104 protein-coding genes and 3 pseudogenes (2 of these 107 cut by a window edge) are annotated in these 111445 nt (G+C 71.0%); 53 read left to right on the forward strand and 54 right to left on the reverse strand.

What is annotated here, in order from left to right; all coding sequences use genetic code 11:
- The 4 genes in view from CLM62_RS42425 to CLM62_RS42440 are tightly spaced (at most 60 nt apart) and all read left to right on the forward strand, a layout consistent with a single transcriptional unit that may run on beyond the window.
- A protein-coding gene (locus tag CLM62_RS42425) for a carbohydrate ABC transporter permease (protein WP_095755221.1) crosses the window boundary here: on the forward strand, positions 1–59 show its final stretch. Its footprint begins 907 nt before the window's first position; the window shows 59 of its 966 coding nt (coding positions 908–966); its start codon lies off the left edge, out of view; the stop codon is at positions 57–59.
- An 18-nt stretch (positions 60–77) separates the two neighbouring features.
- Positions 78–998, forward strand: a complete 921-nt coding sequence (locus tag CLM62_RS42430; RefSeq protein WP_095755222.1) for a carbohydrate ABC transporter permease — start codon at positions 78–80, stop codon at positions 996–998.
- Positions 999–1008: 10 nt separating this feature from the next.
- The gene (locus CLM62_RS42435) at positions 1009–2352 is read left to right on the forward strand and encodes an ABC transporter substrate-binding protein (RefSeq protein ID WP_095755223.1); all 1344 of its coding nucleotides are present in this window, start codon (positions 1009–1011) and stop codon (positions 2350–2352) included.
- A gap of 60 nt (positions 2353–2412) precedes the next feature.
- Complete coding sequence (locus tag CLM62_RS42440) at positions 2413–3615, forward strand: Gfo/Idh/MocA family protein (protein ID WP_095755391.1); 1203 nt, start codon at positions 2413–2415, stop codon at positions 3613–3615.
- A gap of 40 nt (positions 3616–3655) precedes the next feature.
- On the opposite strand, the gene CLM62_RS42445 is transcribed toward CLM62_RS42440, so the two are convergent.
- The 5 genes from CLM62_RS42445 to CLM62_RS42465 form a co-directional block, all read right to left on the reverse strand.
- Positions 3656–4351: a L,D-transpeptidase gene (locus CLM62_RS42445; protein ID WP_095755224.1), complete on the reverse strand. Its 696-nt coding sequence runs from the start codon at positions 4349–4351 to the stop codon at positions 3656–3658.
- 172 nt (positions 4352–4523) lie between these two features.
- Entirely contained in the window at positions 4524–5438 is a 915-nt protein-coding gene (locus tag CLM62_RS42450) for an SDR family oxidoreductase (protein ID WP_095755225.1), read from the reverse strand.
- A 174-nt stretch (positions 5439–5612) separates the two neighbouring features.
- Positions 5613–6242, reverse strand: coding sequence for an MBL fold metallo-hydrolase (locus CLM62_RS42455; RefSeq protein ID WP_095755226.1), 630 nt, complete (start codon positions 6240–6242; stop codon positions 5613–5615).
- The gene (locus tag CLM62_RS42460) at positions 6242–7330 is read right to left on the reverse strand and encodes an S-(hydroxymethyl)mycothiol dehydrogenase (protein WP_095755227.1); all 1089 of its coding nucleotides are present in this window, start codon (positions 7328–7330) and stop codon (positions 6242–6244) included. The genes CLM62_RS42455 and CLM62_RS42460 overlap by 1 nt, the downstream gene beginning before the upstream one ends.
- 73 nt (positions 7331–7403) lie before the next feature.
- Positions 7404–8138: a bifunctional 2-polyprenyl-6-hydroxyphenol methylase/3-demethylubiquinol 3-O-methyltransferase UbiG gene (locus CLM62_RS42465; RefSeq protein ID WP_095755228.1), complete on the reverse strand. Its 735-nt coding sequence runs from the start codon at positions 8136–8138 to the stop codon at positions 7404–7406.
- Positions 8139–8276: 138 nt separating this feature from the next.
- On the opposite strand from CLM62_RS42465, the gene CLM62_RS42470 reads away from it, so the two are divergent.
- The gene (locus CLM62_RS42470; RefSeq protein ID WP_095755229.1) at positions 8277–10034 is read left to right on the forward strand and encodes an ABC transporter ATP-binding protein; all 1758 of its coding nucleotides are present in this window, start codon (positions 8277–8279) and stop codon (positions 10032–10034) included.
- A gap of 49 nt (positions 10035–10083) precedes the next feature.
- Here CLM62_RS42470 and CLM62_RS42475 read toward each other — a convergent pair whose 3' ends face one another.
- Positions 10084–10929 carry a (2Fe-2S)-binding protein gene (locus tag CLM62_RS42475; RefSeq protein WP_095755230.1) on the reverse strand — a complete coding sequence of 282 codons (846 nt, stop codon included), beginning with the start codon at positions 10927–10929 and terminating at the stop codon, positions 10084–10086.
- Between the two features lie 274 nt (positions 10930–11203).
- Between CLM62_RS42475 and CLM62_RS42480 the strand changes: the two genes are divergently transcribed.
- From CLM62_RS42480 to CLM62_RS42505, 6 genes and pseudogenes are all read left to right on the forward strand, one after another.
- A complete protein-coding gene (locus CLM62_RS42480; RefSeq protein ID WP_095755231.1) occupies positions 11204–12376 on the forward strand; it encodes an acetyl-CoA carboxylase biotin carboxylase subunit family protein in 1173 nt (390 codons plus the stop codon).
- Positions 12373–14067: an IucA/IucC family protein gene (locus CLM62_RS42485; RefSeq protein ID WP_095755232.1), complete on the forward strand. Its 1695-nt coding sequence runs from the start codon at positions 12373–12375 to the stop codon at positions 14065–14067. Before CLM62_RS42480 ends, CLM62_RS42485 begins: the two co-directional genes overlap by 4 nt.
- Before the next feature lie 110 nt (positions 14068–14177).
- Positions 14178–15950 (forward strand): IucA/IucC family siderophore biosynthesis protein, encoded by a 1773-nt coding sequence (locus tag CLM62_RS42490; protein ID WP_095755233.1) that lies wholly within the window; start codon positions 14178–14180, stop codon positions 15948–15950.
- On the forward strand, positions 15947–17149 hold the full coding sequence (locus CLM62_RS42495; protein ID WP_095755234.1) for a type III PLP-dependent enzyme: 1203 nt from the start codon (positions 15947–15949) through the stop codon (positions 17147–17149). The genes CLM62_RS42490 and CLM62_RS42495 overlap by 4 nt, the downstream gene beginning before the upstream one ends.
- Positions 17150–17317: 168 nt before the next feature.
- Complete coding sequence (locus tag CLM62_RS42500; RefSeq protein WP_095755235.1) at positions 17318–17680, forward strand: nuclear transport factor 2 family protein; 363 nt, start codon at positions 17318–17320, stop codon at positions 17678–17680.
- 196 nt (positions 17681–17876) lie between these two features.
- Positions 17877–18233 (forward strand): annotated as a pseudogene (locus CLM62_RS42505) (bifunctional 5,10-methylene-tetrahydrofolate dehydrogenase/5,10-methylene-tetrahydrofolate cyclohydrolase); the annotation flags it as partial.
- Between the two features lie 103 nt (positions 18234–18336).
- Here the strand turns inward: CLM62_RS42505 and CLM62_RS42510 are convergent.
- Positions 18337–19038 carry a TetR/AcrR family transcriptional regulator gene (locus CLM62_RS42510; RefSeq protein WP_095755236.1) on the reverse strand — a complete coding sequence of 234 codons (702 nt, stop codon included), beginning with the start codon at positions 19036–19038 and terminating at the stop codon, positions 18337–18339.
- Positions 19039–19232: 194 nt separating this feature from the next.
- Here CLM62_RS42510 and CLM62_RS42515 point away from each other — a divergent pair, with 194 nt between their 5' ends.
- Positions 19233–20483 (forward strand): YncE family protein, encoded by a 1251-nt coding sequence (locus CLM62_RS42515; protein WP_095755237.1) that lies wholly within the window; start codon positions 19233–19235, stop codon positions 20481–20483.
- 159 nt (positions 20484–20642) lie between these two features.
- On the opposite strand, the gene CLM62_RS42520 is transcribed toward CLM62_RS42515, so the two are convergent.
- Together CLM62_RS42520 and CLM62_RS42525 are read right to left on the reverse strand one after the other, a co-directional pair.
- Positions 20643–22502, reverse strand: a complete 1860-nt coding sequence (locus tag CLM62_RS42520; protein WP_095755392.1) for a cellulase family glycosylhydrolase — start codon at positions 22500–22502, stop codon at positions 20643–20645.
- 92 nt (positions 22503–22594) lie between these two features.
- The gene (locus CLM62_RS42525; protein WP_095755238.1) at positions 22595–24565 is read right to left on the reverse strand and encodes a translation factor GTPase family protein; all 1971 of its coding nucleotides are present in this window, start codon (positions 24563–24565) and stop codon (positions 22595–22597) included.
- Positions 24566–24765: 200 nt separating this feature from the next.
- Here CLM62_RS42525 and CLM62_RS42530 point away from each other — a divergent pair.
- Positions 24766–24956: pseudogene (locus tag CLM62_RS42530) on the forward strand (XdhC family protein); the annotation flags it as partial.
- A gap of 342 nt (positions 24957–25298) precedes the next feature.
- Here CLM62_RS42530 and CLM62_RS42540 read toward each other — a convergent pair.
- Positions 25299–25709, reverse strand: a complete 411-nt coding sequence (locus CLM62_RS42540; RefSeq protein ID WP_095755239.1) for a DUF2267 domain-containing protein — start codon at positions 25707–25709, stop codon at positions 25299–25301.
- Positions 25710–25805: 96 nt separating this feature from the next.
- Positions 25806–26306 carry a metallophosphoesterase gene (locus CLM62_RS42545; RefSeq protein ID WP_095755240.1) on the reverse strand — a complete coding sequence of 167 codons (501 nt, stop codon included), beginning with the start codon at positions 26304–26306 and terminating at the stop codon, positions 25806–25808.
- A gap of 167 nt (positions 26307–26473) precedes the next feature.
- On the opposite strand from CLM62_RS42545, the gene CLM62_RS42550 reads away from it, so the two are divergent.
- Both CLM62_RS42550 and rfbC read left to right on the forward strand, forming a co-directional pair.
- Positions 26474–28432 (forward strand): glycosyltransferase family 2 protein, encoded by a 1959-nt coding sequence (locus CLM62_RS42550; protein ID WP_095755241.1) that lies wholly within the window; start codon positions 26474–26476, stop codon positions 28430–28432.
- 3 nt (positions 28433–28435) lie between these two features.
- Complete coding sequence (gene rfbC / locus CLM62_RS42555) at positions 28436–29044, forward strand: dTDP-4-dehydrorhamnose 3,5-epimerase (protein WP_095755242.1); 609 nt, start codon at positions 28436–28438, stop codon at positions 29042–29044.
- Between the two features lie 61 nt (positions 29045–29105).
- Here rfbC and CLM62_RS42560 read toward each other — a convergent pair whose 3' ends face one another.
- The 4 genes from CLM62_RS42560 to CLM62_RS42575 are packed head-to-tail and all read right to left on the reverse strand — an operon-like array spanning position 29106 to position 32818.
- Positions 29106–29909, reverse strand: coding sequence for a methyltransferase type 11 (locus CLM62_RS42560; RefSeq protein WP_095755243.1), 804 nt, complete (start codon positions 29907–29909; stop codon positions 29106–29108).
- The gene (gene rfbD / locus CLM62_RS42565; protein WP_095755244.1) at positions 29896–30780 is read right to left on the reverse strand and encodes a dTDP-4-dehydrorhamnose reductase; all 885 of its coding nucleotides are present in this window, start codon (positions 30778–30780) and stop codon (positions 29896–29898) included. The genes CLM62_RS42560 and rfbD overlap by 14 nt, the downstream gene beginning before the upstream one ends.
- Positions 30777–31754 (reverse strand): dTDP-glucose 4,6-dehydratase, encoded by a 978-nt coding sequence (gene rfbB, locus CLM62_RS42570; RefSeq protein ID WP_095755245.1) that lies wholly within the window; start codon positions 31752–31754, stop codon positions 30777–30779. Before rfbB ends, rfbD begins: the two co-directional genes overlap by 4 nt.
- Positions 31751–32818 (reverse strand): glucose-1-phosphate thymidylyltransferase, encoded by a 1068-nt coding sequence (locus tag CLM62_RS42575; RefSeq protein ID WP_095755393.1) that lies wholly within the window; start codon positions 32816–32818, stop codon positions 31751–31753. Before CLM62_RS42575 ends, rfbB begins: the two co-directional genes overlap by 4 nt.
- A gap of 486 nt (positions 32819–33304) precedes the next feature.
- On the opposite strand from CLM62_RS42575, the gene ctaD reads away from it, so the two are divergent.
- Positions 33305–34978: a cytochrome c oxidase subunit I gene (gene ctaD, locus CLM62_RS42585; protein WP_095755247.1), complete on the forward strand. Its 1674-nt coding sequence runs from the start codon at positions 33305–33307 to the stop codon at positions 34976–34978.
- The gene (locus CLM62_RS42590) at positions 34975–35364 is read left to right on the forward strand and encodes a cytochrome c oxidase subunit 4 (RefSeq protein ID WP_095755248.1); all 390 of its coding nucleotides are present in this window, start codon (positions 34975–34977) and stop codon (positions 35362–35364) included. The genes ctaD and CLM62_RS42590 overlap by 4 nt, the downstream gene beginning before the upstream one ends.
- On the opposite strand, the gene CLM62_RS42595 is transcribed toward CLM62_RS42590, so the two are convergent.
- The 4 genes from CLM62_RS42595 to CLM62_RS42610 form a co-directional block, all read right to left on the reverse strand.
- The gene (locus CLM62_RS42595) at positions 35294–36796 is read right to left on the reverse strand and encodes a cytochrome bc complex cytochrome b subunit (RefSeq protein ID WP_095755249.1); all 1503 of its coding nucleotides are present in this window, start codon (positions 36794–36796) and stop codon (positions 35294–35296) included. The genes CLM62_RS42590 and CLM62_RS42595 overlap by 71 nt on opposite strands.
- A gap of 99 nt (positions 36797–36895) precedes the next feature.
- A complete protein-coding gene (locus CLM62_RS42600) occupies positions 36896–37315 on the reverse strand; it encodes a CBS domain-containing protein (protein ID WP_095755250.1) in 420 nt (139 codons plus the stop codon).
- 58 nt (positions 37316–37373) lie between these two features.
- Positions 37374–39830, reverse strand: a complete 2457-nt coding sequence (locus CLM62_RS42605) for a SpoIIE family protein phosphatase (protein ID WP_257004413.1) — start codon at positions 39828–39830, stop codon at positions 37374–37376.
- A gap of 260 nt (positions 39831–40090) precedes the next feature.
- Positions 40091–41467, reverse strand: coding sequence for a S1 family peptidase (locus CLM62_RS42610; RefSeq protein ID WP_095755251.1), 1377 nt, complete (start codon positions 41465–41467; stop codon positions 40091–40093).
- Between the two features lie 184 nt (positions 41468–41651).
- Here CLM62_RS42610 and CLM62_RS42615 point away from each other — a divergent pair, with 184 nt between their 5' ends.
- The 8 genes from CLM62_RS42615 to CLM62_RS42650 all read left to right on the forward strand — a co-directional run bounded on the left by CLM62_RS42615 (position 41652) and on the right by CLM62_RS42650 (position 51721).
- On the forward strand, positions 41652–42065 hold the full coding sequence (locus CLM62_RS42615) for a PaaI family thioesterase (protein WP_095755252.1): 414 nt from the start codon (positions 41652–41654) through the stop codon (positions 42063–42065).
- A 456-nt stretch (positions 42066–42521) separates the two neighbouring features.
- Entirely contained in the window at positions 42522–42737 is a 216-nt protein-coding gene (locus tag CLM62_RS42620; RefSeq protein ID WP_095755253.1) for a type A2 lantipeptide, read from the forward strand.
- A gap of 109 nt (positions 42738–42846) precedes the next feature.
- On the forward strand, positions 42847–43653 hold the full coding sequence (locus CLM62_RS42625; protein WP_095755254.1) for an HlyD family efflux transporter periplasmic adaptor subunit: 807 nt from the start codon (positions 42847–42849) through the stop codon (positions 43651–43653).
- Positions 43650–45872: an NHLP family bacteriocin export ABC transporter peptidase/permease/ATPase subunit gene (locus tag CLM62_RS42630; protein WP_095755255.1), complete on the forward strand. Its 2223-nt coding sequence runs from the start codon at positions 43650–43652 to the stop codon at positions 45870–45872. The genes CLM62_RS42625 and CLM62_RS42630 overlap by 4 nt, the downstream gene beginning before the upstream one ends.
- Before the next feature lies 1 nt (position 45873).
- Positions 45874–48690, forward strand: a complete 2817-nt coding sequence (locus tag CLM62_RS42635; RefSeq protein ID WP_095755256.1) for an NHLP bacteriocin export ABC transporter permease/ATPase subunit — start codon at positions 45874–45876, stop codon at positions 48688–48690.
- A 112-nt stretch (positions 48691–48802) separates the two neighbouring features.
- Positions 48803–50305: an MFS transporter gene (locus CLM62_RS42640; protein WP_095755257.1), complete on the forward strand. Its 1503-nt coding sequence runs from the start codon at positions 48803–48805 to the stop codon at positions 50303–50305.
- A 206-nt stretch (positions 50306–50511) separates the two neighbouring features.
- A complete protein-coding gene (locus CLM62_RS42645) occupies positions 50512–51588 on the forward strand; it encodes a hypothetical protein (protein WP_095755395.1) in 1077 nt (358 codons plus the stop codon).
- Positions 51539–51721, forward strand: coding sequence for a hypothetical protein (locus CLM62_RS42650; protein ID WP_095755258.1), 183 nt, complete (start codon positions 51539–51541; stop codon positions 51719–51721). The genes CLM62_RS42645 and CLM62_RS42650 overlap by 50 nt, the downstream gene beginning before the upstream one ends.
- Positions 51722–51729: 8 nt before the next feature.
- Here the strand turns inward: CLM62_RS42650 and CLM62_RS42655 are convergent, their stop codons facing one another.
- On the reverse strand, positions 51730–52338 hold the full coding sequence (locus tag CLM62_RS42655) for a flavodoxin family protein (protein WP_095755259.1): 609 nt from the start codon (positions 52336–52338) through the stop codon (positions 51730–51732).
- 74 nt (positions 52339–52412) lie between these two features.
- Between CLM62_RS42655 and CLM62_RS42660 the strand changes: the two genes are divergently transcribed.
- Genes CLM62_RS42660 through CLM62_RS42670 form a run of 3 tightly spaced genes read left to right on the forward strand, consistent with a single transcriptional unit; the run spans position 52413 to position 54392 of the window.
- Positions 52413–53528, forward strand: a complete 1116-nt coding sequence (locus tag CLM62_RS42660; RefSeq protein WP_095755260.1) for an iron-containing redox enzyme family protein — start codon at positions 52413–52415, stop codon at positions 53526–53528.
- Entirely contained in the window at positions 53504–54190 is a 687-nt protein-coding gene (locus CLM62_RS42665; RefSeq protein WP_095755261.1) for a HemK2/MTQ2 family protein methyltransferase, read from the forward strand. Before CLM62_RS42660 ends, CLM62_RS42665 begins: the two co-directional genes overlap by 25 nt.
- Positions 54171–54392 (forward strand): CDGSH iron-sulfur domain-containing protein, encoded by a 222-nt coding sequence (locus CLM62_RS42670; protein WP_095755262.1) that lies wholly within the window; start codon positions 54171–54173, stop codon positions 54390–54392. The genes CLM62_RS42665 and CLM62_RS42670 overlap by 20 nt, the downstream gene beginning before the upstream one ends.
- Before the next feature lie 145 nt (positions 54393–54537).
- Here CLM62_RS42670 and CLM62_RS42675 read toward each other — a convergent pair whose 3' ends face one another.
- The gene (locus CLM62_RS42675; protein WP_095755263.1) at positions 54538–54984 is read right to left on the reverse strand and encodes a protease inhibitor; all 447 of its coding nucleotides are present in this window, start codon (positions 54982–54984) and stop codon (positions 54538–54540) included.
- A 321-nt stretch (positions 54985–55305) separates the two neighbouring features.
- Here CLM62_RS42675 and CLM62_RS42680 point away from each other — a divergent pair, with 321 nt between their 5' ends.
- The 3 genes from CLM62_RS42680 to CLM62_RS42690 all read left to right on the forward strand — a co-directional run bounded on the left by CLM62_RS42680 (position 55306) and on the right by CLM62_RS42690 (position 57896).
- Positions 55306–55857, forward strand: a complete 552-nt coding sequence (locus CLM62_RS42680; protein ID WP_095755264.1) for a hypothetical protein — start codon at positions 55306–55308, stop codon at positions 55855–55857.
- A 79-nt stretch (positions 55858–55936) separates the two neighbouring features.
- Entirely contained in the window at positions 55937–56635 is a 699-nt protein-coding gene (locus tag CLM62_RS42685) for an alpha/beta fold hydrolase (protein WP_095755265.1), read from the forward strand.
- A gap of 91 nt (positions 56636–56726) precedes the next feature.
- Entirely contained in the window at positions 56727–57896 is a 1170-nt protein-coding gene (locus CLM62_RS42690) for a lactate 2-monooxygenase (RefSeq protein ID WP_095755266.1), read from the forward strand.
- Here CLM62_RS42690 and CLM62_RS42695 read toward each other — a convergent pair.
- From CLM62_RS42695 to CLM62_RS42705, 3 genes are all read right to left on the reverse strand, one after another.
- Positions 57823–59529 carry an RICIN domain-containing protein gene (locus CLM62_RS42695; RefSeq protein ID WP_095755267.1) on the reverse strand — a complete coding sequence of 569 codons (1707 nt, stop codon included), beginning with the start codon at positions 59527–59529 and terminating at the stop codon, positions 57823–57825. The two genes, CLM62_RS42690 and CLM62_RS42695, sit on opposite strands and share 74 nt — an antisense overlap.
- Positions 59530–59900: 371 nt before the next feature.
- Positions 59901–60278 carry a toxin Doc gene (locus CLM62_RS42700; protein WP_095755268.1) on the reverse strand — a complete coding sequence of 126 codons (378 nt, stop codon included), beginning with the start codon at positions 60276–60278 and terminating at the stop codon, positions 59901–59903.
- A gap of 3 nt (positions 60279–60281) precedes the next feature.
- On the reverse strand, positions 60282–60527 hold the full coding sequence (locus CLM62_RS42705; RefSeq protein ID WP_095755269.1) for a hypothetical protein: 246 nt from the start codon (positions 60525–60527) through the stop codon (positions 60282–60284).
- A gap of 177 nt (positions 60528–60704) precedes the next feature.
- On the opposite strand from CLM62_RS42705, the gene CLM62_RS42710 reads away from it, so the two are divergent.
- From CLM62_RS42710 to CLM62_RS42720, 3 genes are all read left to right on the forward strand, one after another.
- On the forward strand, positions 60705–61427 hold the full coding sequence (locus tag CLM62_RS42710) for a 2OG-Fe(II) oxygenase (RefSeq protein WP_095755270.1): 723 nt from the start codon (positions 60705–60707) through the stop codon (positions 61425–61427).
- A gap of 439 nt (positions 61428–61866) precedes the next feature.
- Positions 61867–62385 (forward strand): sigma factor, encoded by a 519-nt coding sequence (locus tag CLM62_RS42715; protein ID WP_095755271.1) that lies wholly within the window; start codon positions 61867–61869, stop codon positions 62383–62385.
- Positions 62382–63887 (forward strand): cytochrome bc complex cytochrome b subunit, encoded by a 1506-nt coding sequence (locus tag CLM62_RS42720; RefSeq protein ID WP_095755272.1) that lies wholly within the window; start codon positions 62382–62384, stop codon positions 63885–63887. Before CLM62_RS42715 ends, CLM62_RS42720 begins: the two co-directional genes overlap by 4 nt.
- Here CLM62_RS42720 and CLM62_RS42725 read toward each other — a convergent pair.
- Both CLM62_RS42725 and CLM62_RS42730 read right to left on the reverse strand, forming a co-directional pair.
- On the reverse strand, positions 63832–66075 hold the full coding sequence (locus CLM62_RS42725; RefSeq protein WP_095755273.1) for a glycoside hydrolase family 9 protein: 2244 nt from the start codon (positions 66073–66075) through the stop codon (positions 63832–63834). The genes CLM62_RS42720 and CLM62_RS42725 overlap by 56 nt on opposite strands.
- Before the next feature lie 157 nt (positions 66076–66232).
- Positions 66233–69337 carry a glycoside hydrolase family 2 TIM barrel-domain containing protein gene (locus CLM62_RS42730; RefSeq protein WP_095755274.1) on the reverse strand — a complete coding sequence of 1035 codons (3105 nt, stop codon included), beginning with the start codon at positions 69335–69337 and terminating at the stop codon, positions 66233–66235.
- 268 nt (positions 69338–69605) lie between these two features.
- On the opposite strand from CLM62_RS42730, the gene CLM62_RS42735 reads away from it, so the two are divergent.
- The gene (locus CLM62_RS42735; protein WP_095755275.1) at positions 69606–71993 is read left to right on the forward strand and encodes a SpoIIE family protein phosphatase; all 2388 of its coding nucleotides are present in this window, start codon (positions 69606–69608) and stop codon (positions 71991–71993) included.
- 60 nt (positions 71994–72053) lie between these two features.
- On the opposite strand, the gene CLM62_RS42740 is transcribed toward CLM62_RS42735, so the two are convergent.
- The gene (locus CLM62_RS42740; protein WP_257004417.1) at positions 72054–74123 is read right to left on the reverse strand and encodes an RICIN domain-containing protein; all 2070 of its coding nucleotides are present in this window, start codon (positions 74121–74123) and stop codon (positions 72054–72056) included.
- Positions 74124–74527: 404 nt separating this feature from the next.
- Complete coding sequence (locus tag CLM62_RS42745; RefSeq protein WP_095755277.1) at positions 74528–75454, reverse strand: helix-turn-helix domain-containing protein; 927 nt, start codon at positions 75452–75454, stop codon at positions 74528–74530.
- A gap of 63 nt (positions 75455–75517) precedes the next feature.
- Between CLM62_RS42745 and CLM62_RS42750 the strand changes: the two genes are divergently transcribed.
- Positions 75518–76336 (forward strand): phytanoyl-CoA dioxygenase family protein, encoded by an 819-nt coding sequence (locus tag CLM62_RS42750; RefSeq protein WP_095755278.1) that lies wholly within the window; start codon positions 75518–75520, stop codon positions 76334–76336.
- A gap of 24 nt (positions 76337–76360) precedes the next feature.
- On the opposite strand, the gene CLM62_RS42755 is transcribed toward CLM62_RS42750, so the two are convergent.
- Positions 76361–77332 (reverse strand): aldo/keto reductase, encoded by a 972-nt coding sequence (locus CLM62_RS42755; protein WP_095755279.1) that lies wholly within the window; start codon positions 77330–77332, stop codon positions 76361–76363.
- Positions 77333–77434: 102 nt separating this feature from the next.
- A complete protein-coding gene (locus CLM62_RS42760; protein ID WP_095755280.1) occupies positions 77435–77962 on the reverse strand; it encodes a flavoprotein in 528 nt (175 codons plus the stop codon).
- Between the two features lie 124 nt (positions 77963–78086).
- Here CLM62_RS42760 and CLM62_RS52435 point away from each other — a divergent pair, with 124 nt between their 5' ends.
- Positions 78087–79154 carry a sigma factor-like helix-turn-helix DNA-binding protein gene (locus CLM62_RS52435; protein ID WP_257004427.1) on the forward strand — a complete coding sequence of 356 codons (1068 nt, stop codon included), beginning with the start codon at positions 78087–78089 and terminating at the stop codon, positions 79152–79154.
- Here the strand turns inward: CLM62_RS52435 and CLM62_RS42775 are convergent.
- Positions 79129–79329: a ferredoxin gene (locus CLM62_RS42775; RefSeq protein WP_095755281.1), complete on the reverse strand. Its 201-nt coding sequence runs from the start codon at positions 79327–79329 to the stop codon at positions 79129–79131. The genes CLM62_RS52435 and CLM62_RS42775 overlap by 26 nt on opposite strands.
- A gap of 13 nt (positions 79330–79342) precedes the next feature.
- Positions 79343–79658 (reverse strand): annotated as a pseudogene (locus CLM62_RS52440) (cytochrome P450); the annotation flags it as partial.
- 144 nt (positions 79659–79802) lie between these two features.
- Here CLM62_RS52440 and CLM62_RS42785 point away from each other — a divergent pair.
- A complete protein-coding gene (locus tag CLM62_RS42785; RefSeq protein WP_095755282.1) occupies positions 79803–80252 on the forward strand; it encodes a nitroreductase family deazaflavin-dependent oxidoreductase in 450 nt (149 codons plus the stop codon).
- Between the two features lie 63 nt (positions 80253–80315).
- On the opposite strand, the gene CLM62_RS42790 is transcribed toward CLM62_RS42785, so the two are convergent.
- The gene (locus tag CLM62_RS42790) at positions 80316–81347 is read right to left on the reverse strand and encodes a cation diffusion facilitator family transporter (RefSeq protein WP_257004418.1); all 1032 of its coding nucleotides are present in this window, start codon (positions 81345–81347) and stop codon (positions 80316–80318) included.
- Positions 81348–81444: 97 nt separating this feature from the next.
- On the opposite strand from CLM62_RS42790, the gene CLM62_RS42795 reads away from it, so the two are divergent.
- Positions 81445–82482, forward strand: a complete 1038-nt coding sequence (locus tag CLM62_RS42795) for a glutathione S-transferase family protein (RefSeq protein ID WP_095755284.1) — start codon at positions 81445–81447, stop codon at positions 82480–82482.
- An 18-nt stretch (positions 82483–82500) separates the two neighbouring features.
- Positions 82501–82803, forward strand: coding sequence for a DUF4235 domain-containing protein (locus CLM62_RS42800; protein ID WP_095755285.1), 303 nt, complete (start codon positions 82501–82503; stop codon positions 82801–82803).
- A gap of 534 nt (positions 82804–83337) precedes the next feature.
- On the opposite strand, the gene CLM62_RS42805 is transcribed toward CLM62_RS42800, so the two are convergent.
- The 3 genes from CLM62_RS42805 to CLM62_RS42815 form a co-directional block, all read right to left on the reverse strand.
- Positions 83338–83730 carry a VOC family protein gene (locus CLM62_RS42805; protein ID WP_095755286.1) on the reverse strand — a complete coding sequence of 131 codons (393 nt, stop codon included), beginning with the start codon at positions 83728–83730 and terminating at the stop codon, positions 83338–83340.
- A 78-nt stretch (positions 83731–83808) separates the two neighbouring features.
- Entirely contained in the window at positions 83809–84273 is a 465-nt protein-coding gene (locus CLM62_RS42810; protein ID WP_095755287.1) for a pyridoxamine 5'-phosphate oxidase family protein, read from the reverse strand.
- 63 nt (positions 84274–84336) lie between these two features.
- Positions 84337–85044 carry a TetR/AcrR family transcriptional regulator gene (locus CLM62_RS42815; protein WP_095755288.1) on the reverse strand — a complete coding sequence of 236 codons (708 nt, stop codon included), beginning with the start codon at positions 85042–85044 and terminating at the stop codon, positions 84337–84339.
- A 124-nt stretch (positions 85045–85168) separates the two neighbouring features.
- On the opposite strand from CLM62_RS42815, the gene CLM62_RS42820 reads away from it, so the two are divergent.
- The 3 genes from CLM62_RS42820 to CLM62_RS42830 all read left to right on the forward strand — a co-directional run bounded on the left by CLM62_RS42820 (position 85169) and on the right by CLM62_RS42830 (position 89534).
- On the forward strand, positions 85169–86671 hold the full coding sequence (locus CLM62_RS42820) for an APC family permease (protein WP_095755289.1): 1503 nt from the start codon (positions 85169–85171) through the stop codon (positions 86669–86671).
- A 19-nt stretch (positions 86672–86690) separates the two neighbouring features.
- Positions 86691–88322 (forward strand): amidohydrolase, encoded by a 1632-nt coding sequence (locus CLM62_RS42825; protein WP_095755290.1) that lies wholly within the window; start codon positions 86691–86693, stop codon positions 88320–88322.
- A gap of 180 nt (positions 88323–88502) precedes the next feature.
- Positions 88503–89534: a 7-epi-alpha-eudesmol synthase gene (locus CLM62_RS42830; RefSeq protein WP_095755291.1), complete on the forward strand. Its 1032-nt coding sequence runs from the start codon at positions 88503–88505 to the stop codon at positions 89532–89534.
- Positions 89535–89617: 83 nt separating this feature from the next.
- Here the strand turns inward: CLM62_RS42830 and CLM62_RS42835 are convergent, their stop codons facing one another.
- From CLM62_RS42835 to CLM62_RS42855, 5 genes are read right to left on the reverse strand one after another with little or no spacing between them, the layout of a single operon-like run.
- Complete coding sequence (locus tag CLM62_RS42835) at positions 89618–90868, reverse strand: cytochrome P450 (RefSeq protein ID WP_095755292.1); 1251 nt, start codon at positions 90866–90868, stop codon at positions 89618–89620.
- The gene (locus CLM62_RS42840) at positions 90865–91470 is read right to left on the reverse strand and encodes an ATP/GTP-binding protein (protein ID WP_095755293.1); all 606 of its coding nucleotides are present in this window, start codon (positions 91468–91470) and stop codon (positions 90865–90867) included. Before CLM62_RS42840 ends, CLM62_RS42835 begins: the two co-directional genes overlap by 4 nt.
- Positions 91451–91822: a DUF742 domain-containing protein gene (locus CLM62_RS42845; RefSeq protein WP_095755294.1), complete on the reverse strand. Its 372-nt coding sequence runs from the start codon at positions 91820–91822 to the stop codon at positions 91451–91453. The genes CLM62_RS42840 and CLM62_RS42845 overlap by 20 nt, the downstream gene beginning before the upstream one ends.
- Positions 91819–92229: a roadblock/LC7 domain-containing protein gene (locus CLM62_RS42850; protein WP_095755295.1), complete on the reverse strand. Its 411-nt coding sequence runs from the start codon at positions 92227–92229 to the stop codon at positions 91819–91821. The genes CLM62_RS42845 and CLM62_RS42850 overlap by 4 nt, the downstream gene beginning before the upstream one ends.
- A complete protein-coding gene (locus CLM62_RS42855) occupies positions 92226–93947 on the reverse strand; it encodes an ATP-binding protein (RefSeq protein ID WP_095755296.1) in 1722 nt (573 codons plus the stop codon). The genes CLM62_RS42850 and CLM62_RS42855 overlap by 4 nt, the downstream gene beginning before the upstream one ends.
- Positions 93948–94265: 318 nt before the next feature.
- Between CLM62_RS42855 and CLM62_RS42860 the strand changes: the two genes are divergently transcribed.
- Both CLM62_RS42860 and CLM62_RS42865 read left to right on the forward strand, forming a co-directional pair.
- Positions 94266–94628, forward strand: coding sequence for a DUF1304 domain-containing protein (locus CLM62_RS42860; RefSeq protein ID WP_095755297.1), 363 nt, complete (start codon positions 94266–94268; stop codon positions 94626–94628).
- The gene (locus CLM62_RS42865; RefSeq protein WP_095755298.1) at positions 94628–95191 is read left to right on the forward strand and encodes a TetR/AcrR family transcriptional regulator; all 564 of its coding nucleotides are present in this window, start codon (positions 94628–94630) and stop codon (positions 95189–95191) included. The genes CLM62_RS42860 and CLM62_RS42865 overlap by 1 nt, the downstream gene beginning before the upstream one ends.
- A 51-nt stretch (positions 95192–95242) precedes the next feature.
- Here CLM62_RS42865 and CLM62_RS42870 read toward each other — a convergent pair whose 3' ends face one another.
- Positions 95243–96193 (reverse strand): GlxA family transcriptional regulator, encoded by a 951-nt coding sequence (locus tag CLM62_RS42870; protein ID WP_095755299.1) that lies wholly within the window; start codon positions 96191–96193, stop codon positions 95243–95245.
- A gap of 80 nt (positions 96194–96273) precedes the next feature.
- Between CLM62_RS42870 and CLM62_RS42875 the strand changes: the two genes are divergently transcribed.
- A complete protein-coding gene (locus CLM62_RS42875) occupies positions 96274–97224 on the forward strand; it encodes an NADP-dependent oxidoreductase (RefSeq protein ID WP_095755300.1) in 951 nt (316 codons plus the stop codon).
- Between the two features lie 14 nt (positions 97225–97238).
- On the opposite strand, the gene CLM62_RS42880 is transcribed toward CLM62_RS42875, so the two are convergent.
- Together CLM62_RS42880 and CLM62_RS42890 are read right to left on the reverse strand one after the other, a co-directional pair.
- Positions 97239–98345: an NAD(P)-dependent alcohol dehydrogenase gene (locus tag CLM62_RS42880; protein WP_095755301.1), complete on the reverse strand. Its 1107-nt coding sequence runs from the start codon at positions 98343–98345 to the stop codon at positions 97239–97241.
- 138 nt (positions 98346–98483) lie between these two features.
- Positions 98484–99938: an aldehyde dehydrogenase gene (locus tag CLM62_RS42890; RefSeq protein ID WP_095755302.1), complete on the reverse strand. Its 1455-nt coding sequence runs from the start codon at positions 99936–99938 to the stop codon at positions 98484–98486.
- Positions 99939–100041: 103 nt separating this feature from the next.
- Here CLM62_RS42890 and CLM62_RS42895 point away from each other — a divergent pair, with 103 nt between their 5' ends.
- Entirely contained in the window at positions 100042–100479 is a 438-nt protein-coding gene (locus CLM62_RS42895; RefSeq protein WP_095755303.1) for a MarR family winged helix-turn-helix transcriptional regulator, read from the forward strand.
- A 136-nt stretch (positions 100480–100615) separates the two neighbouring features.
- Positions 100616–100996: an anti-sigma factor antagonist gene (locus CLM62_RS42900; protein ID WP_095755304.1), complete on the forward strand. Its 381-nt coding sequence runs from the start codon at positions 100616–100618 to the stop codon at positions 100994–100996.
- Between the two features lie 48 nt (positions 100997–101044).
- Here CLM62_RS42900 and CLM62_RS42905 read toward each other — a convergent pair whose 3' ends face one another.
- Positions 101045–101998 (reverse strand): ribose-phosphate pyrophosphokinase, encoded by a 954-nt coding sequence (locus CLM62_RS42905; protein WP_095755305.1) that lies wholly within the window; start codon positions 101996–101998, stop codon positions 101045–101047.
- 176 nt (positions 101999–102174) lie between these two features.
- Between CLM62_RS42905 and CLM62_RS42910 the strand changes: the two genes are divergently transcribed.
- On the forward strand, positions 102175–102837 hold the full coding sequence (locus CLM62_RS42910; protein WP_095755306.1) for a DUF4230 domain-containing protein: 663 nt from the start codon (positions 102175–102177) through the stop codon (positions 102835–102837).
- Here the strand turns inward: CLM62_RS42910 and CLM62_RS42915 are convergent, their stop codons facing one another.
- From CLM62_RS42915 to CLM62_RS42940, 6 genes are read right to left on the reverse strand one after another with little or no spacing between them, the layout of a single operon-like run.
- The gene (locus CLM62_RS42915) at positions 102838–104601 is read right to left on the reverse strand and encodes a complex I subunit 5 family protein (RefSeq protein WP_095755307.1); all 1764 of its coding nucleotides are present in this window, start codon (positions 104599–104601) and stop codon (positions 102838–102840) included. It abuts the gene before it with no gap.
- Positions 104601–104951 (reverse strand): sodium:proton antiporter, encoded by a 351-nt coding sequence (locus tag CLM62_RS42920; RefSeq protein ID WP_095755308.1) that lies wholly within the window; start codon positions 104949–104951, stop codon positions 104601–104603. Before CLM62_RS42920 ends, CLM62_RS42915 begins: the two co-directional genes overlap by 1 nt.
- Positions 104948–105697 (reverse strand): MnhB domain-containing protein, encoded by a 750-nt coding sequence (locus tag CLM62_RS42925; RefSeq protein ID WP_095755309.1) that lies wholly within the window; start codon positions 105695–105697, stop codon positions 104948–104950. Before CLM62_RS42925 ends, CLM62_RS42920 begins: the two co-directional genes overlap by 4 nt.
- Positions 105694–105960: a hydrogenase subunit MbhD domain-containing protein gene (locus CLM62_RS42930; protein ID WP_095755310.1), complete on the reverse strand. Its 267-nt coding sequence runs from the start codon at positions 105958–105960 to the stop codon at positions 105694–105696. Before CLM62_RS42930 ends, CLM62_RS42925 begins: the two co-directional genes overlap by 4 nt.
- The gene (locus CLM62_RS42935; RefSeq protein WP_095755311.1) at positions 105953–106405 is read right to left on the reverse strand and encodes a monovalent cation/H+ antiporter complex subunit F; all 453 of its coding nucleotides are present in this window, start codon (positions 106403–106405) and stop codon (positions 105953–105955) included. Before CLM62_RS42935 ends, CLM62_RS42930 begins: the two co-directional genes overlap by 8 nt.
- Positions 106402–106584, reverse strand: coding sequence for a hypothetical protein (locus CLM62_RS42940; RefSeq protein ID WP_095755312.1), 183 nt, complete (start codon positions 106582–106584; stop codon positions 106402–106404). The genes CLM62_RS42935 and CLM62_RS42940 overlap by 4 nt, the downstream gene beginning before the upstream one ends.
- 268 nt (positions 106585–106852) lie before the next feature.
- On the opposite strand from CLM62_RS42940, the gene CLM62_RS42945 reads away from it, so the two are divergent.
- On the forward strand, positions 106853–107449 hold the full coding sequence (locus CLM62_RS42945) for a VanZ family protein (RefSeq protein WP_095755313.1): 597 nt from the start codon (positions 106853–106855) through the stop codon (positions 107447–107449).
- Here the strand turns inward: CLM62_RS42945 and CLM62_RS42950 are convergent.
- The 3 genes from CLM62_RS42950 to CLM62_RS42960 all read right to left on the reverse strand — a co-directional run bounded on the left by CLM62_RS42950 (position 107427) and on the right by CLM62_RS42960 (position 109035).
- Positions 107427–107864 carry a pyridoxamine 5'-phosphate oxidase family protein gene (locus tag CLM62_RS42950; RefSeq protein ID WP_095755314.1) on the reverse strand — a complete coding sequence of 146 codons (438 nt, stop codon included), beginning with the start codon at positions 107862–107864 and terminating at the stop codon, positions 107427–107429. The two genes, CLM62_RS42945 and CLM62_RS42950, sit on opposite strands and share 23 nt — an antisense overlap.
- 60 nt (positions 107865–107924) lie before the next feature.
- The gene (locus CLM62_RS42955) at positions 107925–108161 is read right to left on the reverse strand and encodes a hypothetical protein (protein WP_095755315.1); all 237 of its coding nucleotides are present in this window, start codon (positions 108159–108161) and stop codon (positions 107925–107927) included.
- Positions 108162–108225: 64 nt separating this feature from the next.
- Positions 108226–109035, reverse strand: a complete 810-nt coding sequence (locus CLM62_RS42960) for an SDR family oxidoreductase (protein ID WP_095755316.1) — start codon at positions 109033–109035, stop codon at positions 108226–108228.
- A gap of 128 nt (positions 109036–109163) precedes the next feature.
- Here CLM62_RS42960 and CLM62_RS42965 point away from each other — a divergent pair, with 128 nt between their 5' ends.
- The 3 genes from CLM62_RS42965 to CLM62_RS42975 form a co-directional block, all read left to right on the forward strand.
- On the forward strand, positions 109164–110201 hold the full coding sequence (locus tag CLM62_RS42965; protein ID WP_095755317.1) for a PHP domain-containing protein: 1038 nt from the start codon (positions 109164–109166) through the stop codon (positions 110199–110201).
- A gap of 72 nt (positions 110202–110273) precedes the next feature.
- Positions 110274–110930 (forward strand): HAD family hydrolase, encoded by a 657-nt coding sequence (locus CLM62_RS42970; protein WP_095755318.1) that lies wholly within the window; start codon positions 110274–110276, stop codon positions 110928–110930.
- A 123-nt stretch (positions 110931–111053) separates the two neighbouring features.
- On the forward strand, positions 111054–111445 hold the start of the coding sequence (locus tag CLM62_RS42975; protein ID WP_095755319.1) for an aromatic acid exporter family protein. It continues 757 nt past the right edge of the window; only the first 392 of its 1149 coding nucleotides appear in the window; it begins with the start codon at positions 111054–111056; the stop codon falls past the right edge of the window.

Genomic DNA, 111445 nt, shown 5'->3' on the forward strand with positions numbered 1-111445 from the left:
GCGCGATCACCGTCCTGCAGTACCGGCTCACCCGGGCCGGCCAGACCGACCTCGGCTGACGGAAGGGAGACACCGACATGGCTGCCGTGACCACCACCGCAACGACCGTACGACCGAGCCGGCGCAGGCTCTCCCTCGGCCGGGCCACCGCCTGGACCGTGATGGGCCTGATCGTCCTCATCACCCTGCTGCCGTTCTACTGGATCCTGCGCACCGCGCTCTCCACCAACGCGGGCCTCAACGCCGACCCCACCAACCCGCTCCCGGTCGACCTCACCACCAGCGGCTTCGAGCGGGCCCTCGGTCTGCAGTCGGCGGAGGAGGCCGTCGCACAGGGCGGCGCGGGCGGCGGGCTGGACTTCTGGCGCTATCTGCTCAACTCGGTGATCGTCTCGACGCTGATCACCGGCAGCCAGATCTTCTTCTCCGCGATGGCCGCGTACGCCTTCTCGCGGCTGCGCTGGCGGGGCCGGGACAAGGTCTTCGGTCTGTTCCTGGCCGGGCTGATGGTGCCGACCATCTTCACGCTGCTGCCGAACTTCGTGCTCATCAAGCAGCTCGGCCTGGTGGACACGCTGCTCGGGATCGCGCTGCCCAGCCTCTTCATGACCCCGTTCGCCATCTTCTTCCTGCGGCAGTTCTTCATGAACATCCCCCGGGAGGTCGAGGAGGCCGCGCTGCTCGACGGCGCCGGCAAGGTGCGGATCTTCTTCCGGGTGGTCCTGCCGATGGCGTCCACGCCGATCATCACGCTGTCAGTGCTGACGTACATCACCTCCTGGAACGACTACTTCTGGCCGCTGATGGTCTCCTACAGCGACAGCTCGCGCGTGCTGACCGTGGCGCTGGCGATCTTCCGGGCGCAGACCCCGGCGACCGGCGTCGACTGGTCCGGGCTCACGGCGGCGACGCTGATCGCCGCGCTGCCGATGCTGGTGCTCTTCGCCTGCTTCGCGCGCCGCATCGTCAGCTCCATCGGCTTCACCGGGATCAAGTGAGGGAACACTGATGCGACTTCGTACGCTCACCGCACTGACCGGAGCGCTGGCGCTGTCCCTGGTGACCGGATGCGCGCAGGGCGACTCCACCGGGTCGTCCCAGAACACCGTGACCTACTGGCTGTGGGACGCCAACCAGCTGCCCGCCTACGAGGCCTGCGCGAAGGGGTTCGAGCAGGAGAACCCCGGACTCGACGTCAGGATCACGCAGTTGGGCTGGAACGACTACTGGACCAAGCTGACCGCCGGGTTCATCGCGGGCACCCAGCCGGACGTGTTCACCGACCACATCCAGAAGTTCGGCCAGTTCGCCGATCTCAACGTGCTGGAGCCGCTGGACGACCTCGGCATCAAGGAGTCCGACTACCAGCCGGGGCTCGCCGCCAACTGGATCGGCCAGGACGGCCATCGCTACGGCGCCCCGAAGGACTGGGACACCGTCGCGCTCTTCTACAACGAGAAGATGGCGCAGGACGCCGGCCTCACCGCCGAGCAGTTGGGCGACCTCGCCTGGAACCCCAAGGACGGCGGCACCTTCGAGAAGGCCATCGCGCACCTCACCGTCGACAAGAACGGCAAGCGGGGCGACGAGCCGGGCTTCGACAAGAACAACGTCAAGGTGTACGGGCTGGCCACCAACGGCGGCGGCGACGGCGACGGCCAGACCCAGTGGAGCCCCTTCACCGGCTCCGCCGGGTGGAGTTACACGGACAAGGCGCGCTGGGGAACCAAGTACCAGTACGACAGCGAGACCTTCCAGTCCGTCATCGACTGGTACTTCGGCCTGGCGAAGAAGGGCTACCTGGCCCCCTTCTCCGACTACAACATCCAGTCCAACCAGGCCAACACGCAGGTCGCCGCGGGCAAGGCCGCCGCCGCCTTCGACGGTGCCTGGATGATTTCCTCGTACAAGGGCTTCAAGGGCAAGGACATCAAGACCGCTCCCACCCCGATCGGCCCGACCGGCAAGCGCGCCACGATGATGAACGGCCTCGCCGACTCCATCACCAAGGCCTCCAAGAACAAGGCGGGCGCCCGAAAGTGGGTGGCGTATCTGGCCTCCGACAAGTGCCAGAAGGTCGTCGGCGCGTACGGAATCGTCTTCCCCGCCACTCCGGCCGGCACCGAGGCCGCCGTCGCCGCCTACAAGAAGAAGGGCATCGACGTCTCGGCCTTCACCGAACCGGTGGCCGACACGAGGAACTTCAGGACGTTCTCCTTCCCGATCACCAACTACGCGGCGGACATGTTCGCCCTCATGCACCCCGCCATGGAGGACATCTACGGCAACGGCAAGTCCGTGAGCAGCCTCGACCAGACCAACGACCAGATCAACCTGATCCTTTCGCAGTGATCTCCCGACCCTGATCCCTCGACCAGGGATCTCTCTCGACCAGTGAAGGGCACGCCTTACATGACGTTCTCTCTCGGCATCGTCGGCGCCGGACAGTTCTCGGGACAGTTCGCCAAGCTGTTCCTGGCCCACCCCGGCGTCAGCGACGTCCACGTCACCGACCTGCTCCCCGAACGGGCCGAGCAACTCGCCGCCGCCGAAGGCCTCACGGGAACCTTCCCCTCGTACGAGGCCATGCTGGAGTCGAAGGCGGTCGACGCGGTCGCCATCTTCACCCAGCGCTGGACGCACGGACCGCTGGTCGTCCAGGGGCTGGGCGCAGGCAAGCACGTGTACTCCGCGGTCCCCATGGCGATCACCGCGGAGGAGATCGCGGCGATCATCGACGCGGTCAAGGCCACCGGGCTGACGTACATGATGGGCGAGACCAGCCAGTACAACCCGGCGACCGTGCACGCCCGCAACCAGATCGCCGAAGGCGCCTTCGGGCGGATCTTCTACGCCGAGGGCGACTACGTCCACGACATGGATCTGGGGTTCTACGAGGCGTACCAGTACAGCGGCGGCGAGAACTGGAAGGCGACCGCCAGCTATCCCCCGCTGCTCTACCCCACGCACTCGGTCGGCGGGGTGCTGGGCGCCTGGCGGACACACGCGGAGAGTGTGTCGGCGATCGGTGTCGTGGACGACCGCGGGGACGGGGTGTTCGACAAGGAGGTCAGCCAGTTCGGCAACGACGTCTCCAACGCGACCGCGCTGTTCGAGGTGGCGGGCGGCGGATCCTTCCGCACGAACGAGTTCCGGCGGGTGGGGTATCCCTCGCACATACGGGAGTCGCGTTTCCGGTTCTTCGGGACGGAGGGGAGCATGGAGCAGCTCGCCACGGTGGCCCTGTGGCAGGACAAGAACGGGGTGAAGGACATCAGCGAGCTCCTTGAGCCGAAGCCCACCATGTCCCCTGACGACCCGTCACTCCAGCACATCGCGCCGGACCTTAGGGCCGCCTTCACCTCCGGGTCCGCAGCCGTGCACGACCGCTCCCGCCTGCCACGGGAGTTCGACAACCTGCACAACGGCCACGAGGGCAGCCACCACTTCCTGGTGGACGACTTCGTGACCGCCGTCAACACGCGCTCGCTGCCGTCGGTGAACGCGTGGGTGGCCGCCCGCTACACCCTGCCGGGCATCGTCGCGCACGAGTCCGCGCGGCAGGGCGGGGTCAGGCTGGAGATCCCGGACTTCGGAGACGCGCCCGAGGCGTGAGCCTTGAGGCAGCGGCCGAGCCGGGTGCCTGTGCGCTGCGTCAGGTGCCCGGCTTGCGGCCGTACACGAAGACGTCGTCGCCGTTCTTCAGCAGCGACCAGTACTTCTTGGCGTCGGCCTTGGTCATGTTCACGCAGCCGTGCGAGCCGGGCGGGTTCCACATGCTGACGCCGACCGAGTGGAAGGCCTGGCCGCCGTCGAAGAACTGGCTGTAGGGCATCGGCACGTCGTAGATGGACGAGACGTGGTCGATGTCCCGCCAGTAGATCTTCTTCAGGCCGGTGCGGGTCTCGTAGCCGTTACGGCCGGTACGCACCGGCACCGGGCCGTAGACCAGCTTCTTGCCGTCCTGGATCCAGCTCAGCTGGAGGGTCAGGTTCACGCAGGCGATGCGGCCCTTGTTGACCGGGCACTTGCCGGCCTTGTTGGGGTTGTTCCCGACGGCCTTCTGCTTCAGCATCAGGTCCATCACGCCCCAGGTCACGGGACCCGCGTAGCCGATGTTCGGCGTGATGCCGTGCTTGTTCTGGAAGGCCTGGATGGCCTTGCAGTCGGCGGCGGACTGCTTGCCGTCGACCGGCCTGCCGAGGAACTTCTCCACCTGCTTCTGGTACGGCCCGGTCTGCGTGGTGCAGCTCGCGGCCTGCGCCGGCGCTGCGCCCAGCGCGAGTGTGAGCGGCGCCACCAGTGCGGTGGTCCCCAGTACGACGGCTCCCCGTCTGCGTATGTCCCCCATGACCTGTCCCCTTCACCCAGTGCTGCGATCTCTGCCAGCTAGACCGCTGCCCGGGGGAATCGGTTGTAGCCCCGCTCGCGCTGGGACGAAACGGTGACATTCGATACCGCGCGGCCGTCCGGCCGGGAGGCGCCGCATCACCCTCTAAGCGCCTGCCGAAGCGCATCCGTCCTCAGCGGTAGCCGGTCGTGTCGGCCGGTTTGCCCGCGTCCTGGACCTCGACGAGGTAGCGCCAGGCGTCGGGGCGGCTGCCGTCGAGGTCGGTGAAGCCGTACGCCTGGGCGAGGGAACCGCTGGAGAGGGACTGGCCGTTCCAGCGCGCCACATCGGGGTCGGCGGCGAGTGCGGCGACGGCGCGGCCGACGTAGCGGGGCGTCTCGGAGATGGCGAAGTGCGGGACGCGGTCGAGGGCCTCGCGCCAGTTGTCCTCGCGGACCCCGAAATTGTCGAGCATCATCTCCGAGCGCAGCCAGCCCGGGGTCAGCGCGACGGCGGTGGCGCCGCGGGGTCCGAGTTCGTGGCCGAGGGCGAAGGCCATGCGCAGGACGGACGCCTTGGCGAGGTCGTAGAAGAAGTTGACGCGGTAGTTGTCGCGGTTGTACTCGGCGGTGCCGTCGGTCATCTCGACCACCAGGCCGCCGGGGTGGCGCAGGAGCAGCGGCAGGGCGTGGTGGCTGGTGATCGCGTGCGTCTCGACGGCGAGCCGGAGCAGCCTGAGGCCCTTGTCGAGGTCGTGCTCCCAGACGGGGGTGTCCCAGGCGAAGAGCGTCTCGCCGCCCCAGATGTCGTTGACGAGGACGTCGAGGCGGCCCTGCTCGTCCGCGATGCGGTCCACCAGTGTGCGGACCTGCGTCGGGTCGAGGTGGTCGGTGGGTACGGCGATGCCGTGGCCGCCGGCCTCGGTGACGAGGTCGGCGGTGTCCTCGATGGTCTCGGGGCGGGCGTACTCGGAGCGGTGGGTCCGGGTGGTGCGTCCGGTGACGTAGACGGTGGCACCTGCCGCTCCGAGTTCCACGGCGGTGCCGCGTCCCGCTCCCCGGGTCGCCCCGGCGACCAGTGCGACCTTGCCTTCCAACGGTTGTGACATGTCCGACCTCCCGTATGCCCGATGTCGTTTCGAGCATGACGGGAAAGCCGGACAACCTCTGTCGTCTTTTTTGGGTCAGGTCACCCGGCCGCGCGCGGTTTCACGTCCAAAGCCGCCGACCCGCTCCCCGGGCACCGCGATCACCTGGGCGTCCCGCCCCGTATCGCCCCTCGATCAGTGGCCGCGGGCGATCCACTCCTGGAGGTGTGGTGCCTCCGCGCCGATGGTGGTCGGGTCGCCGTGGCCGGTGAGGACCTTCGTCTCGGCCGGGAGCGTGAGCAGGCGGTCGCGGATCGAGTCGATGATCGTCGGGAAGTGGGAGTAGGAGCGGCCGGTGGCGCCGGGGCCGCCCTGGAAGAGGGTGTCGCCGGTGAAGACGGTGGCCAGGCCTTGGTCGTACAGGCAGACCGCGCCGGGCGCGTGCCCGGGCGTGTGCAGGACCTTCAGGTCGGCGCCGGCGGCCTCGATGACCTGCCCGTCGACCAGCCAGGCGTCGGGCTCCCGGCCGGGGTGGGTCCGCTTCCACAGCGGCAGGTCGTCGCGGTGGAGCCAGATGGTGGCTCCGGTGCGCTCCGCGAGGGCGGGCGCGGCGTCGATGTGGTCGTTGTGGGCGTGGGTGCACACGATGGCCGTCAGCCGGCGATCGCCGACGGCCTCGGCGATGGCGTCGGCGTCGTGGGCGGCGTCGATGACGACGGCCTCGTGGTCGTCGCCGACGATCCATACGTTGTTGTCGACGTCCCAGGTGCCGCCGTCGAGCGTGAACTGGCCGGAGGTGACGAGGCGTTCGATGCGGGCGGTCATCACAGCACCACCACCGAGCGCAGGACGTCGCCGTGGTGCATCCGCTCGAAGGCCTTCTCGACGTCGGTGAGTTCGATCGTCTCGGTGACGAAGGCCTCGAGATCCAGGCGTCCTTGCAGGTGCAGGTCGATCAGCATGGGGAAGTCACGGGAGGGCAGGCAGTCGCCGTACCAGGACGACTTCAGGGCGCCTCCGCGGCCGAAGACGTCCAGCAGCGGCAGTTCCAGCTTCATCTCCGGGGTCGGCACACCGACCAGGACCACCGTGCCGGCCAGGTCGCGGGCGTAGAAGGCCTGCTTGTACGTCTCCGGGCGGCCCACCGCCTCGATCACCACGTCCGCCCCGAAACCGCCGGTCAGCTCGCGGATCGCCTCCACTGGATCACTCGTGCGCGAGTTGACCGTATGGGTGGCGCCCATGCCGCGCGCGGTCTCCAGTTTCCGGTCGTCGATGTCCACGGCGATGATCTTGGCCGCGCCCGCCAGGTTCGCCCCGGCGATCGCCGCATCGCCCACGCCGCCGCAGCCGATGACCGCGACCGTGTCGCCCCTGCCGACATTGCCGGTGTTGATCGCGGCGCCGATGCCCGCCATCACCCCGCATCCCAGCAACCCCGCCACCTGCGGCGCGACCGCCGGGTCGACCTTGGTGCACTGCCCCGCCGCCACCAGCGTCTTCTCCGCGAACGCGCCGATCCCCAGCGCCGGGGACAGCTCCTGACCGGTCGAGGCGAGGGTCATCTTCTGTTCGGCGTTGTGGGTGTCGAAGCAGTACCAGGGCCGTCCGCGCAGACATGCCCGGCAATTCCCGCACACCGCACGCCAGTTGAGGATGACGAAGTCGCCCGGCACGACGTCCGTGACGCCGTCGCCGACCGACTCCACCACACCGGCGGCCTCGTGCCCCAGGAGGAACGGGAAGTCGTCATTGATCCCGCCCTGCTTGTAGTGCAGATCGGTGTGACAGACCCCGCAGGCCTGCACCCGCACCACGGCCTCGCCGGGACCCGGGGCGGGCACCACGATCGTCTCCATCCGCACCGGCTCGTCCTTGCCCGGTGCGATCACGCCGCGTACTTCCTGCGCCATGGTGGCAGCCCCTTCCCTCGGCTGGTGTCGTCCCTGCTCCGACCCTACGTGTGACTGATCGGTAACGGCCTCCTCAGCCGGACTCCGGGCGCCGTGCGAGGAACACGAACTCTCGCCCCGGGCGGTCGGGAGCGTCGCGCACGTCCTCCACCACGTACCCCTGCGCGATCAGCTCCGTCTCGATCTCCTGCCGCTCGCGGAAACGCAACGTCGAGTCCGACGTCAGCACCTCCCCGTCCGCGGCGAACACATAGGTCCAGCGGAACGTCACCAGCTGCCCGCTCACGTCGGTCACCTCGACCCAGTTCTCGACCGCGCCGACGCCGGGGATCTCCGTGACCCCGTACGAAGCCTCCCGGTTCCACTCCTGCCAGGCGCGCCGGGCCGGATCCCGGGTCTCGAGGACCAGGTGCCCGCCCGGCCGCAGTGCCGCGTAGGCGCCCCGCAGCGTCTCCCGCCAGGTCCGTGGGTCGACGATGGCCTGGGCGACGTTCCCCGTCATGGTCGCGAGGTCCGCCCGCAGCGGCGGGAGCGCTGTCGCGTCACCGTGGATCCAGCGCACCCGCTCGCTGCCCGGCTTGCCCCGGGCCACATCGAGGGACGCCTCGGCGGGATCGACGCCGACGACCTCGATCCCGCGGTCGGCCAGCAGGAGCGCGAAGACACCCGTCCCGCAGCCGATGTCCAGCACACGGCGTGCTCCGACCTCCTCCGCGATACGGAGGTACGCGTCGAGATCACCGCGGTCGGGGTCGAGCGGGTCGTAGACCGCGGCGAGCCGTGGCAGCCCGAAGCACTCGTCAGCCATGAGGCCGAAGGTAGGGGGAGCCGCCTGCGAGGGCCACCCGGTTTCGCTGTCGGCGTCCGCTCCACCACCCGAAATCCCGGCGCCCCGCGCGAAGAGCCGACGTAGCCTGAAGGCTCCGCCCGATTCCCGAGGAGCACCGTGACGACCACCGCGACGGAGCAGAACCCGCCCACCTGGCGGCTGCTCCTCGGATACGTACGACCGCACCGGTGGGCCCTGCTGGCGGGCGCCCTGCTCTCGCTGGTCACGGGTGGCACCGGGCTGCTGCTGCCGCTGGTGGCACGGGAGTTGATCGACGACCTCTCGCACGACCGCACCATCACCGGCGCGTTGGTCGTCATGTCGGGGCTGGTGGTCGCCAACGCGGCGCTGGGGGCGCTGGGTTCGTACGTGCTGCGGCGCACCGCCGAGTCGGTGGTGCTCGGCGCGCGGCGCGCCCTGTCGTCGTATCTGCTGCGGCTGCGCATCGCGGCCGTGGACCGCAGCGAGCCGGGCGATCTGATGGCCCGCATCACCTCGGACACGACCCTGCTGCGCGAGGTCACCACCGACTCGCTGGTGGGCCTCGGCACCGGCGGGCTCACGCTGGTCGCGACGGTGGTCATGATGGGCCTGGTGGATCCGGTGCTGCTCGGTGTCACGCTGGCGGTGATCCTGGGCGCGGGCACGGTCCTCGGTGTGATCGTGCCGCGCATCAACCGGGCGAGCCGGCGGGCGCAGGACGCGGTCGGCGTGATGGGCGCCTCGCTGGAGCGGATCCTCGGCGCGCTGCGCACGGTCAAGGCGTCCGGCGCGGAGCACCGGGAGGAGCGCACGCTGCACGAGGCCGCCGAGGAGTCGTGGCGGCAGAGCGTGCGCGCCGCCAAGTGGTCGGCGGCGGCGGGCAATACGGCCGGGCTCGCGATGCAGATCGCGTTCATCACGGTGCTCGCGGTGGGCGGGGCACGGGTCGCGACCGGGGCGATCGACGTGGGCACGCTGGTGGCGTTCCTGCTCTACGTCTTCTACCTGATGTCGCCGATCCAGCAGGTCGTCGGCGCGATCACCCAGTACCAGACGGGCGCCGCGGCGCTCGCCCGCATCCAGGAGGCGCTGCGTCTGCCGTCCGAACCGGCGGCCTCGCCCGCGCCGTTGCCGTCACCCGAGGCGGAGCCCGCGGCCGTCGCCTTCGACGACGTCCGCTTCCGCTACGCCGACGATCTGCCGTACGTCCATCACGGCGTGACGTTCGCCGTGCCCGCCCGGGGCATGACGGCGTTCGTCGGCCCGTCCGGCGCGGGCAAGACGACCGTCTTCTCGCTCGTCGAGCGGTTCTACGACCCCGAGTCCGGCACCGTCTCGCTCGACGGCCGGGACCTCGCGGACTGGGATCTGCCCGAACTGCGTTCCGCCATCGGCTATGTGGAGCAGGACGCGCCGGTCCTTTCGGGTTCGCTGCGGGACAATCTGCTGCTGGGCAACCCGGAGGCGGACGAGGACGCCGTCGCCCGGGTGGTGAAGACGACCCGTCTGGACGGTATGGTCGCCCGGCTGCCCAGAGGCCTCGACACACTCGTCGGACACCGCGGCACCAGGCTGTCGGGCGGCGAGCGCCAGCGGGTCGCCATCGCCCGGGCCCTGCTGCGCCGCCCCCGCCTGCTGCTTCTGGACGAGGCGACCTCGCAGCTGGACGCGGTGAACGAGGCGGCGCTGCGCGACACGGTCGCCGATGTGGCCCGTACGACCACGGTCCTGGTCGTCGCGCACCGGCTGTCCACGGTGACGATGGCCGACCGGATCGTGGTGATGGACGCGGGCCGGGTGCGCGCTGTGGGCACCCATCGGGAACTGGTGAGCGCCGACCCGCTGTACGCGGAGCTGGCGGCGACACAGTTCCTGGCGACGACCGGGGACTGACCGCTCAGAGCCTGTGTCACATCCCCGGCCGGAGATGTGACACAGGCTCTCATCCCTCGAGCCTGCGCAGCCGCTCCGCGTCGCCCGTGCGGGGACAGGTGACGCATGCCTCTTCCGGCCGGATCTTGTAGAAGAGGCAGCAGCCGGCGCGTGTGCGCGTGGCGTGCCGTCGGCCGCTGTCTCCCACCAGGTACCGGAAGTCGGCTCCGGCCGGGTACGGAGGCACAGCGGTCGGCAGGATGTCGGTGGCGGCCCGCACGGCTTCGGCCTCCTGGTCGAGCATCCGGCCGAGGTACCAGATCCCGGAGACGAGATCGTCGCAGACCATGCCCCACAGAGTGCGCGCCCCGCGCCGCACCGTGGGACCGAGCGCGGCCAGGAGCGGACGCATGTGCTCCGCGACAGCCATGCGCAACGCGGCCCGCAATGGCTCTTCCTGAGGCAGTGTCAACGCTCCGGGCAGCCCTGCCAGGGGGTCGTCGGCCAGGCAGGCGAGGTCCGTGCCGGGGGTGATCGTGTACGTACCCGTGGCGAGATCCAGCCGGACGTCCTCGGGCCGGATCCGGGGGACCCGCCGGTCGAGATACCAGGCTCCGCCCATCAGCAGGCCGACCGACCAGGCGTAGTCGTGCAGGGCGCGGGAGGCGGCGACATCGGGGCGGGGGACGGTTCCGTAGCGGTCGCGGATGCGGGCCGACTCTGCCTCGACGAAGGCGTTCAGTATGTCCTGATCTGCCGTCAATTCGGCGATGCTGGCGCCTGGTTGAACCCCTTGGTAGCCCGGTTCCGCAACCCGCACGGCGAGCGCTTCGCACACGTCGGCCAGTCGTTGGTAGACGTCACCGAGGGCGTGCGCGACGGCACCGGCCGATGGTGTCTTGAGGGCCACGGACATGGGCGCTCCAGGGCAGAGTTGCGTGCGAGAATCCGAGTAGGCAAGGCTTACCTTACCTCGCGTGATCACGCAGGAGCGATCAAGGGTATTTTTGTATGCGATCAGAAGAACAGCACGCCAAAGGGGTAGCACGGTCGCTTGAACGTTAAAAGACGTCGCGAAGGCCACCGGCGTGGAGCTTCCCGAGAAGTAACTCCCGCTGATCCGGGGCGGGCCGCGATACGAGCGCGCCCCGCCCCCAACCCCACCCACTAGCGGAAGTTGCTCCTCAGCCATGCGTCTGTACCTGCTCGCCCTCAACCCGACGGACTCCGTCACCGAGGGCTTCCTGCCCGCCGCCGCCCGGCTGGGCCTGGACGTCACCGTCCTCACCGACCAGCCCGAGGCGCACCGCGCCACATACCCGGACGTCGAGATCCTCGAGTGCGACGTCCGTGACTTCCGGGCCGTGATCACCCGGGTCTCCACCCACCACCGGCCCGACGCCGTCTTCACCAACAGCGACCACCTCCAGACCCAGGCCGCCCTGGCCGCCGCCTACTTCGGGCTCCCCCGCAAGGACTGGCGGGCCACGCTTCGCTGCAAGGACAAGGCCGAGATGCGCCGCCGGCTCGCCGCCGCCGGCGTGGACACCGTCTGGTCGGCCGAGCTCACGGCGCCGGCCGCGCTCGACGCCCCGTACCCCTGTGTGCTCAAGCCGCGTGAGGGCGTGGCCAGCGAGGACGTGGTCCTCGTCGACACCGCGGAAGAACTGGTCGCCCGCTCGAAAGAGATCCTGGACCGGCGCCGGGACGCCGTCCTGGTCGTCGAGGAGTACCTCCCCGGCGAGCTCTACACCCTGGAGACCCTCGGCGACGGACACGTCCGCCATGTCCTGGGCGGCTTCCTCACCGAGCTGTCTCCGCCGCCGTACTTCGTCGAGGAGCGCCTCACCTTCGTCCCGGCCCACCCGGAGCCGGTCGTCGCACAGGTCCTCGGGCAACTGGACGCGCTGGGCGTCGGGTTCGGTGCCTGCCACACCGAGTTCGTGGTCCAGGACGGCCGGGCGCGGATCATCGAGGTCAACTACCGTGCCATCGGCGACCAGTGCGATCTGCTGCTGGCCCGCCTGCTGGACCTCCCGCTCTTCGAGCACATCCTGCGCACCCACCTGGGCGAGCCGCTCCCCGCTGACCTGGGTGCCAAACGCGACGGCGCCGCCCGCCTGGAGTACCCGTGCGCCGACCGCGCCGGAACCCTCATCGACGCCCCGGCCGTGACCGAACTCACCGTCGGTGGCGTCCATCTGACGTACCGTCCGATGCGCGAGCTGGGCGAGCGGCACGAGCTGTACCACACCAACCGGGACTACCTCGGCGTGCTGCGGGCCACCGGCACGGACCAGCCGACGGTGGACCGGGTCACGGCCGAGTTCCTGGCCGCGCGGCGCTGGGAGATCCAGCCATGACCACGCCGGACACCTCCGCGTCCCAGCTGCTCACCCGTGTGCTGAGCGCGCTCCTGCGCGAGGACGTCGTCGGGCTGAGGAGCCGGAACACGCTCGTGCACCGGCCGGACGGCGACTGGCTGCGGCTGCCGACACCGGAGGGCGACGCCCTGCTGCTGCCGGTCGCCGAGGACGGCTACCAGTGCGCGCACGCCGCCCGGCTGCCGCTCCTCGTCCGCGAGTCGGACGGCACGGCACTGACGTCGTACGAGAGTGTGCTCGACGCGCTGCGTGCGCTCGCCGAGCCCGAGGACCGGAGCGGCTTCGACGCGTTCGCCGAGGAGTGCCGCCAGACCCTGGCGACGATGCGGCTGCATGCGGCGACGCGGGCGGAGGTGGCGGGAGTGTTGACCGCCCGGCACGGAGACGACCCGGCGCGCTGGAGCGGCCTCACCGGCGGGCCGGCGTACGACACGCTCGCCGCCCGGCTCGACCACCCCGTCTATCCGACCGCACGGGGCCGCTCGGGGCTCGGCGAGGAGCAACTTCGAGCGTACGCACCGGAGTTCCATCCCCGTTTCACTCTGCGCTGGCTCGCCGTGCCCCGGGACGCGGTCACCCTGACGGGCAAGTTTCCGGAGTTCTGGCCGACGTCCGAGACGCTCGGGCTGCCGGAGGTGCGGGACACCCATGTGGCCCTCCCCGTCCATCCGTTGACCGTCGACGCCCTGCGGGCCGCCGGCCTCCCGGACGGCTCCGTCCTCTCCGACCGGGCGTACCTGGACGTCTTACCGACGCTGTCGATGCGGACCGTGGCGACCATCGCGGATCCTTACGTGCACCTCAAACTCCCGTTGGCCACCGCGACGTTGGGGCTGCGCAACAAGCGGACCATCAAGCCCGGCACCCTCGTCGACGGTGCGGCCGGGCAGCGGCTGCTGGAGGCGGTACTCGCCCGTGAGACCCGGTTCCGGGACTCGATCCTGCACGCCGACGAGACGACGTACGCGCACGCCGGGCACGAAATGCTAGCCGTCATGTGCCGCCGTTACCCGGCCGGGCTCGACGACGCGGTCGTCGTACCGATGGCGGCACTGCTCGCCGAAGCCCCGGACGGCCGGCCGGTCCTCGACCACCTCGCCGACCGCTTCTACGGCGGCGACCCGCTCGCCCTGCTCGACGCCTGTCTGACGCTGCTGTTCGACTGGCAGACCACACTGTTCGGGTACGGCATCGCGCTGGAGTCGCACCAGCAGAACATCTCGCTGGTGCTGCGGCCGGGCGGTGTGCGGTTGCTCTTCAAGGACAACGACGGGCCGCGCATCAACACCGACCGGCTGGACACCGTACTGCCCGGGCCATGGGGCTTCGACGACGCGCGGGTCTTCGGCCGGGACGACGGGCCGGTCGCCGACCTGTTCGCCACGATCACCGTCCATCTGTGCGCGGGCGCCTACGCGTTCGGGCCGGCTCGGCACCGTCATGCGCTGCTGGGCCTCATACGTGACCGGCTGACGGAGGCGGTGGACCGGCTCGGCTCAGACGCGGGGGCGGAACTGCGCGCCCGCGTCCTGAACGCGCCACGGCTGCCGGTGAAGGCGATGGTCACCGCCGGGACGCTGCTGTCCAAGGAGCGATCGGGCGCGGCCGACATCAACAAGCACTACACCACCGGCCCCAACTACCTGCTGCCCCCTGGGCGTTCGGCATGAGTGCCGGGGCCCTGGACGCCGCGTCCCGCGTGCCGTCGGTGCCACTGCCGCCGTCACCGTCCTCGCGATCACTCTCCCCCACTGAAGTTCCGCACCCGCTGGAGCCCTTGATGCCCTCGCTGACCCTCCCCCAGACCTCGTCCGGGAGGACCCCCATCTCGCTTCGCTCGCCCGGGAGCACCGCCGCCCCCGCCGACCTGCCCACCGCCGACGAGGTGGTGGCCCACACGCTCCTGAACTGTCTGCTGCGCGAGGTTTCGGGGCCCGAGCACCAGTCCGTCGTCAGCGACGGGCGACTGCTGCTGCGGCTGCCCCGTCGCGGAGTGCTGCTGCGCGTGGCCCTGCGCCGCACCTCGCTGCTCGGTGCGCACCGGTTCACCGGCCCGGTGAGCGAGCAGCGCGACGGCGGCTGGCCCGAGGTCGACTGGCGGCGGCTGGCCGCGTACACGCACGACGAGCTGTGGCTGCGCACCGGCGTGCGCAACGAGGAGTTCCTGGAGCAGATCGCCTCCAGCCACGAGGCGATCGCCACCGCCCTGTCCGCCGGGCGGGCCGACCGCGTCGCGGACGACCGGCTGTCGGCCTACCTCGCCTCCGAGCAGTCGCTGCTGTTCGGGCACCGCTTCCATCCCACCCCCAAGGCCCGCACCGGCGACCCGCGCGCGTGGTCCGCGTACGCGCCGGAGGCCGGGGCCGTCTTCCCGCTGCGGCACCTCGCCGTCCGCGCCCACCTGATCGCCGAGGAGTCCGCGGAGGCCGCCGCCACCGCCGCCCTGGACCGGCAGCGCCCGGACGCCCCCGACGGATTCCGGCTGCTGCCCGCCCACCCGTGGCAGTACGAGACGCTGCGCGAGCATCCGGCGCTGCGCGCGGCCCTCGCGAGCGGTGACGTGCTCGACCTCGGCCCGGGCGGACGGCCGTTCGCCGCCACCGCGTCCGTGCGCACCTTGTACGACGGTGAGACGTTCCTGAAGTTCAGCCTGAACGTGCGGATCACCAACTGCCTGCGGAAGAACAGCAGTTATGAGCTGTCCGGCGCGGTAGCCCTCACCCGCGCCCTGGCCCCGGCGCTCGCCGACCTGACCGAGCGCTACCCCGGCAGTGCCGTGCTCCGCGAGCCCGCCTACCGCACTCTCGCCCTGCCCGGCCCGGACGGGGCGCCGGACCGCGCGCTGTTCGAGGGCTTCGGCGTCATCGTCCGCGAAGGCCTGCCGCGCCGGCTCGCCCCGGGGACCACTCCCCTGCTCGCCGCCGCCGTCGCCGACGAGTACCCGACCGGCCCCGCCCACCTCTCCCGCCTCCTCGACGGCGCGGACGAGCGGGCGGCCCTCGACTGGTGGTCGGCGTACCTCGATCTGCTCGTCCCGCCCGTCCTGACCGCCTACTTCGACCACGGCCTGGTCCTGGAGCCGCACTTGCAGAACGTCCTGATCTGCGTCGACGGCGACGGCAGGCCCGCCCAGGTCCTCTTCCGCGACCTGGAGGGCACCAAGCTGGTGCCCGAGCACCACGCGGAGACCCTCGCCGCGCTGCCGCCCGAGGTCGCGGGCCCGCTGACGTACGACGCACAGCGCGGCTGGGACCGGGTCGTCTACTGCCTGCTGGTCAACCACGTCGCCGAGCTGCTCGCCGCCCTCGCCGACCTGTACCCGGGGGCGGAGGCCGCGCTGTGGGCGCGGGTGCGCGCCACGCTCCGGGCGTACACCGGCCCCCGCGGCTGTCCGCCCCGCCTGGCCGCCCTGCTCGCCGGGGTGCCCTTGCCCGCGAAGGCCAACCTGCTCACCCGCTGGGAGCGCAAGGCCGACCGCGAGGCCGGATACGTCCGGCTGCCGTCACCGCTCGCCGAGGACATCCTGCGCGACCCGGCCGGGGATGCCCGATGACCGACCCGACCCCCGCGGTACGCGACCACGTCATGTCCCTGCTGGCCACCGAACTGCCCGCGTACGTCTACGACTTGACGGCACTGCGCACAGACGCCGCCGCCGTGCGCGACGCCCTGCCGGAGCGGGTCGAGCTGTACTACGCCGCCAAGGCCAACCCGGAGCCGGAGATCCTCACCGCGCTCGCACCGTACGTCGACGGCTACGAGGTCTCCTCGGGCGGCGAACTCGCCCATGTCGCCGAGGCGGTACCGGGCCGGCCGCTCGCTTTCGGCGGCCCCGGCAAGACGCCGGCCGAGCTGACGGCCGCGCTGGAGAGGGGAGTCGACCGCTTCCACGTCGAGAGCGGGCACGAGCTATGCATGCTGGCCGAGTTGGCGCGGCGCATCGCACCCGGGCGGCGGGTGGCGGTGCTGCCCCGGGTCAACCTGCCGGTCGCCGACGGGACGTTGGCGGGCAGCTCGCTGGCGATGGGCGGTCGGCCCGCGCCCTTCGGCATGGATCCCGCCCACGCCGTCGAAGCCGTCCGCGCGCTTACCGACGGAACGTATCCGCACCTCGAACTACGCGGAATCCACGCGCACTTGGCGAGTGGGCTGGAGGTGCCGGAGCAGCTGGAGGTGGCCGAGACCGTCGTCGCGTGGGCGACGGGCCTCGGCGTGCCGCTCGCCGAGGTGAACATCGGCGGCGGCATGACCGTCGACTACGCCCGCCCCGAGCACCGCTTCGGCTGGGCGGCGTACGGCAGCGGGCTCGCCCGGTTGACCGAGGCCCACCCTGGGCTGACGTTGCGCATCGAGCCGGGGCGGGCGCTGACGGCGTACTGCGGCTGGTACGCCACCGAGGTGCTGGACGTGAAGCACAGTCACGGCGAGGAGTTCGCGGTCGTCCGGGGCGGCACCCACCACCTGCGGACCCCGGCGACGAAGGGGCACGACCAGCCCTGCTCGGTGCTGCCGGTGGACGCGTGGCCGCACCCCTGGCCGAGGCCGGGCGCCGAGGGGCGCAGGGTCACGCTGGCGGGGCAGCTGTGCACGCCGAAGGACATCCTGGCCCGGCGGGTGCCCGCGCCCGGGCTCAGGGCCGGTGACCGGGTGGTGTTCGCGCTGGCGGGTGCGTATGCGTGGAACATCTCCCACCACGACTTCCTGATGCACCCCAGGCCCGGCTTCCACTTCCTGGACACGCCGCCCGCATGACGTGACACAGCATCGTTCGCGAGGGGTCGCGGTGACACCGGTGATGCCGGCGGCCGCCGCGCTTGCCGAGCCCGCCGGGGCGGAGGAGCCTCGAAGGGAGAGGCCCCTCGCGGCCCGTACCCCAGCGGCCCGCACCCCAGCGGGCCGCGGCCCTCGAAGGAGGTCACCATGGGCACTGCGGCACGTCCCGGCTTCGACACGGAAACGCTGCGCCGGGGCATCGAAGGACAGGCGGAGACTCTTCTGTCGCTCTACGCGGACGACGCCGAACTACGCGTCGTGGACCGCAACACCCAGCCGAGCCACCCCAAGGTCCTGCACGGCCGTGACGAGATCGGCGAGATGCTGAACGACGTCTACAGCCGCGAGATGACGCACAAGCTGGAGCGGTGCGTCATCCAGGGCGACCAGGCCGCCTTCAGCGAGTCCTGCGAGTACCCGGACGGGGTCCGCGTCCTCGCCGAGTCGATGGTGTCGCTGCGGAACGGCAAGATCGTCGACCAGACCCTCATCCAGGCCTGGGACGAGTAGGAGGGACGACGCACCACCGGGCAGCGGCCCGCACCGTGGATGCCGTGCGCCTGGGCGATTCCGTTCGAACCCGCTCAGGAGTGGATCATGTCTCAGGCCCGGCTCATGGACGGCACCGCGCTCGCCCGGCGGATGGTGGAGGAGACCGCCGAGCGGGCGGCCGACCTCACGGGGCGCACCAGGCAGGGCGCCTTGCCGCAGCGCGATCCTGGACAAGCCGGTCGGCATGCTGCTGCTCGCCCGCGACGCGACGGTGACCTACTGCCACTCCCGTACCCAGGACCTGTCGGCGGCCGTCCGCGAGGCGGACATCGTGGTCGCCGCCGTGGGGCTTGCCGCGGCTGATCCGGGGCAGGACATCAAGCCCGGCGCCGTCGTGATCGACGCCGGCTACAACCCCGGCACCATCGGCGACGTCGACTTCGACTCCGCCGTGGAGCGGGCCTCGCTGATCACGCCGGTGCCGGGCGGCGTCGGCCCGATGACCATCGCCACGCTGCTGGAACAGACCGTGGACGCCGCTGCCCGGCAACTCGGGGCGCTCGGGGTGTGATCAGCGCAGCCAGATCAGGGTTTCCGATCCCTCGCGGCGAGGACGGCGTCGCTCCGATGGTGGACGCGGTGAGACGGCTCGGGGGTCAGGGACCGGCCGGCGATCAAACCGGAGCCGCGGGGCTCGGCAGGCCGTCCCCGCCCTGGGAAACGCCCGGTTCCCAGCCTGCCGGCCGCAGAATTCCCAGCAGCTGCCGGACCAGTTCGTCGACGACCTCGTCCAGCGTCGCGTCCACCCACCCGGCGTTCCAGTCGTGCAGCAGGCCGTTGACACTGCCGATGAACGCCGCGGCGGCGATCCGGTAGTCGCGCGGCACCGCCTCCCCGCGCGCCACGGCCGCCTCCGCCTCGGCGCACACCAGGTTCACCCAGCGGGAGCGGCGGGCCAGCCGCTGCTCCTCCAGGCGTGGGCTGACGCCGATGATCTCGACGAAGGTGATGCGCACGCGGCGCGGATCGCCGGAGACGTTCGCGGCGTAGGCGCGGAAGAGCGCGGCGACGCGTTCGGCGAGGGGCAGGTGCTCCGCGCCGGCCACGGCGGCCAGGACCGCCTCCTCTGCCCAGGCGTTGACCTGGAGGTGCAGGGCGGCCAGCACGTCCTCGAGGGTGCGGAACTCCTCGTAGAACTGACGGGTCGACAGGCCCGCGGCCTCGCTGAGCGCGGCAACGGTGGTGGCACGGTAGCCCGGGGTGTCCCCGAACAGTTGGAGCGCCGCGTCGAGGAAACGGCGGCGCCGCTCCGCCTGCCGTTCCTCGGCCGACTTTCCGCCGTACCGGCCGGTCGGCGCCTTGAGTCTGCCCGTCACCGATTCTCCCAACTTCCGCTCCACCGTACGACGATCCGCCCCGCGCCAATTTTGTCGTGTACGCAGTCTTGTGGAGAAGGCCGACCCTTCCTTACTTTGCAGTAAGTTGACTCTGAATCCAAGCGTGTTCAGATTCGCCGCTTTGTTTTGGCATGTCCTACTCACGAACCCCACCCGCAGAGGAGAGAGCAGTCATGCCTGCTTTCCGCCCCAGGCACCTGTGCTCGGTAGCCGCCGCCCTCGTCCTGACCGCCTCCGTCCCCGCGACCGCCGCCACCGCGGCCCAGGACTCCTCGGCCGCTCTGCGCGAGGTGATGTTCGTGGGCAACAACTGGGACGGCACCGCCGACGTCATCAAGTCCACCGGGGACTTCGCGAAGATCGGCCGTATCAATGTGATCCCCGACAAGGACCAGCGGATGGCGGAGATCAACGCCGATCCGATCCGGTGGATCGCCTTCATGACCATCCGCAACACCGTCGGCGAGGGTCACGACCAGTTCGTCGACGACATGTACTCCACGCCGGACGGCAAGTCGGTCGTCGTCTCGCGGCCGAGCTTCGCCGACGTCGTCTCGATCGACCTCGCCACCGGGAACATCAACTGGCGTTTCCCGGTGTCGGGTTACCGATCGGACCACATGGCGGTCTCCCCCGACGGCAAGCGGGTCGCGGTGTCGGCGTCGACCGGGAACACCGTGCACGTGCTGGACATCGTCACCGGAAAGCAGCTCGGCTCGTTCCCCACGGGCGACAAGCCGCACGAGAACATCTTCACCAAGGACGGCAAGTACATCTGGAACATGGCCATCGGCGACGTGAACACCGCGACGGACGCGCCGTGGCTGGACTGGACGAAGGGCAACCGGCGCATCACCGTCGTCGACGCGACCACGTACCAGCAGGTCAAGGTCATCGACATGCGGGAGCGGCTGGACGCGATCGGCCTCAAGGACTACTCCGACGCGGTCCGGCCCGCGGTCTTCTCGCCCGACGAGTCCAAGCTGTACTTCCAGGTGTCGTTCTTCAACGGCTTCTTCGAGTACGACATCGCCACCGACAAGATCACCCGAACGAAGACACTGCCGAAGAACCCGGCGACCAGCGACGACCGCACCACGTTCGTCAACGACTCGCGCCATCACGGCATTTCGATGAGCCCGGACGGCTCCAAGCTGTGCGTCGCGGGCACGATGGACGACTACGCGGCCGTCGTCGACCGCGCCACCCTCCAGGAGGGCCCGCTCGTCACCGCCTCCAAGCCCTACTGGGCCACCGTCAGCGGTGACGGCAAGAGCTGTGTCGTCTCCGAGAGCGGCACCGACCAGGTCACGGCGATCGACTTCGCCACCGGCCGCAAGACGGTGTCCGTACCGGTGGGCGACCATCCGCAGCGCGTACGGCTCGGTAACGTCGCCGCGAACTGGTCGGGCCCGGCTTCCTGACGCTCAGCCCGTCAGCCCTTCCACAGGTCAGGCCGTCAGCCGCTCGACGGCCTTGACCGCCTGGCCCGCTCCGTCCTCGGTCGCCATGTGCCGCGCGGCGATCGAGGCGGCGCGGGCACAGGCCTGCTGCCGCACGACCTAGGAGAGGGTCAAGCGGGTTCACTTGACGCGCTGAGCCGCCCACGCCGACAGCTCGGAGCGGGCCGCGTTGAGCAGGTCCGCCGAGGGCGCTGTCGCCCCGTTGGTGACCAGCGCGTAGTGCAGGACACCGTTGTCGGGCGCGGTGAGCAGGAGGCGGCGGCTGCCCGTGCCGCCCGGCTCGCGGGCGGCCGCGATCGGGGTGGTGCGGGTGTACGCCGGAGGGCCGTAGGACGTGCCCAGGTCGGAGACCACCGTGGTCGTCGCGGTCGGGAAGGATGCCGGGAGGTGCAGTTCGGTGGGCGCCGAGGTGCCGTCGGAGCGCCACAGCATGAGCCCGTACTGCCCCGAGCCCACCAGCCGGGCGACGTTCGGGAGCGAGCTCGGGACGGGGTTCCAGGTCAGGGTCGTGGAGCCGTCACGGGAGCGGTCCTCGTAGGTGAAGGCGACGGTCGTGCCGGCCGTGGCGCTCGGGTAGAGGCGGTCGAGGAGCCGGGCGTCCTGACGCAGCGTCGCCTTTCCCGAGTCGTCGAGGCGTACGGCCGACAGGTCCTCGTCGTTCCAGGCGTCGCCGGAGGTGAGCACCTTGTCGGGGTTGCCGTTCATCAGCTCGTGGTGGCGTCCGTTGTAGATGTCCCACTGCCACTGCGTACCGGACAGCACCGATCCGGAGCCGGCGGGATCCGACCACCAACGGGAGCCCGGCAGGCGGGAGTCGAGCGCCTGGTACATCCCCTTGAGGACCGTCGGGGCCTTGTCGGAGACGGTGCCTGCCAGGGGGTGGCCGAACTCGCTGATGATGCCGGCGGTGTCGGTGGCCTCCGCGCGGTCGCGAACCGTCCCGAAGTCGGCCGAGTACTGGCCGTCCGCGGCCTTGCCCGGCATGAAGACGCCAGAGATGGCCTTCTGGTCGTAGAAGTGGGTGTTGAAGACGTAGTCCGGGCCGAGGGTGCCGGCGTCCAGCAGTCCGCCCTCCTGCTTCTGGAAGCCGATGTTGGCGTTCCAGAACAGGTTCGGCTCCACGAAGGCGGGCTTGTCCTGCCAGCCGGCCGCGTCCATGCGGGAGCGGAACTTCTCGTAGAACGGCCACAGCACGTCCTGCTCCCAGGCGCGGCTGGTCTGGCCCGAGTCGTACACGCCTGCGTGCGGCTCGTTGTACGGGTCGAAGCCGACGACGCCCGCGAACTGGGCGGCGCTGACGTGCTGTTTGACGTAGGCCATCGTCTTCTGGGCGGTGGTGAGGAAGGCGTCCTGGAGACCGTACGCGTTGTGCCAGAAGTCGTACGACGCCCGCTTCACGGCCTCGTTCTGGGTGATGTTCTGTCCCCAGAACAGGCAGATCCCGCAGCTTTCGTCCGGGTAGTTCCCGGCGTCCACCGCCCACTTGGGGGCGCCGTCACCCGTGTACCAGCTGTCCGGGTCGAACAGGTGCCGGGAGTAGAGGTCCTGGTGGAAGTCGGGGTAGACGCGGATGCCGGCGTCGAGGAAGGCGCGCATCTGGTCGGTGGCGGCGGCCAGGTAGGCCGTGTCCACCTGGCCGCGCACGGGCTCGGCGTACGCCCAGGAGAGCAGGAAGCGGACCGAGTTGCCGCCGCCGAGGGCTCTGAGCGCGGTCGCCGACTTCTTGGCGTCGGCGACCGAGGCGAAGGGCAGGCCGTTGTTCTCGGCCAGCTTGGTCTCGCCGGAGACGTTGTAGCCGCGCAGCACGACCTCGCGGCCGAGGCCGTCGGTGAATCCGCCGTCCCGCGCGGTGACGGGGGTGTCGTCGAACCAGAGGGAGTCGGGCAGGGCTTCGGCGGTGGCGGGTCTGATGCCCCCCGCCGTCAGGAATCCGGAGAGGACAACCAGAACAACGAGCAGACGCGCGCGTATATTCGGCATGTCCACTACAGTCCGGTGATTTCAGGACACCGTCAACAGTGCTGACTCCGGAGTAAGTTCACGCAAGTTCACTCTCGGCCACCACGGAGGGCTCAACCACCGACACGGCGCGTCACGTTCAGCAGGTATTCCTTCCGGTCCAGCGGGTTGTGATCCGTGCGCGGACGCCTGGGCACTGCGCCCTGCGTGACGGGCGCGTAGTGGTCGAAGGCGCTCTCCCACTCGCCCTCGCCCCGGGTGAGCCCCGGCAATCGCTGCTCCAGTGCGTGTACCCGATCGGCCGGAATCACACCCTCCAGTACGCAGGAGTCGCCGCGCGTCTCGGTCGTCCGCGGCACGGCACGCAGTGCGGCCAGCACCGGCAGCAGGCCACCCAGCGTGTCCGCCGGGGCCTCGGAGCGGAAGCGGTGCATCGGCTCGTACACCACGGTGCCCGCCCGCCGCAGCGCCTCGATCAGGACCAGCGGGGTCAGCCCCCGGAAGTCGGCGCCGGTGCTGGACATGCTCTTGTCGAAGCCCTGGTGGGCGTGGCTCTGCCGGGGCGAGTAGCCGCAGTGGGTCATGGTCACCGTGCAGTCGGTGACCTGCCAGCCGTGCAGGCCCTGTCCGAGGGTGTCCCGCACGGTGTCCTCGACGGCCTTGAAGAAGGCGTACGGCATGGAGCCCAGCTCCACCTCCAGCCGGAAGTCCACCCCGGAGCCGGCCAGGGCGGGGGCGACGCGCAGGCCGACGGTCGCGAGGAAGGGGTTGGCGTCCTTCTTGTTGAACTCGACCGCCTCGCCCGTCCCCGCCGGCCGCTCGACGCACAGCGGCGTTGTCTCCCGGAAGGTGACGTCGAGCCCGAAGTCGTCGGCGAGAGTGGCCTGGATGACCTCCTTCTGCACCTCCCCGTACAGGGACACGGACGTCTCGTGCCGCACCTCGTCGTGCCGCAGGTCGATCAGCGGATCCTGTTCGGCCAGGCGGGTGAGGGCGAGATGGAGGGTCCTGCTGTCGGTGCCCGGCCCCGGGACGACGACCGTTTCCAGGGTCGGCGGGGCGAAGAAACGGCCGTACGCCTTGCGGGGTTCGCCGAGGGCGTCGCCGATCCGGATGTCGACGAGGCCCCACAGCCGGGCGATCCGCCCCGCCGGGACCGCGTCGCACCGGACGTCCGTGCCGTGGTCGAAGACGCCGATCGCGGTGATCCGGCCCTCCTCGCGGGCGTCGCCGAAGGGGACGCGGTCGCGGGTGCGCAGGGTGCCGGAGAACATCCGCGCGTAGGCGATCTTCTCCCCCGCCGGGCCCCGCTCGACCTTGAAGACGGTGCCGGAGACCGGGCCGTCGGGGTCGCCGTCGGCGGCGGGCAGCAGAGCTTTGATGCCGGTGATCAGCTCGTTCACCCCGGCGCCCGTGACGGCGGAGCCGAAGTACACCGGGTGGACCAGCGCCTGCCGGGTCTGTGCGGCGAGGGCCGTGTGCAGCCGGTCTTCGGAGACGGTGCCCTCGACGTAGGCGGACAGCAGGTCGTCGTCCTGGTCTGCGAGCACGTCGAGTGCGGCCGGGCCGAGGCCGGGGGTAAAGCGGGCGTCGCGCGTGCCGAGTCCGTCGGCCGATCCCATCGGTACGACGGACGGCGTGAGCCGTTCGGAGAGCGCCCGCAGCACGCCTTCGTACCGCGCACCCCGTCGGTCGATCTTGTTGACGAAGACGAGCGTGGGGATGCGCAGCCGTTGCAGGGTCCGCATCAGCACGCGCGTCTGTGCCTGGACGCCTTCGACGGCGGATACGACGAGCACCGCGCCGTCCAGGACGCCGAGCACCCGCTCCACCTCGGCGATGAAGTCCGGGTGGCCGGGGGTGTCGATGAGGTTGACGGTGACGTCGCCGAGCGCGAAGGAGACGACGGCGGACTTGATGGTGATCCCGCGCTGCCGCTCCAGCGCGAGGGAGTCGGTCTGCGTGCTGCCGGCGTCGACGCTGCCGATCTCGTCGATCACGCCGGCCGTGTGCAGCAGCCGCTCGGTCAGGCTGGTCTTACCCGCGTCGACGTGCGCGAGGATGCCGAGGTTGAGCAAGTGCACCAAGTGTCATGTCCTTTGAAATGGGGGTCATTCCTTCCTGGGCGGACATGAACGGTGCTCGCATTGCTGCTCCTCGGATGTTTCGACGACTCGTCCGTGCAGTGCAGCAGACGGGCGAGCGCGGCGGCAACGGATTAACGCTGGGAGTGTGACGGTCCGGATGCGACGCTTTCACCGGCCGATGGACCGGAGAGGAGCCGATGGTGCGTGACATCCTTCGGTGCTCGGCCGCTGGTACGCGGACCGGGAACCCTTCGGGCTCGCCACGGTCGTCGCGGTCAGCCGCAGTGCCCCGCGCGACCCGGGCGCGGCCATGGCCGTGGGGCCGGGCGACGAGGTCGTGGGCAGCGTGTCCGGCGGCTGTGTGGAGGGGGCGGTCTTCGAGCTGGCCCCCGCCTGGAAACACGCCCTTAAGGCAGTGGGCGGCGTGCATGGCGTCGCTGGGCAGGCGGGAATGTGACGACAGGACCTGGCGTGCGACCTGGTCCGCCCAGCGGGCGTAGCGCGGCAGCCGGACGGTGAGGTCGGGGCCGAGCCGGAAGGTGGCGTGGTCCATGCCGGAATGCGGGACCGGGGTGAGGGGAAGGTCCGCCCACCGCGGGAACTGGGCGGCGAGCAGCCTGCGTACGAGCGGGGAGTCGATCAGCACGTGCCCCGGTTCAGCCGGGCAACAGGCTGTGCCTCCACCGAATTTGGCGCGGGGCCGGCCTCCGACGATCGCCGGGCGCCGCCTTCACGTGTGGCCGCTGCTGCCCGCGAAGAGGACGGATTCGAGTTCGGCGTCGAGGGACGGGCGGACGTCGGTGCCGAGGGCCCCGTTGGTGGCCTCGTCCGCCACCTCGATGACGCAGCGGACCTCGTGGATGGCCTTGGGGTATGAGGTGCCGGCCCGCTCGGCGACCCGGGTGAAGAAGTCCGCCGGGGTCATCCGCTCACCGGTGAAGGGCTCGCCGGGCGCATGCGCCACGCGGCGCAGATGCTCACCGATCTCGTGCGGAAGCTGAGCCGCGGCCTTCTCGGCCACCGTGGACGGCACGCGTTCCCCCAGCGTCTCCAGACTGGCCCTGGTCACCCGTTCGGCGGACCCTCGGCTCTCCAGCCGGGCTCGGGCCTGCACTTGGCCGATGAACGCGTCGTGCTGCATGACTCACACCACCTCATGGTCGCTTCGGCTTCGGTGGCGACGCGGTTGGTCGTCGGGCGTCCCGGGTGCCCGGGTCGTTGCGCCCGAAACCGGCCGTCAGCGCGGCGGCAGCCGGTGCAGCGTCACGTCCGTGATCCGGCCGTCGGCCGCGGTCGCCGTCATGTACGTGCAGTGGGGCTGGCGGCGCCGGTCGGTCGGGGAGCCGGGGTTGAGCAGGCGCAGGCCGGTGGGGGCGGTGGTGTCCCAGGGGATGTGGCTGTGTCCGAAGACCAGCACGTCGGTGTCCGGGAAGCGGGCGGCACAGCGGGCCTCGCGGCCCTGCGCGGGGCCCGTCTCGTGGACGACCGCGAAGCGCAGGCCGGCCAGTTCGACGTACGCCACCTCGGGTAGCCGTGCGCGCAGCTCCGGCCCGTCGTTGTTGCCGTACACGCCGACGAGCCGGCGGCAGCGGTTCTCCAGCAGGTCGAGGGTGGCCGTGTCGACCCAGTCCCCGGCGTGGAACACGACGTCCGCGCGCGGGACCTCGGCGAGCAGCCGCGCGGGCAGTTCCCTGGCCCGCTTGGGGAGATGGGTGTCGGACATCAGGAGCAGGCGCACGAGGTCAGCCTAGGCCGATCGGCTCCCGGTGGACGGGCAAGGCTGCCACGCGACTTGGGGGAGCGGCAGCCCGGTGGTGGACTTCATGGGCGGTGGCGTTAGCATCTGCCCACGCGCAACCAGCCGCTCCGCCCACGGCAAGCGACTTGAGGGGGGCCCGCAGCCCGATGCCGGTCAAGGTCAGCGTCATCGTTCCCGTCTACAACCCGGGGACCTACATCGAGGACTGCATCGCCTCGTTGCTGAGGCAGTCGCTGCCTCCCGACGAGTACGAAGTGATCTTCGTCGACGACGGTTCCACCGACGGCACGCCCGCGCGTCTCGACGCGCTCGCGGCCGAGGAGGACCGGGTGACGGTCGTCCACCAGGAGAACTCCGGGTGGTCGGGCAAGCCCCGCAACGTCGGGATCGCCGCCGCCAAGGGCGAGTACGTCATGTTCGTCGACAACGACGACTACCTCGGCGACGAGGCCCTGGAGCGGATGTACGACTACGGGGTGGCCAACGGCGCCGACGTGGTGATCGGCAAGATGGCCGGCCGCGGCCGGCCCGTGCCGGTGGAGCTGTTCCGCCGCAACCATCCGCGGGCCACCGTCGAGAACACCCCGCTGATCGACAGCCTCACCCCGCACAAGATGTTCCGCCGGGCCTTCCTCGACGACATCGGCCTGAGGTTTCCGGAGGGCAGGCGGCGCCTGGAGGATCACGTCTTCGTCACCGAGGCGTTCCTGCGCGCGGACAACGTCTCGGTCCTCAGCGACTACGTCTGCTACTACCACGTCAGGCGGGACGACGCCTCCAACGCGGGCTTCCAGCGCTTCGACCCGGTCGGGTACTTCAAGAACCTCCGCGAGGCCCTCGATGTCGTGGAGCAGTACACCGAGCCGGGACCGGTGCGCGACAAGCTCCACCGGCGCTGGCTGCGCAACGAGATGGTCGAGCGCATGCGCGGCAAGCGCCTGCTCGCGCTGCCCGCGGACTACCGCAAGGAGCTGTTCGACGAGATCCACGGGGTCGTCGTCGAGCGCTTCGGGCCCGGTGTGGCGGCCGGGCTCCAGCCCACACAGCGGATCGTGGCCGCGCTGATCGGTGCCGACCGGTTCGACGACCTCGTGGCGTTCGCCGATTGGGAGGCGTCGATCGCCCCCAAGGCCGAGCCCGGAAGCATCCGCTGGGAGGACGGCTCCCTGCGGATCGACCTCGCCGCCGAGTACACGAGCGGCGGCCGGCCGATGACGTACCCGGCCCGCCCCACCGGCACCCGGCTGGACGGCCCGCCCAAGGACGTCACCGAGGCGGTCGCCTGGGTGGAGGCCGACAGCGTCGCCCGCTTCGGCACGGCCACGGCCGACTTGCTGCTGCGGGAGCGCTCCAGCGCCGCGCAGTACTTCCAGCCCGTGGAGTTCACCCGCGAGATCGTTCCGGCGGAGGAGGGCGAGCGCGTCCGGCTGGTGCTGCGCGCCACGGCCACCATCGATCCCGCCACCGCCGCCGGCGGCACCCCGCCGGGTGCCGGGCTGTGGGACGCCTTCGTCCGCGTCAAGCTGGGCGGCTGGACCAAGGAGTGCCGCCTCGGCCCGGTCCCCCGCAAGGACCGGACGGCCGGGTCCGCCGGACTGGTCGGCGGCCGTGTGGTGCTGCCGTACTGGACCGAGAAGCAGGCAAGCCTCGCCCTGGACATCGACCGGGCGAGCAAGCGCCTGGGCCTGGGCCGCCTCACACCCGAGGAGGTCACCATCACCGGCGACCGCCTGAGCGTGCCCCTGACGCTGCACGTCCCCGGCGACACGGAGGTGCGGCTGCGGTTCAGCGGCGGCAACACCTCCTTCGACGTTCCCGGCACGCTGTCCCCGTCCACTGACGGCTCCGGGGCCACGCTGGCGGCCGTGCTGCCCGTAGGGCGGCTGAAGGGCGCCGCCTGGCGGGTCGCGCTGTGTCCGGCGCCGGATGCCGACGAGCCGCGCTTCCTCGCGCTGCCGTTCGCCCTGCGCGGCGGGATGGGCGGCGTGCAGGTGGTGCGCAGGCCGCGCCCCGGCGTCGCACTGCGGCTGGCCCGCAAGGCGCGGCGTGTGCTCGGCAGGATCCGGGGGAAGGCGGTGTCCCGGATCAAGGCATGGAGGCGATAGAAGATGCGTTCCTTGGGAATCGAGGGGGCCTGGGTGCTGGAGCCCAAGGTCTTCCCCGACGAGCGGGGCACCTTCCACGAGTGGTACCGCGGGGAGGAGTTCCGCGAGGCCACCGGCTACGACCTGTCCCTCGCGCAGGCCAACTGCTCGGTCTCCCGCCGGGGCGTCCTGCGCGGGGTGCACTTCTCCGACGTGCCGCCCGGCCAGGCCAAGTACGTCACCTGTGCGCGCGGCGCCGTGCTCGACGTGGTGGTCGACCTGCGCGTGGGATCGCCCACGTTCGGGCAGTGGGAGGCGGTGCGGCTGGACGACGACAGCCGGCACGCCGTGTTCCTCGCGGAGGGGCTCGGACACGCCTTCATGGCGCTCACCGACGACGCGACCGTGGTGTACCTCTGCTCGACGGGCTACGCGCCGGACCGCGAGCACGGCGTGCACCCGCTGGACGCGGACCTCGGCATCGAGTGGCCCGAGGGCGTCCCGCCGCTGCTGTCCCCGAAGGACGAGCAGGCGCCGTCGCTGGCGGAGGCGGAGCGGTCGGGTCTGCTGCCGTCGTACGCCGTCTGCTCCGCCTACTACGAGGGCCTGCGCGGCGGGAACGCCGGAGCCTGACCCGGTACGACGGAACCCCGGCCGCTCTCACAGCGGCCGGGGTTCCGTGCGTGGGGCTTGCTCAGCTGGTGACGGAGATCTTCTCCAGCGCGGTGCGCAGCGGCTCCAGGCCGCGGGAGCGCGGCACGCCGAGGTTGCGGGCCTTCACCATGGCGCGCCAGAACGGCGCCTCCACCAGCGTCTCGGGCTGCACCGCCCGCACCCGTTCCAGGATCGCCTCGGGGACCTTCTGCGGGTCCGGCACGTTGTACTCGGCCATGATCTCGTCGTACTTGTCGTGCAGCACGGTGTTGCCGGGGTCGGCACCGAAGACGACGAGTTGTCCGGTGGGCTGGGTGTCGACCTGGACGGTGACCAGGTCGGGACGGTACCGGTTGAGGATCTCCTGGACCTTGTAGACGTCACCGGTCCAGGCGCCGGTGTGCCGGTCGCGGGCCGCCTCGTCGATGTTGCGCGGCAGCATGTCGTCGAGGACGATCACGCTCGACCAGTCGGAGTGCTTCTCCACGTTCATGAAGTCGCGCAGCGCGTACTCGAACAGGTGCATACCGTCGATGAACGCCAGGTCGAGGGTCGTACGCCGCCAGTACCCGATCGGGCTGCGGCCCCGGCGCAAATTGCGCACCGGGTGACGGCCGCCCTTCAAATGGGCCAGCGGATTGTCGCGGGCGAAGAAGTCGTCACTGGTGGCCTTCACCAGGTGGACGTCGCACTTGATTTCCGTGACCACCTTGAAGGCGGGGTCGATGGCGATACTGGGGACACGGGACAGCGTCAGGCTCCGGCCGTCGTTGACACCGATCTCCAGGTAGTTGCGGTTGGCGCTGACCTTGTGCAGCTCCCGCAGGAACTCATGGCGTTTCACGCAGGGACTCCTTGCGGATCCGGGTAATTGCTTCGTGCAGAGCGGTACGCCAGTCACGCAGCGGCGGCAGGCCGAGCCGCTGCCAGCGGCCGTGCGCGAGGGCGCTGTATGCGGGGCGCGGCGCGGGCCGTGGGAAGGCCGCGCTGCTGACGGGGCGCACCCGGTCCGGGTCGGCCCCGAGGTGCGCGAACACCTCGCGGGCCAGTTCGTACCAGGTGGCCTCGCCGGAACTCGTGGCGTGCAGGACGCCGCTCGCGTCGCGGCCCACCCGGGGGCCGAGGTCCGCGATGCGTTCGGCGACGTCCGCGCTCCAGGTCGGCTGTCCGCGCTGGTCGTCGACGACGTCGACGGTGTCGCGGCGGGCTTCAAGCTCGGTCATCGTACGGACGAAGCTGCGGCCGTGGACTCCATAGAGCCAGGCGGTGCGTACGACGACGCCCGCGCCGGGCAGTTCGCGCAGCACGGCCTGTTCTCCGGCCAGCTTGGTGCGGCCGTAGGCCGTGCGCGGGGCGGGCGGGTGGTCCTCGGGGTAGGGGGTGGTGCGGGTGTCGCCGGGGAAGACGTAGTCGGTGGATATGTGGACCAGTCGCGTACCCCGCCCGGCGGCGGCGCGGGCGAGCAGCCGGGGTCCGTCGCCGTTGATCCGCAGCGCCCGTTCCTCGTCGCTCTCGGCGTCGTCGACGGCCGTGTACGCGGCGCAGTTGACCACGATGTCGGGCCGGTGCTCGGCGAACGCCCCCTCGACGGCGTCGGCGCGGGTGATGTCCAGGGCGGTGCGGTCCAGCCCCGTCACCTCCTCGCCGCGGCGCAGGAGTTCGTCCACCATGTCGTGGCCGAGCATGCCGCCCGCGCCGGTGACCAGCCACCTCATGACAGTCCCTGGGCGCGTCGCTTCAGCGGCTCCCACCAGGCGCGGTTGTCCCGGTACCAGGCGACGGTGTCCGCGAGGCCGGCCGCGAAGTCGTGCCGGGGGCGGTAGCCGAGCTCGGTGCGGGCCTTGGACCAGTCGACGGAGTAGCGCAGGTCGTGGCCCTTGCGGTCGGTGACGTACTCCACGCTGTCCCAGTCGGCGCCGCAGGCCTCGAGCAGCAGGCCGGTCAGCTCCTTGTTGCTCAGTTCGGTGCCGCCGCCGATGTTGTACACCTCGCCGGGACGGCCCTCGGTCCGCACCAGCTCGACGCCCTGGCAGTGGTCCTCGACGTGCAGCCAGTCACGGACGTTGAGGCCCTCGCCGTAGAGGGGGACCTTCTTCCCTTCGAGCAGGTTGGTGACGAACAGCGGGATGACCTTCTCGGGGAACTGGTGCGGCCCGTAGTTGTTGGAGCAACGGGTGACGCGGACGTCCAGGCCGTGGGTGCGGTGGTAGGCGAGGGCCAGCAGGTCGGAGGAGGCCTTGGACGCGGAGTAGGGCGAGTTGGGGCTGAGCGGGTGGGTCTCGGGCCAGGAGCCCTGCTCGATGGAGCCGTAGACCTCGTCGGTGGAGATGTGCACGAAGGTCTCCACGCCCTGGCGCAGGGCCCCCTCCAGCAGGGTCTGCGTGCCCACCACGTTGGTGAGGACGAAATCGTCCGCCCCGCTGATCGAGCGGTCGACGTGCGACTCGGCGGCGAAGTGCACCACTTGGTCGGCGTCGGCCATCAGCTTGTCGACGAGTTCGGCGTCACGGATGTCGCCCTGCACGAACTCCAGCCGGGGATGGTCGAGTTGGAGATTGTCGAGGGTGCCGGCGTAGGTGAGCTTGTCCAGCACCGTGATCCTGGGCGCGTCGGGTTCGTCGGAGGCGAGGAGCCTGCGGACGTATGCGGAGCCGATGAACCCGGCGGCGCCGGTGACGAGGAGGTTCATGAATGGATCTGCACCTTGCTGTGGTCTCCGAGGACGAGGCGGTGGGCGCTGGGCACACTGGGTGCCGGGGTCACCTCGACATGGCGGCCGATCAGTGAGGACTCGATCCTGCCCACCCCGTGGATCGAGGAGTCGCGCAGCACGATGGAGAACTCCAGCTCGCTGTCGGTGATCCGGCAGTCCTCCGCGACGGAGGTGAAGGGGCCGACGTAGGAGTCGCTGACCATGGTTCCGGCGCCGATGACGGCGGGGCCGACGATGCGTGAGTTCACGATGCGCGCCCCTTCCTCCACCACGACCCGGCCGATGGTCTCGGTCGCCTCGTCCACCTCGCCGTCGATACGTCGGTCGAGGCTCTCCAGGACCATCCGGTTCACCTCGAGCATGTCCGAGACGTTCCCGGTGTCCTTCCAGTAGCCCTTGATGATCGTGGAGCGTACGTCGGCGCGGGTGTCGATCAGCTGCTGGATGGCGTGGGTGATCTCCAGCTCGCCGCGCCAGGATGGCTCGATGGAGCGGACCGCCTCGTGGATCAGAGGCGTGAACAGGTACACCCCGACCAGGGCGAGGTCGCTCTTGGGGTGCTCGGGCTTCTCCTCCAGGCCGACGACCTGCCCGTCGGGGTCGAGTTCGGCGACGCCGAAGGAGCGGGGGTCGGGCACGCGGGTGAGCAGGATCTGGGCGTCGGGCCGGTTCCCGCGGAACTCCTCGACGAGGTCGGTGATGCCGCCGACGATGAAGTTGTCGCCCAGGTACATCACGAAGTCGTCGTCGCCGAGATAGTCCCGGGCGATGTGTACCGCGTGGGCGAGTCCCAGAGGGCGTTCCTGTGGGATGTAGGTGATCTTCAGACCGAACTGCGATCCGTCGCCGACCGCCTCCTCGATCTCCGCGGCGGTGTCGCCGACGATCATTCCGACGTCGGTGATACCGGCCGCGGCTATGGATTCCAGGCCGTAGAACAGAACAGCCTTGTTCGCCACGGGAACCAGTTGCTTGGCCGAGGTATGCGTGATCGGCCTCAACCGCGTACCGGCACCGCCGGACAGCACGAGAGCCTTCATCTGCGCCACCATAGTGCGTCACCCAGGGAACGGACCATGGCGGGGGTGTGGCTTCTCGGTTACGGCAGCAGAGGGCTCCAGGTTACGGCGGCAGGGAGTCGTTGGTCACGGGCTCGGGTGGTCAGTCCTCGCCGCGGAAAATGTTCCCCTCGGATTCCGGGCGGGCCGTGCGCGGTGTGCTCCGGTCCTCTACCGCCGGGAGGCAGGTCCACAGGGCGCGTTCGCGCCGTAGGCGGCGGGCCCTGGACCAGCCCGTCTCGGGCCGTCGGACAACGGGTTTGTGCTCACTGGTCTGCGCGGTCACGGCGTTTCATCTTCCTTCTGAGTCCGTCGCCGCCGCCGGCCCTCTTCAGGGCCGGCGGCGCTCCGTCCTTGTCGTGCTGTGCCAACGAGTCCCCTGTGGTGATCCGCTCAAACAACAGGGCGTGGCGCGAACGGCTCCCCAGGTGGCGGCGGTAGCGTCGCCGCGGTCCAGAGAGGAGGACAATGACGGATTTGTCGGAACATGGCGGGGTCGCCCAGGGACCCGACGTCCGCGAGCGCTCGCTCGGCAGGGCGGTGCTGCGCTGGACCTCGACGACCGACCACAAGGTGATCGGCCGTCTGTACATGGTCACGGCCTTCGGCTTCTTCCTCCTGGGCGGTCTGCTGGCCATGGCCATACGGGCCGAACTCGCGGGCCCCGGGATGCAGTTCATGAACGAGCACGTCTACAACCAGCTCTTCACGATCCACGGCACGATCATGATGCTGCTGTTCGCGACCCCGATGTTCGCCGGCTTCGCCAACGTCGTGATGCCCCTGCAGATCGGCGCCCCGGACCTGGCCTTCCCGCGGCTCAACGCGCTGTCGTACTGGATGTACCTCTTCGGCGGGCTGATGGTCGTCGCGGGCTTCGTCGTCCCCGGCGGGGCGGCGGCGTTCGGCTGGTTCGCCTACGCCCCGCTGAACAGCGCCTACCACTCCCCCGGCGCGGGCGGCGACCTGTGGGTGATGGGGCTGGTGGTGACGGGCGTGTCGACGACACTGACCGCGGTCAACTTCATCGCCACCATCATGTGTCTGCGGGCCCCCGGCATGACCATGTTCCGGATGCCGATCTTCACCTGGAACGTGCTGTTCACCTCGATCCTCGTGCTGCCGTCGTTTCCCGTGCTCACCGCCGCGCTGCTGGCCCTGGAGACGGACCGGAAGTTCGGCGCGCACGTCTTCGACGCGACGAACGGCGGGGCGATCCTGTGGCAGCACCTGTTCTGGTTCTTCGGGCATCCCGAGGTCTACATCGTGGCCCTGCCGTTCTTCGGGGTCATCACGGAGATCATCCCGGTGTTCTCGCGCAAGCCGCTGTTCGGCTATCTGCCGCTGATCGGCGCGACCGTCACGATCACCATGCTGTCCGCGGTCGTGTGGGCGCACCACATGTTCGCCACCGGCGCCGTGCTGCTGCCGTTCTTCTCGCTGATGTCGTTCCTGATCGCCGTGCCCACCGGGATCAAGTTCTTCGTCTGGATCGGCACCATGTACAGGGGGTCGTTGTCGTTCGAGACGCCGATGCTGTGGGCGCAGGGCTTTTTGGTGTCGTTCCTGCTGGGCGGTCTGAGCGGGGTGATCATCGCCTCGCCGCCGCTGGACTTCCACCTCACCGACTCGTACTTCATCGTGGCGCATCTGCACTACGTGCTGTTCGGCACCGTGGTGTTCGCGATGTTCGCCGGGTTCTACTTCTGGTGGCCGAAGTTCACCGGGAAGATGCTCGACGAGCGGCTGGGCAAGCTGCACTTCTGGCTGCTGTTCCCGGCGTTCCAGCTCACCTTCCTGGTACACCACTGGCTGGGCGAGGAGGGCATGCCCCGCCGGTACGCCGACTACCTGGCCGCCGACGGCTTCACCGTGCTCAACTCCCTGTCGTCGGCGGGGTCGTTCCTTCTCGGGGTGTCCACCCTGCCCTTCCTGTACAACGTCTGGCTCACCGCCCGCTACGGGCGGCCCGTGACCGTGGACGACCCCTGGGGGTACGGGCGGGGGCTGGAGTGGGCGACCGGGTGTCCGCCGCCGCGGCACAACTTCTTCGCGCTGCCCCGGGTGCGGTCCGAGGCTCCGGCGTTCGATCTGCACCATCCTGGGATCATCCAGGAGGAGAAGGAGCGGGGGCTGCGATGAGGACCGAGGCCTTGCTGTTCGGTGTGGTGGCGTTGTTCTTCGCGGGAGTGGCCGCCCTGTACGGCTGGTGGTCCGAGGAGCCGGCCGGGACGGCGGTGCTGGTGATCGCGTTCCTGATGGCCGCCGTCGTCTCCTTCTTCAGCGCGGTGCAGTACCGCCGGAAGGGGCGGCGCCCGCAGGACCGCGGCGACGCCGAAGTGGCCGACGGCGCGGGCCCGTTGGAGTTCTTCCCGCCGGACAGCCGGTGGCCGGTGGTCACGGCCCTGGGTTTCGCGGTGGCCGCCACGGGGGTGGTCTACGGGCTGTGGCTGTTCCTCATCGGGTGCGCCGTGCTGGCCCGCGGCGTTCTGGGGCTTGTGTTCCAGTACGTCGACCGGGAGGGATGATCGGGGCTCCGGCCCGACCGGTCTTGAGCGGACGGTGGTCGCTCGCGTAGCCGCCCTCGACGGTCTGTCGCACCTCCCCCGATTCCACCCCCTCCCGGAGCCGTTCACGCTCGGCGGCCATCAGCGCCTGGCACAGCCGTCGCGTGAGCATGAACGCGACGACCGGGCCCAGGATCAGGGCCACGCGCAGCACCCAGGTCAGGGTGTTCACCGAGATCCGGAAGGTCTGCGCGACGACGTCGTTGCCGCCGGCCAGCAGCAGGACGCCGTAGAAGGTGATGCCGGCGACGCCGAGTCCGGTGCGGACGGGGCGTTCGCGGGGCCGGTCGCACAGGTGCTGTTCGCGCTGTCCCTCGCCGGTCAGGCGCTGTTCGACGAACGGGTAGAGGTACAGGACGAGGAACAGCAGCCCCGGCAGGACGACCGCCGGGAGCAGCACGTTCCACATCAGGGTGTGACCGGCGAGGTTCGTCTCCCACGGCGGTACGAGCCGCAGCGCTCCCTCCAGGAAGCCGACGTACCAGTCGGGCTGGGCGCCGGTCGATACAAGGTCGGGGCGGTAGGGGCCGTAGTTCCACACCGGATTGATCTGGGCGAGGCCGCCGAGCAGCGTGAGCACCCCGAAGACGATCAGGAACAGGCCGGTGGTCGTCGCCGTGAAGTGGGGGAAGAAGGGCTTTCCGACGGCGTTGCGCTGCGAGCGGCCCGGGCCGCGCCACTGGGTGTGTTTGAGGTGGAAGACCAGGATGAGATGCACGGTGACCAGACCGATGAGGGCGCCGGGCAGCAGCAGGACGTGCAGGGCGTACAGCCGGGTGATGATGTCCTCGCCGGGGAACTCGGCGCCGAAGGCGAACATGCTCACGTAGGTGCCGACGACGGGGATCGACAGCATGATGCCCTGTGCGATGCGCATGCCCGTGCCGGACAGCAGGTCGTCCGGCAGCGAGTAGCCCGCGAAGCCCTCGGCGAGAGCGAGCACGAACAGCGTGACCCCGATGACCCAGTTGAGCTCTCGGGGCCTGCGGAAGGCGCCGGTGAAGAAGATCCGCAGCAGGTGCACTCCGATCGCGGCGACGAAGACGAGGGCCGCCCAGTGGTGCACCTGCCGCATCAGCAGGCCGCCGCGCACGTCGAAGCTGATGCTCAGGGTGGAGTCGAAGGCGGCGGACATGCGTACGCCCTGCAGCGGCAGGTATCGGCCGTCGTAGATGACCTCGGTCATCTCGGGCTTGAAGAACAGGGTCAGCCATACGCCGGTCAGGACGAGGACGACCAGGCTGTAGAGGGCGAGCTCGCCCAGGAGGAACGACCAGTGGTCGGGGAACGCCTTGCGCAGCAGTCGGCCGCCGCCGTCGAGGACGGGCAGGCGTCCGTCCGCCGCGTCGGCGAACCGTGTCCCCGGATGTGTCCTGGACCGCTCGCGCTCCACCCCCGACCGCCTCCCTGCTCACCAGCACCGCCGTGCTGTCCCTCCCCCCACAGGGGCGGTACCGAGTACAGGGCGGCCGGAAAGCACCCGTTCGGGTGCTCAGGTGTTGGGCCGGGCCGCGCTGATGTCGCCGAGCGCCGACTCCGGGTCGCGTTCCATCGCCAGGTCACCGAGGGCGACGATGCCGACGGGGTGTCCGCTCTCGACGACCGGGATCCGGCGTACGGCGTGCTCGCGCATGAGCTCCACGACGTGGTCCAGGTCGTCCTCGGGGGTCACCGTCACCAGGTCGTCGCTGCACGCGCCTACGACGGTGGTCTGCTCGAGGTCGCCGCCCTCGGCGAGCGCGCGCACCACCAGGTCGCGGTCGGTGACCAGGCCGCGCAGTTCGTCGCCGTCCGTGACCAGGACGGCGCCCAGGTCCCGGTCGCGCATGATCCGGGCCACGGCCGTCACGGAGGTCTGCGGCTCCACGGTGACCGGTGCGCCGGTCATGATGTCGCTGACGTGCTGGGTCATGACGTATCTCTCCTCTCGGGATGTCGCGGCCTCGGGTACCCAGGTGCGTGGCCCGTCGTCACGCCTCCAGCGAGATCTCGCTCCACACCTGTTTGCCGCCGCTGACGGGCAGGGATCCCCACGCCGCCGACATGGCCTCGACGAGGAGGATGCCGCGGCCGCCGGTGGCCTCCCAGCCGATGCTGGTCGACTTGACGGGGGTGCGCGGGGAGGCGTCGGCGACGGCGACGTGCAGCCGGTGGCTGATGAGGGTGAGGTCGAGGCGGACCCGGCCATCGGTGTGCACGAGGGCGTTGGTGACGAGCTCGGAGACCACGAGGAGGGCGGCGTCCATGGCGTCGTCGGGGATGCCCCAGGTGCGCAGGGTGCGGCGGGTGAAGCGGCGGGCGTGTCGGACGGCCTCGGGGACGCGCCACACCGTCCAGCTCTCGCGCCGCGGGCGCACGGCCATGCCGTCGTAGCGCATGAGCAGCAGGGCGACGTCGTCGCTGCGGCGGGCGCTGCCGAGGAGGGAGTCGGCGACGAGCCCGAGGTGGGCGGGGTCGGAGACGGCCAGTTCGCGGGCGAAGCCGTCCATGCCGGTGTCGATGTCGGACTCCGCGGACTCGACCAGGCCGTCCGTGGTCAGGGCGATCAGCGTCCCGGGCCGCAGCCGCAGCGGGCTCATCGGGAAGTCGGCCTGCGCCACGACGCCGAGCGGCGGGCCGCCGTCCGCCTCGGGGATCTCGGTGCTTCCGTCGGCGTGGCGCAGCACGGGCGGCAGGTGTCCGGCGCGCACGTACCAGGCGGAGCCCGCCTCCAGGTCGATGTCGACGTAGGCGCAGGTGGCGAAGAGGTCGGTCTCCATGTCCGTCAGGAGCCGGTTGGCGTGCGAGACGACCACGTCCGGCGGGTGGCCCTCGACGGCGTAGGCGCGCAGTGCGGTGCGCATCTGGCCCATGAGGGTGGCGGCGCCCGCGCTGTGGCCCTGGACGTCGCCGATGACGAGCGCCACGTGGTGGTCGGGCAGCGGGATCACGTCGTACCAGTCGCCGCCGAGCTCCAGTCCGGCCGTGCTGGGCAGATAGCGGGCGACGGCGACCGCGCCGGGAAGTTTGGGCAGGCGGCGCGGCAGCAGCTGGCGCTGGAGCATGCCGACGAGTTCGTGCTCGGCGTCGAAGGCGTGGGCGCGCATCAGGGCCTGGCCGGCGAGGCCGGCGGAGGCGGTGAGCAGGGCGCGCTCGTCGGGGCCGAAGTCGTGCGGGGTGTCCCAGCCGATCAGGCAGGCGCCCGCCATACGGCCCCCGGCGGGCAGCGGCAGCACGGCGAGGCCGCCGGGGCCGACGTCGGCGAGGGCGGGCTCGAGGGCGGTGCCGGCGGGCCAGATCTGGGCGCGGCCCTCGCGCAGTGCGGTGGCGAGGGTGGGCATGGCCCGCACGGGCGCGTCGGGCCATTCGGAGCGCCACTCCAGGCGCCACAGCTCGGGCCAGACGTCGGGTTCGGGCGGGTCGAGGACGGTGACGACGAGCCGGTCGCCCTCCAGCTCGGCGAGCGCGATCCGGTCGGCCTGGAGCGGCCCCCGGAGCGCGGAGACGACGGCCTGACTGACGTCGCGGACGGTACCGGCGATGGCCAGGGCGGCCGCCAGGCGCTGGACGCGGGCCACATCGGTGACGTCGGAGCGCAGCTTGGAGGCGTCGCCGACGGTGCCCACGAGCCGCATCGGCCGGCCCTCGCCGCCCGGCAGGAGGCGGCCGCGCAGCCTGAGCCACTTGGGCGGGCCGGCGGGCTGCAGCACCCGGAACTCCAGCTCACGCTCGCCGATGGACATGTGGTCGGCCTCCACCACGGACATCAGCGAGGGCAGGTCCTCCGGGACGGTCAGGCCCAGCAGGGTCTCGACCTTGCCGTCGAACTCGTCCCGGGTGAGCCCGAACAGCTCCAGGATCTCGTCGCCGACCTCGAGGCGACCGGTGTCCATGGCGAGGCTGAAGGCGCCCGCTGGGAGTTCCTCGCGCTCGCCGGCCTGGGCCGGGACGGGGCGGACGACGGCGTCGGCGACCAGTTCGAGGCACTCGCGGTCGTCGGTGTCGAAGCCGGCGTGGTCCTCGCGCGCGGCGAGGAGGCAGGCGCCACCCTCGTCTCCCTGTGCGGGAAGGGCTGCCAGGAAGAACTCCCGCGAGAGTGCCCGCCGGGACTCCGGGCGGGCGGCGAGCTCCTCGGGGCCGAGCCACACCGGCCGGCCGGTGCGCAGCGCGTCGGCCACCGGGGACCGGCCGGAGCGGGTATAGCTGTCGCGCAGCCCGTACAGCGTCCTCGGCACGCCGACGGACTCCACCAGGCACAGCTGGTCGCCGTGCTCGCCCGGTGTGTAGACGGCGGCGAACGTCGCCCCGCTGAAGACGAGCGCCTGTTCGAGGACGCGGCGGAGCCGTTCCGGTGAGTCCGGGTCGGCCGTGAGCGTTTTCAGGGCAACTTCGGCACGCAGCGTTCTCGTTCTGCGTCCCGCCGCGCCCTCACTGACCACGTTGGCCATTACAGCGCGTATGGGGCACCCGCGCAGCCCCTGTGACCGTTCCGTGGAGCCGCGCGATCACCCGGCTCGCCGTGCGCGATGAGCCGCCAAGAGGGAGATCTGACCCCTGAGGGCCTGGCGAGAACAGACCGGTCCGGCCCTCCCGCCGGAGGGCCGGACCGGTCCACCACCGGCCGGAACCGCGGGGTAGGGCCGGGGTGGGTCTTCATCGTGTGGAACACCGTGTGGAACGGTTGAGGTGCCGAGCGGTTGAGGAGGGATCAGTTGGTCTGCGTCAGGCCCGAGCCGTCCTCGACGCCGGTGCCCGTCTCCTCACCCGTGCCGGTCTCCTCGCCTACGCCCGCTTCCTCGCCGACGCCTGCTTCCTCGCCGACGCCCACCTCTTCACCGACGCCTGCCTCTTCACCGGCACCGGCTTCCTCGCCACCGGCACCCGCACCGGCCTCTTCACCAGCACCGGCTTCCTCGCCGGCACCGGCCTCTTCGCCCGCACCGGCGTCGCCGCCGGCCGCGCCACCTGCGCCGAGCGTCGCGCCGACCGCCTCCAGGGCGGTGGTGACCGGCTGGAAGAAGGTCTCGCCGCCGACCGTGCAGTCGCCGCTGCCGCCCGAGGTCAGGCCGATGGCCAGGCCGTCCTGGGTGAACAGCGAGCCGCCGCTGTCGCCGGGTTCGGCGCAGACGTCGGTCTGGATGAGCCCGGTGACGGTGCCCTCGGGGTAGTTGACGGTGGCGTCGAGTCCGAGGACCTGGCCCTCGTTCAGCCCGGTGGTGCTCCCCATCCGCGCCACCTGCTGACCGACCTCGGCCTCCGCGGCCTGGGAGATCTGGACGGTCTGCCCGCCGCCGACGTTGACGTCGCTCGGCGCCTCGGTGGCCGGGTCGTCGTACTTCACGAGCGCGAAGTCGCCGTCGCCGGGGAAGGTCGACTGGTCGACCGTGGCGATCGGCTGGCCGCCCTCGGCGTCCGACCACTGGTCGCCGGCGAGCGTGCAGTGGCCCGCGGTCAGGAAGGCCGGCGAGCCGTCGCCCGCGGTGACGTTGAAGCCGAGCGAGCAGCGCGAGCCGCCGGCGAAGATGGCGTCACCGCCGGACGCGAACGTCTTGAAGGTGCCGGCCGACTTCGTGATGGTGGCCATGCCGGAACCGAGGCTCTGGACGGTCGATTCCAGTCTGTCCCACTTGGTGCCGGTGACCGTGCTGTCCGCGGTGACCCGGATCTTGTTCGTCCTGGGGTCGACCGCCCAGGACGTGCCCGCGATGGTCGCCTCGGACTTCAAAATCTGTGCGCCGGCCTCGAGTTCGGCCATGCTGTTGTCGACCTCGCGGACTTTCACGCCCGCCTGCTTCGCCTGGACGATCACGTTGTTGTCGCCGTTCACGACGTTGACGACCAACTGCTGGCTGTCGGAGTCGTAGTAGGAACCGGCGAAGGCTTCACCGAGCAGCCCGGCGACTTGCGAGGCGAGGTCCGAGGCGTCCGCCGCCTTCAGGGTCTTCGGCGTTGCGGCGGCGGTGTCGTCCGACGCGCCGTCCTGGGACGCGTTGGCGTTCGGGAGCAGGATCGCGGCTGCTCCGAGCGCCACCACGCTGCCCGCCGCTATCGCGGCCTTGCGCTTCGGAATTCGCTTGTGACTCAAACTTCTCGACCTCCTGAGGGACCGGAGTCTGCTGCCTTGTGCGGCAGTTGTTGGGGCGCCTGGATGGCAGGAGGTACGCATGGGTCGCGCGGGGCGTTCAATTCCGTTTCCGCGCGCACCGTTCGAAACATCGAATCGGCCATCGCCCGCGCCCGCCGGGCCGGTTCGGGGAACAATCCCCCATATGACGATGACCACCGCCGAAGCCGACAAGATCCTCGCCGACAACTTCGCCCCTTGGGTCCTCGCGCTGGGCCTGACCGTCGAGGCGTTGGGCGACGACCGCGCGATGCTGCGACTGCCCTGGTCGGACCGCTTGTCCCGGGAGGGCGGCGGACTGTCGGGGCAGGCCCTGATGGCGGCCGCCGACACGGCGACCGTGATCGCGGTGTCGGCGGCCCGGGGCGCCTATGGACCGATGACGACGGTCCAGCAGTCCACGTCCTTCCAGCGTGCGGTGACCGGTTCGGATGTCCTGATCGAAGCGGTCGTCACCAAGCTGGGCCGTCGCATGGCGTTCGCCGACATCACGATGACCGATGAGGACTCGGGGCGGATCGCGGCACGGGCGAGCACCGTCTACGCACTTCTGGGCTGACACGGTCGGCAACCGGCACGCGACGGTCTGTTGCGATCACGGGGTCGAATCCTGGCTTCAGGGAATCTGCACATCCACTGCCCAACGAAGTCACCGCGTGTGAAGGATCTGCACATGCCGGCGCCGCCGGTCACGTCATTGGCGCGGAGTGTCGGATTCGCCACCGCGACGACAAGGGGCCGCACGAACGCATGCCGCGCCGGGTGTGAAGATGTCGCCACCAAGGCGTGCACACACCTGCACGGATGGTTGCTCCTGAGGCGCAAGTGACCTGGTGAGACCGGTGGTTGATTAGAAGCGCGCACCCGCAGCGTGCTTTGATCCATCGCACCGCAGGGGCCGCTTTTGGCTCTTCCGGAAACGGGCGCCGCCCGGCACCTGTGGTCGCGGCCGTCCATCTGTCCCCAGAGGGGGCCGCTCCCCCTTGTGAATATCCATACGAAGGGAAGTTCCAACATGAACTCCACCCCCCAGGTTGAGACCGTCGAGATCTCCGACGCCGAGCTCGACAACGTCTCCGGCGGTCTGTCCGTGAACGCTCTGAGCACCGCCACCGGCCTGGTGGACGGCATCGCCCCGGTTTCCGGTCTTGTGGACACCGTCGTCGGCACCGTCGAGGGCGCCACCGGCCTGAACACCGCCCCGGTCACCAGCCTGGTCGCCGGTCTCTGATCGCACCTTTTGTGACCGTTGAGTCCCGGAGCCGTTTCCCGGCTCCGGGACTCTCGGATGCCGTAAAAGATCTCAGTAAAAGATCTCTCCCACAGGTGAGGGAAGTTCCGTGCAGTTCCGCCAACAGGCCCTCGCCAAGCTGCAGTCGCCCGAAGAGCTCGACCTTCCGGTGCGCTTCGCCCGCCCCCAGGGCTGGCTCGTGCTCTCCGTGACGGTGGTCGTCATGGCCGCCGCGTCCGTGTGGGCGGTGACCGGCTCGGTCGCCTCCACTGTCAGCGCGCCCGCCATCCTCACGCACGGGCAGGGCAGTTACATCTTGCAGAGCCCGGTCGCGGGGCAGGTCACCGGCGTCCTCGCCGAGGAGGGTAAGCGGCTGCCCGCCAACTCCCCCGTCCTGAAGGTCCGTACCGCCGAGGGCGACAGCGTGGTGCGCACCATCACCGCGGGCCGGATCACCGCGCTCGCCGCCACGATCGGGCAGATCATCCAGACCGGGGCGAATGTCGCCGCCGTGGAGAAGGTGGCGCGCGCCAAGGACCCCCTTTACGCCACCGTGTACGTGCCCGCCGAGAACGCGGCCTCCATTCCCGCGAACGCCGCCGTGGACCTGACCGTGCAGTCGGTGCCCACGCAGGAGTACGGCGTGCTGCGCGGCCATGTGAAGTCGGTGGACCGCTCCGCCCAGTCCGCCCAGCAGATCTCCGGGTTCCTCGGGGACAACCAGCTCGGCGAGCAGTTCACCAAGGACGGCAGGCCGGTGGCCGTCCTGGTCGAGCTGGACAAGTCCTCCGGCACGAAGAGCGGCTACAAGTGGTCGTCCGCGGACGGGCCGCCGTTCGCGCTCACCTCCATGACGATGGCCACGGGTTCGATCCGGCTGGCCGATCAGCATCCCGCGGATTGGCTGCTGCCGTGAGCGCCGCACAGGACACCCGCGGCAGGCGCCGCGCCGCCCCGCCCAAGCGCCCCGTCCCGAAGGGCAAGTCGAAGACCGTCCGCACGCCCACCGTCCTCCAGATGGAGGCGGTCGAGTGCGGCGCCGCCTCCCTGGCGATGGTGCTCGGCCACTACGGCAAGCACGTCCCGCTGGAGGAACTGCGCATCGCCTGCGGTGTGTCCCGGGACGGTTCGCGGGCCAGCAACCTGCTGAAGGCGGCCCGCAGTTACGGCCTGACGGCCAAGGGCATGCAGATGGACACGGCCGCCCTCGCCGGCGTGAAGACACCCGCCGTCCTGTTCTGGGAGTTCAACCACTACGTCGTCTACGACGGCATGGGCCGCCGCTTCGGCCGCCGCGGGGTGTACATCAACGACCCCGGCAAGGGCCGCCGTTTTGTACCCATGGAGGACTTCGACGGCAGCTTCACCGGTGTCGTGCTGGTGATGGAGCCCGGCGAGGGCTTCACCAAGGGCGGGCGCAAGCCGGGCGTGCTGGGCGCGATGCCGGCCCGGCTGCGCGGCACCGCGGGCACGATGCCGGCGGCGGTGCTGGCGAGCCTGCTGCTCGTCGTGGTCGGCGCGGCCGTGCCCGCGCTCAGCCGCACCTACATCGATGAGTTCCTCATCGGGAACCAGACCTCCCTGCTCTCCGTGCTGTTCGCGTCGATGGGCGCGTGCGTGCTGCTCACGCTGGTGCTGACCTGGCTGCAGCAGGCGAACCTGCTGCGCGGCCGCATCATCTCCTCCACCCTCTCCAGCGCCCGCTTCCTGCGCCATCTGCTGCGGCTGCCGGTGACGTTCTTCTCCCAGCGCAGCCCGGCCGACCTGGTGCAGCGGCTGCAGTCCAACGACCAGGTGGCCGAGACGCTGGCCCGCGACCTCGCGGCGGCGGGCGTGGACGCCGTGGTCGTCGTCCTCTACGCGGTCCTGCTCTACACGTACGACCCCCAGCTCACGTACGTCGGCATCGGCGTGGCGCTGCTGAACATCGTGGCCATGCGGGTCGTCATCCGGCTGCGCGCCACGCGTACGGCGAAGCTGCGCGCCGACAGCGCCCGGCTCACCAACACCTCCTACACGGGCCTGCAGCTGATCGAGACGATGAAGGCGACCGGCGGTGAGGACGGCTACTTCCGCAAGTGGGCCGGGCAGCACGCCACCACGCTGGAGGAGCAGCAGCGGCTCGGGGTGCCGAGCGCCTGGCTGGGTGTGGTCGCGCCGACCCTCGCGACGCTGAACAGCGCGCTGATCCTGTGGATCGGCGGTATGCGGGCGGTGGAGGGTGGCATCTCGGTCGGTCTGCTGGTCGCCTTCCAGTCGCTGGTCACCCGCTTCACCGCCCCGATCACCCGCCTCAATGGCGTCGCGAGCCGCATCCAGGACTTCGCGGCCGACGTGGCGCGGCTGAAGGACGTGGAGAACTTCGAGGCGGACCCGCTCTACGGCCGCCCCGGCGCCGGCGAGTCGACGCGCCGCCTGCACGGCCATGTCGAGCTGGAGAACATCAGCTTCGGCTACAACCCGCTGGACAAGCCGCTGCTGACCGGCTTCGACCTGACCGTCGGACCGGGTCAGCAGGTCGCGCTGGTCGGCGGCTCGGGCAGCGGCAAGTCGACGGTGTCCCGGCTGATCTCGGGCCTGTACGCGCCGTGGGAGGGCGTGATCCGTATCGACGGGCAGCGCCTGGACGACATCCCGCGCGGGGCGCTCGCGGCCTCCGTCTCCTTCGTCGACCAGGACGTGTTCCTCTTCGAGGGCACCGTCCGGGACAACGTGGCGCTGTGGGACCCGTCGATCCCGGAGGACGCGGTGGTGGACGCGCTGCGGGACGCGGCCCTGTACGACGTGGTCATGCGGCGGCCCGGCGGCATCCACAGCAAGGTCGAGCAGGACGGCCGCAACTTCTCCGGCGGGCAGCGCCAGCGCCTGGAGATCGCGCGGGCGCTGGTGCGCAGGCCCAGCATCCTGGTCCTCGACGAGGTGACCAGCGCCCTGGACGCGGAGACCGAGCTGGTGGTGATGGACAACTTGCGCAAGCGCGGCTGTGCCTGTGTGGTGATCGCGCACCGGCTCAGCACCGTGCGCGACAGCGACGAGATCGTCGTACTCGAGCAGGGAACGATCGTGGAGCGCGGGCGGCACGAGGAGCTGGTGGCGCGCGGTGGCGCGTACGCACGGCTGGTCAGGGAGCACTGAGATGACGACCGCGCACGAGGGGGACCTCGTCCTGGGCGCGCTCGGGTCGTTGGGCACGCCCATCGACTGCGCCGGCTTCAGCCGTATCGACCTCGAAGGACCACAGGTGCTGTGGCTGGTCGCGGCCGGAGCCGTCGACCTGTTCGCCGTGGACGCCGGGCAGCAGGGCCACTGGCACCACCTGGGCCGCCTGGAGGCGGGCTCCCTGTTGCTGGGCCCGGTGGCGGGACCCCAGCACACCCTGGTGGCACGCCCGTTGCGGGACTGCGTGGTGCGCCGCATCGGGCTGCGCGAGCTGTACCAGCCCGCGAGCACCCAGACCTGGTCGTACGACGAGTACGGCAACCCCCAGTACGTACCGCCGACGACGAGCCCTCTGGAGTACGCGCTCGCCCTGGGCGTCGGCCGCAGCCTGTCGATCCTCTTCCAGGCGCCGATGGCCACCGAGCGGGCCGCCGCGCTCACCGACGACGACGTCTTCTGGATGCAGGTGCCGCCGGGCAGCGTGCAGTACGGCTCGCTGTACGGCGCGGAGGCGGCCGCCGATCTGCTGATGGACCCGGCGGTCTGGCAGAGCATGGTCGATCAGCAGTACCGGCTGCTGACCACGCTGGACCGCTGGATCGAGGATCTGGAGCGCACCCACGAGAACCGCACGGCGGAGGGCATCCGGGCCGGCGAGGCGGTGCGCGCCCAGGCCGACCGGACGCTGCTGGCGTCGATCGGCAAGCGGTCCTCGCAGCGCACCACGGCCGCCGACGCGGACGCCAGTTACGCGGCGTGCAAGCTGGTCGCGCAGGCGGCCGGGATCACGCTCGCCGAACCCGCGCAGTCCGGCACGGAGAGCGACCGCCTCGATCCGGTCGAGCAGGTCGCCCTAGCCTCGCGGGTGCGCACCCGGGCCATTCGCCTGGAAGGCCGCTGGTGGCACGACAACGTCGGACCGCTGGTGGGCCACCGTGCCCTGTCCGGCGCACCGGTCGCGCTGCTGTGGCGGCGGGGCGGATACGTGGCCGTGCATCCGTCGACCGGTCGCGAGACACCGATCGAGAAGGCCAACGCGGAGGAGTTCGAGTCGCGCGCGGTGATGTTCTACCGTCCGCTGCCCGACCGGGGGCTGAGCCCGCTGCGGCTGCTGCGGTTCAGCATGCGCGGAACGCGCGGAGACCTGACGAACCTCCTGGTCAGCGGCCTGGTGACGGTGGCGATCGGGGCGCTGGTGCCGGTCGCGACCGGCAAGGTTCTCGGTGAGTTCGTGCCGAAGGCGCAGAGCGATCTGATCGTGCAGGTCTGTCTGGCCGTGATGATCAGCAGCGTGGTGGCGGCGGCCTTCATGCTGCTGCAGAACCTCACCATCCTCCGGCTGGAGGGCCGTATCGAGGCGACGCTTCAACCGGCCGTCTGGGACCGGCTGTTGCGTCTGCCGACGAAGTTCTTCACCGAGCGCTCGACCGGCGAGCTGGCGAGCGCGGCGATGGGCATCAGCTCGATCCGTCGGCTGATGGCGGGCGTCGGCCCGGTGGTCGCCCAGTCGGTGACCGTGGGCGCGATGAATCTGGGACTGCTGTTCTGGTACAGCGTCCCGATGGCGCTGGCGGCGATCGGCATGCTGGTCGTCATCGCCGGGGTGTTCCTGGGGCTCGGGCTGTGGCAGGTGCGCTGGCAGCGGCGGCTGGTGGTGCTCGGCAACAAGCTGAACAACCAGGCGTTCCAGACGCTGCGGGGCCTGCCGAAACTCAGGGTGGCCGCGGCCGAGAACTACGCCTACGCGGCATGGGCCTCCCAGTTCGCGCGCAGCCGCGAGTTGCAGCAGAGGGTCGGGCGCATCAAGAACCTCACCACGGTGATGGGCGCGGTGTATCTGCCGGTGTGCACGCTGCTGATGTTCATGCTGCTGGCGGGTCCGGCGCGCGGGACGATGTCGGCGGCCGCGTTCCTCACGTTCAACACCTCGGTGACGATGCTGCTGACGGCCGTCACCCAGCTGACCGGCTCCTTCGTCTCGGCGGTGGCCGCGCTGCCGCTGTTCGAGGAGATCAAGCCGGTGCTGGAGGCCACGCCCGAGGTACGCACGGCGAGCACCCGGCCGGGCCCGCTGTCCGGAGGGCTCGAGGCCCGCAGGCTCTCCTTCCGCTACTCCGACGACGGTCCGCTGGTGCTGGACGACGTGTCGTTCGAGGTACGGCCGGGAGAGTTCGTGGCGATCGTCGGCCCCAGCGGCTGCGGCAAGTCGACGCTGCTTAGGCTGCTGATCGGCTTCGACAAACCGGTCTCGGGCAGTGTGCTGTACGACGGTCAGGACCTGGCCGCCCTCGACCAGTCGGCCGTACGGCGGCAGTGCGGTGTGGTCCTCCAGCACGCCCAGCCGTTCACCGGCTCCATCCTGGACGTCATCTGCGGCACCGAGCCGTACACGCCGGAGGAGGCGATGGCGGCGGCCGAGATGGCGGGACTCGCCGAGGACATCAAGCGGATGCCGATGGGCCTGCACACGATCGTCTCGGGCAGTGGCGCCATTTCCGGCGGCCAGCGGCAACGCCTCATGATCGCCCAGGCGTTGATCCGCCGCCCGCGCATCCTCTTCTTCGACGAGGCGACCAGCGCCCTCGACAACGAGACGCAGCGCACGGTCATCGAGAGCACCAAGACACTCAACGCCACCCGGATCGTCATCGCGCACCGCCTGTCGACGGTGCTGGACGCCGACCGGGTGATCGTGATGGAGGACGGCAAGGTCGCCCAGCAGGGCGCACCGGCGCAGCTGCTCGCGGACACCGGGGGGCGGCTGCACGAGCTGGTGCGGCGGCAGATGGCGTGAGGCGTCCCTAGCGAAACTTTGCCGTTTCGCTGAAAGTGGTCTAGCCTCGACGCGTACGAAACAGTTTCGTTTACGTACTCATAACGTTCGGACGACTTCCCTGGAGTTCCCGATGTCCCAGAAGACTCTGCCCGAGAGCGGCCGGGAGGACGCCCTCGGCTCGTCGGCCGCCGCCTCGTCCAAGAAGTGGTGGATTCTCGCCGTCATCGCCCTGGCCCAGCTGATGGTGGTCCTGGACGCCACCATCGTGAACATCGCCCTGCCGTCGGCGCAGGCCGATCTCGGGTTCTCCGACGGCAACCGGCAGTGGATCGTCACCGCGTACGCGCTGGCGTTCGCCTCCCTGCTGCTGCTCGGCGGACGCATAGCCGACCTGTTCGGCCGCAAGCCGGCCTTCCTCATCGGCATCGTCGGCTTCGCGGCCGTCTCCGCGCTCGGCGGCGCCGCGACCAACTTCGAGATGCTGGTCACGGCCCGCGCCTTGCAGGGTGCCTTCGGCGCGCTCCTCGCACCCGCCGCACTCTCACTGCTGAACACGACGTTCACCGACGCCCGCGAGCGCGCCAAGGCGTTCAGCGTGTACGGCGCCATCGCCGGCGCGGGCGGCGCGGTCGGCCTGCTGCTCGGCGGCATCCTGACCGACGCCCTCGACTGGCGCTGGACGCTGTACGTCAACGTCGTCATCGCCGTGGTCGCCTTCGCGGGCGGCTGGCTACTGCTGTCCAACCACCGCGACGCCACGAACTCCAAGCTGGACGTGCCGGGCACCGTCCTGGTCGCCGCCGGTCTGTTCTCCGTGGTCTACGGCTTCTCCAACGCGGAGACGCACGACTGGAGCTCCGCGTCCGCCTGGGGCTTCCTGTTCGCGGGCGGTGTGCTGCTGGCCGCCTTCGCCTGGTGGCAGACCCGCGCCGCGCACCCGCTGCTGCCGCTGCGCATCTTGCTCGACCGCAACCGCGCGGCCTCGTTCCTGGCCGTGCTGATCTCCGGCGCGGGCATGTTCGGTGTGTTCCTCTTCCTCACCTACTACCTGCAGTTGAACCTGGGCTTCAGCCCGACCAAGACCGGCGTGGCGTTCCTGCCGATGGTGGCGGCGCTGATGGTGGCCGCGCAGATCGGCACCACGGCCCTGGTGCCGCGGATGGGACCGAAGGCGGTCATCCCGCTGGGCTTCGCGATCGCCGCGGGGGGCATGGCCTGGCTGACCGGCATCGGGACGGGTTCGCACTACGCGAGCGCGGTGCTGCCGCAGCTGATCGTGATCGGTGTGGGCCTCGGTCTGGTGATGCCACCGGCCATGCAGCTGGCCACCGGCGGAGTTGCCGCCGAGGACGCGGGCGTCGCCTCCGCCACGGTCAACGCCATGCAGCAGGTGGGCGGTTCGATCGGTACGGCGCTGCTGAACACGCTGGCCGCGAGCGCCGCGACCGACTACCTGGCCGGGAAGGACCCGACGAACAAGCTGACCCAGGCCCAGGCGACGATCGAGAGCTACACCACCGCCTTCTGGTGGTCGGCGGGCTTCTTCGCCGCCGGCACGCTGATCGCGTTCCTGCTGTACCGGCGCGGGGTGCCCGAGCAGGACGCGGACGCGGCACCGGTCGTCCACATGTGAGCGGCCTCGCCTGAGCCGCGCTTGGTCCGAGGGGCCGCCGTCTGCAGGGAGACGGCAGCCCCTCTTCGCTTGTCCCCTTCTTCGCTTGCCCTCTCTTCGCTTGTCCCCTCTTCGCTTGGCGTCTTTTCGGCTTGACGCCTCTTCGCTCGAATGTCGGACAGCCCCGCTGACGTTGGACGGTGCCGCGAGTGGGTACCCACCGGTCCATGCGAATCAGCGTGGTGGATGTCGGATCGAACACGGTCAGGCTGGTTGTGGCGGACGCGGAGGGTGGGGTGCCGCTGCCGGTCCACACCGCCAAATGGCGCCTGAGGCTGTCCGATCACGTGCGGCCCGGAGGCCCGGTTCCGGAGGACGCCGTGGAGCGGCTCGTCGACGCGGTCGACGAAGCGAGCAGAACCGCGACCCGATGGGGCGCGGCCGGCCCGCTGGCCTTCGCGACCGCCGTGGTGCGCGGCGCCCCGAACCGCCAGGAGGTGCTGCGTACCGTCCGGACGCGGACCGGGGTCGCTCTGTGCACCCTGCCGGGCGAGGTGGAGGCCGAACTGACGTTCCTCGGGGCCCGGCGCTGGATGGGCTGGCGGTCGGGGCCGCTCGCCCTGCTGGACATCGGCGGCGGCTCGCTCGAGGTGGCCTTCGGCCGTGGCCGGCTGCCGGACTTCGTGGCCTCGCTGCCGCTGGGTGCGGGACGGCTGACCCATGAGTTCTTCGACGACCAGGACCCGCCGCCGCCGGAGCTGGTGCGGGCGCTGCGCCGCAAGGTCCGCCACCAGCTGAGGGACGTCGCCGCCCGGATCCGCTGGGAGGGACCACGCACGGCGGTGGCCACCTCCCGCACCTTCCAGCAACTGGGCCGCCTGTGCGGAGCCCCGCCCGGCCGCCACGGCCCGTTCGTGGAACGGCTGTTGCACCGCCCCGACCTGCGGGAGGCTGTCGACCACCTGGCCGCCCTCCCCGCCGTCGAGCGCGCCGCGCTCCCCGGCATCTCCGCGCCGCGCGCGGCACAGAGCCTGGCCGGCGCGGTGGTCGGGCACACCGCGATGAAGCTGACCGGGATCAAGACGCTCACGGTCTGCCCGTGGGCGATCCGCGAGGGGGTCCTGTTGCGCCATATAGAGGACGGGGCGGCCTGGTGGGCGGAGATCGCCCGCCGCAACGAGGAGGCCGCGCCGTCGGATCCGGTGCCGCTGCGCATCGCGACCCCTTCGAGCCGGACCGAGGAAGGAGACAGCTGTGTCCCACGACCGGAACCGGAACGACAAGCAGCCCGAGACGGCGCTTGAGGAAGTCCTGCGCGAGATCGAGGACGCCGAGCGGCGCACCGGGGACTCCGCCGAGCAGCGACGCCACGGGGGTGAGGCCGGGGAGGCCATCACCCCCGACCCCGATGCCCAGGAGGAGTCCCACGGGGACTGACGCGGGCTCTACGAGGACGGCGCCCCCACGGGCCGCGCCTGGAGGGCCCGCGCCACGCCGTACAGGTTGGCGGCCATGGCCCGCCCCGTCCGGTGCGACCACTCACGACCGCGCTCGTCGTCGAGGTAGTCGGGGCCGGGGCCGGGCCCGAGGTGCCAGTAGGTCCACGCCTGGCCGGGAACGGTGTAGCCGAGGTCGGTGAGCGCGCCGGAGATCTCGCTGATCACATGGTGCGCGCCGTCCTCGTTGCCGGTGACGACCACGCCGGCGACCCGGTTGTAGGCGACCGGCCTGCCCTCGTCGTCGGCTTCGGACATCAGCGCGTCCATCCGCTCCAGGACACGCTGTGTCACGGAGGACGGCCGGCCGAGCCAGGTCGGCGAGGCGACGACGAGGATCTCGCAGCCCAGCAGCTTCCGGTGCATGTCAGGCCAGTCGTCGCCCTCGTGCACGGGCTCGCTGACCACGCCCGGCGCGATGTCCAGATCGACCGCCCGGACGACCTCCACGGCGACGCCGTCCTTCTCCAGCTGCTCCACGACGACCCGGGCGAGCGCCTGGGTGTTGGACGGCTCCGGCGACTTCTTGAGCGTGCAGTTGATCACAAGTGCCTTCATGTCGGCCCGGAGTACCCCGCCCGGCCGACTCCACGCGGGTGGGTGTCCCGGCACCGGCGGGGTACCCGGGGCGCATGCCGTACGACATCGCGGAACCGCCGCTGCCCGCCGCCCGTGGCCCGGTCTCGGCAGCCGTCGAGGAGTACCTGCTGGACTCGGGACCGCTGCCGCGTCAGGAGGACGTCGCGGGATCGGCCGTGTACGGCGACGACCTCCAGCTCGCCCTCTACCTCTGCTACGAACTGCACTACCGCGGCTTCGCGGGCGTGGCCCCGGAGCGCGAGTGGGACCCGGACCTGCTGCGCACGCGCGCGGCACTGGAGCACCGTCTCCTGTCCGCCCTGCGCGCGGACACCGCCGTCCACGACAGCGTCGAAGAGGCCGTCGAGGAGCTCCTGGTCGAGCCGGTCGACGGTACGGGCGTCACCCATTACCTGTGCAAGGAGGGCGAGTTGTGGCAGCTGCGCGAGTACGCCGCCCAGCGCTCCCTCTACCACCTCAAGGAGGCGGACCCGCACGCCTGGGTGCTGCCGCGGCTGTGGGGAAGGGCCAAGGCGGGCATGGCGGCGGTGGAGTTCGACGAGTTCGGCGGCGGCCGCCCCGACCGCGTGCACGCGCGGCTGTTCGCCGACCTGATGGCCGACCTGGGCCTGGAGACGACGTACGGCCGCTACCTCGACGCGGCCTGCGCTCAGGCCCTGGCCACGGTGAACCTCATGTCCCTCTTCGGCCTGCACCGGGCCCTCCGGGGCGCCCTGGTGGGCCACTTCGCCGCGGTCGAGATCACGTCCTCCCCCGGCTCCCGCCGCCTGGCCGACGCGATGCGCCGCACGCACGCCGGGCCCGCCGCCGAGTTCTTCTACGACGAGCACGTCGAGGCCGACGCGGTCCACGAGCAGGTCGTACGCCACGACGTCATCGGCGGACTGCTGGCCGAGGAGCCGCATCTCGCCGCCGACGTCGCCTTCGGCATCGACGCCACCGGCCATGTCGAGGACCGGTTCGCCGCGCGGCTGCTCACCGACTGGCGTGAGGGACGGTCGTCCCTGCGCACACCTCTGGAGTCGCAGTCGCGCACGCCCCCACCCCCACCCCCTTCGCCGCGAACGCCCCTGCCCCTGCGCCGCGCACACCGCACGCTTCCGAAATCCCCGGTATCTCCTGAATGCCGGGGTACCCGGGCGCAGTGACCCCTCTCGTGCCGCCGCTCGCCCTCCCGGGTGTCTACACCCCGCAGGAGGACACCGCCCTGCTGGTCGGGGCCCTGTCCGAGGAACCGCTCCGGCCGGGCGCGGACGTCCTCGACATCGGCACCGGGACCGGCGCGCTGGCCCTCGCGGCCGCCCGCCGCGACACCCGGGTGACCGCGGTGGACGTGTCCTGGCGCGCGGTGTTCACGGCCCGCCTGAACGCCTGGCTGGCGAGGGTGCCGGTGCGCATCCGACGCGGGAACCTCTTCGCTCCCGTCCGCGACCGGTCGTTCGACCTCATCCTGACCAACCCGCCGTACGTACCGACGCCGGAGACCGGACGACCGCCCCGGGGCACCGCCCGGTCCTGGGACGCGGGCCTGGACGGGCGGTTCGTACTGGACCGGATCTGCCGGGAAGCCCCCTCACGGCTGCGTCCCGGCGGCGTCCTGCTGATCGTGCACTCCGCGCTGAGCGACCCCGGCCGGACGGTCGAGCGCCTGCGCGCGGCCGGCCTGAAGGCCGCCGTGACCCGCCGTCGTCGGATCTCCTTCGGTCCGGTGCTGCGCGCCCGGCAGGACTGGCTGCGGGAGCGCGGACTGCTGTCCCCCGTCGAGCAGAAGGAAGAGCTGGTGGTCGTCCGTGCCGAACTCCCCGTCTGACCGGCCCCGCCGGATCACGGTGCGTCGCCGGGGCCCGATCCTGGTGGAGGGCCCGGTGGAAGTGGAACTCGAGGACGGCACCACGGTGTCCTCCGACCGCTTCCGCGTGGCCCTGTGCACCTGCCGCCGCAGCCGCCGCTATCCCTGGTGCGACACCAGCCACCGCGACAGAAGCGACACCGGTCGCCGCTGCGAGGACTGACGACAGTGACCCGAGGGGTCGGCGGGCGGCCCCACTCCGCCCGCCGACCCCCGGTGCGAGATCACAGGTCCCCGTGCCAGGGGCACACACACTCCCCAGCTGCGGGCCCCCCGGGAGGGTCACGGGGACCGTGCGATCCCGGTCCTCAGAACGTGAAGACGCCGCTCCCGTAGGTGCTCTTCACGCACTCGTTGGCAAAGGTGCGCTCATAGGAGACGCGCTGGCCCCGCCAGACGCCGTCGACCGTGACCACCACGGGTTCGTACTCCTTGGTGCACGCGACGCCGCCCCTGACCGTCAGGGCGTCGAAGTCCCCGTCGGCGGTGCGCAGTTCGGCACACGCCGGGGCCACGGCCGGATGGGTTCCGGATGCGGTCGGGGCGCAGGTCAGGGTGACGGCGCGGTGCGGGGTGGCGGTGGCCGCGCTCTCGCCGTGGCCCAGGGTGAGTACCAGGGCCGAGGGGGCGTAGAGCGTGGTCGGGGCGTTGGACGGGACTGTGGCCGGGGCGGCGAGGGCGGCCCCGGTGAGGGGTCCGCAGACGGCGGTGGCCGTGATGCCGAGGGTCGCTGCCCAGCGCGCGGTGTTCCGCATTGTGTGCATCCTTCCGCTGATTCGAGGGTGTGCCGCACCGGCTCGATCCGTGCCGGAACGGCGAGCGCGAGTCTGCCGAGTCCGCCGCCGAAACTCACATCGACCCCATGGGTTTCAGTAACATTGCGTGTTGAATCAGTGGCGCGAAGTCACGGAAATCGAACGCACCAACCCTTTGAGTGGGCGATTCTTGATCGCTCGATCGGGCCGATTGGCCGGATTTCCCCGCTCGGCAATAGGCCTGAAACCTTCCGATTCAGCCGTCAGCGCAGTCCCTCGTGACCCCTTGTGTTCACATTCGATCGGAGTAATCGTGATTACATGATTACGAACGAGCAACACGAGAAGCTGCGCGGCTGGTTCGCCGGCCGCCTGCCGGACGACCTCTTCGAGGGTCTGGTCGAGGTGACGGCCGACCGCGAGGAGATCACCGTGATCGGCCGCATCCCCGAACCCCGGCTGGGCGAGGAAGCCTCGGCCGCCGAGCGGGAGGCGGCCGTCCAGGGCCGGATCCAGGAGTTCCGGGAGCGCACCCGGGACGCCCGGATCGCCGTGGCCCGCGAGGCCGAGCACCGGTTCGACCGGAAGGTCTCCTGGGGCGTGGAGTGCGGCGGGCAGCGGGCCCTGTTCACGCATGTGGCGGCGCCCGTCATGACGCGGCTGCGCCAGCCCGAGCGCCAGGTCCTCGACACCCTCATCGCGGGCGGCGTCGCCCGCAGCCGCAGCGACGCCCTCGCCTGGTGCGTCCGGCTGGTCCAGCGGCACGCCGACGAGTGGCTCACCGAGCTGCGGGAGTCCCTCGAACACGTCCAGCGGGTGCGGGCGCAGGGTCCCGACGCCGAACCGGAGGACACGCCGACCGACGACAAGTGAGGGAGGAATCGTCCACATCTGCACCCGGCGCGGCTGGTACGACCCCGAGGCGCTCCAGGCCGTCCGCTACGTTGCGGGCATGACCAACTTCGTACTGGTGGCCGGTGCCAGGCTCGGCGCGTGGGCGTGGGACGAGGTGGCGGCCGCGCTGCGTGAGTCCGGGCAGGTTGTCCATCCTCTGACCCTGTCCGGCCTCGCCGAGAAGCAGGGCGCGCCGACGCCCGGACAACAGACCCACGTCGACGACATCGTCGCCGAGGTGGAACGCCTCGATCTCCGCGACATCGTCCTGGCCGGCCACAGCTACTCGGGCATACCGGTGGGGCAGGCAGCGGTCCGGATCGTTGACCGGCTGAGGCGTGTGGTGCTGGTGGACGCCAATGTCGCCGTCGATGGGGAGTCCTTCCTGTCGGGCTGGCCGAGCGACCATGTGCGGGCGGAGATCGAGGAGAACGGCGGCTTCTGGCCGTCGCCCACCGCGGACCACTTCGCGGGTCAAGGACTGACCGACGAACAGATCGCCCGCATCGTCGACGGCTCCACCCCGCACCCGGGCGCCACGCTCACCGAACCGGCGGTCATGGCACGCCCGTTGGACGAGCTCCCCGGCACGTACATCAAATGCCTCCTCGACGGCGACGAGCCGTGGGGCGCCGCGGCCGAACTCCTCAAGAGCGACCGCTGGGAACTGGTGACCATGGACACCGGGCACTGGCCGATGTTCTCCCGGCCCCGCGAACTGGCCCGGATCCTGCACGAGTCGGCCGCCGGATCCTGATTCCTGGCCCGCCCCTGGTGGACGGGCTGCCGCCGGCTCGCCAGGATCGTCGGGACGACGCTGCTCGACGAGGAGAGGCGGGGCGGTACGCATGGGCAAGCACTGGGCGGACTTCCAGTACGAGATCTATCTGAACGGGATGTCGGGCGCCGTACCGCGGCTGCCCACCGATCTCAACCGGCTGGAGGAGATGGCCGAACAGCGGCTCGGCCCCGGCCCGGTCGGCTATGTGGCGGGCAGCGCGGGCGACGGCAGCACCGCCCGCGCCAACCGGGCGGCGCTGCGGCGGCGCCGGATCGTGCCGCGCATGCTGCGGGACGTGCACGAACGGGATCTGTCCGTGGAGGTGTTGGGCCGCGCGCTGCCCGCCCCACTGGCCCTGGCGCCGGTCGGCGTGCTGTCGATCATGCACCCGGACGCCGAGCCGGCCGCCGCCCGGGCCGCCGCCGCGCAGGGCGTGCCGTACATCCTGTCGTCGGCCTCCAGCACGCCGATGGAACAGGTAGCGGAGGCGATGGGGGACGCCGAGCGCTGGTTCCAGCTGTACTGGCCGAAGGATCTCGAGGTGGCCCGGAGTTTCCTGGACCGGGCGAAGTCTGCCGGGTTCACCGCGCTGGTCGTCACGCTGGACACGCCGCTGCTGTCCTGGCGGCCGCGCGACCTCGACCAGGCGTATCTGCCGTTCCTGCGCGGCGTCGGTACCGCCAACTACTTCTCCGATCCGGCCTTCCAGGCGGGCCTGGCCAAGCCGGTGCACGAGGATCCGAACGCGGCGGTGATGCACTTCGTGGGCATGTTCGCGGATCCCGGCAAGACCTGGCCGGACCTGGCGTTCCTCAGGGAGAACTGGGACGGCCCGATCGTCCTCAAAGGCATCCTGCACCCGGACGACGCCCGCCTCGCCGCCGACGCCGGGATGGACGCAGTGGTGGTGTCCAACCACGGCGGCCGCCAGGTGGCCGGCTCGGTCGCGGCGGCCGACGCGCTGCCGCGAGTCGCCAAAGCGGTCGGCGACCGCCTGACCGTGCTCTTCGACAGCGGCATCCGCACGGGCGACGACGTGTTCAAGGCCCTCGCGCTCGGCGCGCGGGCGGTCCTGGTCGGACGGCCGTACGTCTACGGGCTCGGCCTCGACGGACAGCCCGGCGTCGAGCACGTGATCCGCTGCCTGCTCGCCGAGTTCGACCTCACGCTCGCCCTGTCGGGCCACGCCACGCCGGCCACCGTGGGTCCCCCCGACCTCGTGGAGGACTCGGCGTGACCGGAAGCTGGACGCGGTCCGACAGTTCCACCGCCCGCGCCGACGGCGATTGCGTCCCGGTGACCGACAGCGAGCCGGGGCTGGCCGTCGCGGGTGGGTCGGTCAGCCAGCGTTGTCCGTCGGAGCCGTCGCGGACCTTGACGACGATGTCGGCGCCCGGGTCCTCGGTGGTGGGGGTGAGGGCGAGCTGCTCGTCCCAGCGGGGCAGCAACTCCCCCTGCACGGTGAGGTCGTAGCGCACATCGTCCGCTCGCTTCGCCTTCTCGCCTGCGCAGCTGCCGAGGACGACCACGCCGGCGTCCAGGTGCGAGTCCAGGCACAGGTCGGGGTCCGCCACGCTGCGCAGCAGTCCGTCGTCCTCGTACGACCACTGCTGGGTCGCCGCCGACGAGCACTCCGCCAGCTCGGTGCCGCCTCCGGCCTCGGGTCTGCCGGTGATGTCGACACACAGGTCGGCGGCCGCGTTGCGCAACCTGGTCCGGTCCGGGACGGCCGGAAGCTGGGCGGTGCCCGGCGCGGGGGACGCCGTCGGCGGGGTCGGGCCGTTCCCGGGTGCCGCACCGACGCCGCCGGTCGCGCTGGTGGAGGCGGCCGGGTCGGCACCGTCGTCGTCCGACCACAGGCTGGCGACGAACACCGTCGCGAGCAGCCCGGCTGAGGCCAGGCCCACCCCCGTCAAGAGCGTCCGGGAGGAGCGCGGTCCGCCCGGAGTCCGGCGGCCCGGCGTGGGGATCCCCGGCAGCAGACGGCGGCGTCCGCCGCCGTGCCGGGCGGAGCCGCGCGTCCGTGGCGTCTGCTGGGAGCGGCCCGGGCGGGTGTCGAGATAGCGCCGGGCGCCCCAGCCGAGCACCGCCTCGGCGAGCAGGACACCCAATCCGCCCTCGAAATGGCTCAGTTGTTCGGCGGCGTTACCGCAGTGCCGACACTCCCCCAGATGTTGCCGCACATCCGGCAGCAGGGCTCCACCCCGGCGAATCGGAACATCGAGGAGGCGGTTGTAGAAGCGGCAATCCTTGGTCGGCGCGAGTTCACGATGGGCATGTACACAACCCTCACGGAATTTTTCACGCGCCTGTTCGAGAGCCACCGACGCGGTGTCGGTATCCATGCCCAGGAGACCGGCCGGTACGGTTATGGGCTCCGCCTCCACCTCGACGTGCCACAACAGACACCGGGCGAGTCCGGGAAGCGTGTGGAATGAACGCTCGGCCAACTTGCGGTTTTCGGGCGTCAAGGACTTGGCCGCGCGCAAACCGCGCCCCCCGGCCGGTTTCCCCAAATCCGGCATCACTGCGGATATTCGGTCCTCGGCCGACCACTCCCGGACGGTGTCCCGGACGGCCACCAGGAGCCGGGGACGTAACGCCACGCCGGGCTCGCCGAGGGCCAGCCGGTCGAGAACCTGGTGGTAGGCGGCAGCGGTGACCATGGAGGCGGTGTCCGCCGGAGAGGCGAGGCAGATCACCGCGTAGTCGTGGACCGGCTGCCAGTGTCGTGCCATGAGCAGCGCGACGGCCGGCCCGGCTTCACCGTCCGGACGGGCTCTCAGCGCGGCGCCGAGGCTCTCGTCGGATTCTTCGGGAACCCCGCTGGGCGGAGGGTAAGGCGGGCGAGGGGGGTGGGGGGTGGGCACTGAGTGGATTCCTTCCCACGGACATGGGACTGACAGAAGTCATGGCTGCCGAAAAGGAACCCGGATCGGCGCGTACCTTTTCGGCCGCGGTCGCGGGGAGCACGAATTCACCGACATCCATCCGCCCCGGTTCCCCACGGGACGAATGCGGGTCGGCCCTTACCCCCCACACCGGCTGTTCACCCTTCCACAAGTCACACAGAGCCAACAAGGCACTTGGACAACATCCATACCGTTGAAGGAAAGTCAAATACACATCAACTCATCGGACTCGTACTGGCTTTCGCTCTCGCGCACGCGTCCCGTGCGAAACCCGAGCACGCGGGGGCGTGCGACCGGCCGCCTCCGGTGGGACCGGATCTGCGCAGGGGTCAGATCTGCCAGGAGCGCAGCCGGTCGGCCGCGCCGTACACATCGGTCTTACCGGAGATCAGATCGCGGGCGAGGTCGACGAGGGCGCCATACGGCGGGTCGATGCCGACGCCGCTGACGAACATGTAGGCAACGGCCGTCGCGCAGGCGAAGCGGGCGTTGGCCGACGGCAGGGGCTTGAGCAGGGCGAGGGTGTGCAGCAGTGCGGCGGCCCGCCAGGCGGGGTCGGAGTCCACGCCGAGGCGCGGCGGATCGACGCGGTGGCGGGCGACGGCGGCGACCAGGGCCGAGAAGTCGTTGATCGTGGGCTGGTCCGGCAGGACCTCTTCGTGCCGCTGGAGCAGCCAGGGCACATCGATGTGGACGACGGGAGCCATCGGTCAGGCGACCCGTCCCTCGCTCTTGGCGCGCGGTTCGTCCTCGGGGAAGGCGGCCGCGAACTCGTCGGCGTGGGACGCGAAGAACCGGCGGAAGGCTTCCGCGCCCTCCTGCAAGGCCCGGTGCCGGGCGATGTCGGCGGCGGCGGCCTCCCGCACGAGGGCCTTCATCGACGTACCGCGCTCCTTGGCGATCTGCCTGAGGTCCTCTAGCTCGCGGTCGCTGAACTCCACGTTGAGAGCTGGCATGCCCCTCACGGTACCGCGCGGGTACTTACTCGTAAATACCACCAGGTCAGGGCAGTAGTACGGCGGTACCGATCCGGTGGAAGGGCCATGTCCGATTCCCGCCGGACGCCGGGCGGACGGGGCAGCAGACTCGTAGCCGGGACAGGGGAAGTACAGACGAAGAAGAGGGGCGAGCCCATGACCCTCACCACCGACCAAGCCCACCGACGGGTCTCCGGCACCGACTGGACCGCGCTGGCTTCGGAGTTGGACGTGCACGGGTGCGCGCCGACCGAGCGGCTGCTGACGCCCGCCGAGTGCCGTGATCTGGTGGCGCTGTACGAAGAACCGGAGCTGTTCCGGACCACCGTCGACATGGCGCGGCACCGCTTCGGGTCCGGGGAGTACCGCTACTTCACGCACGACCTGCCCACCGCCGTCGCCGCCCTGCGCGAGGCCCTCTACCCGCGGCTGCTGCCGATCGCCCGGGAGTGGGCGGCCCGGCTCGGCCGGCCGGCGCCGTGGCCGGACTCGCTGGAGGAGTGGCTGGAGCGCTGCCACACGGCCGGGCAGGACCGGTCGGCGCAGATCCTGCTGCGCTACGGGGAGGGCGACTGGAACGCCCTGCACCGTGACGTGTTCGGAGACATGCTCTTCCCGCTCCAGGTGGTCGTCGGTCTCGACGTGCACGGCACGGACTACACGGGCGGCGAGTTCCTGATGGTGGAGCAGCGGCCCAGGGCCCAGTCGCGGGGCATCGCGAGCGTGCTCCGGCAGGGCCACGGCCTGGTCTTCACGACGCGGGAGCGGCCGGTGCGCACGCGGCGCGGTTGGTCGGCCGGACCGATGCGGCACGGGGTGAGCACGGTCCGCTCGGGCCATCGGCACACCCTCGGGATCGTCTTCCACGACGCGTCCTGAGCCTCGGGCGAGGGGCCTGCGCAGGAGCCGGTCAGCGGGGCGGGTGCGGCCGGCTGCAAGGCGGAGCAGGCTGTGACATCAGCCGCTGCCGCGGCAGGCGACGCAAGGGGGGTCCCCCGCGCGAGGTTGTTCGAGCGCGTGATCCGCCGGGCAGGCCTCAGGCCACGGGCGGCCGCACCCAGGGCGCGAGGCGCTCCCCGGCGTTCAGATGTGCGCGCCGGTACCGGAAAGACGGTGCCCGGGACGATGTCGAGCTGTCCGGCGGCGATCAGGCAGGAGGCGCGGGCCGGGCCGCCCGCGTCCGCTTCGAAGGCCAGGACCGCCCTTCCTCGTCTTCCGCAAGACCTCACTGAGACGTGGGTCACATTCTCCCGTCCCGTGTCACATTCGGGCCCCCACCGGCCCTCGCAGTAGTGAGCGCCACTGGGGAGGGCCATCCATGTCCGAGAGCACCACGAGCACCGTTTCCGACACCGACGACCCGCTGGGCGAGGCGACCGGTGTCTTCGTCGAGCACCGTGAGCTGTTCGGCCTTGTCTACAACATGCTGGGCAGTGTCGCCGACACCGAGGACGTGCTCCAGGAGACCTGGCTGTCGTGGACGGGGCGGGCCGGCCGCTCTCCCCTCGACGGCATCGCCAACCCCCGCGCGTATCTCGTGCGTGTCGCCGTCAATCACGCGCTGGCGCGGCGAGCCGCTGGGCTGCGCCCGGTGCACGGCCGCGACAAGGCCGTCCGCCTCATCAGCGGATACGCGTCCCGGGGCCGTCGCGCCCGGCGGCAGCTGGACCTGCGCTACCGGCGCGTCAACGGCGACGACGCGGCGGTGCTGTTCGAGGGGGACTCGCCGTACGCGGTGATGGTCATGGACCTCACCCCCGAGGGCGATCAGGTCTCGGGCGTCTACATCGTGTCCAACCCCGACAAGCTCACGCACGTGCACCGGGAGGAGCAGTGACGACCAAGGGCGAGCGGGTCGCCGACTGGTTCGACGGACGGCTCGGCATCCACACACTCGGCAAGCGGTACCTGCGCAAGGTCTTTCCCGACCACTGGTCCTTCCTGCTCGGCGAGATCTGCCTGTACAGCTTCGTCGTACTGATCCTCACGGGCGTGTGGCTGACGCTCTTCTTCCATCCGTCGATGAACGAGGTGACGTACCACGGCAGTTACACCCCGCTCAACGGCGTCCGCATGTCCGAGGCGTACGCCTCCACGCTGGACATCAGCTTCGACGTGCGCGGCGGGCTGCTGATCCGGCAGTTGCATCACTGGGCGGCGTTGGTCTTCGTCGCCGGGATGCTCACGCACATGATGCGGCACTTCTTCACGGGGTCGTTCCGCAAGCCCCGTGAGATCAACTGGCTGTTCGGCTGGAGTCTGCTGTTTCTCGGCCTGTTCGAGGGCCTGTTCGGCTACTCGCTGCCGGACGACCTGCTGTCGGGGACGGGCCTGAGGTTCGTCGACGGCGCCCTGCTGTCGGTGCCGATCGTCGGGACGTATCTGTCGATGTTCCTGCTGGGCGGGGAGTTTCCGGGCGACGACATCGTGCCCCGCCTCTACTCGCTGCACATCCTGGTGATCCCCGGCATCATGGCCGCGCTGATAGTGGCCCATATCCTGCTGGTCGTCTACCACAAGCACACGCAGTTCGCCGGCCCCGGGCGGACCGAACGCAACGTCGTCGGCGCGCCGTTCATGCCGGTGTACATGGCGAAGGCGGGCGGCTTCTTCTTCCTCGTCTTCGGGGTGCTCACCCTGATCTCGGCCGTGGCGACGATCAACCCGGTCTGGAGTTACGGCCCCTTCCGCGCCGACCAGGTCTCCACGGGCGCCCAGCCCGACTGGTACCTGGGCTTCGCGGAGGGACTGGTCCGGATCATGCCGGGCTGGGAGATCACCCTGTGGGGCCACACGCTGGTCCTCGGCGTGCTGATCCCGATCGTCGTCTTCCCGCTCCTGCTGGTGTTCATCGGCGTGTACCCGTTCCTGGAGGCCAGGATCACGGGCGACAAACGCGAGCACCATCTGCTGGACCGCCCGCGCAACCGGCCGGTGCGTACGGCGATCGGCGCGGCCTGGATCAGCCTCTACCTGATTCTGCTGGCGGGCGGCGGGAACGACATCGTGGCGACCCGCCTGCACCTGTCGATCAACACGGTGACGTGGGCGGTCCGTATCGGGATGTCCGTGGTCCCGGCGGTCGTCTTCGTCGTCACCCGCCGCATCTGTCTCGGACTTCAGCTTCGGGACAGGGAACTGGTGGTGCACGGTCGTGAGACCGGCGTGATCAAGCGGCTGCCGCACGGTGAGTACGTCGAGGTGCACCAGCCGCTCGATCAGGCCCGGCTCCACACCCTGACCGCCCATGAGCGGCCGGGTGAGTTCGTGGAGCGTGAGCGCGTCAGCCTTGATCCGCCACGAAGGACGCCATCCGGGTCAGGGCCGAGTTCCAGTTGATGGTGTGCTCGTTGGTCGACCAGGACTGGATGTCGTCGATGAAGCAGAACTGGCCGACGCAGCCCTGGAGTTTGCTCTGTGCGTAGGGGTCCTGGATGCTCGAGTTAGGCCCGCCGGCGAGGGTGCCGTCGGGCGGGTTCGGCAGCTTCGGGTCGAGCTGGCGGGCGTACCAACGGCTGTGCTGGTTGTGGGCGTTGACCTCGCCGTAGCCGGTGACGTACGAGATGTTCAGCGCGTTGCGGCCGAACATGTAGTCCATGCTCTGCAGGGCTCCGTCACGGTACTTCGAGCCGCCCGTGATGTCGTAGGCGGTGGCGATGACGACCGCGTTGTGCAGGATCTGGTGGTTGGAGCCCCAGTCGTAGAGGTTGTCGGCGGGGGCGTACGGCATGCCGTACGGCTGTGCCTGGAGCGTGGCCAGGTAGCGGTCGGCGCCCTTGACTACGGACTGGCGGACCTTGTCCCGGCCAGGCAGCTTGCTCGGCACGGTCGCCAGGTCCAACCGGGCCGCGGCCGCCGTCCGGGCCCAGTCGTAGCCGAGGGGGCCGAAGATGTCGGCGGTGTGGACGGGTGAGGCGAGGACGTGGTCGGCGAACTGCTTCTCCCCCGTGGTGAGGTACAGCTCGGCCGCCGCCCAGTAGAACTCGTCGGTCGCGTCGGAGTCGGAGTAGGCGCCGCCGCCGATGCCGTCGTTCGGGTCGGCGTACATCTCAGGGTGGGCGAGTGCCGCCGTCCACGCCTTGCGGGCAGAGGCGAGAGCCTTGGCCGCGAACGCCTTGTCGTAGGGCTTGTACAGGCGGGCCGCCTGCGCCGCCGTCGCCGCCAGGTTCAGCGTGGCCTGGGTGCTCGGCGGGTGCAGCTCGCGCTTTTGCGGGTCTTCGCTCGGCAGCAGCGGCAGGCCCGTCCACTGCTCGTCGTGCATCTTGTGGTGGGCCATGCCGGCCAGCGGTTGCCCGTCGGGCACCTGCATCTTCAGCAGGAAGTCCAGCTCCCAGCGGACCTCGTCGAGGATGTCCGGCACCTTGTTGCCGCTCTCCGGGATGGCGAGCGTGCCGTCGCCCAGCTTGGACGGCTGTCCGGTGCGGGCCGTCAGGGAGCGTTCGTAGGTGCTCAGCAGCTCCCAGGTGGAGATGCCGCCGTTGACGACGTACTTGCCGTGGTCGCCGGCGTCGTACCAGCCGCCGGTGACGTCGAGTGTGTAGTCGCAGACGCCGGGCTGACACGGCACGTCGGAGTCGCCTTGGTTCGGCGCCACGTCGACGTGGCCGGCGGGGCGGCCGTAGCCCGGGCGCAGGTCGTCGCGGATCGCGATGCCGCTGCGCTGCGTGTAGTAGTACTTCGCGGCATCCAGGCGCAGCTTGTCGTAGGCGCTCGTGCCGATGTCGAAGGGGCGGCTGGTCTCGCCGTCCACGACCAGGGTGAGGCCGGTGCCCTGCTTCTTGTAGGCGCCGAAGTCGATCGAGTGGACGTTCTGCGCGGAGGAGGCGTCGGTGCCGCGGGGCACGGTCCAGCCCTGGGCGACCACCGCGCCGCCGGAGTTCTTCAGCTGCCAGGGCAGTTTCGCGGTCGCGTCGGTGACCAGCGTGGCGTTCTTCGGGCCGGCCGGCAGATAGGCGACCTGGTTGACGCGCACCCGGGGTCCGGTGTCGGGCTCGTACACCTCGGGCGGCACCCCGCCGAGCAGGGACACGTCGTCCATGCAGAAGCGGAACGGGTCGGCGCTGCCGCCGAGTTGGAAGCCGACCTGGGCCTGCGTGGTGTCGACGGGTGAGGTGAACGTGTAGGCGTACGAGTTCCCGGAGACGCTCAGCTGCGGAGTGACCTCGAAGTAGGTGTCGTAGGGGGCCACCGACAGACCCACGATCGCCCGGACGACGTGCCCGTCGGGCGAACCGTTCGCGGTGAAGGCGAACTTGTACGACTCGCCCTTCACCAGGGTGATGTCGTTCTGGCCGACGGCGGCGTCCCAGCGGTTGGCGGTGCCGCCCGGCACGTCCGCGCAGAGCTGTCCGTCGGACAGGCCCGCGGTGACGTTGCTGGTCGTCCACCAGGGGGCGGTGGTGGTGTCGAAGGTGCCGTTCTTGACCTGTTCGACCTCCTCGGCGGCGGCCCCGGGGGCGGGAAGGCCCACGAGTGCCGCCGCTAAGAGGGCCGTCAGGGACAGCAAGGTGGTTCTGCGTCGTTTCACGTCTGGGCTCCTCGGGAGAGGTGCGGGTGACGCTCGGGATGGGAGCGCTCCCAGATGCGGACGCAGGCCATGCTTGTTCGAGGTATGACACTCCGTCAACGGTCCGGACGGGACTGGTTCCCGTCCGGACCGCACGAGGGTCGCCTCAGCGGGCCGCTCAGCCGGCCGGAACCTCCAGCTTGCTGATGCGGATCGCGCCCTGGACCTCGCCCGGTTGGCGGCTGGTCAGGGTGAGCCGCAGTCGGGAGCCGCGGACGGCGTCGAAGGTGATCATCGTCGGCTCGTCGGAGGCGGTGGCCCAGTCGACGGCCGCCCCCTTCACCGGCATGTACCGGCGGCCGTCCCACACCTCGGCCTCGACGGAGGCGGGCAGGCTGTGGGTCGCGCTCAGTGTGAAGGAGACCTCCACGCGGTCGAAGGTCCTGCTCCGTCCGAAGTCGACGGAGACCCAGTCCTCTGCCCGTGCGCCGTTGAAGGCGGGCAGCAGGGCGGTGGCGGCCTTGTTGAAGGCGTTGGACCAGCCGGTGGCCGGGTCGCCGTCGAGCATCGCGGCGGGCAGGGTGTCGGGGCGGCCGGAGTAACTGGCGTCCGCGTACGGGTGGTTCGGGGGCGCCGGGTGGTCGGGCTGGAACGCGGCCGCCTCAGTGGTCGCCGCCGACCGGGCGGGCACGGTCCGCACGGTCACGGTGTCCGACCGCAGGCCCTCCACGCGGGCGGCCACCTTCAGGGTGCCCGGCTTCGTACCGGACCGTACGATCGCGAGCGCCTTGCCGTGGAAGGCGGTCCGGGTGCTCGCCTGGTAGCGCTCGGCGCTCTCCTCGCGGCCGTTGTCCAGGCCTGCAAGGGAGCCGCCCGTCACGTCGAAGGAGATCAGGTGCTCGGCGCCGGGCACCACCACACCGCGGGCGTCGACGATGTCCGCGGTGACGAAGACCAGCGAACGGCCGTCGGCGGCCAGGGACTTGCGGTCGGCGGTGAGGCGTACGGCGTGCGGCGCCCCGGCCGTGCGCAGGACGTCGGCGGCGACCACCTTGCCGTCGCTGAGCGCGACCGCCTTCAACTCACCGGACTTGTACGGCACTTTCCAGGTGAGGTGCAGCTTGCCCGCGCTGCCGTTCGGGCTGGTGTAACTGCCCGGGTAGGGGCCGTCGGTGAAGGTCTTGTCGTCGCCCGTGGCCTCGGTGGTCTCCAGGTACTCCCGGCCGTCGGTGGTCTTCTTCGTGTCGAACCGCCGGGTGCCGAGGGACTTGCCGTTGAGGAACAGCTCGACGGTGTCGACGTTGGAGTACGCCCACACCTCGACCGTGTCACCCTCCTCGTGATTCCAGGTCATCGGCAGCAGATGGACCATGGGCTCACTGACCCACTGGCTCTGGAACAGGTAGTACATGTCCTTCGGGAAGCCGGCCGTGTCGACGGCGCCGAAGAAGGAGGCCTTCACCGGGAAGACGTCGTAAGGCGTGGGCTCGCCGATGTAGTCGATGCCCGACCACAGGAACTGCCCGGTGAACCACTTCCGGTCCCGGTCCTTCTTGTGGCCGTACTCGCCGCTCATGGTCCAGGAGGCGAGGTTGTTGTCGTACGACGAGGTCGCCCGCTTGCCCGGCGTGTAGTTCTCGCCGGTGTTGAGGCGCTCCGGCTCCTGGTAGGTGCCGCGGGTCGACGTCTCGGAGGACGACTCCGACTCGAAGAGGAACAGGTTCGGGTAGCGGGCGTGCAGGGCGTCCACCGACTTGGCGGTGTTGTAGTTGAGCCCTAGGCCGTCGAGCTTGGCGAGGATCAGGTCTCCCGGGGAGCCCACGGCGGGCAGGCTGCGGTGCCGGTGGGAGCCGATCACGATCGGACGGGTGTCGTCGGACGCCTTGACGGCTGCGATGAGCCGGTCCGCCATGGCGAGGCCGGCGGTGGAGGTGAACTCGGAGACCTCGTTGCCGATCGACCACATGATGACGGCGGGCGAGTTACGGGCGGCCAGCACCATCTCGGTGACGTCCCTGTCGGCCCATTCGTCGAAGAACCGTCCGTAGTCGTACCGCGTCTTGGGGCTCTTCCAGCAGTCGAACGCCTCCACCATCATCACGATGCCCAGCTCCTCGCAGACCTCGATCATCTCCGGCGAGGGCGGGTTGTGGGAGGTGCGGAAGGCGTTGACGCCCATCGACTTCATGATGGTCATCTGTCTACGGATCGCGTCGATGCTGACGGCCGCGCCGAGCGCGCCGAGGTCGTGGTGCAGGTCGACGCCCCTGAGCTTGGCGTAGGTGCCGTTGAGGTGGAAGCCCTCGTTCGGGTCGAGGCGGAAGGTGCGGATGCCAAAGGGGGTGCGGTAGGTGTCGACGGCCTTGCCGCCGACGCGCAGTTCGGTTTCCAGGGTGTAGCGGTGGGGCGATGCGAAGTCCCACAACTTCGGCTTGGCGACGGTGAGTTCGTGGGTCTCGGTGGCCTGGTCGGTCACGGAGACCGTGGTCGCCGTGCGCGCGACCGTGCGGCCGCCGGCGTCCTTGATCCGCGACCGGACCTCGACCTCGCGCGCGGTGCCGGTCTCGTTCACCACCGAGGTCCGCACCTCGACCAGCGCCCGGTCCTTGGTGATGTCCGGGGTGGTGACGTACGTACCCCAGCGCGCCACGTGCACCGGCTCGGTGACGACGAGGCGGGCCTCGCGGTAGATGCCGCTGCCCGAGTACCAGCGGCTGCTGGGCAGCCGGTTCTGCACCTTGACCGCGATCACGTTCTCGGTGGTGCCGTCCGTGTGCAGCAGGTCGGTGACGTCGAAGGCGAAGCCGGTGTAGCCGTAGGGATGCCGGCCGACCTCGGTGCCGTTGCAGTAGACGTACGAGTCCATGTAGACGCCGTCGAACTCCACCGAGATCCGCTTGCCGGCGAGGGCGGGCGGCAGGGTGAAGCCGAGGCGGTACCAGCCGAGGCCACCGGGGAAGAAGCCGGTGCCGCTGGTGGTGCCGTGCTGTGTGGTGGGGGCCTGCTCAATGCTCCAGTCATGCGGAACCGCGACCGTGCGCCAGCCCGAGTCGTCGTATCCGGGAGCGGCGGCGTCGGCGTATTCGCCGGTCGGGTCGGTGATCCCACCCGGATTGACCAGCGCGAAGCGCCAGCCGTCACGCAGGCCGACCGTGCTGCGGCCGGACGCGCCCCCGGCGGCCCCGGCGGCGTCCGCGGCCCATGCCGCCGGGGCGCCCAGAAGCGCTCCGGCCGCCGGCGCGGCCGCGGAGGCGAGTAAAACCGATCTGCGAGTGACCGACATGGCGGCTCTCCCTCATCAGGGCCCAGAAGTACTCACAACTGATCGTGAACAAACAGATTCTTTCTGTTGGTCATGTACGGCCGTCAAGGGTGCGGTGAGGACCTTCTGCCCCAGGCGTCACATCGGCTGGATTTGCCCCTTGACCACGGGTTGGGCGGCGGTGCCGCATGAACCTGGTTTTTCCCGGCCGTGCGGGGCGGCGACGCATTACGCTGAACCCCGGTGACACACCCCGTTCACTGTGAGTGTGCACGTTGGAGTGGCGACGATGAGCCCGGTGTACCCGTTCGACGATGCCGCGACGGCGCGCGCTGTCATCGACGAAGCGGGCACGCTGGTGGAGTGGAACGACGGTGCCCGCCGGCTGCTCGGCCACTCGGCCGCCGACGTCGTGGGACGTCCCGCCGCCGAGCTGCTGGCCGACGAGGGTGCGGCCGACCGGGACTCCGTGCCCGAAGGGTCCCGTTGGGACGGCACACTCACGCTGCGTCACCGCGACGGCTCGAAGGTGTCGGTGTGGCTGCTCGCTCACCACAAACGGCCGGAGGGCGAGAACCCCGGCCACTGGCTGGTGGTCACCCCGCTGGAGGGTGACGGTCGGCGCTCGCCCGACGACCCGCTGGACAAGGCCGAGCTCGTCCAGTCGCCGTGCGCCGTCGCCATCTACGACGAGCGGCTGAGGCTGCGCCGGATGAATTCCGCCATGGCCGAATTGCTCGGCCTGCCCGAGGAGCGGGTGCGGGGACTGCGGGTGCCCGAGATGAGCGCCAGACCGCAGAGCGCGGACATCGAGCGGCATCTGCACCACGTGCTGACGACCGGCCGGGGGCACGACGTCCGGACGTATCTGCCGATCGGCCAGGACGGCCGGATGAACGCCTGGCTGGCCCGGATGGCCCCGATCACCGACGCCGAGGGCCGGGTGCGGGGCGTGTGCGTCGCCGCCCACGACTTCAACGAGCAGTACATGGCCCAGGAACGGCTCCAGCTGGTGAACGAGGCCAGCGTCCGCATCGGCACCACCCTCGATGTCACCCGGACGGCTCAGGAACTGGCGGACGTGTGTGTCCCCGCCCTCGCCGACTTCGTCAGCGTGGACCTGCTGGACCCGCCGGAGGCGGGGCGCGAACCCGCGGCACAGCTGACCGCGCCGATCAGTCTGCGCCGGGCGGCCCACCGGTCGATCAACTCGGGCAACCCCGAGGCCGTGGCCAAGCCCGGGCAGGTGGACATCTATCCCGCCGCCTCCCCGCAGGCCGACTCGCTGCTGGTGGGCCACACCATCGTGGCCTCGATGGACACCGGCGACCTCGCCGAGTGGCTCGCCTGGGACCCGGTGCGCGGCGATCGCGTCAGGCAGCACGGCATCCACTCCACGATGTCCGTGCCGGTCCAGGCCCGTGGCGTGACCCTCGGCGTCGCCGTCCTCACCCGGTTCCGGCGGAAGGACCGCTTCACGCCCGACGACGTGCTGCTGGCCGAGGAGGTCACGGCCCGGGCAGCCGTCTGCATCGACAACGCCCGCCGGTACTCGCGCGAGCGCGAGACCGCCCTCGCCCTGCAACGCAGCCTGCTGCCCCGCTCGCTGCCGCGCACGGCCGCCGTGGAAGCGGCCTCGCGCTACCTGCCGGCGGCGCGGGCCGGGGTGGGCGGGGACTGGTTCGACGTGATCCCGCTGTCCGGGATGCGGGTCGCGATGGTCGTCGGGGACGTCGTCGGCCACGGCATCCAGGCCTCGGCGACGATGGGCCGCCTGCGCACCGCGGTACGCACACTCGCGGACATCGACCTGGCCCCCGACGAGCTGCTGACCCACCTCGACGACCTCGTCGTACGGCTGTTCACGGAGGCCGGCGTGGAGGGCAGCCCCGGCGAGGTCGGCGCCACCTGCCTGTACGCGGTCTACGACCCGGTGTCGCGGCGCTGCACGCTGGCCCGGGCCGGACATCCGTCGCCCGTCATGCTCCCGCCGGGCGGCGCGCCCGTGGAGGTCGACCTGCCCGCCGGGCCGCCGCTGGGCCTGGGCGGGCTGCCGTTCGAGTGTGCCGAGCTCGAACTGCCCGAGGGAACCGTGCTGTCCCTGTACACCGACGGGCTGATCGAGAGCCGCGACCGTGACGTCGATGCCGGCCACGCGCTGCTCTGCGAGGCCCTGGCGTCCTTCTCGGGCTCGCTGGACGAGACCTGCGACCGCGTCCTGCACGGACTGCTGCCGCCGGGCGGCGCCCTGGACGACGTGGCGCTGCTGCTGGCCCGCACCCTGGGGCTGCCCGCCTCCCAGGTCGCCACCTGGGACATCCCGGCCGATCCGTCGCTGGTCGCGCCGATCCGCAAGCAGGTCGTCTCGCAGCTCGGCATCTGGGCCCTGAGCGGGGTGGCGTTCACGGCCGAGTTGGTGGTCAGCGAGCTCGTGACCAATGCCATCCGGTACGGCTCCCGGCCCATCCGGCTGCGACTGATCCACGACGCGACGACGCTGATCTGCGAGGTGTCCGACACCAGCCACACGGCTCCGCACCTGCGCCGCGCCAAGACGTGGGACGAGGGCGGACGCGGACTGCTGCTCGTCGCCCAGCTCACCCAGCGCTGGGGCAGCCGGCACACGGCCGACGGCAAGACGATCTGGGCGGAGATCGCTCTCCTCGACGAGGAGTGAGGGTGCGCGCCGTGGCCGGCGGCCGAGGTGCCGGGGCCGGAGCGGACTCCGAGTGGCCGGTCAGCGGCGGCCGTCGGGGGACCCGTATCCGTACCCGTTGTACCCGTTGTACCCGCCCCAGCCGTACTGGCCGTCCTGCCCATTCCACGAGCAGGCGTACGGGTTGTAGTAGCAGGACGCGTCGCCCGTCGGGTACGGGTTCGTCGGTGTCGGCGAGGGCTTCGGTGTGGACGGGGTCGCGGACGGCGTCGGTGTGGGTGTGGGCGTCGGTGTCTTCGGCGGCTCGGGGGTGGTGGGCTCGGGTGCCTTGGAAGGGGTGTCGGCCGTTTCCCAGTTGACCACCTCCATCTGGAGGTCCGTCTTCGAGGTGTCGATGACCCAGCGCTGGGCGGAGCCGTCGTCACGGGTCTTCAGGACCAGCGCGCCCCCTCCGTCGGTGGCGGCCGGGGCCAGGGCCAGGTCCTGGCTCCAGCGCGGGACCAGGGTGCCCTGGAGGGTGAAGTCGTAGCGGACGTTCTTGGTGTCCGGCTTTTCCGCGCCGGTGCACGGGGCCAGCCGCACCGAGTAACCGAGGTGGGAGTCCAGGCAGAGGTCGGGGTCCTCGGCGTTGCGCAGCAGTCCGTCGGGCTCGTACGACCACCGCTGGGAGGGGTCCGAGGAGCATGTGGTGAGTTCGGTCTCCGCGCCCTTGACGGCCTTGTTGCCGGCGACGCCGACGCACAGCCCGGAGGAGACGTTGTGCAGCCGGCCGCGCAGGGTGCCCTGCTTGGCGTCCTCGGCGTCGGCCCAGGACGGGTCGGAGGTCGAGGTGCCCGTGTCGGCCCCGGGCGTCTCGGCGGCGCGGCCGTCTTCGGCCGGGGCGGTGCCGTCGGAGGAGTCGAGCGAGGACCACAGCACCAACGGCAGGACGATCAGTCCGCTCACCGTCATGACGGCCACGGCGAGGTTGCGGCGGGCGGCGCGCCGGGCGGCCTTGTGCGCCGAGCGGCGGGAGGCGGGGCGTGGCCCGCCGGTACGGGCGGCTGCGCGGGCGGCGGTACGGGGACCGGTGCGCGGGGCCGGCGCCTCGGGGCCGAAGGTCTCAGCTCTTGAACCGAAGGTGTCGGAACCGAAGGCCTCGGAACCCATTGCCGCGGAACCGAAGGCGTCACCCGTGACGGCCGCAGGCGGGCTCGCCGGCATGGGAGGAAAGGGCGGGAACGGCCCGCCCGATGCGGCCCGCGGCTCGGCGACCGCATCGGAGAAGAAGGATTCACCCGCGATGGCCGGCGCGGGCGTCTCCGCCTCCTCGGGCACGGCGTGCACGCGCGCGCGTGCCTCCTGATAGGCCCGCGCACCCCAGCCGAGCACGGCTTCCGCCAGCGCCACGCCGAGACCCTGGTTGAACTGCCGCAACTGGTCGGCGGTGTACCGGCAGTGCCGACATCCGTCGAGGTGGCCACGGAGATCGGCGTCGATGTCGACGCCGCCGCGCCGGTAGGTGACGTCCAGCAGCCGGAGGTAGTGCCGGCACTCCTGCTCGGGGGCGAGTTCGCGGTGGAGCTGGAGGCACTCCTCGCGCAACCGCTCGTGGGCGCGCCGCACTTCGACGCCGGCGTCCTCCTCGTCGAAGCCCAGCAGGGCGGCGGGTATGCCGAGCGGTTCGGCCTCGACCTCGGTGTGCCACAGCAGGCAGCGGGCCGACTGGGGCAGCCGCTGGAACGCCCCGGACAGCAGCCGACGGTTCGGCGGCGGCAGCAGGCGGGCGGCGACGCGGTCTGAGTCGCCCTCGGTTCTCAGTTCCGGGTGCAGCTGTTCGCGTCTGCCGTCGGTGTCCCACTCCGCCGCGATACGGCGCACGGTGACGAGCAGGTGGGGGCGCCAGGCGGACGTCGGTCCGGTCTGCCGCAGGGATTCCCCGAAGAGCCTCGTGAATGCCGCGGTGGTGAGCATTCCCGCGGCGCGTGGGCCGTCGGTGCACAGCCGTGCGTAGGCGAAGGCCGCTTCCCAGTGCCGGTCGAGGAGTTCGCCGACGGGCTGGACCGCGGGTGTCGCCCCACTCCACTTCTTGAGTTCGGCGCTCAGTTGCTCGTCCGTGGCTTCGGACGGCCGAGCGGGAGTCGGGGAATTCGACAGGCCTGCGTCATGCACGGCGGCATTCCTCCCGAGGGCTTGCTTCATAAAGTCCATACCAATGGGTATGCGAACCCGTCGACGACGAGGCGGGCACACCCGCACAGAGTTCGGCATCTCGAACGCCCGCCAGGGGCAGCTCTTTTGAAGCGTGGGGGACGTACGGGAGCGGCCTCGTGCGCACAGGGGAATTGTTTTGTCCGTGCGCCGACAGGGCACACCTTTGCACAGGCCAGCGAGCCGGAACAAGGGATCTCGCGGTTTTGTGCATTGCGTGCACGGCTGAGGGATTGACGAAACGTCAATAGGGATGCTTTAGAGATTGCCGCGGAATCGGCATCCGAATCGATAACGAGATTCACTTGGCTCCGCCCCAACCATTGAACGGCCACTCCACCGCGCATTCGGCCGGTCTGAACACGTCACGTTCCAACCATTGGGCGGCCGGCCCGGTAGGCACCCGGCGGCATCCCGTAGCGCTCACGGAAGACCCGGTTGAAGTGGAAGGGGCTGGCGAAGCCGGAGGCCGCGGCCACGCGTTCCACGGACAGGTCGGTGTTCTCCAGCAGCCGGGCGGCGTGATGCAGACGTGCCTCGCGCAGCGCCCGCATCGGGGACCGGCCGAGCTGCTCGGTGAACAGATGCGCGAACCGGGAGGGGGACAGCGACACGGCGGTGGCGAGCGAGCGGACGGTGTGCGGGGCGCCCGGGTCGGCCGCGATCAGCTCCTGGGCCCTGCGCACCCGGGGGTCGACGCCGGGCGGGGGCGACGGCGTGCGCGCGGCGCCGACGGTGAGCAGGACGACCTCCTCCAGCGCGCACAGGGCGAGTTCCCTGGCCGCGCTGCCGTGCGCCACGGCGACCCGCTCCCGGTCGTCCCCGGGTTCGGTGACGGGCGGTGTGCCGGTCCCGGTCCATCGGGCGTCGGTGAGCATGCGGCGGAACGCGGCCTCGATCCGGCCGTCGGCGTCCCGGTTCGCCGGGGTGACGACGTACATGCCGTCGCCGGCGTCGTACGGCCGCAGCCAGGCGGGCCAGGACGGTCGGGCCTGGCAGTGCACCCACCAGAACCGCCAGTGCGCCGCGCCCGGTTCGGTCCCGTAGTCGTGCCGGACGCCGGGGGCGAGCGCCACCAGGTCCCCGGCACCGGCCCGCGTCTCGCTCGCACCCTGGCGCAGCCGGCCCCGCCCGCCGGTCGTCCAGGTGAACAGCCAGCTGTCGGCTCCGTGCGGCCGGTGCACGCCGTAGCCGGGCAGCTGGTCGAAGCGGCCGATCGCCACCAGGCCCGGCGGCGGGGCGGGATCACCGTGTGCGGCAGCGTCGGGCAATCCGTCAGCGGTCACGGGCATCCTCCTTCGACGTGCGTCCGCCTAGCGTGACGTACAGAGACCACCTCACCGAGGAGCGGACGCATGACAGCCACGGATATCGGCGCCGCCGGCGCCCCCATCCTGCCCGAGGCCGGGCTGCGGCAGTTCCGTGACGACGGCTTCACGGTCGTGCGGGGGCTGTTCGAGTACGACGAGATCGACCGGCTGTGTGCCGAGTTCGCGGCGCTGCACGCGGCCGGGCCGGTGCCCGGGCACTTCGAGCCGCGCGCGTCCGCGGACCCGCTGCACCGGTACCCGAGGGTGATGCACCCGCACGAGATCAACGACCTCGCGCGGCGCGTCCTGCTGGACCCGCGGCTGCGCGACGTGCTGCGGGGGCTGCTCGGCGAGGAGGTGCTTGCCGCGCAGAGCATGTTCTACTTCAAGCCGCCGGGGGCCCGGGGCCAGGCGCTGCACCAGGACAACTTCTATCTGCGCGTCGAGCCCGGCACGTGTGTGGCGGCGTGGGTGGCCTGCGACGTGATCGACCGGGACAACGGCGGTCTTGAGGTCGTGCCCGGCACGCACCGGATGGAGCTGTTCTGCCCGGAGGAGGCGGACGCCGAGCTGTCCTTCGCGCGGGAGTACGTGCCTCCGCCGCCGGGGCTCACGCCGGTGCCGGTCGACATGGAGCCCGGGGACGTGCTGTTCTTCAACGGCAGCCTGGTGCACGGCTCGCAGCCCAACCACACCGCCGACCGGTTCCGCCGCTCCTTCATCGGCCACTACGTCGGCCGTTCCACCGAGCGCATCGGGCAGTACTACCGCACGTTGTCGATGAGCGGCGAGCGGGTGGCGCTGCCGGAGAGCGAGGGCGCGGGCCCGTGCGGCACGGAGTTCGCGCCGACCGGGCCGCACTGACCCTCGCTCCCCCTCAGCTCCCCCTCAGGAGTGGCCGACGATGGGCCGCGCGGTGTAGGGCTGCTCCAGCTCCTCGATCTCCTTGTCGCTGAGGTCCAGTTCGACGGCGGCCACCGCGTCCTCGATGTGGTGGGGCTTGGCCGCGCCGACGATCGGCGCGGCCACCGTGTCCCGGTGCAGCAGCCAGGCGAGGGCCACCTGGGCGCGCGGGACGCCCCGGTCGTTCGCGATGCGGGTGACGGCCTCGACGATGGTGCGGTCGCCCTCCTGGTACAGGCGGCTGCCGAAGTTGTCGCCCGCGCTGCGCTCGGTGACGGTGCCCCAGTCCCGGGTCAGGCGGCCGCGGGCGAGCGGACTCCACGGCAGTACGCCCACCCCCTGGTCCGCGCACAGCGGCAGCATCTCCCGCTCCTCCTCGCGGTAGAGGAGGTTGTAGTGGTTCTGCATGGCGACGAACTTGGTCCAGCCGTGCCGCTCGGCCGTGTACTGCATCTTGGAGAACTGCCAGGCGTACATCGAACTGGCCCCGAGGTAGCGCACCTTGCCCGCCTTCACCAGGTCGTGCAGCGCCTCCATCGTCTCCTCGACGGGCGTGTGCGGGTCGAAGCGGTGGATCTGGTACAGGTCGACGTAGTCGGTGCCGAGGCGGGCCAGGCTGTGGTCGATCTCGGCCATGATCGCCTTGCGGGACAGCCCGGCACCGTTGGGCCCGGGCCGCATCCGGCCGTTGACCTTGGTCGCGAGCACGATCTCGTCCCGGCTCGCGAAGTCGGCGAGCGCCTTGCCGACGATCTCCTCGCTGGTGCCGTCGGAGTAGACGTTGGCGGTGTCGAAGAAGTTGATCCCGGACTCCAGCGCCTGCCGGATCAGCGGACGTGACGCCTCCTCGTCGAGGGTCCACTCGTGCACACCGCGGTCGGGCAGGCCGTAGGTCATGCAGCCCAGACAGATCCGCGAGACGTCCAGGCCCGTCGAACCGAGCTTCACGTACTGCATCGTTGCCGCTCCTGCCTTCGGGGGGTGGGTACGAGGGGGAGCGTACGACGCCGTACGCATTCCCTGTCATACGCGACTTCGCCAGGCCCGGTACGACCTGACTCACCCCAGCAGGTCCAGCGCCCGCTCCCACCCGAACTCCGGCCGCCTGCCGTCCTCCCCCACCTCGCCGGAGTACGGCTCGCCGAAGCGGACGCCCATCCCGCGCAGGCGTACGAGACTGTCCTGGTAGGCGGGATGGGCGGCCAGCGTGTCGGCGACGCACGGCAGGACGGCGACGGGGACGCCCAGTCCGTACGCCTCGCACAGGGTGGCCACGGCGAGGGTGTCGGCCAGGCCGGCCGCCCATTTGTTGAGGGTGTTGAAGGTGGCGGGCGCGACGACCACGGCGTCGGGCGGCGGAAAGGGGCGCGGATCGCCGGGGCTGCGCCAGGCCGAGCGGATCCGCCGTCCGGTCTGGGCCGCGACGGCGTCCGTGTCGAAGAAGCCGTTCATCGCGACGGGCGTGGCGATGACGCCGACCTCCCAGTCCCGCTCCTGGGCGGCGATGATCAGTTTGCTGACGTCCGCGGCGATCCCGGCGGCGCAGACGACGACGTAGAGGAAGGGTTTCCCGGCCTGTTCGCTCACCCGGGAACCCTACTCAACCGGCCCGTGCGATCTGCCTGTTCGTGGGCTATTCGACGGGCAAGGACCGCCCCCGCTCGGCTTCCGGCCGCGGCCCGAAGATGCGCCGCTGCCCCTCCTCGATGGGCTGGGCTCGTTCGACGAGGCGGAGGACGCCGTCCAGGGGGCCTGGCTGCGGCTGAGCCGTACGGGCGACGACGGCATCGACAACCTGGGTGGCTGGCTGACGACGGTGGTCTCCCGGATCTGCCTGGACATGCTGCGCTCGCGTGCGTCCCGCCCGGAGGCGCCCTACGGCCAGGATCTGCCGGTCTCATCTGCCGGTCTGGAGGCGGGCGGCACGAACCCGCCCGAGGAGGCGGCCGTGCTCGGCGACTCCGTGAGCCTCGCCCTGCTGGTGGTCCTCGACCGGCTGGGCCCCGCCGAGCGGGTCGCGTTCGTGCTGCACGACCTGTTCGGCCTGCCCTTCGACCGGATCGCCCAGGTCGTGGACCGCTCCCAGCCGGCCGCGAAGAAGCTGGCCAGCCGGGCCCGGCGCATGGCCTGTCCGGCGGATCAGGCAGGAGTAAAGCAGCGGCGCCTCGTCTACGCAGGTGAGCGGGGTCTGGTGCGGCCAGCTGCAAGGCGGAGGAGGGCGGCGACGCGATGGGGGTCCCCCCGCGCAAGGTTGTTCGAGCGTGGGGGAGTCGACAACCGACGACAACGCCGCAGATGGGCGTGCCAGACCCCGCGTCTCCGGCCTGATCCGCCGGACAGGCCCTGGGTACGGGGCACTCCCGCGGTCCCGGGTGCCGAGGTCGACCGGCATCGGCGGGTCGTCGAGGCGTTCCTGGCGGCCGCGCGGGACGGCGATCTCGGCGGGCTGCTGGACGTGCTCGCCCCCGACGTCGTGCGCCGGGCCGATCCAGCCATCCTGCCGCCCGGGGTGGCGCCCGAGCTGCGGGGTCCCCGGGCGGTCGCGGAGGGGACCGTGGCGCTGCGCGAGCGGTCCCGGTTCGCGGCGGTCGCCCTCGTCGACGGCGACGTCGGTCTCGTCGTCGCCCCGCACGGCCGGTTGCTGCTCGCCCTCACGGTCACCGTCGAGGACGAGCGGATCACCGCGTACGACGTCATCGCCGACCCGGCCCGGCTCGGCCGGCTCGACCTGGGCGTCCTCGACCTGCCGGAGATCAGCCCACCGCCTCGGACACCGTGATGGCGCCGACCGGGCAGGCCCTGGCGGCCTCCCGCACCATCGGGTCGCCGCCGCCGTCCTCCCGGCCGGGCAGGATGGTGCTGTAGCCGTCGTCGTCCTGGGTGAAGACGCCCGGGGCGGCCAGGGCACACTGGCCCGCGCCGACGCAGGTGTCCGTGTCGATGTCGATGTGCATGAACGGAAGCCTCCTACCAGGTCACGGGGAGTTCCAGCATCCCCTGGACCGTGTCGCCCGGTTTCCACGCGATCGCGTGCGCCGAAGCGGCGAGACGGTGCGCGGGCAGCCGGTCGAAGAGCGCGCACAGGGCGAGCTCCAGCTCGGCGCGGGCGAGGTTCTGGCCGAGGCACTGGGGGATGCCGAAGCCGCAGGGGGACGTGGTGGCGGGCCGGGCGGTGCCAGTCCAGGGTGTCCGGGTCGGCGTAGACGTCCTCGTCGCGGTTGATGACCGAGGTCGCGAAGATCACGCCGTCGCCCGCCCGGATCGTCGTCCCGGCCAGCTCGATGTGCAGGTTCGCCCTGCATCTGAAGTAAGGGCGGGGCGGCACCCTTTGGGGCCGTGGGGGAACAAGGTATGGATGAATACAACACGCACCGGTGTTCAACTACGGTGCGAGTCAGCCGTAGTCGACGACGATGGGACGGATGCCATGCCTCTTGAGGGCGAGTACGAACCCAGCCCGACGCAGTGGGTGCGCGAGCAGGTGGAGCTGTACGAGAGCTCCGGCGGTACCAAGGGGACGACCCTGATGGACACGGGGATGCCCGTCATCCTGTTGACGACCCGGGGTGCGAAGAGCGGCAAGATACGCAAGACGCCGCTGATGCGTGTGGAGCACGAGGGGCGGTACGCGGCCGTCGCCTCCCTGGGCGGGGCGCCCAAGCACCCGGTCTGGTACCACAACGTCAAGAGCGATCCCCATGTGGAGCTGCAGGACGGGCCGGTGAAGCAGGACATGACGGCCCGTGAGGTCACCGGCGCGGAGAAGGCCGAGTGGTGGGAGCGTGCCGTCGCGGCGTATCCGCCGTATGCCGACTACCAGAAGAAGACGGAACGGGAGATTCCGGTCTTCGTGCTGGAGCCCGTGGACGGGAGCTGAGCCTTCGGCGAAAAATCTCTTGCCCGGGGAGGCATGGACCCGCGTCCGCCGGGCACCCGAGCGTCAGGCCCCGCCGCGTTCCCCCGTCGCGGCGGGGCTTTCTCGTGCCTCGGCTGCGGGACGGTCGGTCACGTCGAGGAAGATCTGGTCCGCCTCGGCGATCGTCCCGGAGATGGACCGCTTGATGCGCACGGCGACCTCCTCGACCCGCTCGCTGTCCAGGCCGGGCACCAGGTCGATCCGGGCGGCCACCAGGACCGAGTCCAGGCCCATCTTCATCGTTAACAGCGCCTCCACGCTGTCGATCTCGGGCTGCGCCTGAAGCAGGGCGCGGATCCGGCGGCTGGACTCCGGGTCGGCGGCCTCGCCGATCAGCTGGTCGCGGGCCTCGCGTCCCAGCCGGTAGGCCACGTAGACGAGCAGCGCGCCGATCGCGAACGACGCGAACGCCTCCCACACGACCTGGCCGGTGGCCAGGTGCAGCGCCATACCGGTGATCGCGAGGGTGACGCCGAGCACCGCCGTGCCGTCCTCGGCGACGACCGTGCGCAGCGCCGGGTCGCGCAGGCCGTCCATGCCGCGGCCCTGCCGGTGCGCCTGGTAAAGGGCCCGGACCAGGGACACCCCCTCGGCGAGGAGGGCGACGCCCAGCACGATCAGGCCCGCCACGTATCCGCTGAGCTTCTCCTCGGAGCCGCGGCTGAGGGCCTCGAAACCCTGGAAGAAGGAGAAGCAGCCACCCATGACGAAGATCCCGACGGCGGCGAGCAGCGACCAGAAGAACCGCTCCTTGCCGTAGCCGAAGGGGTGGCGCCGGTCGGCGGGGCGGCGGCTGCGCCGCAGTGCGGCGAGCAGGAAGACCTCGTTCATGCTGTCGGCCACGGAGTGCGCGGCCTCCGACAGGAGCGCCGGTGATGCGGCGAGCAGGCCGCCGACCGTCTTGGCGACCGCGATCAGCAGATTCGCCGCGAGCGCGACGAGCACGGTGACGCGTGTTCTGTGGTCCGCCTTCCTGTCCGTGGCCGACGCCGTCGTGGCCGGCGCGGTCGTGGCGGGCTCGTTCCTGGATGTCCGGTTCGTGGATGTGCCACTCACCTTCGCCGACTGCCCCGGTCGGTACGACTCACACCGTGCCGTCGTCCGAAAACGGGGAACGCGTTCACCACAGAACAGGCGCGGAGAGGGAGGAAGCATGGGCGTCGCGGACGGCGCGGACGGCGCGGACGGCGGTAACAGCGCGTACGGCAGGAGGGCGTTCAAGCGGTCCAAGAGCCATTTCACGGACCGGATCACGGCGGACGGCCGGGGTGGCTGGCCGGTGGTGCCCGGCCGCTACCGTCTGGTGGTCAGCCGTGCTTGTCCGTGGGCGAGCCGGTCGCTCGTCTCCCGGCGGCTTCTCGGTCTGGAGGACGCCCTGTCCCTCGCCGTCGCGGACCCGATCCAGGACGACCGCAGCTGGCGCTTCACCCTGGACCCCGACGGCCGCGACCCGGTCCTCGGCATCCGCTATCTCAGCGAGGCGTACGACCGGCGGGAGACCGACTACCCGGGCGGGGTGAGTGTGCCCGCGATCGTGGACGTGCCCAGCGGGAAGCTGGTCACCAACGACTTCCAGCAGATCACCCTGGACTTCGCCACCGAGTGGACGGCCCTGCACCGGGAGGGCGCGCCCGACCTGTACCCGAGGGCGCTGCGCGACGAGATCGACGCGGTGATGACGGACGTCTACGAGGACGTCAACAACGGCGTGTACCGGACGGGCTTCGCCACGGACCAGGAGGAGTACGAGGCCGCGTGCGCGGGCGTGTTCCGGCGCCTGGACCTGCTCACGCCCCGGCTGGCCCGGCAGCGCTACCTGGTCGGCGACACGATCACCGAGGCGGACATCCGACTGTTCACCACCCTGGTCCGCTTCGACGCCGTCTACCACGGCCACTTCAAGTGCAACCGCTGGAAGCTGGCGGAGAACGAGGTCCTGTGGGCGTACGTCCGCGACCTCTACCAGACGCCGGGCTTCGGCGACACCGTCGATTTCGACCACATCAAGCGGCATTACTACCAGGTGCACACCGGCATCAATCCGACCGGCATCGTGCCCCTCGGGCCCGATCTGTCGGGGTGGCTGACGCCGCATCACCGGGAGGAGCTGGGCGGCCGCCCGTTCGGCGACGGGACACCACCCGGGCCGGTCCCCGCGGACGAGGAGGTTCCGGCGCGGGGGCGGCCCTGACCGACGAAGGAGACGTACATGGCCAAGAAGAAGAAGTTGAAGCTTCCCTTCGCCTACCAGCCCATCGGCTTCGTGCTGGGCTGGTCGAGCGGCTGGCTGGCGGGGCTCGCCTTCCGCAAGACATGGATGGCGATCCGGCACGAGGAGGACGCACCCGATGCGCTGGACCGGGACCGCGGCTGGGGAGAGATCCTGCTGGCCGCCGCGATCCAGGGCGCCATCTTCGCCGCGGTACGCAGCGCGGTGGACCGCACGGGCGCGAAGGCCATCGAACGCAGGACCGGTGTGTGGCCGACCGGTGAGAAGGGCGGCCGGGACTGACGGGAGCAGGGGCTTTGCGCGGGGGGGCCGACGGGGTGAGCCTGCCTCCGGCTCCGGCCCTGCTCGGGACCGGTGTGCCGGCCCGGGGCTCTGCGCGGGCACGGTCTGCCGGGGTCGGCCTGCGGGCCGGGGCCCCGCCCGGCCACGGCCGGCCGGAGTCAGCCTGCGAGCCCTGTGCGGGCCGGGCCTGTCGGGATCAGTCATCTGGCCTCGGCGCTGCGCGGCCGGGGTCTGCCGGGCCCCCGGCTCCGCCTGGAAACGGCGTGCGCGGCATCACCCAGCTCGACACGCCCTCCCCTGGTCCTCGACCCCAGCCGACTGCGGTGTGACGAACCCCAGGCCCCGCCCGGAACGGCGGTGCACGCCCCCGGCTCGACACGCCCTCCCCCGGTCCTCGACCCCAGCCGACTGCGGTGTGACGAACCCCAGGCCCCGCCCGGAACGGCGGTGCACGCCCCCCGGCTCGGCGAGGCTTGCCAGGCCTCGGCCCTCCCGGGCGCGGTGTGACGAGCCCATGCCCCGCCCACTGCCCGCTCAGCCCTGCTTGGGCGCCGTCGAGGCGACCAGGCGCAAGGTGAACGAGTGGCCGGCCGGGTCGGCGTAGCCGCGCTCCTCGTACGGGCCGGTCGCGTCCTTGGTTTCCAGTGGGCGGCCGCCGAGGCCGACCACCTTGCGCTCCGCCTCGTCCAGGTCCTCGACCATGAAGTCCAGGTGGGCCTGGAGGGCGTTCTCGGGGCGCGGCCAGCTCGGCGGGGTCGCGTTCACGTCGCGGCGGAAGGCCAGCCGGATGCCGTCGGCGCCCCTGATCTCCACCCGGTTGGCGTTCTCCTCCGTCTGCTCGGCCTCCAGCAGCTCCTTGTAGAACTCCGCCAGCTTCTCGGGCTCGGCACAGTCGAGCACGACGACGCCCGCTTTCACCAAGGCCATGTCTCCTCCGAAAGGTCCGGGGCGCGGGGCGTCGTGCCCCGCCGCCCTCTTCCTTGCGGATATCCCGGCCCGGCCGATTCAGTCGGCGACCAGCCACTCCCCGTCGCGCATCAGCTCACGACCGTCCAGCTCGTTCGCCTCGCGCCAGGCCTGGATCCGCCGGGGCCGGACGCGGAAGTACAGGTAGGGCGTGGCGAGTCGGCGGGGATCGAACCCGGTCTTGGTGGCGAAGAGATCGGCCTCCTCCTCGGGCAGCTCGGCGGGGGTGATCGTGTCGGCGGTGCCCTCCACGAGGACGACGTCGCGGGTCGGCCCGATGCCGAGGCGTGCCTTGCCCGTCGTCTTCAGGTTGCGTCCCGTGGGGCTGGCTGCCGGGGTGGCCAGCAGCAGGGTCGAGCCGTCCCAGAGGAAGGAGAGCGGGACGAGGTACGGCCCCGAGCCGTCGCCGTCGGCCGTGGCGACCCAGGCGTCCTCGTCGTGCTCCAGTCGGTTCAGGGTGTCCTGCTTGCGCTGCTTGGCGGGGCGTGCGGGTTGCCGGGTCATCGTTGGGCAGCCTCCTGGCGGGTCGTAGGGCGGACGTTTCAGCATGACAGTCCGGCTTCCTTCCTACCCCCGGATCTCCGCCAGTCGCGTCGCCGCCGCGCTCAGCAGAAGGTCCAGGGCCGCCGGATAGGAGCTGTGCCGCATGTCCGCGACGAGATGGCGGGCCGTCGCGGCGATGTGCGGGTGGGTGTCGGCGGGCAGCCGGGCGTACGTCGCCCGCCACACGGCCGCCTCCGTCTCCCGGGCGGACTTGGGCATGGCGGCGCTCGCCGAGTCGAGGGCGCCGAAGGCGAGCGCCTGGTCGACGAAGGCGTGGTAGATCCGCACCGCCTCGGCGTCGGGGAAGCCTGCGCGGCGCAGCACGCCGAGGATCGTCTCGACGGCCTGGATCTCGAACACCCGCCCGGTCACCCGGTAGGAGCTGAGCACGGCCGCCCGGGGATGCGCGAGCGCGCCGGCGTGCATGCGCAGGCCGAGATCCCGCAGGTCGGCGAGCCAGTCGCCGCTGGGACGCCAGGTGCGCAGCGTACGGCCGATCAGCTCGTCGGCGATGGCGAGCATCAGGTCGTCGGTGTGCCGGAAGTAGCGGTACAGGGAGCTGGGGTCGGCGCCGAGGGCGCGGCCGAGACGACGGACCGACAGGGCGTCGCCGCCGTGCTCCTCGATGAGCCTCAGGGCCGTCTCGACGATCAGTTCCTCGGACAGGACGACGCCCTGTTTGGTGGGCCGCCTGCGCTGTCTGGCAGCCGGCGGGACGACGCGCTCGGTCATGGATGCCTCCGTGGGGCCGATGGGGCACCTTACGACAACATCGTTGACCTGTTGAGCCCCCGGCGAGTTTCATGTGCGGTCACCGGGGCCGACCAGGCCCCCCGGTGCGAGCGGAGAGCTGGCCATGTCCGACAAGCCCTACGGTGTCGACCCGCCCGCGCGGCCCGTGCTGCGCAAGTCCCTCGGCGTCGTCGACTCGGTCGCGATCGCCGCGTCCAGCACGGCCGCGACCACCAGCATCGGCATCGGCCTCGGCGTCACGGCCGCAGTGGTCGGGCTGCATCTGCCGGCGATCATGCTCCTGGCGTTCCTGCCGGTGCTGGGCATCGCCGGCGCCTACTCCCGGCTGAACCGCGTCGAGCCGAACGCGGGCAACGGCTATGTGTGGGTGGGCCGTTCCCTCACGCCGTGGCTCGGCTTCATGGTCGGCTGGGTGACCATCGTCGCGACGGTGGCGTTCCTCGCGTACACCACGGCGGTCACCGGCTCGGCGCTGATCCAGCTCGCCGGGGACGCCGGGCTGCACCGGGTCGGCGGGCTCGCGCTGGATCCGGGGTCGACGGCGCAGACGACAGCGGTCGGGATCGTGGTCCTGACCGCCGTCACGCTGACCGCCGTAACGGGCGTACGGACGGCGGCGCGGCTGCAGGCCGGGCTGCTGGTCTTCGAGTACGTCGTCCTGCTGGGCTTCTGCGGATACGGCATCGTCACCGGCCCGCATCCCTTCAGCCTGAGCTGGTTCGACCCGTTCGCGATTCCCTCGGCGTCGGCGCTCGCGCAGGGGATGCTGCTGTCGGTGTTCTGCTACTGGGGCTTCGAGGCCGCGTTCAGCGTGAACGAGGAGGTCCGCGACCCACGGGACGCCTCCCGGGCCGGGATCACCACGCTGGTCACGATGCTGGGGCTGTTCCTCCTCGGCTCGGTCGCCTTCCAACGGGTGCTGTCCGAGCCGGAGTTGGTGGGACACGGTGCCGAGGGGCTGGCGTTCTTCGGCGACCGGCTGGCGTCCCAGCCGCTGGCCGCGCTCCCCCTGGTGGCGCTGATGTTCTCGGCGGTCGCCTCACTACAGGCCGGGGTGATCCCGACGGCTCGGGCGATGTTCGCGATGAGCCGGGACCGTACGCTCGGGCCGGTGTGGTCCAGGGTCAGCCCCCGGTACGGGACTCCGGCGGCCGGCACGCTGCTGATCGGCGCGCTGGCGACGGCGGTCGCGGCGCTCGCGCTGGTCATTCCGCGACTCGCGGACATGATCATGGCGACGGTGAACGCGGTGGGCATCGTGGTCGCCCTGTCGTACGCGCTCACGGCTCTCGCGGCCGCCGTGCGCTTCCGCTCCCTGTTGCGCGAGGACTGGCGGCAGGGGGTACGGGCGGTGGTACTGCCCGCACTGAGCGCGGCCGTTCTGCTGAGTCTGGGCGGTTACCTCGGCTGGTCGTTCTACTCCTCCGCCGACCACTTCGAAGTCAGCGCGGACAACGGGTGGTTCCTGCTCACCACTCCCCTGGTGATGATCGCGTCCGGCTTCGTGGCCGCCGCGTGGGCCAGGTGGGTGCGCAGATCGCCGTACTTCCGCACCGGCGAGGGCACCGACGCCGACGCTCCGCAGCTGCTCGCCACGCCTCACTAGCCCTACCAGGAAACGGGACATGTACGCAGATCTGCTCTTCACCGGCGGCCCGGTCCTCACCCCCGAGGGCCGTACCGCGACCGCCGTCGCCGTCACCGGCGACCGCATCACCGCCGTAGGACGGGACGAGGTGCACGAGCTCGCCGGGCCTCGGACGGACGTGGTCGACCTCGGCGGGCGGCTGCTGCTGCCCGGCTTCCAGGACGCGCACGTCCATCCGGTGCCGGCGGGTCTGGAGCTCACCCAGTGCGACCTGACCGGGACCAGGACGGCGGCCGAGACCGTCGCCGCCGTGCGCGCGTATGCCGCCGCGCATCCCGAGCGGGAGTGGATCACCGGTGGCGGCTGGTCCATGGAGGCCTTCGAGGGCGGTACGCCGACGAAGGAGCTGCTGGACGCGGCCGTTCCCGACCGGCCGGTCTACCTGCCCAACCGCGACCACCACGGTGCCTGGGTCAACAGCCGCGCCCTCGCCCGCGCGGGCATCACACGGGACACGCCCGACCCGGCCGACGGGCGGATCGAGCGGGACGCCTCCGGTGAGCCGAGCGGGACGCTGCAAGAAGGTGCGATGCAGCTCGTCGGGCGGCTCACTCCCCCGGCCACGCCCGCCGACCGGCTGGCGGCCCTGCTGCACGCCCAGCGCCATCTGCACGCACTCGGCATCACGGCCTGGCAGGACGCCCTGGTCGGGGAGTTCCTCGGCATGGACGACCCGTCCGAGGCATACCTCACGGCCGCCCGCGACAGCTCGCTCACGGCGCGGGTGGTCGGCGCCCTGTGGTGGGACCGCGAGCGCGGCGCCGAGCAGATCTCCGAACTCGTCGAGCGCCGGGCAGCATTGAGCCACGGCCGGTTCCGCGCGGGCACCGTCAAGCTGATGCTGGACGGGGTCGCCGAGACCGGCACGGCCGCGCTGCTGGAGCCGTATCTGGACAAGTGCGGCTGCGCCACGACCAACCGGGGCACCAGCTTCATCGACGTGGATCAACTGCACAAGTACGTCACCGAGTTGGACGCGCTCGGTTTCCAGTGCCACTTCCACGCCCTGGGCGACCGGGCCGTACGCGACGCGCTGGACGCGATCGAGGCCGCGCGGGCCGCGAACGGGCCGAGCGACACCCGGCCGCATCTGGCGCACCTTCAGGTGGTGCACCCCGACGACGTTCCGCGCTTCGCGCGGCTCGGTGCCACCGCGAACATCCAGCCGCTGTGGGCCGCGCACGAACCGCAGATGGACGAGCTCACGATCCCCTTCCTCGGGGCCCGACGGGCCGCGTGGCAGTATCCGTTCGGCGCGTTGCTGCGCTCCGGCGCCACCCTCGCGGCGGGCAGCGACTGGCCGGTCAGCAGCCCGGACCCGCTGCACGGGATCCATGTCGCGGTCCATCGGGTGGCGCCGGGCGGCGAGGCGCCGGTGTTCCTGCCCGCCGAACGCATCGGCCTCGCCGAGGCGTTGACCGCCTACACGGCGGGCTCGGCGTACGTGAACCACCTCGACGACACCGGTCAGGTGCGCGTGGGCGCCTTGGCCGATCTGGTGGTGCTGGACCGCGACCCGTTCGAGGGGCCGCCGGAGGCGATCGCGGAGGCACGGGTGGCGCTGACCTATGTGGGGGGCGAGGCAGTATACGCAGCTCAACTGGCATGAGCAGTAACGGACATCACGGCCAGGTCACGGTATAGATCATTTACGCTCTGGGCAGTCTCGTACCGCTTCTCGGTTCAACTTTCGGCCAGAGAAGGCCAGTTCGAGTGCGCGGGCGGTCAACTCGACCGCCCGATCGCAGGGGTGGGGGGACTCTGCGTTCCGTCTCCCGAAAGGAAACGCATGCCTCAGGACGTCACGTTCGACCTCCCTTTCGACACCCCCGTCAGCGAGCATCTGGAGTACGCCCGGGCACGCCATCTGCGCTGGATCTGGGACATGGGCCTGGTGCGCAGCGTGGCCGGCTTCGAGGAATACAAATCCTGGGACCTGCCCCAGGCCGCCGCCCGCACCTACCCCCACGCCACGGCGGACGACATGGTCGTCCTGATGAACTGGTTCTCTCTCGCCTTCCTCTTCGACGACCAGTTCGACGCCAACCAGCCCGACCGCGCGGACCGCATAGCGGAGGTCGCGCGGGAGCTCATCGTCACTCCCCTGCGGCCGGCGGGCTTCCGCCCTCGGGTGGTCTGCCCGATCACCCTGGCCTGGGCGGAGGTCTGGAAGCATCTCTCGGATGGCATGTCCTTGAACTGGCGGACGCGGTTCGCCGCCTCCTGGGGGCGATTCCTCGTGGCGCACTGCGAGGAGGTCGACCTCGCGGCCCGGGGCCTCGCGGGGACGCTCGGGCTGGACGAGTACGCCGAGTTCCGGCGCCGTACGGTCGGCATCCACCACAGCATCGACGCGGGTGAGCGCAGCCGCGGCTTCGAGGTGCCCGCACAGGCGATGGCGCATCCGCTGATGGAGCGGTTGCGCGATCTGGCCGCCGACACCATCGGGTTCATGAACGACATCCACTCCTTCGAGCGCGAGAAGCGCCGGGGGGACGGCCACAACCTCATCGCCGTGCTGCACCGGGAGCGGGGCTGCTCGTGGAAGGAGGCGGCCGACGAGGCGGTCCGTATGACGACCGCGTGCCTGGACGAGTACGTCGAACTGGAGGCCCGCGTCCCGCGGATGTGCGACGAGCTGGGCTTCGACGAGGACGAGCGGGCACGGGTGCGGATGGGGGTGGAGGCCATCCAGCACTGGATCAACGGCAACTACGAATGGGCGCTGGTGTCGGGCCGCTACACAGCGGCCAAGGACGGTCCGGCGGCCGACGCCGAACTGGCCGGGCGCGGATCGGTGGACGACCTGCTGGCCGTGTGAGCGAACGGCGCTGCCCGGTCGGTGACCGACCGGGCAGCACAATCGCACGCCTTAGAGCCTGGCCGGGGATGTGACACAGGCTCTTAGACGGGGAATTCGACCGGCAGGCTGTCGAGTCGGGACTCCCAGGTGGAGGCGGTCGAGGTGAGCTCCTCCGGTGGCACGGCCAGGCGCAGGCCCGGCAGCCGGTGCAGCAGAACGTCCACGGCGATCTCGATGATGGACTGGCCGATGCTCTGCCCGGGGCACTCGTGCGGGCCCGCGCTGAAGGCCAGGTGCGACTGGTTGCCCTGGACGGAGACGCCCGGGTCGGGCCGGACCTGCGGATCGAGGTTGCCCGGCGCCAGCCCGAGGACGAGCAGGTCGCCCTCCTGGATGTGGTGACCGCCCAGTTCCAGATCGCCGGCGGCGAAACGCCCCGGCAGTACGGCCAGCGGCGGGGAGTTCCACATGACCTCCTCCACCACCGCGGAGATGTTCAGCTGGCCGCTGATCAGTCCGGACAGCCGGGAGGTGTCGGTGAGGATCAGTTGCAGCACCCGGGCCAGCAGGTTGCTGGTCGTGGTGTGCGCGGCGATGAGCACCAGACGCAGATGGCTGACGACCTCCTCCCCGTCGAGCGCCGCGGGGTGCTCCAGGAGGGCCGTGGTGAAGTCGGAGCCGGGTTCGGCCCGCTTGCGCTCGGCGAGTTCGCCGAGGATCTCGATGATGCGGTCGTTGTGCGCGACGGCGTCCTCACCGCCCTTGAGGACCTGGGCGCAGGACTCGACCAGCCGGCGCCCCTCCGCCTCGGCGAGGCCGAGGATGCGGGTGAGGACGAGCATCGGCAGGTATTCGGCGTAGTCCGCCACCAGGTCGGCCTGCCCGGACTCCGCGAACGCGTCGATCTGCTTGTTCGCGAAATGCGTGGCGTGGCGCCGGACGCCGCGACCGGATGCGGCCAGCAGTCCGTCGGTGACGGCGCCGCGCAGCCTGCGGTGCGGTTCGCCGTCCTGGGAGACGCAGTCGGGGCGCCAGGCGAGCATCGGCACCAGCGGCGAGGTCTCCTCGACGCGGCCGTCCAGCCAGTCCCGCCAGATCCTGGCGTCGCGGCTGAACTGGCGTGGGTTGTCCAGGACGCGCCGGTTGTCGCGGTAGCCGAGGACCAGCCAGGCGGGGATGTCCCCCTCCAGCAGGACCGGCGCGACGGAGCCGTGTTCCTTGCGCAGCCGCTCGTAGATGCCCAGCGGGTCGGTCGCCGCCTCCGGCCCGTACAGCCGGGTCGTATCGGCCGGGCCGTGCGCGACCGGGCAGCCGCGTGGGGCGTCGGGGCCGTTTAAGGTCTGGTCGCTCATCGGGACTCCAGTGCGACGGCGGAGCGTTCCTTCAAGTGACGTATCAGGGCGACGAGTACGTCACGGCTGGAGGCCCGGTCGCGGGCGTCGCAGGCCACGATCGGGGTGTGCGGGGAGATGTCCAGAGCGTCCCGGATCTCTTCGATGGGGTGCTCGGTGGAGTCCGGGAAGATGTTCAGGGCGATGACGAAGGGGACGTTCTGCCGCTCCATCTCCTCGATCGCCCGGAAGCTGGAGGCGAGTCGGCGGGTGTCCACCAGGACGACCGCGCCGAGCGCGCCCTTGAACAGGCCGTTCCACAGGAACCAGAAGCGTTCCTGGCCCGGCGTGCCGAACAGGTAGAGCACCAGCTTCTCGTTGATGCCGATCTTCCCGAAGTCCAGGCTGACGGTGGTCTCCGTCTTGTCGGCGACGCCGATGAGGTGGTCGACGTCGGCGCTGGCCTGGGTGAGGGTCTCCTCGGTGGTGAGCGGCTTGATGTCGCTGACCGAGCGGACCATCGTGGTCTTGCCGGTGCCGAAGCCGCCGGCGATCATCACCTTCACCGAGCGGGTGCCCCCGGCGTCCGGCTCGCCGGGATGGTCAAAGCCTTTCAAGTCCACTGAGTACCTCCTCAAGGAGCGCGAGGTCGGGCCCGCGACCGGCGTGGTGCGCCGGGATGGGGTCACGGGCTTCGACGCGGCCTGCCTCGAGCAGATCCGCCAGCAGCACCGCGAGAATGTTGAAGGGCAATCCGAGGTGGGCGCCGAGTTCGGCCACCGACAGCGGATCGCGGCAGCGCCGGAGGATCTCCTCGTGCTCGTGCTGCATGCCCGGCAGGGGGTCGGTGCGGGAGACGATGAGGGTCGCCACGTCGAGGCTCGACGCCGAACCGCCCGGTCCGCTACGTCCTCCGGTCAGGACGTAGTAGCGCTCGAGACCGGACGGGTCCGTGGGCCGACGGGGAGCACTCATCCAGAGTGCTCCTCCAGGCGCGGAGTGGTGCCGAGGAGCTCGCCCATCCTGCGGGCCAGATCCCTCATCTGGTGTCCCAGCAGGCCCTGGTCGAGGCCTTCCCGGGCGAGGACACCGAGATACGTCTCCACACCCGCGCGGACGACGAAGAGGTGGCCGCCGTCGACCTCGATCATGGCCAGCCGCAGCTGCCCCGCGTATGTGGGGAACTGCTCGGCGACCGGCTGGGCCAGCGCCTGCAGTCCGGCCACCACGGCGGCGAAACGGTCCACGTCGTCGGGGTCTTCGGCACCGTAGGAGGTGATGGCCTTGCCGTCGCTGGAGGCCACGAGGGCGAAGCGGATCTCCGGGATGGACTCCACCAGATCGCGCAGCGCCCAGCTCACGTCTGTTCCCTGTTGCGTCATGTGGACTGGTCGCTCTCTTCAGTGCGGTGCTCTGCGGACTCGCGGCCGTCGGCCGTACCGTCTGCCTCGGTGGGCTCGCGTCCGGCGGTGGCGAAAGCGGCCAGGCCGGTGAAGGACGCGTCCGGCGGGACGGCGGAGACTCCCGTCTCCCCGGTCCGCTCGGTGCGCTCGGCCGGCTGGTGCGGCGCCTCCTCGTTCCGCTTGCTCCTGCGCCGGGGCAGTCCGCCGGGCGTGGTGTCCACGGCGTCGGTGGTCTCGACGGCGGCCGGTCCGCGGGCCGGAGCCGCCGCGGCCTGGGCCACCGGGGCGGTGGCCGCGGGGGTCGCGGGGGTCGCGGGGGCCGCCACGGGCAACTGGCTGAAGTACTTGTGCGGTACGACGACGACCACGGAGGTACCGAGCCAGGGCGAGTCCGCGAAGGTGACCCGGATGCCGTAGCGGCGGGCGAGGGCTCCGACGACCCGCAGGCCGATGCTGGCGTCCTCGGAGATGCCGCCGAGGCCGGGGCCGGTCCCGGTGCCCGCGAGGGCATGCTCGGCCTCGCGCTTCTTCTCCTCGCTCAGGCCCTTGCCGGAGTCCTGGATCTCGATGCCGACGCCGTTGGGGACCTCCTTGCCGGAGACGACCACCGGCTCCGTGGGCGGCGAGTAGCGGGCCGCGTTGTCGAGCAGGTGGGCGAAGATGAGCGTGAGGTGGTCCACCAAGCCGCCGTCGACGCCGAGTTCGGGCAGATGGCGCACCTCGACCCGGTGGAAGTCCTTGATCCGGCCGATGCCGCCGCGCACCACGCTCAGCAGGCGCTGCGGCTCCTGCCACTGCCGGCCGGGCCGGTCCGAGCCGCCCAGCACGCCGATGCTGGCGGCGAGACAGTCGGCGGGGCCGATCTCCTGGTCGAGCTCCATCAGACCGCGGGCGACGGCCGGCAGACGGCCGTGCTCGCCCTGCATCTCGTGCAGCCGACCGCGGAGCTTGCTGGTCAGCACGTGGATGCGGTTGCCGATGCTGATGACGGCCTGCTCGGCGGAGGTCGACCGGTTGAACTCCTCCTCGACGCCGATCAGGGCGGTCCTGAGGATCTTGCGGAGTTCGGCCTGGAGGTCGGCGCTGACCTTCGCGCACTGGCTGGTGGTGGGCAGGAGGTCGTCGATGGCCTCACCCTCCCGCAGGCGCCCCAGCGCGTCCGGCAGCTGCTCGCCGCCGAGGCGGGCGACGGCGTCCTGCTGGTGCGCCAGCTGCTCCTGCCAGACCTCGGCCTGGTCGGCGAGCTGGGCCTCGTAGGACTTGGCCTGGTCGGCCAGCCGCTCCTCGTACGCCTGGGTCTGCTCGGCGATCCGTTCCTCGAAGGTCCGGGACTGCTCGGCGAGTTGCACCTCGTAGGCGCCCGCCGCGTCGGCGAACTGCGCCTCCTGGGCGGCGCGTTCGGCCGAGTACTTCCGCTCCAGGCCGGCCACGTGCTGCTGCCACTGCTGGGAGTGCTCGGCCTGCGAGGTACGGAAGGAGCTCTCCGCCCGCTGCAGTTGGCCACGTGTGCGCACGAGGAGACGTACGCACACGGCGCCGGCCGCCGTCGCGGCGGCGCCCGCGACGGCCGTGGTTATTCGCTCGGAGCTCATGAACGTGGCGGCGACCGTCCCGCCTCCTAAGGCCAGCGGCATCAACCACCAGCTGTACCAGGCGACAGGGGCCCGCGCCGCCGGGGGCGGAGTGGCGAGTTCCATCTGCATCCTTCGAACAACACGATCGAACAAGGGGGGTGTGCAAGGGGGGACCGCACTCATGAGTACGCACCGCGGGACGAGCGATCGCTCACGCGTCAACTCGCGGCGCCGCACGGGAGCTTATCGGGTTTGAAGCAGAAAGGATCAACCTCGCGGCAGGGCGGACGTGAGGGTTCCGTCACTGTCCGCCAGGAACCCACACATCGACAAATTCCCTTACGGACCTGCGGCGTTGCGCCGGAGCGTCTTCTGCGTCGGGCATCTCCTGGACAGCTGTCCAGCTACACTGGACACCCGTCCAAGAAACAGAGGAAGCATATGGAGATCCTGGCCTCCGTGCTGGTCGGCCTCGTGGCCGTCCTGCACGCGTACATCCTGGTGATGGAGATGTTCCTGTGGCAGAAGAAGCCCGGCAGGGCGCTGCACGGGTTCGAGCCGGAGATGGCGCGGGCTACCGCGCCGATGGCCGCAAACCAGGGGCTCTACAACGGCTTCCTCGCGGCGGGTCTGGTCTGGGGGCTGGTCGCCGCCGATCCGACCGGCTTCCGGGTCCAGGTGTTCTTCCTGTGCTGCGTGGTGGTCGCGGGCGTCTACGGTGCCGCCACCGCCAACCCCCGCATCCTGTTCGCGCAGGCCCTGCCGGGCGCGCTCGCCCTGGGTGCCGTCCTGCTCGCCGGATGATGAACCGGGAACGGCCCGAGGACCCGCGGTCCGCGCGCACCCGGGCGCGGCTGCGTGGAGCACTCCTCGACGAGTGCGCCGAGCGCCCCCTGTCCGAGGTCGGCGTGGCCGCGCTGGTGCGCCGCGCCGGAGTCGGCCGGGCCACGTTCTACGTCCACTACGACGGCCTGGAGGCACTCGCGGTGGACGCCTGCGCGGACGTCGTACGGGAGGCCGTGGAGGCGCTGCACGCCTGGCGCGGACGGCCGGACCCGGTGCACGCGCCGCCCGCGCTGGCGGAGTTCTTCGCCTCACTCGCCCCGCATGCCGCGCTGTACCGGGCCCTGCTGGCCCCGGGCGGTGGTGGCCCTCTCGGCCGCGTGCTGCACCGGGATCTGCGCGCCTACAGCCTGCGTGAGCGCGAACTCGCGGGCGCGGCGGACGCCCCGCTGGTGGCTTCGGCGGTCGCCGCCACCTTCGCGGGGGTGCTGGCCGACTGGCTGCACGGACTGCTCGAGGCCGACCCCGGCGAAATCGCCGACCAGGTCTGGCAGTTGCTGGTCGCGCTGCACGCGAGTCGGTGACGGGTCACATACAGGCCGTCCTCTGCCCGTGTCCTTCAGGACGCGGAGCGTTCAGCGGGCCACCGCCTGGAACGTCCGCCGGTACGCCTGCGGCGAGACGCCGATCGCCGCGTGCAGATGCTGCCGCAGCGAGGCGCCCGTGGCGAAGCCGACCTGGCCGGCGATCCGGTCCACCGACAGGTCGCTGGACTCCAGCAGGTGCCGGGCCCGGGCGATACGCTGCTGGATCAGCCAGCGGCCGGGGCTGAGGCCGACCTCGTCGTTGAAGCGGCGGGCGAAGGTGCGCAGGCTCATCCGGGCGTGGCCGGCGAGGTCGCCCAGGGTCAGGGGTTCGCCGAGGTGTTCCAGGGCCCAGGCGCGGGTCGCCGCGGTGCTCGCGGCGCCCTGCTCGGGGACCGGCTGCTCGATGTACTGGGCCTGGCCTCCGTCCCGGAACGGCGGGACCACACAGCGCCGGGCGACGGTGTTGGCGAGGTCGCTGCCGTGGTCCTTGCGGACGAGGTGCAGGCAGACGTCCACGCCGGAGGCGGCGCCCGCCGAGGTGAGGATCCGGCCGTCGTCGACGAAGAGGACGTCCGGGTCGAGGGCGATGTGCGGGTACATGCGCCGGAACCGGTCGGCGAGCTGCCAGTGGGTGGTGGCCTTGCGACCCTCCAGCAGCCCGGCGGCTGCGAGGATGAACGCGCCGGTGCAGATGGAGACGATGCGCGCGTCGGGGCGGATGCGCGCGAGGGCGGCGGCGACCGCGTCCGGGAGGTCGGCGGTCACCCGGGACGGCGAGATCGGCGCGATCACCACCGTGTCGGCCGTGGCGAGGACCTCGGGACCGTGTTCGACACCGATCGTGAAGTCCGCGTTGCTGGGCACCGGCCGGCCGTCGACGCTGCAGGTCAGCACCTCGTACCGGCCGTCGGCCGCGCCGAAGATCCGGCTGGGGATGCCCAGCTCGAAGGGGTACACACCGTCCAGGGCCAGCACCACGACCCGCTCGACCCGCTCCATTTGCTGCATGGCGCGATCCTATCGAAGGTTGGCAATCACGCCATTTCCTGGGCGGGCGGTTCCCGGCAGGCTGATTCACCATGAGCACTGTGAACACGATGCGAGCGATCAGCCAGGACGTCCTCGGCGGCCCCGAGGTCCTGAAGACCGTGGAAGTGGAGCGTCCGCAGCCGCGCCCGAACGAGGTGCTGGTCCGGGTCCGCGCCGCCGGGGTCAACCCGACCGACTGGAAGCACCGCGCCACCGGCGGCTTCCTCGGCGAGCCGCCCTTCGTACTCGGCTGGGACGTCTCCGGCGTGGTCGAGGCGGTCGGCATCGGCGTGGCCACGTTCCGGCCCGGCGACGAGGTCTTCGGCATGCTGCCGTACCCGTTCGGCCACGGCTCGCACGCCGAGTACGTGATCGCTCCGGTCCGCGCCCTCACCCACAAGCCGTCCCTGATCGACCACACGCAGGCGGGCGCGCTGCCGCTGGTGTCCCTGACCGCGTGGCAGGCGCTGGTGGAGACGGCCGACCTCCAGCCGGGTCAGCGGGTGCTGATCCACGCCGCGGCCGGCGGGGTCGGGCACGTGGCCGTGCAGATCGCCAAGGCCCGGGGCGCCTACGTGATCGGCACCGCGAGCGCGGGCAAGCACGACTTCCTGCGGCGGCTGGGCGCGGACGAGCTGATCGACTATCGGGGGACGGACTTCGTCGAGGCGGCGAAGGACGTGGACGTGGTCCTGGACACGCTCGGCGGCGAGACCTCCCTGCGCTCGCTGCGCGTGCTGCGGCCGGGCGGGCTTGTCGTCTCGATCCTGCCGGTCGGCTCGGACGACCTCTACGAGGAGGCCGAGCGACTGGGCGTACGGGCCGTCAGGATGCTCGTGGACGCCGACCGCGCCGGTATGAAGGCGATCGTGGATCTCGTCGAGAAGGGCGAGTTGCGCGCCACGATCGCGGGTACCTTCCCGCTGGCCGATGCCGCCGAGGCGCACGCGCTGGGCGACACCGGCCGGACGACCGGGAAGCTGGTCCTCACGGTGGACTGATGCGGTGGACTGATTCAGAACGTGAGCACGGGCTTGATGGCCTTGCCCGCGCCCATGTCCCGCACCGCCTGGTCGATGTCCGCGAACGGGTAGGTGCTGATCAGGCGGTGCAGCGGGAGCCGTCCCTCCTTCACCAGCCGGACCAGGGCGGGGATGAAGGTCTGCGTCTCGGCGTCGCCGAGGGTGAGACCGACTACCTGCTTGCCGCCGAGCAACCCGTTGACGTCCAGGGCGACTTCGGTGCCGAACGGTGGGGCGCCGACGACGACCAGGGTGCCGCGGGCGGCCAGCGCGTCCACGCCCTGACGCAGCACGGCGACGCTGCCCGTGGTCTCCACGATGCCGTCCGCGCCCTGGCCGCCGGTGATCTCCGCGAGGGCCTCCACGAGGTCGGACTCGCCCGCGTTGACGGTGTGCGTGGCACCCAGTTCGCGCGCCATGGAGAGGCGTTCGCCGACCTTGTCGACGGCGACGATCGTGGTGGCGGGGGTGAGAGCGGCGGCCATGACCGCCGACAGGCCTACGGCTCCGGCGCCCAGGACGACGACGGTGCTTCCGGTGACCGGCTTCAGTACGTTCCATACGGCGCCGACGCCGGTCTGCACACCGCAGCCCAGCGGGGCGATCGACTCCAGCGGTACGTCGGGGTCGACCTTGACGAGGCTGCGCTCGTCCACCAGGGCCCGCTCGGCGAACGAGGACTGGCCGAAGAAGTGGCCGCCGAGCGGCTCTCCGTCGCGGCTGATGGTGCTGGTGCCGTCGGCCCGGCGGCCGCCGATGAGGTTCAGCGGCAGCCAGGTGGCGCAGTACGCCGGATGGCCGCCCCGGCAGTTGCGGCAGTCGCCGCAGGAGGTGAAGGACAGCACGACATGGTCGCCGGGCGCGACACCGGTGACGGCCGGTCCGACAGCCTCGACGACGCCGGCGCCCTCGTGGCCCAGGACTCCGGGGAGGGGGAAGGGCAGTCCCCCGCCTGCGACGCCGAGGTCGGTGTGACACAGACCGGTCGCCACCATACGGACGACCGCCTCGTGCGGTCCGGGCTCGTCGAGGACGACATCGCTGAGGGTGAAAGGCGCTCCGCCGGACTCGACGACGGCGGCGCGGGTGGTGAGGGACATCGCAGGAACTCCTTGTTGATGGTGAGCCTCCGGAGCGCTCCAGCCGGGGTCGAGACCGCGACCGTGCTCGACCCTGCGGGCCTCCGCGCGCTCGCGGTCTCGACCCCGGCGCGCTCCTACGGCTTGGTGGGCGCGCGCTCAGTCGAGCGAGACGACGACGGACTTGACCTTGGTGTAGGCGGCGAGCGCCTCGGGCCCGTACTCGCGACCGAAGCCGGAGTCCTTGACCCCGCCGAAGGGCACGGCCGGGTCGAGCATCGCCCAGTCGTTGATCCAGACGATGCCCGCCTGGAGCCGGTCGGCGACGCGGTGGGCGCGGGCCAGGTTGGTCGTCTGGACGCCCGAAGCCAGGCCGTACGGCGTGGAGTTGGCGAGCGCGACGGCCTCGTCCTCGGAGTCGAAGGGCTGCACGGTGAGGACCGGGCCGAAGATCTCCTCCTGGACGACCCGGGAGTCGTTCGGCAGGTCGGCGATCACGGTGGGCTTGTAGTAGTAGCCTCCGTCGAGGTCGAGCCGTTCGCCGCCGCAGACGATCCGGCCGCCCTCCTTGCGGGCCAGCTCGACGTACTCCTCGACCTTCTTCAGGTGCTTCTCCCCCGCCATCGGTCCGACGACCGTCTCGGGCCGGCGGGGGTCGCCGACCGGCACGCCGGGGACGGCGTCGGCGAGGATGCCGAGCAGGGTGCTGTACACCGAGCGCGCCACCAGCAGCCGCGGGCCGCCCATGCAGAACTGGCCGGTGTTGAAGACGAAGCCCTTGATGACCGCGCCGACCGCCTTCTCCAGGTCGGCGTCCTCGAAGACGACGTGGGCCGCGTTGCCGCCGAGCTCCATGGTGACGGGCTTGAGCGACTCGCCGGCCACGCTCGCGGCGTGCCGGCCGACGGCGGTGGAGCCGGTGAAGGCGATCTTGTCGACGCCGGGGTGTCTCAGGAGCGCGTCGCCGGCGACCGGGCCGGTGCCGGTGACGACGTTGACCACGCCGTCCGGGACGCCCGCCTCCTGCAGCAGCCTGGCCATGAAGAGGGCGCTGAGCGGGGTCTCGTCGGCCGGCTTGTGCACGATCGTGTTGCCGGCCGCCAGCGCTGGGGCGATCTTGGAACCGGCCAGGATCAGCGGGAAGTTGAACGGCGTGATCGCGGCGACCACGCCGAGCGGCTCCTGCCGGGTGTAGGCGACGGCGTTCATGGGCGTGTCGCGGTGCGCACCGTGCAGGGAGTGGGCGAGGGCGGCGAAGTGCTCGTAGTCGTTGGCCGCGTTCGTCACGTCGACGGCGTGACACAGTGTGATCGGCTTGCCCACGTCGAGGCTCTCCAGCCGGGCGAGCTCGTCGGCGTTCTCGCGGATCAGTTCGGCGACGCGGTGCAGGATCCGGCCGCGTTCCCGGCCGCTCAGCCCGGACCAGGCGCCGCCGTCGTAGGCCTCGCGGGCGGCGCGTACGGCCGCGTCGACGTCGGCGGCGCCCGCCGCCGCGACGGTGGTGACGACCGTGCCCCGGGACGGGTCGACCACCTCGGTGCGCGCTCCGTCCGCGGCCTCGCGCCACTGTCCCCCGATGAACAGCTGTCCGGGTTCGATCTCGAAGGTGGTCATCACCACTCCTCAGCGTCATTGCCAAGATTTCAATGAACAGGTTTCCTGTTGGTTCGCAGTCTCTTTACAGACAGGTTTCCTGTCAATGCTCTAGTGTGAACTCATGCTCGACACTCAGGCAACCAAGGCGCCGCCGTCGCTCCTCTACATGGTGAAACAGGTGGAGCTCGTCGTGCGCTCCCACCTGGACGAGCTGGTCAAGCCGTCCGGGATCACCGCGCTGCAGTACACGGCGCTCACCGTCCTGGAGCGGCACGACGGACTGTCGGCCGCGCAACTGGCCCGTGACTCGTTCGTCACCGCCCAGTCGATCGCCGATCTCGTACGGTCCCTGGAGAGCCGCGGGCTGGTGTGCAGGGAGCGCAACCCCCGCAACCGTCGCGAGCTGCTGATCCTGCTGACCGACGCGGGTCGCGAGCTGCTCGCGGAGCACGAGGGGCCCGTACGGGAACTGGAGGAGCGGATGGTGCGGGACCTCACGGCGCACCAGGCCCAGCAGTTCCGCCAGGCGCTCACCAAGGCCTGGCAGGCTCTGTCGTAAGCAGGCCCTGTCGTAAGGCGACCTTCGCAATTCGAAGACATATGTCAATCGAACATGCTCAAATTCTGTCCATCGGGGGTAACTTGCAGGGCGGGGAACGGGTTCGGGCCCGGTGACGCTGGGAGGGGATGTCGTCATGGAGCAGGAACCCGCACCGCTGACCCGGCATCTGCGCGTCCACCAGGACCGGGGACACACGGTGCTGGAGTTTCGCGGGGAGATCGACATCGCCGCGGCCGTGGAGATCATCCCGTACCTGGACCGGGTGACCGGGCGTCCCGACGTCCGCCTGGTGATCGACCTCAGCGGCGTGGAGTTCTTCGACTGCTCCGGATTACGCCTGCTTCACCGCGCCCGCACCCGGGTGCTCGACAACGGCGGCCGACTGCTCCTGGTCTGCACCCATCCGCTCACCCTGCGGGTCCTGCGCGTCACCGGGCTGTCCCGGCTGCTGCCCCCGATGCCGACGCTGGACGCGGCCCTGAGCCAGCCCGAGGCCGCGTCCGGTTCCCTCTGACCGTCGTGCGCGTAGTGCCGTTCCCGTCTGTTTTCCCGTCTGTTCGGTCTATTCGGTTCGTGGCGCGTCGAACAGGGCGCTGACGGACTCACCGTTGTGAATACGGCGTACGGCCTCGGCGAGCGCCGGGGCGACGGTGAGGATCCGCAGCTTGTCCGTGCGCTCCTCCTCGGCCACCGGCACGGTGTTGGTGCACACGATCTCCAGTACGTCGGGCTGCTCGCCGATCCGCTTCAGCGCGCGGTCCGCGAACAGCCCGTGGGTGCAGGCGACCCGGATCGACCGCGGCCCCAACTCCCTCAGGCGTTCCAGGAGTTCCAGGACGGTGCTGCCCTTGGCGATCTCGTCGTCCAGCACGATGACGTCCCGTCCGGCGACCTCGCCGATGACGGAGTTGATGCTGACCCGGTCGTCCGCGAACCGCTGTTTGGCGCCGGCGGCCACCTGGGCGCCGAGCATCCGGGCGAACGCGGCGGCCTCCTTGGCGTTGCCGAGGTCCGGCGAGACGACGGTGGTGCGGGTCAGGTCGTACTGCCGGAAGTGCGCGGCCAGTTCGCGCAGCGCGTGCAGGTGGTCGACCGGGACCGAGAAGAAGCCGTGGACCTGCGGCGAGTGCAGCGTCATGGCCAGCACGCGGCTCGCGCCGGCCGCCACCAGCAGGTCGGCGACCAGCCGGCCGCCGAGGGAGATGCGGGGTGCGTCCTTCTTGTCGGAGCGGGCGTACGAGTAGTGCGGCATGACCACGGTGATCCGGCTCGCGGACGCCCCGCGCGCCGCGTCGCACATCAGCAGCAGCTCCACCAGGTGCTCCTGGACCGGCTTGACCAGCGGCTGGATGAGGAAGACGTCCCTCTCCCGGCAGTTGGCCTGGAGCTGCACCTCCAGACAGTCGTTGGCGAACCGGCTGACCCGGGTGGGGCTGAGCGGCACCCCGAGATGCGCGCAGACCTCCCGGGCCAGCTCGGGGTGGGCATGACCGCTGAACACGGCGATGTCTCGCACATGCGCTCCTCACATGATCATTCCGGCTGCCGGGGCTCATGCTACGGGCCGGACGAAGCCCGGTCGCCGCGCCAGTGCGCCCTCCCTGCCTCCGTCATCGGTACCAATCGGCCAACGGAACGGTCTGGCAAGACCTTTGGGGGGCATTGGCATCAGTAGGAAGGAGGGCCGTCGCCATGACGACTCCCATCAAGGGCATGTCCAAGCGCATGCCCGGCTGGGCGAAGGTGGTGAGCGCCGTCGTATTGGTGCTCGTCGTGTTCTTCGCCGGCATCCGGCTGAGCGTGCTGCCCGGCCTCAAGGACCTGTTCGGTACACAGACGCACGACCGTTCCGGTCCCGCACTGCTCGAGTCCATCCAGGACATCAGCCGTTACGACGCCGCCTCCGGCAACTTCCAGGTCGTCGTGGACCTGGAGAAGGACGCCAAGTTCCTGCCCGACGCGATCCGCGGCTCCCGCACCCTGTACGTCGGGGCGGGCACCGTCGACGCCTTCGTCGACCTCGGCAAGGTCGGCGAGAGGGACGTGACGGTCAACGACGACCGCACGTCCGCCACCCTCCGGCTGCCGCACGCGGCACTGGGCAAGCCGGCCCTCGACACCGATCGCTCCTACGCCGTCTCCAAACAGCGCGGTCTCCTCGACCGCCTCGGTGACCTCTTCTCGGACAACCCCAACAGCGAGCAGGCCGTGCAGAAGCTGGCCGTCCGGCACATCAGCGACGCGGCGAAGCAGAGCGAGCTGACCGAGCGCGCCGAGACCAATACCACGAACATGCTCCAAGGCCTGCTGCGTTCCCTCGGCTTCAAGGAGGTGAAGGTCAGCTACGCCGGCTGATCAGGCGTCGAGGACACCGGGCAGGGCCAGGACGCCGAGCAGGGTGGTGCCGACCAGCACCCAGGCCACGTAGTCCCCGACGTGGCCGGACTGCAGACGCCTGAGCGGCAGCGCCCACTCCGGTGCGGCGAGCAGCTTCGGGCGATTGACGGCCACGGCCGCGAGGCCCACGGCCAGAGTGGCCGAGGCCAGGCCCAGCAGGATGCCGACCGGGGTCCAGTGCACGGGGGCGACCACGACCCCACCGGACCCGGCTTCGTTCACGGCGTGCGATACGACGTCGGCGAAGCCGGGTGCCAGTCCGACGGCGAGCGCCCCGGCGAGCAGTACCGCGGGGACCGTCGTCATGGTGTCGGGGATCCGGCCGAGCCGGTGCCGGGTCTCGGGCCGCTCGCCGGAACCGGTCGTCTCGTACGCGTCGCCCTCCTCGGGCGCGGGGCCCAGGCCGAGAAAGACGCGTGCGGCGACCCGCAGCACCGCTCCGGCGGTGACCGCGGTCGCCACGACGTAGAGCACGGTGAGCGGGCCGCCCACGGCCTCCTCCGTGACGGACTTGCCGAGCGCCGTGCCGAACGGCGGCAGCCCCGCGAGGCCCAGGGCCGCCACGGCGAACAGCACGGCCACACCGCGCAGCCCCCGGGCCCTGCCGTGCAGCGCGTGTTCGTCGACGCTGCCGTACCGGTCGAGGAGGATGCCGGTGCAGGCGAACAGGGAGGCCTTCACCCCGGCGTGGCCCAGCAGGTACAGGGCGATCCCGTCGTCGGCCTCGGGCGTCAGGACGCCGATGCCGACCACGAACAGGCCCATGTGGGCGACCGTCGAGTACGCCAGCAGCCGCTTGATGTGCCTCTGGTACCAGCACATCAGGGCGCCGACCGCCGCCGTCAGCGCGCCCAGCACGACCAGCGCCCGTTCGAAGTTCTCGGCCGGAACCCCACCGGGCCCGGAGAACACGGTGCCGTACACGCGCCACACGCCGTACACGCCGAGCTCGACCATCACGCCCGACAGCAGCATGCACACGGGCGTGGGCGCGACGGCGTGCGCGTCCGGCAGCCAGAAGTGGAAGGGCACGGCGGCCGCCTTGACCAGCAGTCCGGTCAGGACCAGGACGAAGGCGGCGAGGACCAGCGCGTCGGGTTCGCCGTGCGCGTCGAGCCCCCGCCCGATCTGCGTCATCGCCAGCTCGCCGGTACGGCCGTACAGGAGCCCGATCCCCATCAGCATCGCGTACGCGCCGAGGGAGTTGACGACCGCGAAGGTCAACGCCCCCTGCACGGCCCTGGCCTCCTCGACCCGGTGGCCGGTCAGCGCGTACGCGACGACGCTCATCAGCTCGAACCACACGAAGGCGTTGAACAGGTCGCCCGCGACGGCGAATCCGCACATGCCCGCCTGGAAGAGCAGCATCAGCGCGGGGAACGAACCGGCGTGGCGGCGCGGCGGTTCGTCGAAGTAGTGCCAGGAGTACGCCAGGGCCGCCAGGGTCAGCAGCGAGGCGAGGGCCGCCATGCCGAGGCCGGGTCCGTCCCCGACCAGGACGATGCCGACACTATGGCCGTTGACGGGCACCCAGCCGCCGACCCACTCGACCATGGGCGGCGAGGAGTTCAGGAGCAGCACGAGCGCGAGCGCGGCCGTGCCGCCGGAGACGGCGCAGCCCACCGACTCGGCGACGACGCGGGGCACGCGGCGGCCGCAGGCCACGAGCAGGGCGGCCCCGAGCAGGGGGACGGCGACGAGGAGCGGCAGCAGGTCGTTCATCAGCCGCGCAGCTCGGAGAGTTCGTCGGGATCGAGCGTGCCGTGGCGTTTGGCGATCTGCACGACGAGTGCGAGCAGCAGGGCGGTGACGGTGGCGCCGACGACGACGTCGGTCAGCGCCAGGGCCTGCACCACCGGGTCGACCACCGGCCGGGAGCCGGGCTCGACGTCGGAGAAGACGGGCGCGGTGGCGTCGTCGCGGTAGCCGACGGCCAGCAGCAGGATGTACGTGCCGGCCTGGCAGACGGACAGGCAGCCGACGGCGTGGATCAGGTTGCGGCTGGTGGCCAGGCCGTGGCAGCCGGCCAGGAAGACCCACACGGCGACCAGGTACGGCAGGACGTGCGTCACGGCGCTCTCACTTCCTTGGAGTCCTCGATCTCCACGGCCTGGTCGAGGAAGCGGGCGAGCAGCACGACGACCGCGCAGGCGACCTCCATGCCGATCGCGGCGTTCAGCAGCGGCACGGTGCCGCCGGAGGACAGCGTGTTGAACGTGCCGTAGGGCAGCAGGGTGTTGGCGAGGAAGGCGCTGCCGCCGATGAGCCCGGCGACGCCGGTGACCAGGTAGGCGGAGGCGGCGACCGCGTCACCGACCTCGTACAGGCCGACCGGGCGGATGCGTTCCAGGGCGCGGTAGTCGGCGCCCAGGTAGAGCAGGTGCAGGGAGGTCGCGGCGACGACACCGCCCTGGAAGCCGCCGCCGGGGCTGAGCTGCCCGTGGACGATCACATACAGGCCGGTGAGCAGGGCGACGGGCAGCACGATCAGGGCATACCGGCGTACGGGGCGGGCCACCGGCTCGGGTTCGGGCCGGGCGCGTTCTTCGTCGCGGGTCTGCCGCAGCAGGACCACGCAGCCCAGGACGGCGGAGAACAGGATGATCATCTCGCCGAGGGTGTCGAAGGCGCGCTGGTCGAAGTTGACGGAGGCGACGGTGTTGGCGGTGTGCCGGGCGAGGGCCTCGCGCACCGCCCGGTCGCCGTAGGGGTGGCGGTCGCCGCCGAAGTCCGGAAGGTCCAGGCACGCGGCGACGAGCAGGGCGGCCAGCCCCGCGCCGCCCACGGCCACGAGCCACAGCCGGATGCGCCGGCTCACCGGCGGTGTCCCTCTTTCTGCTTCCGGCCACGCCGTTTGACCTTGCGGACCGTGAGCAGAAGCAACAGCGGGGTGAGCGCGGAGCCCACCGCCAGCTGCGACAGCGCCACGTCGGGCGCCTGCACCACGGTGAACAGCACCGCGAGCACCACACCGAGGACCGCGAGGACGAGGGCCTGGCGCACCGGGTCGCGGACCGCCACCGCCGTGGTCGCGGACGCGGCGACCAGCAGCAGCGCGACGACGATCACCGCGTCAGCCACGGCCGACCCCCCGGAACCCGCCGGACAGCGCCCGCGAGGCGACGACGTTCCCGCCGATCAGCAGCGCCCCGACGACCAGGAGTTTGACCATCGCCCGGCTGGGCCCGGTGGCCACGCACAGCGCCAGGACGACCGTCGCGCCGACGCCTGCGGCCGCGTACGTCACGCCCCAGGCGCGTGGCGGGTCCTCGGCCAGATCGTCGGCGAGCAGCCGGGCGAAGACGAGCGTGCCGACCGGGCCCAGCAGCGCGAGGACCAGGGCCAGATCGACGTAGGACGGGCGGTCGTAGCCCTGGGAGAGCAGCAGCAGGGCGGGGCAGGCCAGCGCGGTGGACAGGTTCTGTGCGACGACCCGGCGCCGCAGTGGTCCGGTGGCGACGCCCCAGAGGGTGGCTCCCACGCCCCCGCCGAGCGTCACGGTGGCCGCGAGCATCCAGCCGTTCACCGTCCGGCCACCGCCCGCCGGGCGGCCCGGGCCGCGAGCGCGCCCACGGCGGCGACGCCCGCGCCGACGGCGAGCTCCAGTGCGTCCACCGCGCTGATCAGCACCAGCCACAGCACCGCGAGCCCGGCCCACCAGGCGGCGAGCTCGGCACCGGTGAGGAGCGTCGTACGCGGGTTCAAGCGCCACCTCCTCGGAGCCTGCGCGGCGGTTCATGCACCCCCCGCAGCCATGCGCTTTGCAGGGAAATATCCGTTACGCGTTTTCCGCGCCATCCAAACACCGCTCCGGGTGCGGGCGGTGGCGACGCGCGGGTCTCAGCCCGGAGTGCCCCGACAGTACGAAGGGAAACCGGGGGCGCCTGCGGACCGGGTGCGGCGCGGCCGCATTCTCGGGCGGTTCGCGGGTAATCGCCTTACTACGCAGGGAAGTTGAAGACTGGAGGACCGCATGGCCCGTGCAGCCGCACGTCCGCGTGTCTCGTCACGCCTGCGCACCACCAAGTCCAACAAGCCCAAGTCCGGCAAGCCCAAGTCGGACAAACCCAAGTCCGGCAAGCCCAAGTCCGGCAAGCCCACCAAGCCGAGCGGGACGACCGGACGACGCCCTCTTCCCTTCCTTCTCCGTCTGCCGGCGATGCTGTGCGCCTTCGCGGTCATGGTGGCGTTCGCCGTGGTGCTGGCCCGACTGACCCTGCAGCCCTCCCCCGCCTCGGAGGCGCTGACGCACACCAACATGCGTCCGGGACGCTCCCTGCGGGCCTATCTGGACCAACCCGCACTGCGGGACGCCGTCAAGCAGATCGGCGGAAACCTGCTGCTGGGCGTCCCGTTCGGCATCCTGGTGCCGGTCCTCGCCCCGCGCGCCCGCGGGATTCTGCGCGTGCTCCTGCTGACCGCGTTCGTGATGCTCCTGGTCGAGTTCGCACAGGGCGCGCTGGTCACCGGCCGGGCCTTCGACATCGACGACGTCATCCTCAACACGACCGGGGCCCTGGTGGGCTACCTGCTGCTGGGGCGGCGGATCAGCCGGGCGGTGCATAGCTGAGGTCGGTGGCCGTGAGCGAGGAAGGCGTCAGACACAGCCACGTGGTGCCTCGCTCACCGGGATCGTCGTACAGGTAATGGAGGAAGCGCGCGTCCCATCGGCTCTCGTCCGTGCCCAGGTACCGGACGAGTTTGCGCCGCCCGCGCTCGACGTCGAAGGGCACGAGCCGGGCGCTGCCGCGCGCGATGACCTGCCGCACCAGGCCGGTCGCGAGGTCGCATTCGTCGACGACGAGCGCGATGTCGGGGTCGTTTCGCACGCGCGCGAACAGTCGGGTCCACGGTCCCGTCAGAACCCAGAACGTCTCGTCCTCCCACAGGAACCAGACGGGGCGCACCGTCGGGCCGTTCGTGGCCAGGCGTGCGGTGAGCGGCTGCCGGAGAAAGGCGTCCACGTCGAACGGAGGTGAGGTCATGGGCTCATCCTGCCGTCGCGGGCGTTTCCGGCCCGGCGGGGGCAGGTCGACGCGGTCGGTTCAGTGCCGGGTCCAGGTGAACTTGTCGCCGCCCACCCAGCGGACGACGTCCGGGTCGTCCAGGTCGTGGACCGTGATGCCGAACGCGGCGGCGGCCTCCAGGACGTCGGTGACGGTCTTCGCCTCACCGACCACCTGGCCGTCGATCTCCACGATCCGGAAGGGCGGCGTGCCCGGCTGTACCCCGAGCACCAGGATCCGCGGATACGTCATGTGCGGGCTCGCGATTTCGGTCATGGATAGAGCGTAAAGCGCATCCCGCCGGAGGGAGAGGCGTGCGTCACCCGTCCTGAGCGTCGGTTCAGGGGCGCCGCCACTCGTCGCTGCCCAGGTGCGATCCGGCCTGCGGGCCCATCCGGAGCATGCCGCCGTCCACGCTCCAGGACGCGCCGGTGACGTATGTGGCGTCGGGCCCGGCGAGGAAGGCGATCACGGCCGCCACCTCGCGGGCGTCGCCGGGCCGTCCGAGCGGGACGCCGGGACGGTTCTCGGTGTGCGGGTCGATGTCTTCCTGGCCGGTCATCGGCGTGGCGATCTCGCCGGGCGCCACCGCGTTGACGGTGATGCCGTGCTCGGCGAGTTCCAGCGCCATGACCTGGGTGAGTAGACCGAGCCCGCCCTTGGCCGCGCAGTACGGCGCGGCCCCGACCCGGGGCTGGTGTTCGTGGACGGACGTCACGTTGATGATCCGGCCCCCGTCGCCCTGCCGGATCATGTGCCGGGCCGCCTTCTGCCCGCACAGGAAGGGGCCGACGAGGTCGACCTCGATGACCTCGCGCACGTCGTCCAGTTCCAGGTCGAGGAAGGGCGTCATGGTGCCCGTACCGGCGTTGTTGACCAGGACGTCGAGGCGGCCGAGCCGGTCGCACAGCTCGTCGACGGTGCCTGCGGCGACGGGCAGCCGGGTGAGGTCCATCTGGGACACGGCGGCCCGCTGCCCGTGGGAGCGGACCTCCTCGGCCGTCTCCTCGGCGCCCTTGAGGTCGCTGTGCCAGGTGATGCCGATGTCCATCCCCGCCCGGGCCAGCCGGACGGCGGTGGCCCTGCCGATGCCGGAGTCGGCACCGGTGATCACGGCCACCTTGCTGCGCGGTGCGGTGGGGGCGGACATGGCAGGCCTCCTCGTGGACGCGTTGCGCGGGTGATGAGGCATCGCAGTACCCGGCCGCGTACCCGACAAACCGGCCGCCCGCAGTGCGGCCCCCGTGCTCCTGGGCAACTCTGGAGGTGGAGGTGGCGATGGATCCCGTCGAGGCCCTGGACCGGATCGCCTTCCTGCTGGAGCGGTCCCGCGCGCCGACGTACCGCGTGCGCGCCTTCCGTACGGCGGCTCGGGTGCTGGCCGCCCTGCCCGAGGACGAGGTGCGCGAGCGGACGTATGCCGGGACGCTGGAGTCCCTCCGGGGTGTCGGCCCGAAGACGGCGCTGGTGGTGCGGGAGGTGCTGGACGGCTATGTGCCCGGGTACCTGGAGAAGCTGGAGGACGAGACCGACGCGCCGCCGGCCGGGGGCGGGGCGCGGTTGCGGGCTCTGCTGCGCGGGGACTGCCATGTGCACTCGGACTGGTCGGACGGCGGCAGCCCGATCGAGGAGATGGGCCGCACGGCGGCGGAGCTCGGCCACGAGTGGGCGGCGCTGACCGACCACTCGCCCCGGCTGACCGTGGCACGCGGCCTGTCGCCCGAGCGACTGCGCAGACAGCTGGACATCGTGGCGGAACTGAACGAGACGTGGGCGCCGTTCCGGCTGTTGACCGGCATCGAGTGCGACATCCTCGACGACGGCTCGCTCGACCAGGAACCGGAGCTGCTGGACCGGTTGGACGTCGTGGTGGTGTCGGTGCACTCCAAGCTGCGCATGGATGCCCGCTCGATGACCCGGCGCATGGTGGCAGCCGTACGCGATCCGCATGCCGACGTGCTGGGGCACTGCACCGGGCGGCTGGTGAGCGGGCGGGGACGGCCCGAGTCGGAGTTCGACGCGGACGAGGTGTTCGCCGCGTGCGCCGAGTCCGGCACCGCCGTGGAGATCAACAGCCGGCCCGAGCGGCTCGATCCGCCCCGGCGGCTGCTGCGGCGGGCCGTGGAGGCGGGCGTGCTGTTCTCGATCGACACCGACGCGCACGCGCCCGGCCAGCTGGACTGGCAGATCCACGGGTGCGCCCGGGCGGAGGAGTGCGGGGTGCCCGAGGAGCGCGTGGTCACCACGTGGTCCTTGGAGGAGCTGCTGGCCTGGACCCGGGAGGGACGCGTTCCGGAACGGGTGGCGAGCGGCTGAGGTGGTACTCGAGGCGTGCTCGAGGTGTCTCGGCGTGGTGCTCGGGCGGTGCGCGGAGGAAGGGACGGACGCATGGGACGGGCCGCCGTGTTCGACGTCGACGGGACGCTCGTCGACACCAACCACCTCCACGTGGCCACCTGGTGGGAGGCCTTCCGGCAGGCGGGCCACCAGGTGCCGATGCACGCCATCCACCGGGCCGTGGGCCTCGGCTCCACCGACCTCGTCGCCCACCTCCTCGGCGACGACCGGGACAAGGACCGCGACGCCGAGCTGAGCGCCGCGCACAAGACGCTCTACGGGCAGTACTTCGACCGGCTGCCCGCCCTGGAGGACGCCGGGCGGCTCCTGCGGCGCCTCGACCGCGACGGCTGGTCGGTGGTGCTCGCCACCTCGGCGGGCGGCGCCGAGCTGTCCGCGCTGCGCCGGGCGATCGACGCGGACGACGCGATCACCGCCACGGCGAGCGCCGACGACGTCGACGCGGGCAAGCCGGCGCCCGAGCCGGTCGAACACGCCCTGGAACTGGCCGGCGTGCCCGCTGAGCGCGCGGTGTTCGTCGGCGACACCGTCTGGGACATGCGCGCGGGCAGCCGGGCCGGGGTGCGCTGCGTGGCCGTGCTGTGCGGTGGCATCCCGCGCGCCGACCTGGAGGCAGCGGGAGCGGAGGCGGTCTACGACGACCCCGCGCACCTGCTGGCATCGCTGGCGAAGAGTCCCTTGGCGTGAGGGCCCCGATCGACCGTCCCCCGTGAGGTGCCGGCTCCGTCTGAGTGCCGGCTCCGTCGCGGGCGGCTCGTCGCGGGCGGCTGCGCCGCGTGAGGCGGCGGGCGGTGCGGATACCCGCAGCCGATGACCCGTGTGACGGATACCGTGCGAAGGGAAGCCGATTACGTCGGCAGAGCCACCCGGGCGGCCCTGCGGGGTCCCGGCCGTGAGCGCGATCTGGTCGTGCAGTCGCTCAAGGCCGCCGCGGCCGCGCTGCTGGCCTGGTTCGTGGCGAGCGACTGGCTGGGCGACCCGCTCGCCCTGATGGCGCCCTGGGTGGCGGTGGTGCTGGTGCAGGCCACCGTGTACAGCTCGCTGCGGCAGGCCGCGCAGCAGTTCGCCGCGATCTGCGCCGGGACACTGCTGGCGTCGGCGGCGCAGGGGCTGACCGGTGACACGCTGGGCGCGCTGGCCCTGTCGGTGCCGGTACTGATGCTGCTCGCGAACTGGCCGCGCTTCGGCGACCAGGGCATCTA

It is taken from the genome of Streptomyces sp. SA15, from assembly GCF_002291145.1.
GTDB lineage: Bacteria > Actinomycetota > Actinomycetes > Streptomycetales > Streptomycetaceae > Streptomyces.

What these genes read in the sequence shown, in the direction of transcription:
- CLM62_RS42430 (WP_095755222.1), top strand. Translation starts at nt 78, where the DNA reads ATGGCTGCCGTGACCACCACCGCAACGACCGTACGACCGAGCCGGCGC.
- CLM62_RS42435 (WP_095755223.1), top strand. Translation starts at nt 1,009, where the DNA reads ATGCGACTTCGTACGCTCACCGCACTGACCGGAGCGCTGGCGCTGTCC.
- CLM62_RS42440 (WP_095755391.1), top strand. Translation starts at nt 2,413, where the DNA reads ATGACGTTCTCTCTCGGCATCGTCGGCGCCGGACAGTTCTCGGGACAG.
- CLM62_RS42445 (WP_095755224.1), bottom strand. Translation starts at nt 4,351, where the DNA reads ATGGGGGACATACGCAGACGGGGAGCCGTCGTACTGGGGACCACCGCA.
- CLM62_RS42450 (WP_095755225.1), bottom strand. Translation starts at nt 5,438, where the DNA reads ATGTCACAACCGTTGGAAGGCAAGGTCGCACTGGTCGCCGGGGCGACC.
- CLM62_RS42455 (WP_095755226.1), bottom strand. Translation starts at nt 6,242, where the DNA reads ATGACCGCCCGCATCGAACGCCTCGTCACCTCCGGCCAGTTCACGCTC.
- CLM62_RS42460 (WP_095755227.1), bottom strand. Translation starts at nt 7,330, where the DNA reads ATGGCGCAGGAAGTACGCGGCGTGATCGCACCGGGCAAGGACGAGCCG.
- CLM62_RS42465 (WP_095755228.1), bottom strand. Translation starts at nt 8,138, where the DNA reads ATGGCTGACGAGTGCTTCGGGCTGCCACGGCTCGCCGCGGTCTACGAC.
- CLM62_RS42475 (WP_095755230.1), bottom strand. Translation starts at nt 10,929, where the DNA reads ATGTCCGTGGCCCTCAAGACACCATCGGCCGGTGCCGTCGCGCACGCC.
- CLM62_RS42480 (WP_095755231.1), top strand. Translation starts at nt 11,204, where the DNA reads ATGCGTCTGTACCTGCTCGCCCTCAACCCGACGGACTCCGTCACCGAG.
- CLM62_RS42485 (WP_095755232.1), top strand. Translation starts at nt 12,373, where the DNA reads ATGACCACGCCGGACACCTCCGCGTCCCAGCTGCTCACCCGTGTGCTG.
- CLM62_RS42490 (WP_095755233.1), top strand. Translation starts at nt 14,178, where the DNA reads ATGCCCTCGCTGACCCTCCCCCAGACCTCGTCCGGGAGGACCCCCATC.
- CLM62_RS42495 (WP_095755234.1), top strand. Translation starts at nt 15,947, where the DNA reads ATGACCGACCCGACCCCCGCGGTACGCGACCACGTCATGTCCCTGCTG.
- CLM62_RS42500 (WP_095755235.1), top strand. Translation starts at nt 17,318, where the DNA reads ATGGGCACTGCGGCACGTCCCGGCTTCGACACGGAAACGCTGCGCCGG.
- CLM62_RS42515 (WP_095755237.1), top strand. Translation starts at nt 19,233, where the DNA reads ATGCCTGCTTTCCGCCCCAGGCACCTGTGCTCGGTAGCCGCCGCCCTC.
- CLM62_RS42520 (WP_095755392.1), bottom strand. Translation starts at nt 22,502, where the DNA reads ATGCCGAATATACGCGCGCGTCTGCTCGTTGTTCTGGTTGTCCTCTCC.
- CLM62_RS42540 (WP_095755239.1), bottom strand. Translation starts at nt 25,709, where the DNA reads ATGCAGCACGACGCGTTCATCGGCCAAGTGCAGGCCCGAGCCCGGCTG.
- CLM62_RS42550 (WP_095755241.1), top strand. Translation starts at nt 26,474, where the DNA reads ATGCCGGTCAAGGTCAGCGTCATCGTTCCCGTCTACAACCCGGGGACC.
- rfbC (WP_095755242.1), top strand. Translation starts at nt 28,436, where the DNA reads ATGCGTTCCTTGGGAATCGAGGGGGCCTGGGTGCTGGAGCCCAAGGTC.
- rfbD (WP_095755244.1), bottom strand. Translation starts at nt 30,780, where the DNA reads ATGAGGTGGCTGGTCACCGGCGCGGGCGGCATGCTCGGCCACGACATG.
- rfbB (WP_095755245.1), bottom strand. Translation starts at nt 31,754, where the DNA reads ATGAACCTCCTCGTCACCGGCGCCGCCGGGTTCATCGGCTCCGCATAC.
- CLM62_RS42575 (WP_095755393.1), bottom strand. Translation starts at nt 32,818, where the DNA reads ATGAAGGCTCTCGTGCTGTCCGGCGGTGCCGGTACGCGGTTGAGGCCG.
- ctaD (WP_095755247.1), top strand. Translation starts at nt 33,305, where the DNA reads ATGACGGATTTGTCGGAACATGGCGGGGTCGCCCAGGGACCCGACGTC.
- CLM62_RS42590 (WP_095755248.1), top strand. Translation starts at nt 34,975, where the DNA reads ATGAGGACCGAGGCCTTGCTGTTCGGTGTGGTGGCGTTGTTCTTCGCG.
- CLM62_RS42600 (WP_095755250.1), bottom strand. Translation starts at nt 37,315, where the DNA reads ATGACCCAGCACGTCAGCGACATCATGACCGGCGCACCGGTCACCGTG.
- CLM62_RS42605 (WP_257004413.1), bottom strand. Translation starts at nt 39,830, where the DNA reads ATGGCCAACGTGGTCAGTGAGGGCGCGGCGGGACGCAGAACGAGAACG.
- CLM62_RS42615 (WP_095755252.1), top strand. Translation starts at nt 41,652, where the DNA reads ATGACGATGACCACCGCCGAAGCCGACAAGATCCTCGCCGACAACTTC.
- CLM62_RS42620 (WP_095755253.1), top strand. Translation starts at nt 42,522, where the DNA reads ATGAACTCCACCCCCCAGGTTGAGACCGTCGAGATCTCCGACGCCGAG.
- CLM62_RS42635 (WP_095755256.1), top strand. Translation starts at nt 45,874, where the DNA reads ATGACGACCGCGCACGAGGGGGACCTCGTCCTGGGCGCGCTCGGGTCG.
- CLM62_RS42640 (WP_095755257.1), top strand. Translation starts at nt 48,803, where the DNA reads ATGTCCCAGAAGACTCTGCCCGAGAGCGGCCGGGAGGACGCCCTCGGC.
- CLM62_RS42645 (WP_095755395.1), top strand. Translation starts at nt 50,512, where the DNA reads ATGCGAATCAGCGTGGTGGATGTCGGATCGAACACGGTCAGGCTGGTT.
- CLM62_RS42655 (WP_095755259.1), bottom strand. Translation starts at nt 52,338, where the DNA reads ATGAAGGCACTTGTGATCAACTGCACGCTCAAGAAGTCGCCGGAGCCG.
- CLM62_RS42660 (WP_095755260.1), top strand. Translation starts at nt 52,413, where the DNA reads ATGCCGTACGACATCGCGGAACCGCCGCTGCCCGCCGCCCGTGGCCCG.
- CLM62_RS42665 (WP_095755261.1), top strand. Translation starts at nt 53,504, where the DNA reads ATGCCGGGGTACCCGGGCGCAGTGACCCCTCTCGTGCCGCCGCTCGCC.
- CLM62_RS42675 (WP_095755263.1), bottom strand. Translation starts at nt 54,984, where the DNA reads ATGCGGAACACCGCGCGCTGGGCAGCGACCCTCGGCATCACGGCCACC.
- CLM62_RS42680 (WP_095755264.1), top strand. Translation starts at nt 55,306, where the DNA reads ATGATTACGAACGAGCAACACGAGAAGCTGCGCGGCTGGTTCGCCGGC.
- CLM62_RS42685 (WP_095755265.1), top strand. Translation starts at nt 55,937, where the DNA reads ATGACCAACTTCGTACTGGTGGCCGGTGCCAGGCTCGGCGCGTGGGCG.
- CLM62_RS42690 (WP_095755266.1), top strand. Translation starts at nt 56,727, where the DNA reads ATGGGCAAGCACTGGGCGGACTTCCAGTACGAGATCTATCTGAACGGG.
- CLM62_RS42700 (WP_095755268.1), bottom strand. Translation starts at nt 60,278, where the DNA reads ATGGCTCCCGTCGTCCACATCGATGTGCCCTGGCTGCTCCAGCGGCAC.
- CLM62_RS42705 (WP_095755269.1), bottom strand. Translation starts at nt 60,527, where the DNA reads ATGCCAGCTCTCAACGTGGAGTTCAGCGACCGCGAGCTAGAGGACCTC.
- CLM62_RS42710 (WP_095755270.1), top strand. Translation starts at nt 60,705, where the DNA reads ATGACCCTCACCACCGACCAAGCCCACCGACGGGTCTCCGGCACCGAC.
- CLM62_RS42715 (WP_095755271.1), top strand. Translation starts at nt 61,867, where the DNA reads ATGTCCGAGAGCACCACGAGCACCGTTTCCGACACCGACGACCCGCTG.
- CLM62_RS42730 (WP_095755274.1), bottom strand. Translation starts at nt 69,337, where the DNA reads ATGTCGGTCACTCGCAGATCGGTTTTACTCGCCTCCGCGGCCGCGCCG.
- CLM62_RS42735 (WP_095755275.1), top strand. Translation starts at nt 69,606, where the DNA reads ATGAGCCCGGTGTACCCGTTCGACGATGCCGCGACGGCGCGCGCTGTC.
- CLM62_RS42745 (WP_095755277.1), bottom strand. Translation starts at nt 75,454, where the DNA reads ATGCCCGTGACCGCTGACGGATTGCCCGACGCTGCCGCACACGGTGAT.
- CLM62_RS42750 (WP_095755278.1), top strand. Translation starts at nt 75,518, where the DNA reads ATGACAGCCACGGATATCGGCGCCGCCGGCGCCCCCATCCTGCCCGAG.
- CLM62_RS42755 (WP_095755279.1), bottom strand. Translation starts at nt 77,332, where the DNA reads ATGCAGTACGTGAAGCTCGGTTCGACGGGCCTGGACGTCTCGCGGATC.
- CLM62_RS42775 (WP_095755281.1), bottom strand. Translation starts at nt 79,329, where the DNA reads ATGCACATCGACATCGACACGGACACCTGCGTCGGCGCGGGCCAGTGT.
- CLM62_RS42785 (WP_095755282.1), top strand. Translation starts at nt 79,803, where the DNA reads ATGCCTCTTGAGGGCGAGTACGAACCCAGCCCGACGCAGTGGGTGCGC.
- CLM62_RS42795 (WP_095755284.1), top strand. Translation starts at nt 81,445, where the DNA reads ATGGGCGTCGCGGACGGCGCGGACGGCGCGGACGGCGGTAACAGCGCG.
- CLM62_RS42800 (WP_095755285.1), top strand. Translation starts at nt 82,501, where the DNA reads ATGGCCAAGAAGAAGAAGTTGAAGCTTCCCTTCGCCTACCAGCCCATC.
- CLM62_RS42805 (WP_095755286.1), bottom strand. Translation starts at nt 83,730, where the DNA reads ATGGCCTTGGTGAAAGCGGGCGTCGTCGTGCTCGACTGTGCCGAGCCC.
- CLM62_RS42810 (WP_095755287.1), bottom strand. Translation starts at nt 84,273, where the DNA reads ATGACCCGGCAACCCGCACGCCCCGCCAAGCAGCGCAAGCAGGACACC.
- CLM62_RS42815 (WP_095755288.1), bottom strand. Translation starts at nt 85,044, where the DNA reads ATGACCGAGCGCGTCGTCCCGCCGGCTGCCAGACAGCGCAGGCGGCCC.
- CLM62_RS42820 (WP_095755289.1), top strand. Translation starts at nt 85,169, where the DNA reads ATGTCCGACAAGCCCTACGGTGTCGACCCGCCCGCGCGGCCCGTGCTG.
- CLM62_RS42825 (WP_095755290.1), top strand. Translation starts at nt 86,691, where the DNA reads ATGTACGCAGATCTGCTCTTCACCGGCGGCCCGGTCCTCACCCCCGAG.
- CLM62_RS42830 (WP_095755291.1), top strand. Translation starts at nt 88,503, where the DNA reads ATGCCTCAGGACGTCACGTTCGACCTCCCTTTCGACACCCCCGTCAGC.
- CLM62_RS42835 (WP_095755292.1), bottom strand. Translation starts at nt 90,868, where the DNA reads ATGAGCGACCAGACCTTAAACGGCCCCGACGCCCCACGCGGCTGCCCG.
- CLM62_RS42845 (WP_095755294.1), bottom strand. Translation starts at nt 91,822, where the DNA reads ATGAGTGCTCCCCGTCGGCCCACGGACCCGTCCGGTCTCGAGCGCTAC.
- CLM62_RS42850 (WP_095755295.1), bottom strand. Translation starts at nt 92,229, where the DNA reads ATGACGCAACAGGGAACAGACGTGAGCTGGGCGCTGCGCGATCTGGTG.
- CLM62_RS42855 (WP_095755296.1), bottom strand. Translation starts at nt 93,947, where the DNA reads ATGGAACTCGCCACTCCGCCCCCGGCGGCGCGGGCCCCTGTCGCCTGG.
- CLM62_RS42860 (WP_095755297.1), top strand. Translation starts at nt 94,266, where the DNA reads ATGGAGATCCTGGCCTCCGTGCTGGTCGGCCTCGTGGCCGTCCTGCAC.
- CLM62_RS42865 (WP_095755298.1), top strand. Translation starts at nt 94,628, where the DNA reads ATGAACCGGGAACGGCCCGAGGACCCGCGGTCCGCGCGCACCCGGGCG.
- CLM62_RS42870 (WP_095755299.1), bottom strand. Translation starts at nt 96,193, where the DNA reads ATGGAGCGGGTCGAGCGGGTCGTGGTGCTGGCCCTGGACGGTGTGTAC.
- CLM62_RS42875 (WP_095755300.1), top strand. Translation starts at nt 96,274, where the DNA reads ATGAGCACTGTGAACACGATGCGAGCGATCAGCCAGGACGTCCTCGGC.
- CLM62_RS42880 (WP_095755301.1), bottom strand. Translation starts at nt 98,345, where the DNA reads ATGTCCCTCACCACCCGCGCCGCCGTCGTCGAGTCCGGCGGAGCGCCT.
- CLM62_RS42890 (WP_095755302.1), bottom strand. Translation starts at nt 99,938, where the DNA reads ATGACCACCTTCGAGATCGAACCCGGACAGCTGTTCATCGGGGGACAG.
- CLM62_RS42895 (WP_095755303.1), top strand. Translation starts at nt 100,042, where the DNA reads ATGCTCGACACTCAGGCAACCAAGGCGCCGCCGTCGCTCCTCTACATG.
- CLM62_RS42900 (WP_095755304.1), top strand. Translation starts at nt 100,616, where the DNA reads ATGGAGCAGGAACCCGCACCGCTGACCCGGCATCTGCGCGTCCACCAG.
- CLM62_RS42910 (WP_095755306.1), top strand. Translation starts at nt 102,175, where the DNA reads ATGACGACTCCCATCAAGGGCATGTCCAAGCGCATGCCCGGCTGGGCG.
- CLM62_RS42915 (WP_095755307.1), bottom strand. Translation starts at nt 104,601, where the DNA reads ATGAACGACCTGCTGCCGCTCCTCGTCGCCGTCCCCCTGCTCGGGGCC.
- CLM62_RS42945 (WP_095755313.1), top strand. Translation starts at nt 106,853, where the DNA reads ATGGCCCGTGCAGCCGCACGTCCGCGTGTCTCGTCACGCCTGCGCACC.
- CLM62_RS42950 (WP_095755314.1), bottom strand. Translation starts at nt 107,864, where the DNA reads ATGACCTCACCTCCGTTCGACGTGGACGCCTTTCTCCGGCAGCCGCTC.
- CLM62_RS42955 (WP_095755315.1), bottom strand. Translation starts at nt 108,161, where the DNA reads ATGACCGAAATCGCGAGCCCGCACATGACGTATCCGCGGATCCTGGTG.
- CLM62_RS42960 (WP_095755316.1), bottom strand. Translation starts at nt 109,035, where the DNA reads ATGTCCGCCCCCACCGCACCGCGCAGCAAGGTGGCCGTGATCACCGGT.
- CLM62_RS42965 (WP_095755317.1), top strand. Translation starts at nt 109,164, where the DNA reads ATGGATCCCGTCGAGGCCCTGGACCGGATCGCCTTCCTGCTGGAGCGG.
- CLM62_RS42970 (WP_095755318.1), top strand. Translation starts at nt 110,274, where the DNA reads ATGGGACGGGCCGCCGTGTTCGACGTCGACGGGACGCTCGTCGACACC.